The organism is Pseudorhodobacter ferrugineus DSM 5888, assembly GCF_000420745.1.
Taxonomy (GTDB): Bacteria; Pseudomonadota; Alphaproteobacteria; order Rhodobacterales; family Rhodobacteraceae; genus Pseudorhodobacter; species Pseudorhodobacter ferrugineus.
On sequence record NZ_ATVN01000004.1, the window covers coordinates 1 to 113,674 of the forward strand.

Below are 113,674 nucleotides of genomic sequence, written 5' to 3' on the forward strand. Positions count from 1 at the left end.
GGATACCTGCCGTTCAGTGCCTCTGGCGGTGCATTGCTCTTCCACCTTCTGAGCAAGCTGTATGAACGCACCAGCGTCATCATCACCACCAACCTGAGCTTCAGCGAATGGGCCAGCGTGTTCGGCGATGCCAAGATGACCACCGCACTGCTCGATCGTCTTACCCATCGCTGCCACATCCTCGAGACTGGCAATGACAGCTACCGCTTCAAGGCCAGCTCCGAAACAGCGAAGAAAAAGCGAAAGGAGGCAACAGCATTGACGCCATCATGACATAGAGAACATAACTAATGGGTGGGTCAAATCGCGGTGACAATGCCGGGTCAGTTCTCAGTGACAATCAACACTATTGGGTTACACAACAAAAGTCCCGTGTGTTCGCATTAAAATTTGGTTAATAAAAAACACAATATCATTCAATATCAATAGCTTATAAAAATGTCCGCGCGCGGTCATTTCTATGGTCGCAACCTGTCCATCACTTCAACCAAAGCCGCCGAAATCCCTGGCTCAGACAAGGCATGCCCCGCCATCGGAACCATATTCAGCCTCGCTTTTTTCCAACCTTGGGCCAGTTCAAAGGCCGCCACAGGGGGGCAAACCATATCAAACCGCCCCTGAACAATATCGGCCCCGATCCCCTCAATCCGGTGGCGGTTTTTCAAGATCCAGCGGTCCTCCTCTAAAAACCCCAGATTGACAAAATAATGGTTTTCCAGCCGCGAAAACGCGCGGGCATAATCGGATGGCCCCTCCCCCCCGATAAGGCTGGAATCGATGGTCGCAAGGGCGTTTTCCCAGTTGGCCCAAAGCCGCGCGAACCGCATTTCCTCGGCCAGATTCCCCGAAAATAACCGGCGGTGATAGGCCCCAATAATATCCCCCCGCTCGGCCTCTGGCAGGGCCGAAACGACCCGATCCCAAAGATCAGGAAAGAACCGCCCCGCCCCACCCCCGTAAAACCAATCCAGCTCGGCTCGGGTCATCGTAAAAACGCCCCTCAAGACCAAATGGGCCGTGTTTTCGGGGTGGGTAATCGCGTAAATCAGGGCCAAGGTCGCCCCCCAGCTGCCGCCAAAAAGGATGACCTTACCCAGTTTCAAATCGGCTCGGATCGCCTCCATATCGGCGACCAAATGCCAGGTCGTGTTTTCTTCAACGCTGGCATGGGGCTTTGATCGCCCGCAGCCTCTTTGGTCGAACAAAATGATCCGATAAACCGCGGGGTCAAAATAACGCCGCATCGCGGGGCTGCACCCACCCCCCGGCCCGCCGTGAACCACCAAAACAGGCACCCCATCGGGGCGGCCGCATTGCTCGACATAAATCTGATGCCCGCCGCCCACATCCATCATTTTCTGATGATATGGGTCCACCGGGGGGTATAAATACTGAGCTGCGCTCTTTTGGCCTGATCTATGGTCCATGATTGCCCTATATAGTCACCCAAGCCTGCCCGTCCCGGCAAGAAACTGCAAGGAGTGAGAGATGACTTTGAACACGATTGACCCCGCTGAGGTTGCAAAATTCGAGGCGATGGCGGCGGAATGGTGGGACCCTGCGGGAAAATTCAAGCCGCTTCATATGCTCAACCCCACCCGTCTGGATTATATCACGACTCAAATTGCCGCCGAATTTGACCGCGATTTAACCGCGCCCTTGCCGTTCAAAGGGCTACGGCTGCTGGATATTGGCTGCGGGGGGGGGTTGCTTTCGGAGCCGATGACGCGGCTTGGGGCAGACGTTTTGGGGGCGGATGCGGCGGCTCGGAATATTCCGGTGGCAAAACTTCATGCCGAACAGATGGGGCTGGAGATTGATTACAGGCATTGCGCGGCCGAAGATCTGGCGCGGGATGGCGAGGTTTTTGATGTGGTTTTGAATATGGAAGTGGTCGAACATGTGGCCGATCCGCAGGAATTTTTGACCGCCTGTCAGGGGCTTTTGAAACCGGGGGGATTGATGATTTGTTCGACGTTGAATCGCAATCCGAAAAGCTTTTTGATGGGGATTATCGGGGCGGAATGGGTGATGCGGTGGCTTCCGAAAGGGACACATGATTGGGCAAAATTTATCACCCCCGATGAACTGTTTTCGATGATTGAAAAGGCGGGTCTGAAACCGGTTGATAAAAAGGGCATGGTTTTCAATCCAATCAGCTGGAATTGGTTCTTGTCTGATCGCGATTTATCGGTGAATTATGTGACTGCAAGCGTGAAGACGGCCTGAATGTTCGCGCGCGGACATATTTGTAACTATTTGATACAAAACGATTTTATGCTTTTTGTTTACCAAATATTAATGCGTACACACAGCAGAAGGGGGCGCGGAATGACTGGCATCGACACCGCGGGCGATCCGCCGTGTATGGGGCATCTGATCGTGGCGGGGCATGCGATTGACCCGCAAACCTGGGCCGATGTGAAGGTGTTTCGCAAGGCCCAACGCGCGCGGCTTTATGGGCTGCGGGCGGCCCTGACCACGGCCCAGCGTGCCGAGGCGATAGAGACCATCAGCGCGCAATTGACGGCCTGTTTGGGCGATATTTCGGGCAAAACCATTGGGGGCTATTGGCCAATCAAGGGCGAGGTCAATCTGCGGCGGTGGATGGAGGAGTGTGTGGCGCGGGGGGCCACTGTCGGCCTGCCTGTGGTCACAGAAAAACAACATCCCGTCAGCTTTTACCGCTGGACGCCAAGCCATAAAATGACGCGCGGGTTTTGGGATATTCCGGTGCCCGCCGTGCCCGAGGTGCTGACGCCCGATATCGTGATTGTACCGCTGGTCGGCGGCGACACACGCGGGTTCCGGCTGGGCAATGGCGGCGGGTATTATGACCGGACGCTGGCGCTGCTGCCGAATGCGCGGCGGATCGGGGTGGGGCACAGCTTTGCCGCCATTGAAACGATCTTTCCGATGCCGTGGGACATTGCAATGCATGGGATCGTGCTGGGTGACGGAACGCAGCTTGAGTTCTGAAGATGTGGTTGGGCCAGAGTCGGGGTAAAACCCGACCTACGCAGTGCTGTGCCTGCTTCATGCAGGGATTTTGTGAAACGCGAAGTTGCGCACACTTTAATTCAGCTTGCGGGGCGGCAGGAAAGGCAAGGGCATGACGGGCACACCGTCTTCGACCAGCTTTTTCGCTTCGTCCAGCCGCGCCTCGCCGTGGATGGCGCGGGGTGGGGCTGTGCCTTCGTGCATTTTGCGGGCCTCGGCCACAAAGGATTTGCCGACATAATCGGAATTCGCCTCGACCTCGGCGCGCAGTTTGGCCAGCGCTTGTTCTTGGGGGTTTGCGGGGGTCGTTAGGGGGCTTTCGAGCGTGGGCAATTCTGGCACCGATGCGCCGGATTTGCGGGCCGGGGCCACGGCAGGGGCCATCAGGGTTTTGACGATTTGGGCGCTGCCACAAGATGGGCAGGTCACATGGCCTGCGGCCGCCAAGGCATCAAAGGCGGCAGCCGATTGGAACCAGCTGTCAAAGCTGTGATCGATGGCGCATTTGAGGGAATAGCGGATCATGTTGGGCCTTGGAAACGTTTGGGGTCGGCATTTGGGGTCGGGGCGGCAGAGACGGGGTGAACCCCGACCTACAGCGGTGTTGTTTTACCTATAGCGTTTGTGGCGCGACGCAAGGCCGTGATGCTAGCGTTTCTTGCGCTTTGCGATTGGCGGGTCGTAAGGGGGCAGCGTGGGGTTAAAGGCCGAAAGCATGGCCTTAAGCTCTGCCTCGGCCACTTTGCGGGCGGCATCCACGGGCGCGAACCACTTGCGCCGCCGCTGGCGCTGTTCGGGAAATTCGGGTGCAAACTTTGCCACCTGAAGGGGAAACACCTCAACAATACAGGGTTGTAGGATTTCTTTTTTGGTGTCCCGTTTCAGAACCTTGGTATAGGTGAAATGGCCCAGTTTTTCATCGGCAATCTGGCCTTTTACCCCCGCTTCTTCCCACGCCTCAATTTCGGCGGCTTGGGGGCCGGTGCGGCCCTTCATCGGCCAGCCTTTGGGAATGACCCAGCGGCCAGTTTCACGGCTGGAAATCAACAACACCTCAGCCCCTGCCTTGCCTGCGCGCCAACACAGCGCGCCGAATTGCGCGGCGGATTCAGTTTGCGGTTGGGCCGTGTTGGACATGATTTTTTTCGCTGCCTGTTATGCCGAGCCTGCCGGAATGGCGGCCAGTTTGTGGCTTATAGGTTAAGATATAGCGAAAAAGGGGCCGTTTTTCAAGGGGTCAGCTGCCGGTGCGGCCTGCGCCCGATGTGCCAAAGCCACCACGCGACATGGCCGTGGCGCGCGACATCGGCGGTTTGCCTGCTGTTGTGGCGGGGCGGGCGAATTGCGAGCTGCCCAATTTGGCCGAGCCGGAATTGTTGGAAAACGTGCTGGTGCCAGCCGCGTTGCTGAACGACCCTTTTCCGTTTTTGTAAAGCGGTTGGCTGGCAGCGGCTCCGCCCCGCCCACCCAGCATATTGCCGATCAGGTAGCCTGCAATAAGCGGCATAAAGATGCTGCCGGACCCACCTTGGGTGGCGGTCGCCTCGGACCCGCAATTGCCTTGGCCGTGCTGTTCTTCGCAGACCGCGATGCTTTCATAGCGGGGGGCGGATTCAACGTGGAGGGCGTTGGCTTCGGCAAAGGCGGCGTCGCAATCTTGGGCGGTGAAAGTGCCGCCGTTTTGGGCCTGCGCCGTGCAGCTTTGCAGATCGGGAAAGGCGGATGCGTCGATCTGTTCTTCCTGGCAGCCGGCAAGGGTAAAGGCGGCGGCCCCGAGGATCGTGATAGCGACGGTTTTGGAGCGTTTGATCATGGGGCGGGCCTTTTTGTCTGATTTCGGGCTGTTTAGCGCGATTTATGGCGTAATGAAATGCGGTTTAAAGCGCGACAGGTCTTGGGTGATGCGGGAACAGTCCTCGCGCACGCCCATTCCGGCGCAGGTTTGGCCCACGATCCACGCGCCGATGACGGGGCGAAAACCGTCGAATTGCGGGAGAGGGGCGTAGGATTGGACGATGCGGGGATGTTCGGAATAGGTGGTGTTGGTCGAGGATTCGATGATTTTGCCGTGTTTGTAGATGGAGACCGACGCCCCTTCACGCGACAGGATGGGTTTGCGGACATGGGCAGCGGACAGCTGCACCGAGGCGCGGGCAAAGGCGTTTGCGACATGCGGGGCGGCGGGGCCGTGGCCGTTGATGGCGTCTGCGATGTCGGATTCAAAGAATGCGGGGAGGAGGTTGGGGTGGCCTTCGAACATCTGCCACAGCACGGGCAGCAGGCCTTTGTTCGACAAGACCGCCTTCCACGCCGGTTCAAGGAACAGACAGCCCGAGGGGGCGATGTGAGCGGCGAAATCGTCGCGCAGCAGATCCTCCCACGGGTAGAGTTTGAACAGGGTGCCGATGACGCGGTCCTGGTCATCAAGGAACTGGCCTTCGTCGCTGACGGCAAGTTTTTCCAGATCGCAGTAATGCGCGCCAAGGCCCGCTTCGCGGGCGGCCCAAGCCATTGCCTCGACCGTGGCGTAATCTTCGGGGGTGTCGGCGGTGGCGGTGAAATGGATGTCGGTTTCGGGGGCGAAAAGGGCGGCAAAGCGGGCGACGAGTGCTTCGTGCAGGCCGTTGAACTGATCGCTGTCAGGGGCGAGGATGCCTGCGGATAGCTGATCCTCGAGCCACTGCCATTGAAAGGATGCGGATTCGTAGAGGGATGTGGGCGTATCGGCGTTGTACTCCAGCAGCTTGGCGGGGCCAGTCCCATCATAGGCCAAATCAAAACGGCCATAAATCTCGGGTTCACCCCTGCGCCAGCTTTGCGCCACAAGGTCGCGGTGGGTTTGGGGAATGGCCAAACGGTCCATCAATTCCTCGGACGCGACAATATGGGCTACCGCCTCGCGGCACATGGAATGAAGTTCGGTTGAGGGATCTTCGATATCGTCCTCGACTTGCCGCAGCGAAAAGGCATAGGCCGAGGTTTCATCCCAATAGGGTTCGCCGTGCATATCGGCAAAGGTAAACCCCACCTCTTGCGCGTGGTCGCGCCAGTGGGGCCGTTCGGGCAGGGATATCTTTTTCATACGGCACCTTTTTGGGACATGACCTGTATTTAGGGCGTGGGGCGGCAAGGCACCAGTGCGGGACGGGTTCTTTTATCACGCAGATGGATTTGTTAGGAACAGGGGCGGCGGAAAATGGGAGGGGTGGAATGCGGGTCTTTGTAGCGCTGGATATACCAAGCGATGTGGAAAGCCAGCTGGTCGTGCAGCAATTCCTGATGCCCATCCCGCGCAAGGTGGACCGCGCGCAGTTTCACCTAACCTTGGGCTTTTTGGACGAGATGGATGACACCGCGCTGGAGGCGTTGCACGAGGGGCTGATGGCGTTGCGCATGGCCCCGTTTGACGTGGCGCTGGCGGGGTTCGGGATTTTCGGCAAGGCCAAACCACATTCGGTTTGGGCCGCCGTGGTGCCATCCGAACCCTTGGCGCGCTTGCAGGCCAAAGTTGAACGGGTGGCGCGCGAAGCGGGCGCGGACGTGCCGGCCCGCCGCTTTGTGCCGCATATCACGCTGGGCCGTTTTCCCGCCATGCGCCCCGAGGATGCCGCGCGGCTGGAACTGGCTGTGATAAACGGTGCGGGGTTTCGCGCGGGGCCGTGGGAGGTGACGGAAATGGTGCTGTACCAATCGACGCTAACGCCGGACGGGCCGCGCTATGACGCGTTGATGCAGTATGACTTGGTCAGTTAAAGGGTTTTGAGCCAGCCCAAGGTCGCATCGGTATCGCCGCGCGGTTTGTATTCGGCACCAAGGGGGGCAGTGTAGCCAAGGTTTTGGATATGCGCGAAGATATGGGGGTAATTTACCTCGCCATGATCGGGGGCGCCACGGTCGGGGACCGATGCGAATTGGATATGCCCGATGATCGGCAACAGGTTGGACAGGCGGTGCGTCAGGTCGCCTTGCGTCAGTTGGACATGGTAACAATCGAACATCAGTTTCAGGTTGGGTGCGCCGAGTTCCGCGATGATTGCCTGTGCCTGATCCGTGCTGGACAGAAAATAACCGGGGGCATCATAAGGGTTCAGCGGTTCGATCAGGATGGTTATGCCGTGCGGGGCGGCCTGTGTGCAGGCATAGCGCAGGTTTTCGGCAAAGGTTTGCGCGGCGTGATCGCCTGCCGCAAAGCCTGCCATGACGTGAATATTGGGCGTGCGGGTGGCGCGGGCATAGGTGATGGCTTGGTCAATCGCGGCGCGGGCATCATCGGTGCGGTTCGGCAGTGCAGACAGGCCGTTTTCCCCCTTGGTCGTGTCGCCGCGTGTGGTGTTCAGGCCCAACATGTGCAGGCCCGTTTCCGCTAAGGCGGATGCGACATCGGCGGCGGGGGTGGCATAGGGCCAATGGCATTCGACCGCGTCAAAGCCTGCCTTGTGCGCGGCGCGAATGGCATCGGGTAGGGATTTTTCGGTCCATAGGAACCCGAGGTTGGCCGAGAATTTTGTCTTTTGCATCACGCGTCCCAGTCCACGTTAAATTTGGTGACAAGGTTTTGGACCTGATCGGGCGTCAGCATCTTGGCATCATAGCCGCGCATCAACATGGCAAGGCGGGCGGTGTCCTCCAGTTCTTCGATCGCGTTGCAGGCGGCCTCGATATCCTTGCCAGCGACCACGGGGCCGTGGTTGGCCAGCATGACGGCGCTGCGTTTGCCCGCAAGGCCGCGCACGGCATCGCCCATCGCGGGGTCGCCGGGCATGTAAAAGGGGAGGAGTTTGACGCGGCCCAGTTTCATGATCGCATAAGGGGTCATGGGCGGCAGAAAATTGTCGGGGTCCACATCGGGCATCATTGACCATGCAACGGAATGGCAGGAATGCAGGTGGACGACCGCGCCTGTCGTACTGCGCGTGCCATAAAACGCGGAATGCAGGGGCATTTCCTTGGTCGGTTGGTCGCCCGAGATATGGCGGCCCGTGGCATCGAAGCGGCTGAGGCGGGCGGGGTCCAAGCGGCCAAAGCTGATGCCTGTGGGGCTGACCAAAAGGCCACCATCAGGGGTGCGGGCCGAGATATTGCCCGTGGACCCACCTGTAAGGCCACGGTCGAACATGGATTTTGCCAGCGTGCAGATAAGGTCGCGGAGTTTGGACTCTTCTGTCATTTCAGCGCCTTTAGGGCATCGGCGAAAAAGGTTTCCGCGCCAAAATTGCCCGATTTAAGGGTGATCGCGATAGTCTGGCCTGCGCTGGTGGCAAAGCACCACGGTACGCCGGGGGCAATTTCGGTGCCGATGGTCAGGCGGTCCACACCAAGCGCCTGGGTCACAGCGCCCGAGGTTTCGCCGCCTGCGACGACAAAGCGGTGGGCACCAAGGTTGCGGGCGGCGATTGCCAGTTGTGACAGTGCGTGTTCGACGATTTCGCCTGCCGCTGCGGTGCCAAGTTTGGCTTGGGTCGCGCGGACGGCATCGGGTTCGGCGGTGGCATAGATCAGGGGGGCATGGGTCAAGTCTTGGGTTGCCAGCCATGCAAGCGCGGTTTTGGGGCCGTTTTCGGCAAGGTCAACCGGGTCCAACCCGTGTTTTGGGCCGGAGTAGGCGGCGACTTGGGCGCGGGTCATGGCGGAACAACTGCCCGACAGCAGGATGGTTTCTGTGGAAAGGTCTGGGGCTGTGGCGCGGGGGGCATCGGCGGCCAGCGTGCCATTCGCCGCATAAAGCGCAGGCAGCGGCATGGCCACGGCGCTGCCTCCGGTCATCAGGGGCATATCGCGGCAGGCGCTCGCGATGGTGTAAAGATCATCATTGGCCACGGCGTCAACGATGACATGCGCCACGCCTTGTGTAGCCAGTTCGGACAGTTTGGCGCGCAAGGCATCGGCCCCTTTGGCGACGGTCAAGCGATTGGCAAGGCCCACGGGTTTGGTGGTTTGCGGGGCCAGCAGGCGCATCAGGTTGCTGTCGCGCATGGGGGTCAGCGGGTGGTCGCGCATGGGGGATTCCGCCAGCGGGGTTTCGCCGACGAACAGATTGCCCATGAAAATAGAGCGGCCATTTTCGGGGAAGGCGGGGCAATAGATGGTTTGATGGGTGTTCAGGTCGCGCATCAACGCCTCGGCCACAGAGCCGATGTTGCCTGTCGCGGTGCTGTCGAAAGTAGAGCAGTATTTCCAGAAAAACCGTTTTGCACCCGCCGCTTGCAGCCATTTCAGGGCGGCACGGGCTTGGGCAATCGCCTCCTCGACTGGGGCGGTGCGGGATTTCAGCGCGATCACTTCGAACGCGGCGGTGTCGGTTGGTGGGGCGTCAGGGATGCCGATGCGCAAGTTTACCTTTACGCCCGACCGCGCGAGCAGGCCCGCAAGGTCGGTGGCCCCTGTGAAATCATCGGCGATGCAGCCTAGAACGGTTTTCATGCGTCACCTGGCAGTTTAAGGCTCGCGTTGCGGGCGTAGACTTTGGCGACGGCGGCGTCATCCTCATGGCCCAACCCCTGCCCTGCGGCGGCAAGAAATTGCTGCATGGCGGCGGCGGTGATGGGGGCGGCAAATTTCGCATCGCGGGCGATGTCGAGGACGATCCCAAGATCTTTGGGCCAGATATTGACCGAAGAATGCGGGGTATAATCGCCCGCCACAATGTGCGGCGCGCGGTTTTCCAGCATCCACGAGGTGCCGGCGCATTTCGAGATCACCTCGAGGAATTTATCGGGGCTGACACCTTGGGTCATGCCAAAGGTCATCGCCTCGGCCATCGCGGCGATATGCACGCCTGCAAGGAGTTGGTTGACCGCTTTCATGGCCGAGCCTGCGCCTGCGCTATTGCCGAGTTCGAACACGGTCTCGGACGTGGCCCTGAGCACGGGTGCTGCGGCGGCAAAGGCGGCGGGGGTGCCCGAGGCCATGACCGAGAGTTTGCCATTGGCCGCCTTGGCCGAGCCACCGGAAATGGGAGCATCAAGGTAGTGCAGGCCAAGGGCTGTGCAGCGGGCCGCCATATCACGGGCAAAGGCGGGGGGGACGGTGGCGCAAGCGATGACGACCGCGCCTTTGGGCATAAGGGAGGCCACGCCTTGCGGCCCGAACAACACGGTTTCGGTTTGGGCGGCATTAAGGACCACTACGACAACGGCATCAAGGCTGGGGGCGATGTCAGGCAATGCGCCTTGTGCGCCGCCTTCGGCCATGAAACGGGCGGATTGTGCGGGGTTTACGTCATAGCCATAGGTGGCGTGACCCGCCCGCAGGATCGAAGCGGCAATGCCGTAGCCCATAGAGCCAAGGCCGATAACGGCGGTTTTCAGGGTCATGGGGCGGTCCTTGCAAAGACGAATTGGCTATGTTGAGTGTAGGTTTTATCAGGGTTGAGAACGGGCTGTGCCCAGTCGGGGTGATTGATGGCATCGGGCCAAAGCTGGGGCTCTATTGCGATGCCCGCATAAGGGCCATAGGTTTGGCCGCCCAAGCCCGCGACTGGCACATTCATCCGCGCGGCATCATAGATTTGCAGGCCGGGTTGGTCGGTGTTGATGCGCATGGTGATTGCATCAGCCGCAAGCGTGGCCACGAGGCGCAGGGGTTCGGGGCTATGCGATAGGCAGAAATTATGGTCGATCGCGGCGGCATCGCAGGCATTGGCAAGCGGCACGGGCCTGCGAAAATCGAACGGCGTGCCAGTGACATCTGCGATTTGGCCTGTGGGGATGAGGCCTGCATCGACTGGCAAATAATGGTCAGCGTTGATCTGCAACTGATGCGACAGAATATCGGCGCCGCCGAGGTTGAAATAGCTGTGATGGGCAAGGTTGCACAGGGTTGGCGCATCACTGGTGGCCGACATTTGCAGGTCCAACACGCCGTCTTGTTGCAGGCTGATTGTCAGGGAGATGTGCAGGGCGGCGGGATAGCCCGTGTCACCATCGAGCGAGGTCAGGGTTAGGGTGACGCTGTGATCGGTATGGTCCGCAATGGTCCAAATTTGGTGGGAAATACCGCCCCTGCCCCCATGCAAATGGTTGGGGCCGTTGTTGCAGTCAAGCTGATGGGGCTGACCGTTCAGGGTAAAGCGGCCCGCCGCAATCCGGTTGGCGCAAGGGCCAACCGTGGCACCGAAATAACCGGGGTGGTCGATGTAGGGCGCAAAGGTTTCGAACCCGAGGACAAGCGGTTGGGCGTGCCCATCGAGCCGCAGGTCGCGTAATATAGCGCCATAGGTCAGCACCTGCGCCGAAAGACCGCCACCGCGCAAGGTGATTTGGTCAACGCTGCGACCATCGGGTGTTTTACCAAAGGGTAGGATTTGGGCCATTTGGCTGCCTTGAATTATGGGGCAGATGCCCGAAAATACGTTGCCGCATCTTTGCGCGGCGGTGCGAAAATGGCAAGCTGCTTTGGTATACCAAAAATGGCCATACATATTTTGGGGTGGCTTTTTGATCGGGGTGGTCTATGCCCATACCAAACCGCAGCGATGTTGGGATAAGTGGGCAATGGCAAAGACACAATATACACTGCCCCGCATTTTGTGGCTGGATATTGCGCGCAGTTTGGCGGTGCTGGGGATGGTGATTTACCATTTCACCTTTGATCTGGCGATGTTCGGATTTATCGCACCTTATGTGCCGGTATCGGGGTTTTGGGCGGTATTTGCTCGGGCCGTTGCGGGCAGTTTTTTGCTGTTGGCAGGGTTTAGCCTTGTCTTGATGCATGGGCAGAGGATTGCATGGCCACGATTTTGGCGGCGGCTTGCGATTGTTGTGGGGGCGGCCTTGCTGATTACCCTGACCACATGGGTGGTGATGCCGACGCAGTTCATATTCTTTGGGATTTTGCATTCGATCGCGCTGTGTTCGCTGTTGGGGCTGGCATTCTTGCGGCTGCCGTGGGCGGTGACGCTGTTGGTGGCGGTGGTGTTTTTGGTGGTGCCGCAGGTGTACCGCGATGTGGCCTTTAATACGCCTGTGCTGTTGTGGGTCGGCTTGGCCCCCGATTTCCCCCCCACGATGGATTATGAGCCCGTGTTCCCGTGGTTCGGGGCGTTCTTGCTAGGCGTAGTTTTTGCGCGGGTGATGCTGGCGCGGGGGGCCTTGCCGCAGGTGGTGCCGTCAGCGCTGCTGTCGCGGCTGACATGGCCGGGCCGGCATTCACTGGTGATTTATCTGGTGCATCAGCCTGTTTTGATCGGGCTGTTCAACCTGTATGTCTGGTTTCGTTAATTGGCTAAACGGGCAGATCGCGGGCATCGGCAATCGCCTCCATCGTGATGTAGGATGTGACGGTTTCCAATTCGACCTTGGCGGTCAGGCGTTGGTAGATCTGGTCAAAGGCGTTCATATCCTCGGCCACGATTTTCAGCATGTAATCGTAATCGCCCGCGATGCGGTAAAAGTCGATCACATGGGGGATGTTCATCACCTCACGCCGGAAAACTGCAAGCCAGTCCTTGCTGTGATGGCGGGTGCGGACCATGACAAAAACGGTTAGGCCTAGGCCCAGTTGTGGCGCGTTCAGGCGGAGGGTTTGGCCCGCGATCAGGCCACTTTCTTGCAAGATTTTAAGGCGGCGCCAGCAGGCGTTTTGCGACAGGCCCACGGTTTCGGCCAGTTCGCGCTGCGATTGACTGGCGTCGCGTTGCAGAGCGCGCAGAATGGCGCGGTCTATTTGATCTAAGGATTCGGGTTTCATTTGGTCATTTGACCCAATTTCATACGTTCAATCAATGGTAAAAGGTGGAGTTTACCCCGTTTGGTTAAAGGTATGATCGGGAATACCCTGATTTGGAGATGCCCGATGCCCACCGCCCTTGACGATTTTGCCGCCAGCCTTGCCACCCCCGATGTGATTGCGCAGTTGCGCGCGGGCGTGATTGGGGAAGGGGCCGAATTTGACGGGCCGTTTGGAGTTCAAAAGCTGGTCTATGCCGATTATGTGGCGTCTGGTCGGGCGTTGCGGCAGGTAGAAAGTTTTGTAATGGAACAGGTGTTGCCGTTCTATGCCAACAGCCACACCGAGGCGTCATATTGCGGGGGAATGATGACGCGGATGCGGCGTGAGGCGCGAGGTGTGATTGCGCGCGAATGCGGCGCGGATGACGGGTTTGCCACGGTGTTTGCAGGTGCGGGCGCTACGGCGGGGTTGAACCGTTTGGTGCATTTGCTGGGCGTGCCCGAGGCTGTGGCGCGGGGCGAAAACCCGCTGGTGTTGATCGGGCCGTATGAGCATCATTCCAACATTTTGCCATGGCGCGAAAGTGGGGCCGAGGTAGTGGAGATTGACGAGGCTCTGGGCGGCGGGCCAGATATGGCGGTGCTGGAGGCGGCTTTGATTGCTGCGCAGGGGCGGCGGGTTATTGGCGCGTTTTCGGCTGCGTCGAATGTGACGGGGATTGTGACCGATGCGGATGCGGTGACGCGGGTGCTGAAACGCTACGGCGCGCTGGCGGTGTGGGATTATGCGGGCGGGGCACCGTATTTGGCCATTGATATGCAGGCGGGAACGGATGCCGAGAAGGACGCGGTTGTGCTGTCGGCGCATAAGTTTCTGGGCGGACCGGGTGCTTCGGGCGTGATGATCGTGCGCAAGGGGGCGGTATGTTCAAAGCGCATGTCTCAGCCCGGTGGTGGGACAGTGCGGTTCGTGTCGCCCACGGGCCATGATTTCAGTAGTGATATTGCCACGCGAGAGGAGGCAGGGACGCCGAATGTGGTGGGCGATATTCGCGCAGCTTTGGTGTTTATCGTCAAGGCGGCGATCGGGCAGGCGCGGATGGACGCGCGGCATGCCGAATTGCAGGCACGGGCGCGGGCGGTGTGGCAGGGCAATTCGAATATTCAGTTGATGGGAAATATGGACGCGCAGGCGCTGCCGATATTTTCGTTCCGCGTGCGGGATGCCGCAAAAGGCGGGTATTTGCATCATCAGCTGTTCACGCGGCTGTTGTCGGATGCGCATGGCATTCAGGCGCGGGGTGGCTGTGCCTGTGCCGGGCCTTATGCGCATCGGCTGTTGGGGATTGGGGCGGCGGAGTCCGAGGGTCTTCGCGCGGCAATTTTGCGCGGCGAAGAAATGGAAAAGCCAGGCTGGACCCGGTTGAACCTGTCGGTGTTGATGGATGATGCCAAGGTTGATCTGGTGATTGCGGCGGTGGACGGTTTGGCGCGCAATCCCTATCCGATGGCGGATGTGTATTGCTGCGAGGCGGCAACGGCGCGGTTTCGGCCAGCGGCGTGATGGGGTGAACCGCCGGAGACGGGCTGTAGGTATGTTTGCTGGCGATGTCGCGGTCGGTAAAGGCGTAGGTGCTTGCGTGTGATGGCAGGCCGAGGCTGGGCGTGGCCGCGCCGGACCCCAAGATGGTGTTGATGGCGGCAGCAGGAATGGTCGCTGTGGATTGCGGGGGCGTCAAGGCCACCTATGCACGTTCGCCCTAAGGCTGCGGGTCGGCGATTTGCAGCAAGGCCGCGACGTTACATTCCATCGCGTCCCCCGCTTTTTGCAAGATGCCGGCATCGCGCAAGGATTGCAGGGCGCGGTTTACCTTGGGGCGGCTGGCGCCGAGCACGGCGGCGATATCGGATTGGTTGATTTCCAATTGCAGCAACGGGTTGGGCGGCAAATCATCACCGTGGATCTGGCGCAGAGTAAAGAGGAGGAAGCGCGCGACGCGGGCCTCTAGGGTGTAAAGGGCCAAGCCTTCAAGCTGTTCTGTGGTGTCGCGCAGCATGCGGCAGAGGTAGTGCGTGACGGCGATGCGCAGGGCCGGTTCGCGCAGGGCTATGGCGTCAAAATCACGGCGGGACAGGATAAAACCTTGGGAGGCGACCACTGCTGTTGCCTCGGCAGAGCGGGGGGCGCCGTCGAACAACGAGAGTTCACCAAAGATATCGCCGCCTTCGGCATAGCGCAGCACCAGTTCCTTGCCGCGCGGGGTGCTTACGGACAGACGGATGCGGCCAGCGGTAAGGGCCACCAGATATTCGCCTGCCTCGCCCCGCTGAAACAGGGTCGTACCTGCTGGCCATTGGCGGGTTTGGGCAGCAGCAATGACTTGCGCCAGCACAGCGGCATCGAGAGACTCGAACAGGCGGAACGACCGCCAAAACGCGTGATTGACCTGTGGTTTGTTCATTGCCTTGGCGCAGTCCCTTGGGCCGTGGGTAAAGCCTAGCGCGGTAAGGGGTTGTGGGGAAGTGCCTTGTTTTCGACGCGGAGTCGGGGTGAACCCCGACCTGCGGGCCACAGTGGCCTTGGTCGGGGTAGTGGCGTTGCGCGGTTACTCTGCTGCGACCGCGCTTTCGGCTTTTTCAACCTTGACCGCCGAGAATTTAAACTCGGGGATTTTACCGTAAGGGTCGACTGCGGGGTTGGTCAGGATATTCGCTGCCGCCTCGACATAGGCGAAGGGCAGGAACACCATATCCTCGGCCACGGCACGGTCTGCGCGGGCCATGATAACGATGCTGCCGCGGCGGGTGGACAGGCGCACATGGCCGCCCGGTTCCACGCCCAAGGCCCGCAGGGTTTTGGGGTGAAGAGAGCAGTTCGCCTCGGGTTCTACCGCGTCCAGAACCTTGGAACGGCGGGTCATGGAGCCGGTGTGCCAATGTTCCAACTGTCGCCCCGTTGTCAGAATCATCGGGTATTCAGCATCTGGCACCTCATCAGGGGCAATCACCGATGCAGGGGCAAACCGTGCGCGACCGTTTGCGCGCGGGAAGCCATCGGCGAACACAATCGGCTGGCCGGGGTCGGTGGGCGACAGGCTGGGGTAGGTGACGCAGCCCTCAGATTCGAGCCGGTCCCATGTGATGTTGTTCAGCGACTTCATATTCAGCTTCATTTCGGCGAACACTTGGGACGGGTGGGTGTAGGTCCAGTTCAGACCAAGGCGTTTTGCAAGTTCAACCGTGATCGCCCAATCCTCGCGCGCCTCACCCGGTGGTTTCACCGCTGGGCGGCCCATTTGCACCTGACGGTTGGTATTCGTCACGGTGCCGGATTTTTCATAGAACGCGGCGGCGGGCAGGATGACATCGGCGTAATTGGCGGTTTCTGTCAGGAAAATATCCTGCACAATCAGGTGTTCCAGTTTCGCCAGCGCCTCACGCGCATGGGTGACGTCGGGGTCGGACATCGCCGGATTTTCACCAAGGATATACATGCTTTTGATATGGCCTTCGTGGACCGCATCCAGAATTTCGGTGACGGTCAGGCCCTTTTCGGCGCTGAAATCGCCTGATCCCCAGACCTCGGTAAAGGCGTTGCGGATATTGTCGCTGGTGACGGTTTGGTAATCGGGCAGGAACATCGGGATCAGGCCCGCATCGGACGCGCCTTGGACGTTGTTCTGGCCGCGCAACGGGTGAAGGCCCGCGCCGGGGCGGCCAACTTGGCCCGTCATAAGCGCCAAAGCGATCAGGCTGCGGGCATTGTCGGTGCCGTGGATGTGTTGCGACACGCCCATACCCCAGAAAATCATGCCCGCTTTGGCACCTGCAAAGGTGCGCGCCACGTCGCGGAGGGTTTCGGCGGGGATGCCGCAAACCGCCGCCATCTTTTCGGGTGGGAAGTTTGCAAGGTGAGCTTTTTCAGCCTCCCAATTCTCGGTGTAGGCCTCGATATATTGTTGATCGTACAGCTTTTCCTCAACAATCACATGCATGATGGCGTTGAGCATCGACACATCCGAACCGGGGCGGAATTGCAGCATGTGGCTGGCAAAACGGCGCAGGCCAACGCCGCGCGGGTCCATCACGATCAGCTTGCCGCCGCGTTTGGTGAATTGCTTGAAAAAAGTCGCGGCGACGGGGTGGTTTTCAACCGGATTGGCACCGATGACGATGGCGACATCCGAGTTTTCGATTTGGTTGAAGGTGGCCGTTACGGCGGCGGAACCCACGTTTTCCATCAGCGCCGCCACAGATGAGGCGTGGCACAGGCGCGTGCAGTGATCGACGTTGTTATGGGCAAACCCTTGGCGGATCAGCTTTTGGAAGAGATATGCCTCCTCATTCGAGCATTTGGCCGAGCCAAAGCCCGCAATCGCGCGACCGCCATCGCTGTCGCGCAGTTTGGTCATGCCTTTGGCGGCGAAGTCCAGCGCCTCGTCCCATGTTGCCTCACGGAAATGGGTCATCAGGTTGCCGGGGTCCACGTTCAGGCCTTTGGGCATGTTCGGCTTGCGGATCAGCGGTTTGGTCAGGCGGTGCGGGTGGTGGATATAGTCATAGCCGAAGCGACCTTTGACACACAGGCGGCCTTCGTTGGCGGGGCCGTTGATGCCGTCGACGAACTTGACCTTGCCGTCTTTGACTTTCAGCGAGACCTGACAGCCGACACCGCAGAACGGGCAGATGGATTTGACTTCGGTGTCGAAATCCTTGCTGTCGCCGCGCTGTTGGTCATCCATCACCGAAGCGGGCATCAGAGCGCCCGTGGGGCAGGCCTGCACACATTCACCGCAGGCAACGCAAGTGCTGGCACCCATCGGGTCGGCCATATCAAAGGTGGGATAGCTGTTTTGGCCGCGACCCGACATGCCGATCACGTCATTCACCTGCACCTCGCGGCAGGCGCGCACGCAAAGGCCACAGGAAATGCAGGCATCAAGGTTGACGCGCATGGCGACGTGAGAGTCGTCCAAGAGCGGGATGCGGGTGGATTCGAGTTTCGGCAAACGGGTGCCTGTGGCGCCGGTGGCCGCGATCATATCAACCATGTGGGATGAGGCGTCATGCTTGGTTTCGGGCAGATCTGTCACCAGCATTTCCACAACCATCTTGCGGGCGGCAAGGGCACGGGCGGACCCAGTATGCACGACCATGCCCGCCACGGGTTCGCGGATACAAGACGCGGCAAGGGTGCGTTCGCCTTCCACCTCGACCACGCAGGCGCGACAGTTGCCATCGGGACGGTAACCGGGGGCAGGTTTGTGGCACAGATGCGGGATGATCAGGCCGCGACCGTTCGCGACCTCCCATATCGTTTGGCCAGCTTCGGCAGTGGTCTCAATGCCATCAAGGGTGAATGTTACGGACATCAGATTTCCTCCGCGAAGTGTTTCATCACCAGCTTGATCGGGTTGGGAGCGGCTTGGCCGAGGCCGCAGATCGAGGCGTCGACCATGACGTTTGACAGTTCCGTCAGAAGCGCTTGGTCCCATGTGTCGGCTTGCATCAGTTTCACGGCCTTTTCGCAACCCACACGGCAGGGGGTGCATTGGCCGCAGGATTCCGCCTCAAAGAACTTGAGCATGTTGAGGGCGGCATCGCGGGCGCGGTCTTGGTGGCCCAGAACCACAACAGCGGCGGACCCGATAAAGGTGCCATGCGGTTGCAACGTGTCAAAATCGAGCGGGATATCGTGCATCGACGCGGGCAGCAGGCCCGAGGAGGGACCACCCGGTTGATAGGCCTTGAAGGTGTGACCTTCCGCCATGCCGCCAGCGGCATGGAGGACATCGGTGATGGTAGAGCCTGCGGGCAAAAGGTAGACACCCGGCTTTGCCACGCGGCCCGACACGGAATAGGAACGCAGGCCGGTGCGCCCGTTCAGGGTGGTGTTGTTCAAAACCTCGGGGCCTTCGCGCACGATGCGGGCGACCCATTTCAGGGTTTCGACGTTATGGACAAGGGTCGGGCGGTCAAAGATGCCGACTTGGGCCACAAAAGGCGGACGGTGGCGGGGCAGGCCGCGCTTGCCCTCGATGCTTTCGATCATCGCGGATTCTTCGCCGCAGATATAGGCACCCGCGCCGCGGCGCAGGTCGATATAGCCGGGAGCGACAATGCCGGCCTGTTCCAGCGCTGCGATTTCATGGGCGAGGATATGGAGTACGGCGGGATATTCGTCGCGCATGTAGATAAAGCATTTATCCGCCTCGACCGCCCAAGCGGCGATCAGCATGCCTTCGAGGAAAAGATGGGGCGTGCGTTCCAGATAATGGCGGTCTTTGAACGTGCCAGGTTCGCCTTCGTCCCCGTTCACGGCCAGATAGCGGGGGCCAGCGTTGGCGCGCACAAAGCCCCATTTCTTGCCCGACGGAAAGCCCGCCCCGCCAAGGCCGCGCAGGCCAGAGGCCATGACCAAATCCTGCACCGCCGACCAATCGCCATTGGTGCGCAGTTGCGTCAGGTGTTTATAGCCGCCTGCATGGGCATAGGCGTCAAACCCTTCGTAAAGCGGGATGACGGGGTGGAAATCGCCCTTTGTGATCGCGTCTTCGACCTTGGCGGGGGTGGCGTGGTCGATGTGGAGGTGGCCGATTTCAAGGGTCGGGGCGGTATCGCAACGGCCCATGCACGGCGCACGCAGAACGCGGACCTTTGCCGGATCGTGACCCTTGGTCAGCGCATCAAACAGCGCCTCGGAGCCAGCGAGTTCGCACGACAGGCTGTCGCAGACACGGATGGTCAGGTCGGGCGGCGGCGTGTCATTTTCGCGGATCGGGTCAAAATGGGCATAGAAGGTCGCGACCTCCCACACCTCGGCCATCGAGACGCGCATTTCCTCGGCCAGTGCGCGCAGATGGGCGGCAGACAGATGGCCGTATTCATCTTGGATCAAATGTAGGAATTCAATCAGCAGATCGCGGTGGCGGGGGCGGTCGCCCAGCAGGGATTTGACCTGATCCCATGCGGCATCGTCCAATTGGCGGCCCTTGGTGGCGCGGCGGCCCTTGCCCTTGCCCGATTTCCAGATGCCGTCTTGCTGATCGAGTGCCATTGGCCGTATCCTTTGTGCGTCTGGTGGTTTGGGCAGGTGTCGTGCGGGCAGGGTATGTGGCATGTTCTGTCACTTGGCCGCGCAAAACAATAGACGGATGGCGGCATTTTACCGAAGGAAAGCGGCATGGATTGGGATGATGAACTGGATGCGCAGGGGCTGTTATGTCCGTTGCCGGTGCTGAAGGCGCGCAAGCGTCTGAAGGGCCTGCCAGCGGGGGCGGTTTTGCGCGTTTTGGCGACAGATCCGGCAGCAGTGATTGATATTCCGCATTTTTGCAGTGAGTCGGGGCATGTGTTGGTCGGGTCGGGAGATATTGGGCCAAGTCAGTATTATTTGATCCGGCGGGTTTAACCAAGGCCGGTACTTTTGTGGCGGCGTTGGAATGAGTATTTTTGCAAAGATGAAATGGGGGTCAGGTTAGGCCCATGCCGGTGTAGGGCAGGAAGCTTACCGGCATGCCGGGGGTGACCTCGGTCGCGGCATCGGGCAGTTCAATCAGGCCTGTGGCCCATGCGAGGCCGGATATGCGGCCCGACCCTTCGGATTGGAACACCTCGGCATGGCCATCGGCATTGAGGCGGGCGCGCAGGTATTCGCGGCGACCGGCCTTTTTGGATTTGGAAAAGGCGGCGGGGACGGTGAAGCGTTGGGGTTCCACCCAGCCCGCGCCAGCAAGGGTTGAGAGGGTGGGGCGGGCGAAGATGAGCGCGCAGGTGAGGGCAGCGACGGGATTGCCAGGCAGGCCGAGGACGGGGATGCCGTTCCAAATGGCCAGCGCCAGCGGGCGGCCCGGTTTCATCGCGATGCGCCAGCTGGACAAGGTGCCTTCGGTGGAAAGGAGTTTGGACACGTGATCCTCATCCCCTGCCGAGGCACCGCCGGAGGTGAGGATGACATCGGTGGTTTGAGCGCCGAGGGTGAGCTTTTCACGAATATCATTAGGGGTGTCAGGCGCATGGCCGAGGTCGATGGCGTCATAGCCCCAACCTGTGGCAAGGGCGAGGAGCATGGGGCGGTTGGCATCATAGATCTGGTGGAGTGCGGCGGCGTTGCTGGTGATTTCATCACCCGTAGACAGAACGCCCACACGCAGGCGGCGAAAGGTTTGCACCTGCCCCGTACCAGTGGCCGCAAGCAGCGCCAAGTCGGGCGCGCGGAGTTTGTGGCCTTTTTGCAGGGCGGTGGCACCTTGGGGCAGGTCTTCACCCGCGCGGCGGGTGTTGGCGCGGGGCTTGATGGGGCCATCAAAGGCGATGGCGGTGGCGCTGATCGCGCAGTCTTCCTCTAGCACCACGGTATCAACGCCGTGGGGCAGGATCGCGCCAGTCAGGATACGCACGGCTTGGCCATGTGGGACGGTGCCGGTAAAGGGTTGGCCTGCGGCGGCGCGGCCCTGTGCCAAGGGGAGCTGGCAGATGCCTGAGCCCGTGGCGGCATGGGCAAAGCCGTAACCGTCGACTGCCGAATTGGCATGGGGCGGGTTGGCGCGTTGGGCCGTGACATCGACGGCAAGAACGTGGCCGAGGGCGCTGTGCAGAGGCACGGTTTGGATGCCCGTCACGGGGTGCAAGGCGGCACGCAGGCGGGCCAGCGCAGCATCCACTGGGGTCCACGCCACACCTTGCGGCATGGCAAAGCAATCGTTGCGCAGGCGGGGCGGGGTTAGGGTTTTACGCTGGGCTTGCAGTGCTTTTGCCATGCCCGCGCCAAGATACCAGCCTTCAGCTTGCAGCAATTCCTGGGGTTCATTCGGGGCCATAAGGTCCCCAAGTTTGCCGGTTTGCGACAGGTCGAAGAAGGCCTTGGCATGGGTGCGGGTTTGCGCCTCATCCGCGGTCATGCCGCCTGCGACCAAGGCGGCGACATCGGTTTTGAGCAGGGATAAATACGCCTCGGCAATGACCACAGGGGCATTGGCGGTGGGTTCCAGCGGCCAGACCGCGATTTTGCCCGCATGGGCAGCGCGCAGGCGGTGCAGCACAGGGATACCGGTCAGCGATTGCGCGCCAACGGCCCCAGCGCCGGCCAGTTGCCAGATGGTTTTGGGCTGCAAGCCCTGCTCGTGCCCGACGGTTTCGGCGCGGCGGAAATGAGCCAGTTCGGGGGGGAGCGCGGGTTTCAGGCGCGGCAGATCGGGGGTGTCTGCCTTTTGCCCATTGCCCCAGAACGGGCCACCACCGGTGAAATGGCGGTTCATTTCGGCGGCAATATCGCGGTAGTTCGTGCCGTTTTTCGGTGTGTCGGTGACGCGGGCCACAAGCCAGTCCCACAGGGCGAGCGCGTGGGGCTGGCCGGTAAGCCGTTCGGCCAGACCGCGCGGCGCGCCATAGGCGAAATCGCAGGCCAGCAGCAGGCGGGTGCCTTGGGTTAAGGCGTCAGCGATAAGTTCGGACAGTCGCACCTCGGCACCGTGACGGGTGGCGATGTTTTCGGCGGTGGTGCCTTGGGGCGTGGCGATGGCGATCCAAATGGAATCGCCGCCCGTGGTCGGTTTGCCCGCCGCCGACCAATCGACTACGATCACGCTGTCAAACGTCATAGCCCCACCTCTGTCGCGATGAAGTTGGCGATGGCGGTGGTGTCATCAAGGTGGAACAACGGCAGGGCGGTTGCGGGGTTGGCATTCGATGCCACAGCGCGGATCGATGGGTTATCGGGCGACAGCAAGGGGCGGCCGGTTTCTGTGCGGTGCGCCTCGATCTTTGGGTGGGGGGCTTGTTTATAGCCTTCGATCAGGATCAGGTCGACGGGGTCTAGGCGTTGGAGGAGGTCGTCCAACGCGGGTTCCGACGCACCGCGCAATTCGGTCATCAGCGCCCAGCGTACGGGGGATGATACCAGCACCTGCCCCGCGCCTGCGGTACGGTGGCGGTAACTGTCGCGGCCTTCGTGGTCGATTTCCGTGGCGTGATGGGCGTGTTTGATGGTGGAAACGGACAGCCCCCGCGCGGTGAATTCGGTGATCAGGCGTTCCATGAGGCCGGTTTTGCCTGCGTTTTTAGTGCCTGTGATGCCGTAGATCTTCATGCCTGCCCCATCAGGGTTTCTGCCTCAAGTATATCTTCGGGTGTGTTGATGTTGAAGAACGGATCAAAGGGGTGGCTGACAAATTCGGCGGTGCCTGCGTGGTGGCTGTCGGTCCACAAAACGATTTTGCGCAGGCCACCCGTGAGCGCCGCGCGCAGGTCGTGGCGCAGGGCGGTGGGCCACAGGCCAAAGGTGGGTTGGCGGTGCAGCTTGCCCATAGGGTCGCGGCTGGCGGCAAGGCACAGGCCGGAGGGGCCTGCGTTCTCTTGCAGTTTGACGGCCAGATCGGCAGGGAAAAACGGGGTGTCGGCGGCGGCGGTGATGATTGCTGTTGCCCCAAGGTTTGCGGCCCAATCTAGGCCTGCGAGGACACCCGCCAAGGGGCCGGGGTGATCGGGCAGGCTGTCGGGTAGGATGGGCAGGCCAAATTCGGCAAGGCGTGCGGGGTCACCATTGGCGTTGATAGCAAGGGGCGTGCATTGAGCGGACAGGCGGGTGATGACATGGTCGATAAGCCGCTGACCTGCGACCATGCGCAAGCCTTTGTCGCCGCCGCCCATGCGGGTTGCGCGCCCGCCTGCAAGGATGATGCCGAGCAGGGTCATTGTGCCGCCGTGTGCCATGATTGCATTTGGGCAAAGGCGGCTTTGGGGTCGTCAAAGGCGCGGTTTGGCAGAATAAAGGCCGCGCCGCCGATCGACATGAAAATCGCAGTTTTGCCATGGGTCAACTGGAACACAGCGGGCCAGCCCAGACGCCTGTCTTCATGTGTAGTTTGAACGTGAATGCCTGCCGCATCAACGGTGATACGGGTGCCCGTCGGGTCTTCACAGGCCAAGGCGCGGGTGGACATCCAATCCAGCTGCATCCCGTATTGAAGCAACCCAAAACCACCCACCAAAAGAAACACGATTGGCCCGATGTAAAAGGGCGGCATGCCGCCAGTTGCGGCCGTGTAGGCCCAGATGAACAGGCCCATGGCCCCCGCCCCCGCCAAAAGCGCCATAACAAGCAGGGCCACCGAAATGACGCGGCGTTGCCACGGCAACAGCAAGGCGTTGGATGCCATGGCGATGCCTTCGACCATTTCATCTTGGGCCAGGGTGAAATCAAGCGTGATCTTGTCAGTCATCCTGCGCTCCTTTGCGGCGGTGTTTGCGGTCTTCCTCGGCGGGGGTCACGTCTGTATCGCGTATAAGCCGATCCTCGCCCGACAGGCAGACAAAGCGTTGGCCGCGCATCCGGCCAATCAGGGTCAGGCCCACTTGTCGCGCGATTTCGACACCCCATGCGGTAAAGCCGGAGCGCGAGGCGAGGGTGGGGATGCCCATTAAAGCGGTTTTTATGACCATTTCCGAGGTGAGGCGGCCGGTGGTGTAGAGGATTTTATCCGCCGCCGGAATGTTGTGTTGGAACATGAAGCCGCTGATTTTGTCGACTGCGTTATGGCGGCCCACGTCTTCCATATAGACCAGCGGTTTATCCCCTTGGCAGAGCGTCGTGCCGTGGATCGCTCCCGCCTCCAAATACAAGGATGGGACCGTGTTGATCTGATGCGCCAGCGCGTAGAGCCATGAGGTGCGGACGGGGGTTGCAGGCAGGGTCAGCCCCTCTAACCCTTCCATCATATCGCCAAAAACCGTGCCCACGGCGCAACCGGACGTGCGGGTTTTCTTTTTGACCTTTTCCTCATAACTGGTTTTGCGCTGGGTGCGCACGACGACGGTTTCAACGTCTTCCTCATAGTCCACGCCTGTTACCACATCATCGGCGCGCAGCATGCCTTGGTTGCGCAAAAACCCAAGGGCGAGGTATTCGGGATAATCGCCGATGGTCATCGCCGTGACGATTTCCTGCGCATTCAGGTAAATGGTCAGGGGCCGTTCCTCGACCACCGAAAGCGTCACGTCAGCGCCAGTGTGATCGGTGCCCGTAATCGCACGGGTCAGGCGCGGGTCGGACGGGTTGGGCAGGATTGGATAGGTCGGTGTCATAGGGTGCTTTCATCGGGTAGCTGCATCTTGTATGTCAGTTACAGCAGTTGCAAGAGGGCCGCGATGCTGGGGTTTGTCACAGGGGGAACGCGCGGCCAAGCCGATGTGGTTTTGGCCGAAGTTGCGGCGCAGTTGCGCGGTGACGGTGTGGCGCTGGCCGGTGTGGTGCAGGTGAACGAAGACTTTGACCCCGCGCGGCCCTGCCACATGGATTTGCACATTTTGACAGGTGTGCAGGTGGTGCGGATCAGCCAGAACCTTGGGGCGCTGTCCAAGGGCTGCCGCCTTGACCCTGCGGGCTTAGAGCAGGCGGTGGGGCTGGTGGAGCGGGCATTGGATTTGTCGCCCGACTTGTTGATCGTGAACAAATTCGGCAAGCAAGAGGCTGATGGCCGCGGGTTTCGCCCGCTGATCGGGCAGGCGCTGGCGGCGGGGATTCCGGTTTTGACGGCAGTTAATACCGGCAATCGGGCAGCGTTTGACGCCTTTGCGGATGGGTTGGGCATAGCGTTGCCATGCGCGCCCAAAGAGATTTTGCAGTTTTGCAGGGACCATATAAAGGGCAACCTATGACAGTTACACGACCCCAAAAGCGCCGTATCACCTGTGTTGGCGAAGCAATGGTTGAAATGGCGCCAAGTGCAGCGCCGGGCGATTACCGGATGGGGTTTGCGGGCGATACGCTGAACACCGCGTGGTATCTGCGCCGCGCCTTGGGCAAGGCTTGGGCGGTCGAGTATTTGACCGCTGTGGGGCAAGATTCCGTGTCGGACCGTCTGGTCGGCTTTATTGAGGGTGCGGGTGTTGGCACGGCGCATATTGCGCGGATCGCAGGGCGCACAGTTGGGCTGTATTTGATCGAGCTGAAGGATGGCGAGCGCAGCTTTGCCTATTGGCGTGGGCAATCGGCGGCGCGGGTGTTGGCGCAAGATGCGGGGCATTTGGCGCGGGCGTTGGACGGGGCGGGGATTGTGTATTTGTCGGGCATTACGCTGGCGGTTTTGGAAGGGGCGGGGCGGGCAAACCTTTATGCCGCTTTGACGCAGGCGCGGGCGGCAGGGGCAAAGGTGGTGTTTGACCCGAACCTGCGGCCAAGGCTGTGGCCGGATACGGCGACCATGTGCCGTGTGATCATGGAAGCGGCGGCACTGTCGGATGTGGTTTTGCCATCGCACGAGGATGAGGCCACGTTCTTTGGCGACGCGGATGTCAGGGCGACGGCAGACCGATATTCGGATGCGGGCGCGGGGTTGGTTGTGGTGAAAAACGGCGGCGGTGACATGCTGACGCGGGATGGGGCGGTTTATGCCAGCCATGCGCCGGAAGTGGTGGCGCGGATCGTGGATACCACAGCGGCAGGCGACAGTTTCAACGCAGGGTTTCTGGCCGCATGGGTTGCGGGGGGCGATGTGGCCACTTCCGTGCGGGCTGGTGCGCGGTTGGCGGCGCAGGTGATTGGCCAGCGCGGGGCGTTGTGTGAGGTAGAGGGATAAAGCGTTTCGGCATAAACCTGAATCACAAATCGCTGCCTGAAATCAAAGATTTCAACGCGTTATGTGATACGCCGTGTTTCTAGTTAAAGTCGTAACGCTCTAGGGGGCGCTCGCGCCCCCCTTGCCCTTGAGGGCAATTCCCCCCTGAGGATATTTTTGCCGAAAAGAAAGCGCGGCCGTTAGCCCCTGCCGACGAAGGGCATGGCGCTGGCCATGATGGTCATGAACTGCACGTTTGTATCCAGCGGCAGCGTTGCCATTTGCAAAACCGATTGCGCGACGTGTTTCACATCCATCACGGGTTCAATCGCATTGGTGCCATTGGCTTGTGGCACGCCTTTTGTCATGGCCACGGCCATATCGGTCAGCGCATTGCCGATATCGATTTGACCGCAAGCAATGTTGAACGGGCGGCCATCGAGCGACAAGGTTCGCGTCAGGCCCGTGACCGCATGTTTCGACATGGTGTAGGGCGCCGAGCCCGGGCGCGGCACATGGGCCGAGATCGAGCCGTTGTTGATGATGCGCCCGCCTATCGGATTTTGGATCCGCATATGCCGGAAGGCGGCGCGCGCGCACAGGAACATGCCCGTAATATTGACGTTAGACAGATGCAGCCAATCCTCGACTTTGATCTCATCAATCAAGGTTGACGGCAGCGACGCACCGGCATTGTTGAACAGCGCGTCGATGCGGCCCCAGGTTTTGGCGGCGGATGCAAAGGCGGCGTCCACTTGGGTAGGGTCTGTCACGTCACACGGCAGGACAAGCGCGCTGGGGTTGCCAGCGGCTGTGTCCGTCAGTGCAACCTCGCGCCGGCCAATCAGGCCCACGCGCCAACCCGCAGCCAAGAACGCCTGCGCGGTGGCGCGACCGATGCCAGAGCCTGCACCTGTGATAAGGATCGTGTTGGTCATGGAACTGCCCCTTTAGTGGTTATCGCGCGGCAAATCCTTGACCACGCGGTGATAGGATGTGGCCAGTTCCAAACACCCGCCCTCGGCCAATTGGCCGACATGGGTGCGGTAGATTTCCTGCCACGGGGTTTGATGGTGCAGCACAGGGGCCACCCAATCGGCACGGCGCTGCGCCCATTCGGCATCATCGACCAGCGCGTTCATGGTGCTGGCGTTCAGATCCAGCCGCACGCGGTCGCCGGTTTTCAACAGAGCAAGGCCACCACCCACAACTGCTTCGGGTGAGGCGTTGAGGATCGAGGGGCTTTCCGACGTGCCGGATTGGCGACCATCGCCGACCGTGGGCATATGGTTGATGCCTGCCTTGATCATCGCATCCGGCGGCTGCATATTCACCACCTCGGCCGAGCCGGGGTAGCCGACGCAACCGACATTGCGGATGAAGAGGATGCAGGTTTCATCAATCTCAAGTGCTGCGTCATTGATGCGGTCGTGGTAATCTTCGGGGCCTTCAAACACAATCGCGCGGGCCTCGTGGATATTTTCTTCGCCCGGACGCGACAGGAACCGCGCGCGGAAATCGGCTGAGATTACACTGGTTTTCATCAAGGCGCTGTCGAACAGGTTGCCCGACAGCACGAGGAAACCTGCGTTTTCGCGCATGGGTTTGTCATAGGGCAGGATCACGTCGGTATCGCGGCTGCGCCATTTACCCACGGTTTCCGATACAGGCTTGCCTGCGGCGGTCATCGCATCACCGTGCAGACGGCCTGCGGCAAACAGCTCACCCATGATCGCGGGGACGCCGCCGGCGCGGTAGAAACTCTCGCTCAGGTATTTGCCTGCGGGTTGGATATTGGCAAGTAGCGGCACGTCAAAGCCGTGCTTTTGCCAATCGGTCACATGCAATTCCACACCTGCATGGCGCGCAATCGCCTGCAAATGCGGCGGGGCGTTAGTGGAGCCACCAATGGCCGAGTTGACCACAATCGCGTTTTCGAACGCCTTACGCGTCAGGATGTCGGACGGTTTCAGATCCTCCTCGACCATCGCGACAATCCGGCGACCGGTTTCATAGGCCATGGCCATACGCTCGCGGAACGGCGCGGGAATAGCGGAGTTTCCGGGTAGCGACATGCCCAGCGCCTCGGCCATCGCGTTCATCGTGGAGGCGGTGCCCATCGTGTTGCAATGGCCCAAGGACGGGGCCGAGGAACACACCCGCGACATGAATTCTTCAAGGTCGATCTTGCCATCCGCCAGCAGGCGGCGGCTTTCCCAGACGATGGTGCCAGACCCTGTACGCTCGCCATTCCACCAGCCGTCCAGCATCGGACCGCCGTTCAGCGCGATCGCTGGAAGGTCAACCGTGGCCGCCCCCATCAACATGGCGGGCGTGGTTTTGTCGCAGCCTGTGGTCAGCACTACACCGTCGAGCGGATAGCCATGCAGCACCTCAACCAGCGACAAATACGCAAGGTTGCGGTCCAGTGCTGCGGTCGGGCGCTTGCCGGTTTCCTGAATCGGATGGACCGGAAATTCCATCGGCACGCCGCCTGCATCGCGGATGCCTGCCTTGATACGGTCCATCAGGAACACGTGGATTTTGTTGCAGGGCGTCAGGTCTGACCCCGTTTGTGCAATGCCAATCACGGGCCGGTTGCCCTGCAATTCGCCGCGCGTGTATTCTTGGTTCAGATACCGCTCCAGATACAGCGCCGTCATGCCGGGGTTGTTGGGGTTATCGAACCATTCCTGAGAACGGTATTTTTTGTTCGCGCGTGTATCGGACATGATTTCGCTTTCTTATGGCAGGGCGTGGCTGTTCAAAGGGCGTGGCGTCTGGCAGAAATCGGTTGCGGTCTACGGTCATATTGAGGTTTGGTATACCAAAGTGCAAGCCTGATCCCATGTCATTTTACATGGTTTCACATAATGGGAACTAAAACCACATAATGAAACTTGTTAGCAATCCCCGCGCCTATTGGCAAGGTCTGCGCGACTGCGCGCCGTTTGTCGTGATCGTTGTTCCGTTTTCGGCGATGTTTGGCATGGTGGCGACCGATGCAGGGCTGAACATCCTGCAAGTGGTGGCTATGTCGGCGATTGTGATCGCGGGGTCGGCGCAGTTTACCGCCCTTAGCCTGCTGCAAGACGAGGCGCCGGTGTTTGTGGTGCTGTTGGCGTCACTGGCGGTGAATATGCGGATGGCGATGTATTCGGCGGCCTTGGTGCCGCATATCGGGGCGGCGTCGATGCGGATGCGGATGCTGATGGCCTATGTGATGGTTGACCAAACCTTTGCGGTGTCGGTGCGCACCTTTGATGCGGCCCCGCAAATGAGCCTGAATGAAAAGATCAGCTATTACTTTGGCTGCGTGACCATTGTTTGTGTCCCCTGGTATGTCTGCACCTATCTGGGCGCGGTTTTGGGCCAGCTTATCCCTACATCCCTGTCGCCCGATTTCGCCGTGCCCGTTTGCTTTATCGCGATCTTTGCGCCGATGCTGCGCAGCTTGCCACATATCGTGGCGGCGGGGGTGTCGATTGTCGCGGCGGTGGTGTTTTCGGGCGTGCCGTGGAATTTCGGGCTGATTATCGCGGCCACGCTGGCCATGATGGCAGGCGCACAGGTGGAATTCTGGCAACGCCGCCGCGCCGCGCGTGCGGAGGGGGCACGATGATCGACACGCCTACTATTGATACGGGCACCTTTTGGCTGGTCACAATTGCGCTTGGCATCGGCACCTACCTGATCCGCTTTTCCTTTCTTGGCCTTTTAGGCGGGCGGCAATTGCCGGATTGGTTGCTGGTCCATCTGCGCTATGTTGGCGTCGCGGTGCTGCCCGCCCTTGTCACCCCAATGATCCTGTGGCCCGCCGCCACCGCAGGCCAGTTTGACCCGCTGCGCATGACCGCCGCCTTGATTGCCCTGCTGGCCGGATGGCGCTTTGGGGTGATCTGGACCATCGTCATGGGCATGGGCAGCTTATGGGCGCTACAATACGCCTTTGGCTGATTTCATCTTGGCGCAAATACCCCCCCCACCTGATTTCATCTTTGTCCAAATACTCGCGCCGCAGGCATGCCAACCTCAGGGACGGCGCCCGTTAAACCGCCCCCTTTTTCACGGCTTCTGCCAAATCCAACCCGTTCAAAGCGGCCACATGGTCCGACAGGCTCGGCACATAGTCGCCGCCCTTCCCCGCCGCCTCGGCTTGGGCAAAGGCATTGCGGATCGCAGATCCCATCGGGTTCGCCATGCCCGCCGCCATTGCCATGCCGGCGATATAGCGCGTGTCTTTGGCGGCGTTCTGGATGCTGAATTTATGCGCATTCACATCCCGCCCCACGGCATATTTCATAAAGCTGTCGAACATCCCGTTGGTCAGCCGCGATGACCCGATCACCCGCTGCACATCTTGCGGCGACAGGCCCGATTTTACCGCCATCACCAGTGCCTCGGAATACAGGGCGGCATAGCCCATGCCGATGAAATTCATCACCAGCTTCATCCGGTGCGCCGACCCGACAGACCCCATGTGGTTGATGTTTCCGGCCCATGTTTCAATCACGGGCTTGACCGTTGCAAACACCTCGGGGCTACACCCCACCATCGCGTCCAACGTGCCCGCCGCCGCCTCAACCGGTGTGCGGCCAAGGGGGGCGTCAACCAACGTCATGCCATTCGCGGCCATTTCCTGCGCCAAAACTACGGTCGAGTTCGGGTCGGCAGTGGTTGTGTCAATGACGATCAACCCTGTCTTGCCGCTGGCCATAATGCCATCGGGGCCACGCAAAACGGCCTCGACAGCGGGGCTGTCGGGCAGACACAGGTGGATAATATCACAGGCCTCGGCCATCGCTTTGGGGCTTGTGGCCTCGCGTGCGCCAAGGGCCAGCACCTCGTCAATCGGGGCACGGTTGCGGTTGCCGCGCACCCACAGCGGGTATCCCTTTTTCACAAGGTTCGACGCCATGCCAACCCCCATAAAGCCAAGGCCGATAAAGCCGATCACTGGTTTTGTCATGGTCTTCTCCCTTTCATGTCAGCGCGGCGGCTTCTACGCGGCGGCGCTGCAACATCAATTCCCGTTCACGTTGCCAGATATAAACACCCGACGCGATGATGATCGCCGTGCCCAGCGCCGTGGCCCAAGTTGGCAAATTGCCAAAGATGAAATAGCCCGATGCGGTGGCATAGATCACCTGAATATAGGTCATCGGCGCAAGGCTGGACGCGTTGGCAAAGCGGTGGGCGGCCACCGCGATGCCGTGACCTGCGGCACCAAACACGCCAATCATGCACATCACCACCCAATCCAGCGGGGTCGTGGGCCAAACCCATGCCACCAGCCCAAACGGTGCCAGCGTTAGTGTGGCCAACCCTGCGGCCCAAAGCTGGCTGGTGGAATTGCTATCCACCCCCGCCAGTCGCCGCGTCAAAACAAAATAGCTTGAGGCGCACAAAAGCCCGCAGAGCGACAAGAACATCGCGGGGTGAAAGGCCGCCCCCCACGGTTGCACCACAACCATAACGCCTGCAAACCCCACCAAAATCGCCGCCACCCGCCGCGCCCCGATCCGTTCGCCAAGAAACAGCACCGACAGGATGGTGATGATGATGGGGGATGAAAAATAGATCGCCGTGGTGATAGTGATGGGCAGGTATTTCAGCGCGGCAAAGTTAAAGATTGTGCTGGCCAGCAACAGCACCGCCCGCAGCAATTGCAGCCTTGGTGCGTTGGACCGCAGCGCGCCCAACCCTTCGCGCGGAATAAATGCCAGCGCCGAGGCGATGAAATGCCCCGCATAGCGTACGAACACCACCTGAATGATCGGCAGACCCGACAAGATAAGCCACTTGGCCGAGGTGTCGATAGACGTGAACATCGCCAAGGCCACGCACATCATCCCAAGGCCCAACATGGGTTTGTCTTCGCGGGCCTGCGGGTTCAACATCAGGATGCCTTTGCGATGTCATCCGCCAGAAACCAGCGCACGGTATCGGCAAATGACGCATCGGTGACAAACCCCAAACGCTGCGCCTTTTCAGGGCGCACATGGCCGCGCCAGCCTTTTACAATCGCTTGTATGGTGGGGTCGGGGTTCCATGTGATGCGGTTTGCAGGCTCGGCCCCCGCGACACACGTCATCGCGGCAATCATTTCGGCCACGGTATCACTGCGCCCCGGCAGGTTGATGCAGCGGTTGGGGCCGAACGCAGCGCCGTCCAGATTGGCGGCATGGATCAGGTTGGCGATCACCGTGCGGGGGGCGGTGTGATAGATCGGGTAGTCCTTGGCTACCGGACAGTTCGAGGTATCGCCTTGCATCGTGTCGCGGAAGATTGACGACATAAAGCTGGACGCCGCCGCATTGGCGCGGCCCGGGCGGATAGACACGGTGGGCAGGCGCAACCCGCGCCCATCCACCATGCCGCGCCGCGACATATCATTCAGCAACAGCTCGCCCATCACCTTTTGCGTGCCGTAGGATGTTTGCGGGTTCAACTCGACCCCGTCGACAATCACCTCTGGTTCCTCGCCACCATGCGCCGCGATGGATGAGGCATAGACCACAACAGGGCAATTGCCCGCCGCCCGCGCCGCTTGCAACAGGTGCAAGGTGCCGAACAGGTTGACCTGTAGGCCAAGATCAAAATCTGCCTCGGCTTGACCCGATACAATGGCCGCAAGGTGAAAGATCACGTCAAAGGGTTGCGCCATCAAGGTTTGCACATCGCCCGCTGCCGCCACGTTGCAGGCAACACCCGTCACGGGAAAGGGCATGTCAGGGCACGCAGGGGCAGCAATATCGGCCAAGGTCAGGGCTGCAATCTTTTGCCCCCGCAAGCGGCCCGATTGGCCCAAAGCGCAGGCCAGCTTTTGCCCCAAAAACCCGCCGCCGCCTGTGATTAATACCCGCATACCGCCCCCGTCACATCACCGCCCCGATTTGCCACGGCACAAATTCATAATCCCCCAAACCCTGCGCCTCGGATTTGGTTTGCTGCCCTGACGCCACGGCCAGCAGCATATCGTAAATCTCGCGTCCCACCTGTTCGACTGACTTGCCATCTGACAGGATCGTGCCTGCGTTGATGTCCATGTCCTCTTCCATCCGCGTGAACATTTCGGTGTTGGTCGCGACTTTCAGCGAAGGCGAGGGTTTCGCGCCAAAGGCAGACCCGCGCCCTGTGGTAAACACCACCAAATTGCACCCTGATGCGATTTGCCCTGTGACCGATGCAGGGTCATAGCCGGGGCTGTCCATAAAGGTGAAGCCTTTTGCGGTGACGGGTTCGGCGTATTTATAGACCCCGTTCAACGGCGTGGTGCCGCCTTTGGCAGCTGCCCCCAAGGACTTTTCCAAAATCGTGGTCAGCCCGCCTTTTTTATTGCCGGGGCTGGGGTTGTTATCCATGCTGCCTTGGTTGCGCTTGGTGTAATCTTCCCACCATTTGATCAGCCCGATCAGCTTTTCCCCGATCGCGGGGGTGGCCGCGCGCATGGTCAGCAAATGTTCGGCGCCGTAAATCTCGGGCGTTTCGGCAAGCACGCCAGTGCCGCCTTGGGCCACCAGAAAATCGCAGGCATAGCCCAGCGCGGGGTTGGCAGTGATCCCCGACATCGCATCCGACCCGCCGCATTGCAGCGCGACCATCAAGTCCGACACGGGGCATTCCTCACGCTCAAAGGCGTTTACCACGGGCAGCATCGCCTCGACCTTGCTGATCCCCAGTTCAATCGTGCGGCGCAGACCTGCGACATCCTGAATATTCATCGACTGGAACAGCGGACCGGGTTTCAGCCCATAGCTTTCGATCAGCCAGTCGATCTGCATCATCTCGCAGCCAAGGCCCACCAGAACCACGCCGCCGATATTGGCGTTGCGGGCATAGCCCCACAGCACGCGTTGCAGCGCCTCAAACCCTTCGCCATTGCCGCCCATCGCGCAGCCCGTGCCATGCGCAAAGGCCACCACACCATCGACATTCGGGTATTTCGCCAGCAATTCAGGGCTAAAGTGATCGGCAATCCGGTGCGCGGCAGTGGCCGAACAGTTCACCGAAGTCAGCACCGCGATGTAATTGCGGGTGCCCACCCGACCCGTGGCGCGGCGGTAGCCCATGAAGGTGTCAACGGCCTCGGCGGGTTTAACGGGGCGCAGGTTGGTACCAAATTCATAGGCCATATCGACAGTGCGAAATTCAAGGTTATGGGTGTGCACATGGTCGCCTGCCGCAATATCGCTGGCGGCATAGCCGATGATTTGCGCGTATTTGCGCACGGGTTCGCCCTTGGCAATCGGGCGCAGGGCAAGTTTGTGCCCGCGCGGGATGGGCTGGGTCGCCCCATCCATGCCCGCGGTCAGCGCTTTGGTTGCCGTGGCGACATTGTCGGATGGGTCAAGCAGGATCGTGGTGGTCATTTTCGGTTTCCGTTCAGGCACAGGCGGGGCTGTCGGCCTGCCATCTGTGAATGGGTTTGTGCGGGGCAATGGCAAGGCGGGTGCGGGCGGCGTGCCACATATCGCGCCATGCCTGCCAATCGTGCAATTCCGTTTCGGGCTGCGCGCGGCTGCGGGCAATAAAATCGGGGAAATGGCTGCGCCCCGTGTTTTGGCCTGTCACATTATACCGCAAATCAAACGACCAGCGAAAACCATCGGTTTGGTTCACCAACGAAGAATGCGGCGTCAGCGGGTGGAAAATCACCGCGCCCCCCGCCTTGACCGGAAGCGGCACAGCGCTGGCCGGATCGACATAGCCATCGGCAATGGCGGTTTGGGTTTTGGGGCAATGGGGCAGCATCCCCACCTTGCCGGGCGCCACCTGAAGGCAGCCGTTTTCGACCGTGGCATCGGTGATCGCCAGCCAGACGGTGACCATATCGGTTTTGTCCGCCTCCTCCAGTGCCACGGCGCGGTCTTGGTGCCAATCGGTCGCGGTGATATGGGCGCGCACCTCGTCGCCGCGCAGGGTGGTTGTGGGTGGTTTGATGCGGACGTGCTGGATCGGGTTTGAGGTAATTTCGGGGCCAATCAATTGTTCCACGATGTCCAGAAGGCGCGGATTTGTGACCATATCAAACACCGCAGGGCCAAAATGGAACGGCGTATCGGCAAAAATCTGATCGCCTGGCAACGAGATATCCATCGGCTGAAACCAGTCACACCCCGCGCGATACGCCGCCAGCAACTTGCCCCAATAATCGAGCCCCGCGCCATCCGGCACACGGCCTTGCACCTGCCAATCGGCATAAAGCCTGTCCATCAGGCCCGCATATTCCGCCTTGATCGCGGCCAGTCGGGCCGTGTCCAACACATCCTCGACCACCAGATAGCCTGTGGCGTCAAACTGTTGGACTTGCGCGGTCGTCAGCATCTTCGTGACCCTTTCCTTACAGGAACACTGAAATAATCGGCGGCCAGATCAGCAAGACGGACAGCGCCAAAAGCTGGATGCAGATAAAGGGCAAAAAGCCTTTGAAGATGTCGGTCAGTGAAATATGCGCCGGTGCCACGGATTTGAGGTAAAACGCGGCGGGCCCAAAGGGTGGCGACAAGAACGACACCTGCATGTTCATACAGAACACCACACCAAACCAGATCGCGACATGGCGGGGGTTCAACTCTCCGAACAGGCCAAGCTCTTCGACGGGCAGTTTCAGAACGATTGGCAGGAACACGGGCATAACCAGCAGTACAATGCCCACCCAATCCATCAAAGCGCCAAGGATCAGGAAGATCAGCATCATCACAAGGATGATCCCCATCGCCGGCACATCAAGACCGACAATCGCGCTGGCGATATAGGTTGGGCCGCCTGCGATGGTATAGGCGCCTGCCAGCGCGGTTGCGCCAATCGTTACCCAAATGATCGTTCCGGTCGATTTCAACGTGCGCTTAAGGCTGTCCCACAGCAAATGGCCCGTCATTTCGCCGCGCATCACGGCAATAACGAACACGGCGATGGCCCCCATGCCTGCCGCCTCGGTTATCCCCGTAATACCGCCGTAAATCGACCCAAGCACCACACCAATTACCAAGATCGGCGCGACAAGACCTTTGCCCATCGCCCAGCTTTTCTTGAACCGGTCCTTGCCAAAGACAAAGGCAACAAGGGCTGTACAAATCAACACAAATGCCCCGATTTTCCAGACATATTCAGGTGTGCCCAGGGTGATAGGGTCCACCCCTTCGATAAAGCGGTTTTGGCCCGTGACTGTAAAGAACGCCACACGCAACCACAGCGCCGCACCAAAGCCCGCGCCCAAGGTGGCAAGGAAGGTCAGGAACAGCATCGTCTTTTCACGGCCCTTGGGGTCGTTCGGATCATCGGGCGGCAAAGGCGCATCTTCGGGGCGCAGTTGCGTGCGGATGATGATATAGATGATAAAGAACGACGCCAGCATGAACCCTGGCAGGAAGGAAGCGGTGAACAGCGCCTTGATCGAGGTTTCGGTGATAAGCCCGTACATAATAAGCACAATCGACGGCGGAATCATGGTGCCCAGCGAACCCGACGCGCAGATAACACCAATCGCAAGGTTCTGGTTATAGCCGAGTTTGAGCATTTGCGGCAGGGCGATCAGGCCCAACAGCACCACCTCGCCGCCGATGATCCCCGACATCGCCGCCATGATGACGGCCATGATGGATGTGACAATCGCAATGCCGCCACGGGTGCGCGACAACCAGACGTTCAGGCTGTCATACATTTGCCCCGCGATGCCCGACCGTTCCAAAAGGTTGGCCATAAAGATAAATAACGGGATGGAGATTAGTACATAATCCGTCAGCAACCCGTAAATCCGTTGCGACAAAATCCCCAATGGCCCCGTGCCAAAGGTGCCAAACAAAAAGTCCGGCCCGAATTTCATGAACATCACCAGCGCGGCAAGTGCTGCCGAGGCAAAGCCCAAAGGCATGCCGATGGCCAGCAACAACAGCATCGCAAGCAGCAAGACCAAGGAAATGGTTGAGATATCAAACATGGATTAGCCCTTTTTCGTGAGCTTTGCGCCCATTTCCTGAACGAATTCTTCGATTTCACTTTCATCGACCACGGCGTGGATCTCCTTGTCCTTGCCCCAGTCATTGATCAGGTTAATCACGGCTTGCAACGCCACCAGACAGATAAAGACAATCAGCAAGGGCTTGATCGTGGCGGGGATAGGCGGGTCAAAGGCGGTGCCAAAGGTTTCCCAGCGCATGAATTTATCCCGCGCCTCGTTGTAACTGCCCCACAGCATCACAAAGGCAAAGCCGACAATCAGCGCGGTGGAAAACAAGTCGCAGACCCGCTGCAGATTGCGCGGCATCATGTCATACAGCAGGTAAATCCGGATATGCGAGCGTTGCTGCATCGCATAAAGGCCCGAAAACAGAAAGATCGCGCCAGCCATCCACAAGGACAGCTCATTCGCCCAAAGCGTTGGCTTTTCAAAGACATAGCGCGCGACGACTTCGTAGAACATGACCAGAACCAGCGACACGATCAACAGCATGGTGACGCGACCCATAAACAGGCTCATCCGGTCAAAAACGCCCATATTGGTGCCTTCTTGCGCGGTGGGGCGGATGGTTAGAACGCCTATAACCAGTGACCCGATTGCGCCAAACAGCGCCAGAAATTCCAACACGCCCGCAGTTGGGAACCGCGTAATCATGGCATCCGACGCATGGCCGGAAAAGACGATCAGGCGGGGCGTATACCACGCCAGATAGCCCGCCGCAAAAACGAACACCAAGGGCCAAAGCAGCTCTCTTGAAGCACTTGACGCGCGCATGTCGCGACTCCTTTATTTCGGAAAGTAATTATTTTTTTATCACATGAAAGTCACCATAGAGGTGCTGCGGTCAGGTGAAAACGGCAGGCAAGGAAAGCCCTCGCCTGCCGTGGCATCATAAGCTTATTTCTTAACCAGACCAAGCTTGGTCAGGAAGGCCATGTGGCTGTCAACCAAGGCGCGTGCCTCGGGTGTTTTTTCAGCCCAGCCCTGCCATGCCGCCTGTGCGGCGGCACGGAACTCGGCACGGTCAGCTTCGGACCAGTTGGAAATGGTCACGCCTTCGGCTTCCAGCTGTGCTTTGGCTTCAAGGTTCTTCACCTCGAATGTCAGCGCGATCTGGAACGACAGCTTTTGCATTGCCACTTCCAAGATGCGCTTGTGCTGATCGCTCAGGCTGTCCCATTTGGCTTTGTTACAGGCCAAGTGGTCGGATGGCATGGAGTGAAAGCCAGGGAAGTTGGCGTTCTTGGCGATGTCATAAAGGCCCATGCCTTTGTTGTTCGCCAGACCCGACGCATCGGCCCCATCAATGATGCCGGTTTCAAGCGCGGTAAAGATTTCGGTGAAATCCATCACGACAGGCTTGGCACCCAAGGATGCAAAAATCTCGGTTTCCAGACCTGGAGGGGAACGGAATTTCCAATCCTTCAAATCGGCCATACCACGGATAGGCTTGGTAGATGCAAAAGATTCAAGCCCATAGATCGACCAACCGATCAGCTTCATCCCGTACTGGCCATACAGAGCGTCAGCCGCTTCAAAGCCACCGTTATAAAGCCACGCATACTGCTGCCACGGGGTGTCATAGCCGCCCATGATATCACCAACGAATTGGAACGCAGGGTTTTTGCCGGTCTGATAGGCGCCGCCTGTCATGTCGCAATCCAGGATGCCGGTTGCTGCGGCGTCAAAGGTTTCCACCGTTTTTACAACAGACGACGAATAGAACATTTCAATCGCCAGATCGCCGCCGGACATCACAGTCACATCGTCAACAAATTGCTGGATCTGTTTGCCCGACTCGGTCTCGGGGGCGTAATGGTTTTGAATGCGCAGCGTTTCGGCGGTGGCCGGGGCGGCAATGGCAGCCGCGACAAGCGCTGGCACGATATAGGTGCTAAATTTCATGGTTCCTCCCAGAACGACTGTTAAATTGGCTTTTGGGGCACGCGCCCTTTCACGGCCCGACAGGACGTTTGGTCCTTGTCCATGTCAACGCTAACGGAGTTCGGACAAATTGCAACCATTTTGGTATACCAAAAAATTTGTTTTTTATTTTGGTCCGGTTTTGCACTATGAAAGACCGTGCGCCGATCAAAACAGTTGGAATGGACCTGAGTGCCCTATGTCGGAACTAACACTGGCCGAACAAATCGCAGACAGCCTGCGCCGCGACATTCTGGTCGGAACCCTTGCCCCCGGCGCGCTTATCAAAGAACGCGACAACTCGGCAGGTCATGGTGTAAGCCGCACCCCGCTGCGTGAGGCGATCCGGATTTTGGCAAGCGAAGGGTTGGTGGTTTTGCGGCCATCGCGCAGCCCGATTGTCGCCGACCCGACGTTGAAGGAAATCACCGACGATTTGATCGTGATGAACACGCTGGAGTCGCTTGGCGCGCGACTGGCTTGCTTGAATGTTACGGCGCCCGAGCTGGCAGAAATTGAAGCCTTGAACGAAAAGATGCTGGACATTTCGGACACCGCCGATTCGGTAGATTATTTCGAGGTGGATATGCGGTTTCACCGTCTGATCACCGCCGCATCGCATAATGTATCGCTGATCGACACACATGCCGCCTATATGGCGCGGCTGTGGCGGCCCCGGTTTTTGGCCGCCAGCCTGCGCCGCGACAGGCCGCGCGTGTTGCAACAGCACGGCGCGATGGTCAAAGGCCTGCGGACCCGCGATGTCACGCTGGTAAGCGCAGAGGTGGAAAGCCATATGCGGCATCTGGCGCTGAACATCACCGACATTTACGAACGCAAGGAAAACCCGACCGCAGCAAAAGCAGTCGGGGCTTGAAAGCCTAAATTTACAGGCGTTAGTTGACGGGCGTCAGCAACCGCTTACCCGCCAGATGCGCGCGGATATTGGCACGCTGCAATGCCCCCATCCCCTTGCGGGTTTCAACTGTGGCCGAGCCTTGGTGCGGCTGCAAATACACGTTCTTCAACGCCAAAAAGCGTGGGTCAAACTGCGGCTCGACCCGGAACACATCCAACGCGGCGCCACGAATATGCCCCGCCTCCAGCGCCTCTAGCAAGGCATCTTCGTCAATCGTGGTCCCGCGAGAGATATTGGCGATCACTGCATCTGCCCCCATCGCGGCGATAACATCGCGCGACACATAGTTTTCGGTGGCTTTACCTCCCACCAGCGCCACGACCATATAGTCGCAAGCCGCCGCCAACCCTTCGGGTGTTTCATGCCAAACCCAACCTGCCGGCGTGTTCTTTTTGCTGCGGCTGTGATAGTGGATTTCCATCTTGAACGCCGCCAAACGGTCCGCAATCTCGCGGCCAATGCGGCCCAGCCCCATGATGCCCGCCCGCGCACCGCTAAATTTGCGCGCCAAAGGTGGGTCGCCTTTTTCCGCCCAATCGCCGCGCGCCTGCCATGCCGCATTGAACGCCATGTTACGGGTAAAGGACAACAACATCGCCACGGCAAGATCGGCAACATCATCGTTCAAAACATCCGGCGTATTGGTGACACGGACCCCGCGTTTCGTCGCCGCCTCGACATCAATTGCGTCATAGCCGACGCCGTAATTCGCGATGATCTCCAAACTTGGCAGCAGGTCCATCTCGGTCGCACCAAAAGGATTGTGGCCTTTATAGGCCACCGCTTTGATCCCCTGACGCCGCGCCACGTCGACCCCAGCCAAGGCGCTGGCCGATGCGATTTGCAACAGGTCAAACCCTTCCTGCATGTCGGGAACATCCCAGTCAGCATAGGCGCCAATAGCAAGAAGGGCGGGAAGTGTCATGGCTGTTTCCTTTTGTCGATTGGTCGATACGGTGGAGAGATTGCCAAAATGGTATACCAAATTTCTAGCGACTTCTGGTTTGCAACACCAGCCCCCAAAAGCGGCGCCGTATTTTCCAAAGGATCAAGGATGCCCCGCGCAAACTTACAAAAGACAAGCCAACCCAAGCCAGCATTAAGCAATGTTTAATCAATTCAAATTAGCCAGATAGGGTCGCCTGCGGTTAAACGCGCTTTGTTAACCGATCGCTCTAGTTGGGAATGTTGATGCCGCCCTTTCGGACCTTCTTTTTCAATCGCGTGAAACGGCTGTCTCGGTCGCAAAAAAAGCTGTGCCTTGCGCTGGTTGATGTTGTGCTTGCCCCAATCTCGTTTCTACTTGCTTTTGGGGTTATGTACGAAACGCTTCCTGACGTGGCATTTTTTCAAACCCACGGGGCGGTTTTGCTGATTTTGGCAGGTCTGGGGGGCGCGTTTTCTGTTGCGCTGAAAATGCCGAACATCAAACTCAATTCCTATGAGGCGCATGGTATTTTGCGCACGGGGGCAATGACGCTTTTGGTGGCTGGCAGCCTTACATTGGTTGTCGCGGCCTTGGGGGTCGCAGTGCCGCGGCTTGGCATCATTCTGTTTGGCCTGTTCTTTTTTCTGTCAGCCGTGGCCCTGCGGTTTGCGATGTTGCACACGCTGTTGTGGGTGCTTCGTGCCGATCAGCCGCGCCAACGCGTGCTGATTTACGGTGCAGGAAAAACGGGGGAACAATTGCTTGCCGCGCTGCGGTCGCATGACAGCATTTGGCCCGTTGCCTTTGTCGATGACAATCCGGCGTTGCACAATTTGTCGTCGGGCGGGCTGCATATTTACGGTTCGGACCGGATTTTGGAACTGACCGCGCGGCTGGGCGTTGACAGGATCTTGCTAGCGATGCCGTCTGTATGCGCGCCAAAACTGGCGCAAATCGCCTGCAAACTTCAGGTTATGGGGCTGACCGTCATGTCGGTGCCCTCCTTTGCGCAGATCACAGGGGTAGAACGGCTTGTCGATACGCTGACCCTGATCGAACCCGACACGTTTTTGGGGCGCATGCAGGTTGGCAATGCCATGCCTTTGGGGACCGAAGCGTACCAAGGGCGGACCATTTTGGTATCGGGCGCAGGGGGGTCGGTTGGCGCGGCGCTGTGTCGAAAACTATTGTCCAGCAAACCGGCCTGTATCGTCTTGTATGAGGCAAGCGAATTCGCACTTTACACCGTTGAACGCGCGCTTTCAAAGCTGGCGGCAGATACGGGAACACGCCTTCAGCCTATCCTTGGATCAATCAGCGATAGCCGTTTGGCCCGCACGGTCATGGTGGAACACAAGGTCGAAGTCGTCTTTCATGCTGCCGCCTATAAGCATGTGCCCTTGGTCGAGGCGAACCCGATTTCCGGCTTGGCAAACAATGTTTTAGGCACGCGCAGCTTTGCTGATGCCGCGATTGCAGCTGGCGTTCAAAAGTTTGTCCTTATTTCGACCGACAAGGCGGTACGGCCGACGAATGTGATGGGCGCATCGAAACGGATGGCTGAACTGGTCATCCAAGACCTTGCCAAACGCACACAAAGGACCGCATTTTCGATGGTACGGTTTGGCAATGTTCTCGGCTCGTCCGGCTCGGTCATACCCTTGTTCAAAGACCAGATCGCCAAGGGCGAAGCGATTACACTGACCCATGAAGATGTGACCCGTTATTTCATGACCTTGTCCGAAGCGGCGCGGCTTGTTTTGCTTGCCGGTTCCTTTTCTGATGCGCGCTGTGGCGGCGATGTGTTTGTGCTGGATATGGGCGAACCTGTTCGAATCCGCGATTTGGCCGAACAAATGATCCAAGCCGCAGGGTTGACGGTGTGTAGTGCCGATAGGCCTGACGGAGATATAGAAATTATTGTCACAGGGCTTCGCCCTGGTGAAAAGCTGCATGAAGAGTTGCTGATCGGCCAAGGTCTATTGCCGACCCCACACCCGAAGATCCTGCGCGCCGAGGAGCAAAGCCTGACGGAATTGCAAATGGCAACGGCCCTTCAGGCCCTGCGCGCAGCCGTTGAAACCGGTGATGTCGAACGCGCGCTTGGCATTCTGCACAGCTGTGTCGAAGGATACGGTGATCCGCTTCAAGGGATCGCTGCGCAGTAGCACCGCGCCGGATTACATTACCGCCCAAGCTGCGCATGACGACCGCGTCGCCACGGGCATTTTCCTGCCTTTCTTGTTGTGCTGCCCTTGCCTATAGTCCGCCTTCATGCTGGACCCCGTTTTTCCGGCCAAGTCCAGCCTTTGCGAGACGGAACCAGAATGACCCTTTTTCATGCCGCTCACCGTGTTTGGCTTCGGGCATCCAATGCCGAAATTGGCCTCATCTCGGCAGGGATTGCGTTTTTCGGGTTTCTTGCGGTCTTTCCTGCGCTGGCGGCAGTTATCACGATCTGGGGCTTTGCGGCCGATCCGATTGTCGTTCAAACCCAACTCGAACTTGCCGAAAACTACCTCCCGCCCGAGGCTTTTGATCTGCTTTATGGGCAGGTCCAGCGCATTCTGGCCACCAACAGCCGCAGTTTGGGGTTGGCGACTTTGGCCTCAACGCTGTTTGCCCTGTGGTCGGCGCGCGCGGGTGTTGGCGCGCTCATCAGCGGGATAAACGCCATCCACGGCCTTCCCAGCCGCAGTGGTGTGCGCCATGTGGTGCGGGCGTTTTTTCTGACATTGGTGCTGATCGGGTTGGTGTTGGCGGGAATGGTTTTGGCGGTTGTCATGCCCTTGGTCATCAGCTTTTTGCCGCTTGGGGCGGCCACGACAACCGCGCTGGGGGTCACAAACTTTCTGGTCGGGATCGCGCTGGTCATGCTCAGCATCGCCATCGCCTACAGGCTTGGCCCAAACCGCGCGAACAAAAAACAGCATCGCGTGTTTTTCACCATTGGCCTGCTTGTCGCCTTGGTGCTTTGGGTCGCCGTGTCGCGCGGGTTGGTGTTTTACCTTGGGAACTTCGCCAATTACAATCAGGTCTACGGCTCGATCGGTGCCGTGGTCGCCCTGTTGATGTGGTTTTACCTATCGGCCTTTGCCGTCTTGCTTGGGGCCGCTGTCGATGCCGAACGCGACAACCGCGCTCAGTAATCCTTCTCGATAAACACCCCAAGGGCAGATGTACCGTCTGCCCCAACGGACCCGCGAACAGTGACGTTTTTCTTTAGATCAAGGTTCAGGTTGATCTTGCTTTGCCCGTTCTGGTCTACCTCCACCTCGGTATAAACCCGTTTGGACAGGTACTTGCCCGCCTTGACCGACACGTTGCCATCCGCATCGGTGGACAGGTCAAGGTCATCCAAACCAAAACTTTTGCGAAGCGACCCCACAATCCCTTCGCCGCCTTTACCCGCAAGACTTGCCACCGCCGACGCCAGCTGGGCGGCCTGCAATGCCGAAATCGAGGTCAGATCGCGGCCAAACAAAAGCTGGGCCAACACCTCTTCTTGCGGAAGATCGGGGGTCGAGGTGAAGGTTATTTCGGGGTCATCGGCGCGGCCCTTGATGTTCACCGAAGTCGTCACGTTTTCACCTTCATTCGTGGCAACAATCGAAATGTAAGGGATCAGATCGCCTTGCAACAACAGTTGCGCCTCAGTCAGGTCAAGCCGTTTGCCGAGTATTTCCAAGCGCCCGCGGATTAGTTCAAACGCACCGCTGGGAATAACCGTGTTGGTGTCGCCGCGCACCATAACACGGCCCCCAAATTCGGCATCAATCCCGCGCCCGCGCAAAAAGATGCGGGACGGCGCGCTGATGACAAGGTTAAGGCCAAAGGACCGCGCATTCGCCGCCTTGCCACCACCGCCAAGGTCAATCAGCCCCGCCTTATACCGCGTTTGTTTGACCGCCGCGGGTTCATTCTTGTGCTTTAACCCGGGCAGCGACCCGATACTGGAAAATCCGGATGTCGGCACCCGCAGCTCTGCCTCGCGGATATTTACCGCGCCGCCAATCACAGCGCCCCCTGCCAGCGGCCCTTTGATCGTGACATCGCCGCCCAAGGATACGTTGTAAAGATCAGGGTCTTTAAGCGTCGCATTGCGCAGCGTAACGGCCAGATCGGTAGGATTGGGTGCCGCCAATCCGATGGTTCCCTCCACCGCCAAACTGCCGCCCGTGCTGGGGGCCGAGGTCATATTCAGCCGCAGCTGATTGCCGCCCAACGTGACGGTTGAGGCGATATCTTGCAGACCAAACGGCAGGTTCGGGGCCGAAAAGCGCCCCCCCGTCAGGCTGCCTGTGCCCGACAGCGACGACAACGCCAAGAGGCCATTCAACCGCAGATCAAACCGCGCTTGTCCCGAAATAGACCTTGGGCCCAAAAACGCATTGGCCAATGCCGCTTGCGCCGATCCGGTGATCGCCAGATCCGCGCCGCGGAAATTCGGCGCCACCCGCCCTGCAACCCGCGCATCAATCCCGCCCGGCCCTGTGCCTTTCAGATCCAGCGTCATGCCGTTGCCGTTTTCAACAACACTGCCCGCCACCGTCACAGCGCCCGGAAAATCCGGCACCAGCAGTGCAAGATTGGCCAGCCGCGCCTCAAGTTGCACCTGCCGGACATCATCGGTCACGGTGCCGGTCGCCTTGGCCGTGATTTGCGGGTTTGACACAGTCGCGCTTTCCACCACCAACCTGCGGTCACGGAGATTTACGGCCGCGTTTACAACACTTTTGCCCCGCAACAGGCTATCGGCCGGCGCATTGCCGATGGCCAAATTCGTGCCTTGTCCGGCCAGTTCTGCCCGCCCCGCCTCCAGCGTGCCTTTGGCCGTCACAACCGCCTGCAATGCCCCGCGATAGCCCGCCCCCAGCGGCGACAGGTTGGGCAGCGCCAGATTGGCCGTCACATCGCTGCCCGTAGGGTCGATATAGCCGGTCGCATCGGCGTTGATTTGCGGGTTGGCGATTTCGGCCTTTTCCAGCGTCAGCCGCTGCCCTTGCACACCGATTGCCACCGACAAACGGCTTTGCCCTGCAATCAAGGCATCGGCCTGCGCTTGGCCGATTTTCAAGGCATTCCCGATCCCGTCCAGCGTAATTCGGCCATTTTCAGGTGTGCCGGAAAAGGTGGCATCGGCCTGCAGGCTGCCGCCATATTTGTCACCCAAAGACGACAGGTCGGCAAAGCTCACGGTGCCTTTCAGGTCGCTACCGTCACTGGCCAGCTTGCCCTTGGCCGTTGCCACAAGCTGCTGGGCCGTGATGTTCAGGCTGCGCAAGAATGTGCCCTGTTTCGACCGTGCCGCGGCAAATTCAATCTCGGACGCGCCTTTCAGCAGGTTGTCCAACTCGACAATCCCAAGGGTGATATTGGTGCCTTTGACTTTGCCCACGGCATCAAATTCACCGCCGAGCGGGCTTATTTGACCGCTGATCCGAAAGGCCCCTTTGCCGCCCAGCGCGCGGCCCGCCAAAGGCGACAGGCGCGACAGGTTGTTATATTCGGCCTCAATACTGCCCCGCGTTCTGAAACCGCTTTCAAGGTCGGCAATCCGCGCAGAGGTGGTGATCTTGTATCCGGGGGTTGGGCCCCCTTCGGTCAGCTCCAACTTGCCAATCCGAAAGCCAAGCCCGCCTTTTTGCCAGTCAAACACCAGCTTGCCATCAACGGCTTGCCCAAGCGCTGCGGCAAGGTTTTGATCGGTCAGCGCCACGTCCTCGGCCCCAAATACCAACGTGCCGCCGATAATCGTGCCACCGCTGCCCGCACGCCGGTTGATCCGCCCCGACCCTTTGATCGACGCCGTTCCCACCGCCACATCAGCGCGGGCAACGTCTGTCACCGTGACAGCCGCATTCCAACCATCGCCTTTTGTCGCGTCAAACCCGACGCGCAAATCGGCGCTGGCAACGCGGGTTTCATCGGCCCCGCCAAATGGCAGCAAAATCGGTTCGCCACTGGGCAGGCCCAACCGTCCCACCAGTGTGAATTTTTGCGGCAGCCCATCAGTCGCAATCGTCGCAGCCCCGTCCAAAGACAAGGCCCGCGTTTTCAAAGCCAAGGCCGACAGGTCCAACTGGCCGGACTCTTTGCGCTGCCCTTCGGCTTTGAACGCCACTTCGGTGCCGAAAAATTCGGCGTAATCGGGCAGGAAAAGCGGTGCAACATCGCCGTTCAGATTGACGACAAAACTTTGCGCGCCGTCATCGCTGCCCTTTAGCGTCACCTCACCCGCCAGCCGTTCCTGACCGTCGGTGCGCAGGTCCAGCGTGGCTATAAAATCATCCAACGGCCCCGCACCTGCGATTTTCAGCGCAACGGACGGCTTGCCCGGAAGGTCAAGCAAACTGGCGGCAATCCCTTCTGCCTCTTCTGTCAGGTCCAGATCAAGGTTCAGCTGCTTGGTGGTGTTGTTATAGGCAATCTTTAGCGCCAGCTGCCCGTCCGGCCCCTCGCCCACCCGCGTCAGCGACAGATCGGCGCTTCCATCGCCACCTTTCAGCTTGGCCGATGCCGCAAACGACCCTTCGATCCGCTGCCCCAAAACCGATGCATCAAGCACGATTCGCTTGGCCGACAGCGTGTTGATTTCAATCGACACAGGCAGTTCGGGCAGGGCAAAACCGGTTGCCTCGGGCGCAGGAATGGCATTGGGGTCGGGCAAGGGTTTGCGCGCGACGATCACCTCATCCGCGGTCAATTCCGTCACATCGACCACGCCAAGCAACAGCGACGCGCGGCTCCAATCCAGCGTGACATTGTTCAAGGTCAGCCAAACACCTTGGGTGTCGGCAATGCTCAGACTTTGAATTTGGGCCTGCGATGAAAACGCACCGCTAAAGCCGGTCACGGTCACGGTGCGGCCCGCGCCTGACAAGTTGTCCTCTAGAAACGCAGTCAGCAGGTCACGCTCGTCGGTTTGGTTATCAGCTTGGGCCGCGGCCATAAACGGCAGCGACAACACAAAAACAAGGATGATCCAAAACGCGCGCATCAAAACGACTGCCCTATGCCAACGTAAACCTGCGCACCTTTGCCGCCGCCCGAAATCGGCGCACCTATATCCAACCGGATCGGCCCAAATCCTGTGGCATAGCGCAGCCCGAACCCTGCCCCTGCGTGGCTTTGGGTCACGCCGGCCAGCAACCCGTCCGATGCGATTTGACCAAAATCAGCAAAGCCCACAAGCCCAATCGTTTTGGTGACTTTGCCCCGCACCTCTAACGATGCACCAATAAACCCAGTGCCGCCGGTTCGGTTTCCGGTGACGGTTGATGTATATCCAAGCGATTGGAACGAATGGCCGCGCACGGTGCCGCCGCCACCCGAATAGAACAAAAAGTCAGGTGGCAAATTGTCGATGGACCCACCCATAACAGTTTTCGCCTGCAGGCGCGCGGCAAGTGTAATGCGATCATCTTCGCCGAAGCTGCGGTAGGCCCGGGCATCCAGATTGAACCGGAACCCCGAGTCTGACGCACCAAAGCCCAAAAACGGGGCCGCCTCGGCGTCGACATAAAAGCCTTGGGTTGCATCGGTTTTAGAATTGCGCTTGTCCCATGTTATGCCAATCGGCAAAGCAAGGTTGCGGAAATTGATCGTGCTTGTGGGGTATTGCACGCGGTATTGCGAATATTCCAACCCGATCCGGCCCGTAATTTCGCGTGACAAATAGTGGGTGAAACCAATGCCAGCTTCGACATAATCTTGGGTGAAATCTGTGTCCGCCTCATGGCCGATCTTGAAAAACGATGTGCCCGTGGTGTCCGCGCTCAGGGTCGCGGGGCGGTCCAGCGTAAAGCCCAGCGCATAATCAACCCCGTTGTTTTGGGCACCAATCTGGGCAATCTCGCCTTCCACACGGAAACGCTCGCCGCCGCCCAGCAGGTTGCGGTGCAGCCAATAGCCGCTGATCTTGGCGCCTTCGGTGCTTGCCACCTCAACGCCAAATCCAAAGCGGCGGGGTTTTTCCTCGACCACACGGGCCGAAATACCCAATGTGTCGGGGGCCGTAATTGCATCGTCTTCGACCAAGGCAACCGACCGGAAAATTCCAGTCCGGCGCAGGCGTTCGGCAGCATCTTCCAACTCTTCGGGGCTGAATTGTTCGCCCGTCGGCAGGCCCGCGATCTTGATGATCCGGCGCACGTCCATCCGGTCTTGCCCTGAAACGGCCAACGGCCCAAAGCGCAGGCGCGGCCCTGCTGTCACCGTCAAATCCGCCGCCAACGTGGCGGTCGCATGGTCGGCCGTCAAATCCTGCCCCGTCACGTCTGCTTTGGCATGGCCGGCCGCGCGCCAGCCGTCAACCGCTGTCGACGCCGCCGCCGATACCACATCACTTTCCGCCACAGCCCCCACGCGGTAGTCTTCGGGCAGCTTAGTGTCGGCGGCCAAGGGTGCAATCCGCGTCTTTGAAAACGTGAACGCAGGGCCCGGAGTCACCTGAACCGTAATCGAATTAATCACGTTCGGGGCATCAAGCGGCGGAATATCCGCCACCTCACGGCCATTGATGCGAATTTCGACAACGCCCGAATAGCGCCCCATCGCATAAAGCGCGCCTACCAACCGCCCGTAATCGGCACGCGCCGACGCAAACAGATCTTGGGCGTTTGTCGTGCCTTCGGATTGGGCTGCAAGCAGCAGCGACGCGCCGCGCAAAGCCAATGCAACATCTGCATCATTACCTGTGACAGTAAAGCCAATGGGGTCCAAGGCGCGCGCCGGACCACCAAAGGCAAGCGTCACGCCCAAACAAAGCGCCGCCATGCCCAAGCCTTTGTGCCTCACTCGCCGCATTCCGCCTCCGGCCGTTTATTCTCTATTATTACTACATCTATTGCACTTTGACCGTGAACATACAACGAAACGAACCCGTGATCTTTTCGATATCGGCAACAATAGGCGCATTTTTCGTTTTCCGTTTGCTTAGGATTCAGCATATATTGCGGGGCGGAGGCGAACATGCACAAAACCCTAGCTATGATACCGCTGTTCACGGCGTTTGGTTCCCTCGTTTTGGCAGAAACACCGCCAAAGCCCCTTACCGACGCCGATTTTCGACAGCACTCGACGGCCGAAGTGGCCTTGGGCCAGTTGTTGTTTTGGGATGCCGAATTGTCGGGAAACCGTAACATTTCGTGTGGAACCTGCCACCATCCGCGCTTTGGCACTGGCGATGGTGTGTCTTTGGCCTTGGGCGAAGGCGGAAAAGGCCTTGGCCCCGACCGCCGCTCCGACCCCGAAAACCTGCCCGAACAACGCATCCCACGCAACGCGCCGGCCTTATTCAACCTCGGCGTTTTGGATCTGCGCACCATTTTTCACGATGGCAGGATAGAGGCTGACGCCACACGCGCGAGCAGTTTTAGGACGCCCTTAGAGGATGAAATGGTCACAGGTTTCGCCTCGCTTTTATCGGCGCAAAGCATGTTTCCGGTGCTGTCGCCCGATGAAATGGCGGGGCATTATTCCGAAAACGAAATCTCTAAGGCGGTGCGCACCGGCCAATTGACCGGCCCGAATGGCGCGTGGGAAAAGATCGCCGCGCGCGTCAGTGCGATCCCCGCCTATGCAGACCAGTTCAGCGCGGTTTACCCCGATATCGCAGCAGGCCGCCCGATCCATTTCACTGATATTTCCAACGCCATCGCAGCCTTTATCAGCGTCGAATGGAGGTCCGATACCGCGCCCTTTGATGCGTGGTTGCGCGGCGATGCGCCCTTGCCCGACCTTGCCACCCAAGGCGCAGATTTGTTTTACGGCACGGCAGGATGCAGCACCTGCCATTCCGGCCCCTTGCTGACCGATCAGGCCTTTCACGCGATGGGCAGCCCGCAATTGGGACCAGGCAAGGGTGAGAGGTTTGAAAGTGCTCAGCGCGATATTGGCCGCATGCGTGTGACCAACAAGGCGCAGGATATTTATGCCTTTCGTACACCATCCTTGCGCAATATCACCGCAACTGCACCCTATGGCCACGCAGGCGGGCACAGCGATTTACGCGCCTTTGTGATGCACCATGCAAACCCTGTGGCGGGTCTCGATGCCTATACGCCGCAAGCAGTTCTGTCAGAATTTGCGGCTGCCAAACCGGATTGGGCAATCGCTAATGACCCTATTGAGATCGCCGCGATCAAACAGGCCATCCATCACCCCCCCCGGCCGCTGACCAGCCCCGAGGCGGCCGCAATCATGGCCTTCCTTGACAGTCTCACCGACCCTGCGGCGATTGCAGGCCGCCTTGGCATTCCCGCAACGGTACCAAGTGGCTTGCCGATTGACCGCTAAGGTTGCGAAATCTGCACCACACCATTAGCCGCCACCGCCTGCCAATCGCCAAACGTGCCATCGGGCCAGATCACCCGTACCTCGGTACTCGGCGCAGCCCCAAGCCCGAAATGCAGCGGCAGCGCTTGGCCAGACACATGGCCACCACCCACGGTCACCTCGCGTGATTGCACGGTTTCACCCACGCGCACTTCAACCCACGCACCAACAGCAGCCGTATTCCCGCCCGCACCGCGCAAGGCCACGGCCAACCAATGCCCCGTGTTCGCAGTCGTATTCTGCCAAATTTCCATCTGCGCGCGGCGGTTGACTACGACAATATCCAAAAGCCCATCGGCATTCAGATCGGCCAGCCCCGCCCCGCGGGACCGATCAGACGTGCCAATCCCCGCAACATCGCCCCTTTCCACAAACACCCCGTCCGCGCCTTGCATTAGCAGGTTGTTCGGGTCGTGCATTGCGTTGGAAGGCATCTGATCGACGTTCCCTTTGGCGATAAACAGATCATCGCGCCCGTCATTATCAATGTCCCCAAACTCGGCATGCCAGCCCGTGCTAGGCCGCCCATCATCACCCATATAGGGCTGGTGCGCATAGGTCCCGATGCCAAAAGGCGCGTTTTCCAGCTTGCCGCCACCTTTGTTGATTTGCAGCAACTGGTCGCCCATCGAGGTCATCATCACTTCGGGCAACCCATCTGCCGTGATGTCACGGCTGGCAATCCCCATGCCCCACAGCGAAAAGCGCGGCCAATCCACCTGCGAATAGGGGGCCAGTGGGTTCAGGTGCCACATCTCCTCATATCCGCCACGGACATAGTAATGGCGGTCGTTGGAAATCCGCAGATCGGGGGTGCCGTTGCGTTTCCAGTCGGAAAACAGCATCGACAAGGCGCAATATCCGGGGGTCAGCAGTTCGGGTGCCCCGTATCCGCCGCCCGGTTTGGGGCGGTACAGGCTGTTGCTGTCACAGGCCTCAAACGGGCCATCGGCGCGGGCACGGTCAACATAATGGCCAATCGCAATCGTCGGCCAATCCTGCCCGTCTTCCCATGTTGCGCTAAAGGCGGTGGACCATTGATCGCCCATCGTCAGGCCCCAATCAGCGGTGGCATCGGTAAACGAACATGCAGGCCCGCCTTTCAAAAACACATCGGGACCAACCCGCAGCACGGCCAAATCCAACAGCCCGTCACCATCAAAATCCAACGGATAGGCCCCCGTCACCCCTGTCAGGTCCGGCAGGGCGCCTTGTACAAAGGCAATATCTCCCTTGGGCGCGGTGTCATTGACCAACAGGCTGGCCACGTTCGTGCCGCCCGCCACAAACAGATCAGGCCGCGCATCAGCGTTGCAATCGAAAACCGACACACCGCCACCGACAAAATGTTCCCACTCGCCGCCGTAAACAACGGGGGCAGGCAACGTCGCCGCACGGTTCACAAAGCTGGGATCGGCCAGCGCCGCATGGGCAACAAGCGCCCAAACCACCACGGACAGGCCCCTCATTGCGCCGCAACCTCGCGCGCGGCGCCATCCCGCGCGCCCGAAAGAAGGCTTTCCGTCACCGCCGAAAGCGCCAGCGCCGCCGCCCCTTGGGCCCACAGCATATCGCCCCAAGCATGAATCTCGATCGGCGGGCGCGGGCGGCCTGTGACAATGGAAAGATTGTCCATTTCCGCCAAAGTATCCGCGGCATAAAGGTAATCATACCGCATGCGTTCCCCGCTCAGGATAATCAGCGACGGGTCAAACAGGTTCACCACATTTGACAAGCCAACGGCCAAATAGCGCCCCGCCCGCCGAAAAATCGACCGCGCGGCAGTATTGCCTGCTTTGGCATGGTCATACAGACTTTCCAGCAGCACGTTGATGGATTGCCCGTCCTTACCTACCCAGTTCAGCGCGGTTGTCGCCTCTCGCGCCAGCGCATAATCGGCAACATAGGCCTCTAGGCAGCCGCGCTGGCCACAGCGGCACAAGGCCCCGTCCAGTTGCACCTTGGTATGTCCCAACTCCATCCCCAACCCTTGCGCACCGCGGTAAATGCGATGGTTGATCACCACACCCATGCCCACGCCATGTTCAATCGTGACCACGGCAAAATCCGAAAGGCCGCGCCCCGCGCCGAACCACAATTCGGCCAGCGTCACCAGATTGGCATCGTTATCCACCCTTACCGACAGGCCCAGATATTCGCTGGCCACATCGGCCAGCACCAACCCGCGCCCCGCCAAAACCGACGACCACAAAACCCGCCCCGTATGGCTGTCAATAAATCCCGGCAAGCCAAGGCCAAGCGCCGATACGTCCGACCGCGTGATCCCCGCCTTTTCGCACACCATGTCCAGCAGCTGCGCCAGAACCACCAAAAGCTGCGGCAATTCCATCGGTCCGGGGTTGCGGGTCATCGATTCATTGGCAATCAGATTCCCTGCAAAATCGACGATAACGGCCGTGTGTTCACGGTCCGACAGCTTTATCCCCGCCACGCGGTACGCATTTGCCCGCACCCCCAGCGCCACGGCAGGGCGCCCACGCCCCGCTTCCCCGTCACGCGGGGGGGCTGCGACCTCTTCCAGCAAACCAGACTCGATCAGTTCCGAAACACCTGTGGTCACGGACGCGGGGCTTACGCCCAGCTCCTTGGCCACTTGCACCCGTGCAATTGTTCCAGCGGCCCGCACCCGTTCAAAGATTTGTTGCCGCAAGGGCCGCGACGATTCTGACAGTGGCGGGATAAGCGGGCCACACCCTGGCACAGCGTTCGGGGTAAAGTTATTTCGCAGTTGCAGCATAATTAGTTTACTTCCCGAATTAAAAACTGCAGTCCACCCTGCAAAACGCCCAAGTTTTCGCTGCACAGCGGCATTTTCACCTAAAAATATCTGCTTAATCGCATAGTGGCAACTATTTTTATTTTGACAACTGAATTTAATATCGCCTACCAATGTAATGTACCGACGAATCCGTCGGACCGGCCCGCAAAGGGTCGATTCCACAGGGAGGAAACACATGCGTAACGCAATTCTGCTGGCCGTTCTGGCTGTAACAGGCTTTTCCACGGCTGCTTTGGCCGAAGGTAAAATCATCGGCGTGTCTTGGGCAAGCTTTCAAGAAGAGCGCTGGAAGATTGACGAAGCCGCTATGAAAGCCGCTATCGAAGCCGCTGGCGACACCTATATTTCGGCTGATGCCCAGTCGTCCTCGGCCAAGCAGTTGACCGACATCGAAGCGCTGATCGCACAAGGCGCAAACGCGCTGATCATCAACGCGTGGGACAAAGACGCCATTGGGCCAGCGATTGACAAGGCCGCATCCGAAGGCATCCCGATGGTCGGCTATGACCGTCTGATCGAAGATGACCGCACGTTCTATCTGACCTTTGACAACAAAGGCGTGGGTTCGATCATCGCAGAAACCGTTATGGCCGTGCAGCCAGAAGGCAACTATGCCATCATCAAGGGCGACCCCGGTGATCCGAACGCAGCCTTCCTGCTGGAAGGCATGATGGAAGTGATCGGCGCAAGCGTTGACGCGGGCAAGATCAAAATCGTGGGCGAGGCGTTTTCGGACGGCTGGAAGCCAGAAAATGCACAAAAGAACATGGAGCAGATCCTGACCGCAAACAACAACGCGGTTGATGCTGTTCTGTCGCAAAACGATGGTATGGCGGGTGGCGTTGTGGCCGCTTTGGCAGCGCAGGGTCTTGTGATCCCTGTTGGCGGTCAAGATGGTGACTTGGCCGCGATTAACCGTGTGGCCCGTGGGTCGCAGACCGTTTCGGTTTGGAAAGACTCGCGTCAACTGGGTAAAGCGGCTGGCGAAATCGCAGCGGCATTGGCTGGCGGTGCGGCATTGGACGCCATCGACGGCGCGTCCAAATTTAACGGCGGCGAAAAAGGGATTGAAATGAACGCAATCCTGCTGAAGCCAACACCGATCACCAAGGACTCGCTGGGTGATGCAATCGACGCTGGCCACATTTCCAAGGAAATGGCCTGCGAAGGTGCGATGGACGGCGTAGCCGCTTGCCAGTAATGGCGTAAGGCTTTTTCTGGCACCAGCCCAAGGGGTTGGTGCCAGACCCCCTTTTTTCCCAATCAGGTTTATGGATTGCGCGCGGCACTTTGGGGCACGTCCCAAGCCTCTTGCCTGCAAACCATTCCCCCCTTTACAGCGTTGGACCCGGATATGACCGATACATCCACCCCTAAAACCGACCAAAACATCTCGCCCCTCAACCGCTTTTTGCGTGCCACCGAAATAGACACGCGCCTGTTGGGGATGCTCGGGGCGTTGATGCTGATCTGGTTCGGCTTTCACTTTTACGGTGCGATTTTTGGCAATGGCGGGTTCTTCCTGACACCGCGCAACCTGTGGAACCTGTCGGTACAGACATCATCTATCGGCATCATGGCCACGGGCATGGTGCTGGTGATCGTGACCCGTAACATCGATTTGTCGGTCGGCGCTCTGCTGGGCCTGACGGCAATGATCATGGGCTTGCTGCAAGTTAATATCCTGCCGCAATACCTTGGCCTTGGCAGTCCGTTCATCTGGATCATCGCGGTGGTCGTTGGCATGACAGCGGGCACAATTATCGGCGCGTTTCAGGGCTGGTTGATCGCCTATCGCGGCATCCCCGCCTTTATCGTCACGCTGGGTGGCCTGCTCATCTGGCGCGGCTGTGCGTTCCTTGCGGCAGGTGGCCGCACCATTTCGCCGGTTGATGCAAACTTTGCCCTTTTGGGCGGTGGCCCTTACGGCGCCGTTGGCGAAACGGGCAGCTGGATCGTGGGCCTTTTGGCCTGCGTTGGCGTGATCTGGATGCTGCATTCGGGCCGCAAACAACGCCGCGAACATGATTTCAAACTGCGCCCGATGTGGGCCGAGGGCTTCCTCGCCGCAGTTGGCTGTGGCGCGATCATCGGGGCCGTACTGCTGGTGAACGCCTATCCTTGGCCAACAGGCATCGTGAATGCCTATGCCAAGGCAAACAACATCACCGTTCCACCCGAAGGTCTGGTCATCAGCCACGGCTTTGCAATCCCTGTGCTGATCCTTGTGACCGTTGGTATCTTGATGACCATCTTGATGACCCGCACCCGCTTTGGCCGCTATGTGTTCGCCATCGGTGGCAACCCCGAAGCGGCAGCGCTGGCAGGCATCAACACCAAATGGATGACGATGAAAATCTTTGCCCTGATGGGCATGCTCGCGGGCCTTGCTGGCGTGGTTGCCTCGGCGCGTCTGAACTCGGCTACCAACGCGCTTGGGGTTTTTGACGAACTTTACGTCATCGCCGCAGCCGTTATTGGCGGCACGTCACTGGCAGGTGGTTTGGGCACGATTTACGGCGCAATCCTTGGCGCACTGGTGATGCAAAGCTTGCAAACCGGCATGGTGCTGATTGGCTTTGATACCGCTATCCAGCAAATCGTCGTAGGCTCTGTGCTGGTCCTCGCCGTCTATCTCGACAACCTCTACCGCAAAAAAGTGAAGTGAAAGGGAACGCCATGACCATTAAGGGAACACCTCTGGTCGAGATGCGCGATATCTCGATTTCTTTCGGCGGGATCAAGGCCGTTGACCATGTGACGATTGACCTGCACCCTGGCGAAGTTGTGGGCCTGCTTGGCCACAACGGTGCAGGCAAATCCACGCTGATAAAATGCCTGTCGGGCGCCTATCAGGCCGATGCGGGGCAGATTTTAATCGATGGCAAACCTGTCACCATCGAAAACCCCCGCGATGCGCGTGCACAGAATATTGAAACCATCTACCAAACCCTTGCCCTTGCAGACAACCTTGATGCCGCATCCAACCTGTTCTTGGGCCGTGAACTTGTCAGCCCCTTGGGGTTTGTGAATGACAGCAAGATGGAGGCCGAAACCCGCAAGATCATGCAGCGGCTCAACCCCAACTTCAAAAAGTTCAACGTGCCTGTCTCGGCGCTTTCGGGTGGTCAACGCCAATCGGTTGCCATCGCCCGCGCGGTGTATTTCAACGCCCGCATCCTGATTATGGACGAACCCACCGCGGCCCTTGGCCCGCAAGAAACCGAAATGGTATCGGAACTGATCCAAGAGCTGAAGAAACAAGGCCTTGGAATTTTCCTGATCGAACATGACATTCACAACGTGATGAAACTGTGCGACCGCGCATCGGTGATGAAAAACGGTCAGCTGGTTGGCACGGTGAACGTGGATGAGGTGACGGATGAAGACATCCTGAGCATGATCATCTTGGGCAAGAAACCGGAAAAGGCAGCCTGATGTTCATCGGCCTTGATCTGGGGACGTCGGGCCTAAAGGGCATTTTGATCGACCAAAATCAAAACGTTCTGGCCGAGGCGACTGCCCCCCTAACCGTGCAGCGGCCCCATGATGGCTGGTCCGAACAAAGCCCCGCCGATTGGATCGCCGCAGCCGAGGCGGTGATGGACACGCTGTCAACGCATGGGCTTGGGTCTGTGCGCGCCATTGGCCTGTCGGGCCATATGCACGGCGCAACCCTGCTTGATGCGGCGGATGAGGTGATCCGCCCCTGCATCCTGTGGAACGACACCCGCAGCGCGGATGAAGCCGCTGCGCTGGACGGCGACCCGATGTTTCGGCGCGTGACGGGCAATATCGTATTCCCCGGCTTTACCGCGCCCAAACTGCTGTGGGTCCGCAAGCATGAGCCCCGCAACTGGGAAAGGGTAGCGACGGTGCTGCTGCCAAAGGATTACCTGCGCCTGTGGCTGTCGGGCGAACATGCCGCCGAGATGTCGGATGCGGCAGGGACAAGCTGGCTGGATACAGGCGCGCGTGACTGGTCGGATGATTTGCTGGCGGCAACGGGCATGACCCGCGAAAACATGCCGCGACTGGTCGAGGGGTCGGCCGTGTCCGGCACCTTGCGCACGGCACTGGCCACCCGCTGGGGGCTGCCTGCGGGTGTGGTGATTGCAGGCGGTGGCGGCGATAACGCAGCCTCGGGCGTCGGCGTCGGCGTGGTCCGCGCGGGTGAGGCGTTTGTGTCGCTTGGCACATCGGGTGTGTTGTTTGCCGCCAACGCAGGCTATCAACCCAGCCCCGAAACGGCGGTACATGCATTTTGCCATGCCCTGCCGAACACGTGGCACCAGATGGGGGTGATCCTGTCGGCCACGGATTCGCTGAACTGGTACGCGGGGCTGGTGGGCGAAACCGCCGCCAATCTGACCGCAGGATTGGGGCCATTGCAGGCCCCCAGCAAGGCGCTGTTCCTGCCCTATCTGGGCGGCGAACGTACACCCCTGAACGATGCTGCCATTCGCGGCGCTTTCTTGGGGTTGGAACACACCACCGACCGCGCGGCGGGAACGCGGGCCGTGATGGAAGGTGTCACCTTTGCCTTTCGCGATTGTCGCGATGCCTTGGCGGCTACGGGAACACGACTTGAGAAATTGATTGCTGTGGGCGGTGGTTCACGGTCCGACTATTGGCTTGGGGCGATTGCAACGGCGCTGAACGTGCCGGTGCTGGTGCCCGAAGCTGGCGACTTTGGTGGTGCCTTTGGCGCGGCCCGCCTTGCCATCATGGCCGCCACAGGGGCCGGGGTTGAGATTGCAACCCTGCCCCCCATCGCCCGCCAAATTGACCCCGACACATCCCTTATCGCCGCGTTTGACATGGGCCACGCCCGTTATACCGCCGCACAATCCGCACTAAAGGCGCTGACATGACCGAATTTTTCAAATCCATCCCTGCGATCACATACGAAGGGCCAGACAGCACCAACGAATTTGCGTTCCGCCATTACAACCCCGATGAGGTGGTGATGGGCAAACGCATGGAGGACCATCTGCGCTTTGCCGCCGCCTATTGGCACAGCTTTGCTTGGCCGGGCGGTGACCCCTTTGGTGGCCAAACGCTGGACCGCCCGTGGTTTGGCGACACGATGGATTTGGCGCGCCTAAAGGCCGATGCGGCGTTTGAAGTGTTCGACATTCTGAACATGCCGTTCTTTTGTTTCCATGATGCCGATGCCCGCCCCGAAGGCGCCAATTTCGCCGAAAGCCAGCGGAATTTGGAAGAAATCGTCGATTATTTCGGCACCAAGATGGAGGCGTCGAAAACCAAACTCCTTTGGGGCACTGCCAATATGTTCAGCCACAAACGCTGGATGTCGGGCGCTGCCACCAACCCCGACCCGGATGTGTTTGCCTATGCCGCGGCCACCGTTAAGGGCTGCATGGATGCGACGCAAAAACTGGGCGGCGAAAACTATGTGCTGTGGGGCGGGCGCGAAGGATACGAGACGCTGCTGAACACCAATCTGCGGGTCGAGGCTGACAACATGGGCCGCTTCTTGCAGATGGTGGTCGAGTATAAGCACAAAATCGGTTTCAAAGGCGCGATCCTGATCGAGCCGAAACCGCAAGAGCCGTCGAAGCACCAATATGACTATGACGTGGCCACGGTCTACGGCTTCCTGTGCCGTTATGGTTTGGAAAAAGAGGTCAAGGTAAACATCGAGCAAGGCCATGCGATTTTGGCAGGCCACAGCTTTGAACATGAAATCGCGACTGCGGCGTCTTTGGGGATTTTCGGGTCGATCGACATGAACCGCAACGATTATCAATCCGGTTGGGACACCGACCAATTTCCGAACAACCACGCTGAAAAAGCGCTGGCATTCTATGAAATCCTGCGCGCGGGCGGCTATACCACCGGCGGCACCAATTTTGACGCCAAAATCCGGCGGCAATCGTTGGATGCCGAAGATCTGATCCTTGCGCATGTCGGCGGGATGGACACCTGCGCACGAGCGATGAAAGCAGCGGCGGCCTTGCTGGCCGATGGCAGTTTGGAAGCGTTGCGCAAAACCCGCTATGCTGGTTGGGAAACCGATGCGGCGCAGGCGATGCTGAAGTCGGACCTTGCCAGCATTGCCCAAGATGTGCTGGCCCGCGATGTGAACCCGCAGGCGCGATCGGGGCGGCAGGAGCGGTTGGAAAACCTGTGGAACCGGTTCGTTTAACAGGCATGGGTTCATAGGGTGCGGCCTGCGTGAGTATTTGGGCAAAGATGAAAGAGCGGGGGTTGTATTTGGCCCCCGATCCGCCCAAAACTGCCATACCAGACACAGGAGCCTGACATGTCCTATATGCCCGCCGACGACCGCTATTCGAAAATGATCTATCGCCGTTGTGGCAAATCGGGGTTGAAGTTGCCGGCGGTGTCGTTGGGGCTGTGGCACAACTTTGGCTATGACACACCGCACGCAACCAAACGCGCGATTTGCCGAACGGCGTTTGACCACGGCATCACGCATTTCGATCTTGCCAACAACTACGGCCCGCCTCCCGGATCTGCCGAGGAAGCGTTTGGCGATATTCTGGCCACCGATTTTCGCGGGTATCGCGATGAGCTGATTGTCTCGTCCAAGGCGGGGTATAACATGTGGGATGGCCCGTATGGCGAATGGGGCAGCCGCAAGTATCTGATCGCGTCTTGTGACCAGTCGTTGAAGCGAATGGGGCTGGATTACGTCGATATCTTTTATTCCCACCGCTTTGACCCCGACACCCCGCTGGAAGAAACCATGGGCGCGCTGGACCATATCGTGCGGTCGGGTCGCGCGCTTTATGCAGGGATTTCTAGCTATAATTCCGCCCGCACGCGTGAGGCGGTGGCGATTTTAAAGGAGCTGGGGACGCCCTGTGTGATTCATCAGCCCAGCTATAACCTGCTGAATCGCTGGGTGGAAAAGGACGGGTTGAAGGACACGTTGGCCGAGCTTGGGGTGGGGTCGATTGCCTTTACGCCCTTGGCCCAAGGGATTTTGACCAAGAAATACTTGGGCGGAATTCCGGCAGGCAGCCGTGCCGCGCAAGGCAAATCGCTGAAACCCGCAACCATCACGCCCAGCGCTTTGGCATCGGTCCGCGCGCTGGACGATATGGCACAAGCGCGGGGGCAAACCTTGGCGCAAATGGCGATTGCGTGGGTTTTGCGTGGCGGTGGCATTACGACCGCGCTGATCGGCGCATCCAAGCCCGAGCAGGTGATTGATTGCGTGGGTGCCATTGGCAACCTGGAGTTTACCGCGGCAGAACTGGCCGAAATTGACCGCATTTCATCGGAAGAAGATATCAACCTTTGGGCGCGGTCTTCGGCAGAATAACCCTTGCGGGCGCTACGCTTAACGGCGCTGCGCCTGCATGATCAACGTATCCCCCACAAACAACCGCAGCGTATCCGCCGCCATGTCATAGCGGTTCACGGCGGCCAATGCCTTGGTAAACCCTGACTCGACATCCATCAGCATCGGCGCGCAGGCCATGCGGGTCAGCGCGGTTGGCGCAAAGGTCAGCGCCTGCCCTTTTTGCACGAAATTACCGGAATAGCGGTTGCAGCCTGCATTGCCTGACACCGTTTTACCCGCAAAATCCAGCGTCACGCTTGCCCCCGCAGGCAGCGCGCCCCCAACCAGTGATGTGACCTGCCAGTTGCCCGCCAACGCCTCGCCCGCAGGCGCCGATTGCTGCTGCGCGACGCAAGCTCCCACGGTCAGCGCCAGCGCCATGCCCAAAAAGGCCGCCCCTTTGGTATTCATCTTCATTTCCCTCCCTCACTCCAACCGGTTCAGCACATCAAGGCTGGGATAGCCATCCGGCACAATCCCTCGCGCCTTTTGAAACCCCTTTACCGCCGCAATCGTGTTTGGCCCCATCTTGCCGTCCACGCCCAGCGTGTCAAACCCTGCCGCCGTTAACCGCGTTTGCAAATCCAAGCGTTCATCCAGTGTCAGCGCCCGCAATTCGCGTGGCCAACCCGATTTGATCCGCGCGCCGCCTTTCAGCAGGTCGGCCAAATGCCCCACCGCAATGACATAGGCATCGGCGGTATTGTACCGTTCAATCACTTGGAAATTGGAAAATATCAGAAACGACGCCCCCCGCGCGCCACCGGGCAGCAACACCGATGCAGGCCCGTGGTCGGGTAAATCCGCGCCATCGGCGCCGCGCACACCCATCGCCTGCCAATTCGCCACAGGTTTTTTCACCCGTTCGCTGGTTTGGTCATAATCAAACCCCGCAGGCAGGGTGATTTCCAACCCCCAAGGGGCACCTTTGGTCCAGCCATACCCCGCCAGATAAGCCGCGGTAGAGGCCAGCGCATCGGTCGGATCATCGCCCCAGATGTTGCGCTTGCCATCGCCATCAAAATCCACGGCATAGGCAAGGAAAGACGAGGGCATAAATTGCGTATGCCCCATCGCACCGGCCCACGACCCTTGCAGATTGGCCGCAACCGTATCACCCGCTTGCAAGATTTTCAGCGCCGCCAATAACTCGCCTTCAAAAAACGCCGAACGCCTGCCATCATAGGCCAGCGTAGCCAGCGACTGCACTGTCCGTACCGAGCCGCGAAACGTGCCATAGGCACTTTCCAGCCCCCAGATCGCCGTGACCACCTCTTTGTCCACGCCGTAAGTATCTTCGATCTTTTGCAAGGTCGCGGCCTGTTTGCGCAGGGCCGCCATACCATTGCTTACGCGATCGTCCGATACAGCCGTGTCCAGATAGTCCCAGATGGTTTTGGTAAATTCCGCTTGGTTGCGGTCGCGGCGAATGACATCCGCGTCATAGGCCAGCCCCGTCAACGCGCTGTCCATCACCGCATCCGAAATCCCCGCCGCCGCCGCCCGCACCCGAAACGCGGCCAACCAAGCTTGCAAGCCTTGCGTATCACCTTGCGCGTCCACGACACCCTCTTTCTGCTCTGCCATTACGGGCACCTCTGCAGTGTTGGCAAAGGCTACACACGCCGCCAAACACCACATCATCCCTGCCAAAACTATCCGCATCCTGCCGCCCGCCTGTTGTTTTACCAGCAGTCTAACGCCACCGGCATGATTGGCAACGCCCGCCACAAACCGCCCAACACATCGGCGGTTATTTGCGCCGCCGTACCACTTTGCGTTTGGTCGCTTTGTCCTTAGCAGCCGCACGGCCCGGTTTGCGCGGCCCACCCCGCCCGCGCGGGGCATGGCCCTTGGGAAGCGCGCGGTCCTCAATCTCCAGCAGCTCCAAGATCAAGCCACCCGTCACGGGAACCGCCTCGGTCAGCCGCACGGTCACGCGTTGGCCGATGCCGATTGTCAGGCCCGTATCCGCACCCATCAGGGTTTGGGTATCCGCGTCAAAATGGAAAAATTCACGCCCCACAGACCGGATCGGGATCAACCCATCCGCGCCGCTATCATCCAGTTTCACAAACAGCCCAAACCGCTGCACGCCCGACACGCGGCCTTTGAACGTGGCCCCCACGCGGTCCGACAAATAGGCCGCCAGATAGCGGTCTGTCGTGTCACGCTCGGCTATCATCGACCGGCGTTCGGTATCGGAAATCGCCTTGGCGGTATCGGCCAATTCCTCAATATCCAGCGGCGTCAAACCATCATCGCCCCAGCGATGCCCTGCAATCAAGGCGCGGTGGACAATCAGGTCCGAATAGCGCCGGATGGGCGAGGTGAAATGCGCATAATTCCGCAACGCCAACCCGAAATGGCCGAAATTCTGCGGGTTGTAATAGGCTTGGGTCATCGACCGCAGGGTCGTGATGTTCATCAACTCATCAAATTCGGTGCCTTCGGCCTGCGACAACAATTTGTTCAAATGTGCGGTTTTCAACACTTGCCCCTTGGCGAGCGTGAACCCAGATGCCTCGGCCACCTCGCGCAACGCCTCCAGCTTTTCGGGGCTTGGTTCCTCATGCACGCGGAACAACAAAGGCGTTTTCAGCTTTATCAATTCCTCCGCGGCGGCAACGTTGGCAAGGATCATAAACTCCTCGATCACCTTATGCGCGTCAAAGCGGTCGTAGTAATCGACCGACAAAACCTTGCCTTCATCCGACAGGATTATCTTGCGTTCGGGCAGGTCAAGGTTCAGCGGCTGGCGCTCTGCCTTGGCGGTTTTAGTCGCCTCATACGCCGCATAGAGCGGGCGCAGAACGTCGTCCAACAGCGGTTCCGTCACCGCATCGGGGTTGCCATCAATCGCCGACTGTACCTGCGCGTAATTCAAAGACGCCACCGACCGCATCATCCCACGGGTAAAGCGGTGGCTGATCTTGCGGCCCTGCGCGTCCAAAACCATCCGCACGGCCATACAGGCGCGGTCCACGTTTTCGTGCAACGAACACAGATCACCCGACAATGTATCTGGCAACATCGGCACCACGCGATCGGGGAAATAGCTGGAATTGCCACGCTTGCGCGCCTCACGGTCCAGCGCAGACCCCGGGCGCACATAATGCGCCACATCGGCAATCGCGACCCAAACGATATGCCCGCCGGGGTTCGTCTTATCCGTATCCGGCATCGCCAAAACCGCATCATCACGGTCGCGCGCATCCACAGGGTCGATCGTGACCAAAGGCATGTCGCGCAAATCCTCCCGCGCAGCCATAGGTGCGGGGTTAGCCGCATCCGCCTCGGCAATCACCTTGTCGGGGAACTGGTCGGGGATACCATGCTGATGGATCGCGATCAGGGAAATCGCACGCGGGCCACTTGGGTCGCCCAGCCGTGCGGTGATCCGTGCTTGCGGCAGGCCCATGCGCTTGGGGCCGGATTGTTCGGCTTCAACCAGCTCGCCATCCTTGGCGTCCATCGTGCCATCCCGCAGCACGCGCCATTCCTTGTCGTTCTTCTTGTCAACAGGCACCACGCGCCCACCTTCACTTTCGGCCCTGAAAATCCCCAACAGCTTTAGCGGGTTCGACCCCAGCTTGCGGATCAGCCGCGCCTCATAGTCATGGTCTTTGCCGCCCACAGGTTCCAGCCGCGCCAAAATCCGGTCGCCCTCGCCCAGCGCAGGATCAGATTTCTTGGTGACAATCAAAATCCGCGGCGCGTCGCCGTCGTCATTCCATTCGACCGCAGACGCGAACAAATCCCCATCCGCATCCGGCGCCTCGACCTTCAGAATAGACACTGGCGGCAACGCATCGGGGTCGCGGTACTGGCGCTCTTTGCGCACCAGCGCACCCTCATCTTCCAACTCGCGCAACATGCGCTTCAGCTCAATCCGCAGCTCGCCCCCTTTGATACCAAAGGCCCGCGCGATATCGCGCTTGGACGTCAGCGTGGGGTTATCAGTGAGCCACTGAACGATCTGCGGTTTTGACGGTAATTTTTCCATGCCTTGCCCTAGCACGGCCAAATAGCGGCGTCACCTGCCTTCACCGATCAGGCTATAGATCAATCATCATGTCGCGGTGGGGAATGCCCGCATCATCATATTCGGGGCCAAAGGCCACAAAACCCAGCTTTTCGTAAAACGCAATCGCGTGGGTTTGCGCGCCCAGCTTGACCACCTCGATGCCCGCCATGCCGCGAAACTCCTCAACCGCTGCGCCAATCAGCGCCGCACCCAGCCCCGTGCCACGTTGATCCTGCAACACACAAACCCGGCCAATCTTGCCCGTCGCGCCCTTAGTCAGCAACCGCGCCGACCCCACAGCCCGCCCATCAACCCAAGCCAGCAAATGCACCGCCGCGTCATCCAGATCATCGCGCTCGTCCGCCTCGGATACGCCTTGTTCCTCAATAAACACCACGCGCCGCAACGCCAGACAGGTTGCGATGTCGCGGGTCACTTCAATCCGTACTTTCGCAGGGGTATTCATGCAAAATACTCTGTCAAAATGCGGGTATAGATGGTTTTCAACTGATAGATCTGCGCCACCTCGACCCGTTCATCGACTTGGTGCATGGTTTTACCCACCAGCCCAAATTCCACCACGGGGCAGTGATCCTTTACAAACCGTGCGTCCGATGTCCCCCCTGATGTCGACAGCACAGGCTCCACCCCCGTCTCGGCCTGCACCGCCCGCGCCACCAGCGCCGACAACTCACCGGGGGGCGTCACAAAGCTCTCGCCCGAGATTTTGATTGCAACCTCAAACGCCACATCCGTCGCCGCCTGCATCGCCGCCCCTTCGGCCCGCAGCCATTCCGAAATGCTGGCGCCGCTGTGGCTGTCATTGAACCGAATATTCACCGTCGCACGGCAGGTCGCAGGGATCACATTCGTCGCTATATTGCCCGTATCAATCGTGGTAATCGCAAGCGTGCTTGGGTCAAAATGATCAGTCCCTTGGTCCAACGCGTGACACGCCAACTTGTCCATCAACCGCACCGTCGCGTTCAGCGGGTTGTTGGCGCGGTGCGGATAGGCCGAATGGCCCTGCACGCCGCGCGCCACGAAATGCGCCGTCAGCGACCCGCGCCGCCCCACTTTCATCATCTCGCCCATCACATTCGGGCAAGTGGGTTCGCCCACCAAACACACGCTCATCGCCTCATTGTTCGCAGCCATCCAGTCCAATAAGGCCACAGTGCCATCGGCGGCCACGTCTTCCTCATCCCCCGTAATCGCCAGAATAACTGCCCCGTCCGGCGGCGTGCCCCGCACGAAATCAATCGCGGCAGCGGCAAACGCGGCGACCCCCGATTTCATATCGGTCGCCCCGCGCCCATACATCCAGCCGTCCACAATTTCCGCGCCAAACGGGTCATGCGTCCACGCCGCGACATCGCCCACAGGCACCACATCGGTGTGGCCGTTGAACCCGAAACTGCGGTTCGCCCCCGCCTGCCCCCAGCGCGCAAAAAGGTTGGCAATCCCGCCCCGATCCACCCGCGTACAAGTAAACCCGCCTTCGGTCAAAACCGCCTCGAGCAGCACCAACGCCCCGCCATCGGCAGGGGTGACCGAATTGCAACGGATCAAATCAGCGGTCAGGGCAACTGGATCAATTGGGTCAGACATAGGATCCTCCTTATTCTCGGCAAACTAAAGGGCTACACAGCCAACCGATAACGCCTCGCCCCAACCCGCGCAACTGTTGCCAAACCGCGTTTGCCTGTTGCAACAGCGCAACCTTTGGCTGGGACAAATGACAACCCAAATGTGAATACTCCGTGACAAGTGCCAATATTTACGCTTTGTTAGCGACATAATAAGTCCTGAGGCAGGGCAAACGCTGGGCCAACGAGCCCGAACGAGTGGAAATAAAATAGTACTTGGCCGGTAAAACCGGGCAGATAAAGCGTTTGTGCTGACCTCCAAAGGAAATTGGGGGCAGAAATGGCAACTGGTGCCGAATTAACCTACACAACCAATGCTTCGGCAATGGCGATGGCGAACGCAATCTTTGGGTCTGGCGTGACCGTGCGAGCAGCAAGCTACTCTGGGCCCAACAACTCCTCTGCGATCTATTCCAACGGCCAGCGGTCGCCGAGTGTTGTCCCATCCGAAAACGGCGTCATTCTGTCCACCGGCAACGTCCGTGACTTTACCCAAAGCAGCGGGGATCCCAACCGCAGCACAGGCACATCAACCGACACCAACGGCTTCGACAACACGTCCGATTTCAACGCCATCGCTGGGACCAACACCTATGATGCCGTCTGGCTGGATGTTGACTTTACCCCCGCCGGCAATACCCTGACAATGAGTTTTGTGTTCGCGTCCGAAGAATTTCCCGAATACATCAATAGCCAGTTCAACGATGTTGTGGGCGTATGGGTCAATGGCAGCCATGTCCCGATCTCGGTTGGCTCTGGCAGAACTTCGGTGAACAACATCAATGGTACCACCCAGCAGAACCTGTTCGTGAACAACACCAATGATGCGTATAACACCGAAATGGACGGGTTCACCGTTACTCTGACTTTGACGATGCCGGTCATTGCAGGCACACTGAACTCTATCCGCATCGGCATCGCGGATGCGGCGGATGCGAACTATGACAGTAACCTGCTGATCGGCGGCGACTCTCTTCAAACAACCCTTGTCGCTCTTGATGACAGCATGAACCTGAACCCCAACGGGGTAAAGACGCTGGACGTGCTGGCCAATGATATCCGCCCCTCGGGTGCGACACTGACCATCACCCACATCAACGGCATAGCGGTGACGGTGGGGTCTACGATCACCCTTCCATCCGGTCAAACAGTCAAACTCAATGCCGATGGCACCTTTACCATCACTGGCGACGGGCAGGTTGAAACCAAAAACTTTACTTACACAGTCTCGGATGGCTTGGGCCATACCGACACCGGCTTTGTCAAAATCAACTCGATCCCTTGCTTTGTCGCAGGCACAGCTATTCGCACCCCTTATGGCGAGGTGCCGGTCGAAACCTTGCTGCCCGGCGATCTGGTGATGACGCAGGATGACGGCCCGCAACCACTGCGCTGGATCGGGCGGCGCACGGTCGCGGCCATCGGCAACTTTGCTCCCGTCCACATCCGCGCAGGCACCTTTGGCCAGCACCGCGACCTGATGGTATCCCCGCTGCACCGCATCTTGATCCGCGACAGCCTGTCCGAACTGCTATTCGGTGAATCCGAAGTGTTGGTGGCGGCCAAGGATTTGGTCAACGACCGCTCGGTCCGCTATGTTACAGGCGGTCAAGTTGAATATGTGCACCTTCTGTTTGACCGCCATCAGGTGGTTTTTTCCGAAGGTCTGGCGACCGAAAGCTTCCTTCCGGGCCCGCAAACGGCAAAAAGCTTTGAGGCCGATATCGTGACTGAAATTTGCGCGATCTTCCCCGAGATCGACCCCGAAACCGGCCACGGCTACAGCCCCGCCGCGCGCCGCACCCTGAGGACGTTCGAAGCCCGGCTCTTGTTCGCACTCGGTCGGGCGGCCTAGCGATATGGCAGGCTGGCTCGCCCTTTCCGATCGACCTACAGCTTTGGACGCGGGGACTGGCCAGTCCTTGCTGACCAGAGCGACGATGGTGTTTGAATTCGACCTGCCATTGGAAGGGTCGACCATCCTGCTGGACTTCAAAATCAACGACACATGGCCTCGCGCGTTTGCTGTTTTTGTCGATGATGTCGCTGGCGTGGTAATCTTGCACCGCCAAGGTGACCGATTGCTGCGCCATGTCCTGCCGGGTCCGCTTGACTTGCCCAGCTCAGGTGTCGGGCGCATTTCCTTTAGCTGGGATGGCCCCGGCAAAACTTGGGCACTTGGCTTGGAACACCAGGGCAAAGGCTCAGACACGGCCTGCAAAACCCGTGGCCGCGACCCGATGCCCATGCTGATGCAAGATATTTTGCAGATCTGCGACGGGTCCGGTGATACGATCCGTCATAAATCCGTGCTGTGGTTTGGCGCGATGAATGGCGATGATCTACCCGCCCGCGCGCCATGGGTCGGCGTGCAAACGCCGGTGGACACCATTGACGGCCCCGTCCCTGCGGGCAAGCTGCGCGCCGGGGATCTACTGCGCACCGATGATGGTGATTTCGCCGCACTCCTTTCGGTTCAGCACATGGATTTGCCCAGTCGCGGCTCGTTCAGCCCCGTCATGTTGCGCGCGCCCTATTTCGGGGCCGAGACCGATATTCTTGTGTCGTCAGATCAACTGATCGCTCTATCCGGCGATGAGGTTGAATATCTGTTCGGCGATGAAACCGTTCTGACAATGGCCGGAAACGTCACCGATGGCCGCGCAGCCCTGATGGACTACCGCCGTGCTGTTTCCTCTTGTGTGTCCTTGGACATCGGCACCCCGCGCCTGATTTGCGCCCAAGGCTGCCGCTTGCTGACCCATTCCAACACAGTATCTTGGCAGACGCCGGACTATCCGCATCCGGTGATACAGGCCTATGAAACCATTCCATTGCTCGACATGCTTGGCCGGTCCGGCAACCGCTCGGCAGCCTAAATTTCAGTCGTAAAACGGCGTCATCTGCGCAACGATCACCGAATTTTCCGCCAGTGCGCGGTCCATCAATTCCCGCTCGTCTGCCGCAATCTCGTCGCCACTCTCCAGTCGCTCTTCCAGCGTGCCATAGCCCGACACGTCCAGCGGCGCCATATCGGCTTGCTTCAAAATCGCCACTGTTTCGCGCACGGCTTCGGCCTCGTCCACGCCACTGGCATAAATCATCAGCGCCGCCCCCGTCGCCTTGGCGGGCAGCCCGTCATTGGGGTTGCGTCCCACTTCTATCACCAAAGTATAGACCTGCTGGCGCGAGGCCTTTTTCGGCTTTTCCGTCTCATCTGTCATGGCCACACCACATTGGACTGCACTGCGCTGGCCTGAACGCCCCAGCCCAAAATGTCAACCAATAGGCTTGACCATACCCTCGATATTCCCGTTCATAGGCGTCATCTCATAAAAGGCTAGGCCATGCTCCATACCCCACCCGGTAAACCTCGCGCCCGTGCGCTTGGCCTTATGTTTGATGGCACGCCCGGCCCCTTTAACGCCATCACCGATGTGGCGGGGGTGTCGGTTGGCTATACCACCCTGATATCCGGCAATGGCCCGCTGGTCATGGGCCAAGGCCCCATCCGCACAGGCGTCAGCGCCATTCTGCCCCGCCCGCGCGATCAGCTTGGCCTGCCCGTTTTCGCAGGCTTTCACAGCCTGAACGGCAATGGTGAAATGTCGGGCACGCATTATATTGAGGAAATGGGAAAACTCTCGCTTCCAATCACCATCACCAACACCAATTCCTGCGGCCTTGCCCGCGATGCCACGATCCGCTGGGCGGTTGAAGCCTTTCCCGACTTGCTAGTGGATGATTTCGCCTTGCCCGTCGCCGCCGAAACCTATGACGGCTTTTTAAATGATATCAACGGCTTTCACGTCACTACCCAACATGTCGTCGACGCCATCAACAATGCCACCACAGGCGCAATCGACGAAGGATCTGTTGGCGGCGGCACAGGCATGAAATGCTTTGGCTTCAAGGCTGGTTCCGGCACCGCCTCACGCCTTATGTCCGACGGTTTCACTCTTGGCGTGTTCGTTCAGGCCAATTTTGGCAGCCGCGCCGATCTTACCATTCGCGGCCACCGCCTACACCTAACCGAACCCGCGATGCACGAGGGCACGCCAGACCTTTCGTTGTCATCAATCATCACCATCATCGCCACCGATGCGCCGTTCCTGCCGCATCAACTGAAACGCCTCGCGCGGCGTGCCACCTTTGGCATCGGGCGCGTGGGCGGCCATGCCTATCACGGCTCGGGCGATATTTTCCTCGCCTTTTCCACCGCCAATTCCGATATCACGGGCGCAGGCATCAAATACGCGCGCTTTATTCCAGATGAGGCGATGGACCCCTATTTCCACGCAACGGCGGCAGCGGTTGAAGAAGCGATCCTGAACGCAATGGTCGCAGCTGACCCCATGACAGGTCAAGGTGGCAACCATGTCCCCGCCCTGCCGCATGACGTATTGCGCGGTTTGGCGGGAAAATAATCCGCAGGGCCGCCACGCCTGATTATGACAGGTTTGGCAAAATCATATTCACCGCCATCCACGCAGGCCCCAGCTCCTACACACCAGCCCAGCGCCACGCGTGGCTCGCGACCCCCTATTCAGGCGCAGATTGGCACGCAAAACTCACCCAGTAATATGTCGTTCTGGCCACGATTGACACAGCGCCCGCTGGCTTCATGACCCTGCACCCCGACGGTTATCTGGATCTTGCCTTCTCCTGCCTGCCGCCCGTGGGCAGGGCCTATTCCGCAACCTCTACGCGGCGATTGAAACCCACGCCAAAGCCCAAAACCTGCCCCGCATCCACACCCAAGCCAGCCTTTCGGCCCAAACGCCCTTTGCCGCGATGGCGGTTCAACTGGTCAAACATGAAACAGTCGACCGCGCAGGCCAAACCCTCGCCCGCGCCGCAATGGAAAAGTGGCTCTAACGCTGGAAAATCACTGGAAACCAATCTTCCCGCAGCACTTGGCCCGCCACCATATCATGCCCCGGAAATGGGGGTGACGTGCGCCCCGGCCGTTCCACATACCGTGCATCATCGCCCAGCAACCGTAATGAGAACGCCCGCCGCCGCGTGCCTGCCGTATTGCCCCGCGCGCCGTGCAACGTGCCATAGTTGAACGCCACCGCATCGCCGGGTTCCATCGCCCATTCGCGAACATCCATGCCTTCGGCATCGGGGTCAGGCACAGGCATGTAATCATCAGGGTTCGGGTAAAAATTGGTTTCCGATAACCACCGCGTTGGCAACACTGGTTTTTCCCAGCGGTGCGACCCCGCCACACAGCGCAAAGACGCCTCGCGCACAGGGTCCAGCGGCGACCAGAAACTCACGTTCTGAATGCCATCAACGAAGTAATACGGCCCGTCTTGATGCCACGGGGTCGGCTTAGACGTGCCAGGCTCCTTAATCAGCACATGATCGTGAAACACCTGCACGCGGTTTGATCCCATCAAAGCGGCGGCCACCTCGGCCGCCGCCGAATTGCGGATCACATCCTCAAATTCCTCAATCCGCTGCCAGTTGCAATAATCGTCGAAAAACCGGCCGCCTTCACCGGGTTTCAGGTTCTCGGCGGCATATTCCCCAGGCTCGGCCATATTGCGCTCTACCCCCGCGCGCAACGCCTCGACATGATTGGCGAACAGGCCCTTTATCATGACAGCCCCGTCCCGTTGGTAGGCATCAATATCGGCTTGAGTAACTAAAGGGTGAGGCATAGGATGTCCTTTGATGTTCTGCCCAAACTGGCCCCGAACCGCCGCTTTTGCAAATGCCAAATCGCCGCTTGCCGAACCAATCTGTCGCTCTTCATATCAGGCTATGCAGGAGGAGCCTTTGAAAACCCCAGCCCACAGTTTGACGGGCCAACCCCTGCTGCGGCGCGGGGTGTGGGGCGATGATCTATCTGCCAGCGATTGCATGCACCTCGACCTGCTGCGCAGCCCCCTTTGGCACGGGCGCGATCACCCTTTTGGGCGAGACGCAGGCTAGGCAAATGCTCGGTGTTATACCTCATCTCACTTCCGCAGATTTAGCTACAGCAGCGCAACACTCACCCCTGATGCGCTTGAATTGATCGTGATGGAGGTCGACGACGCCACCCGCAATGCCATCTAAATAACCAGCACGTCGCGATAAAAATTCACCCCAGGCCGCCGATGAGGCGTCCGAGGCCTTGACCCATGATCCGCTCTGAAACTTTGTATGTGCTTGAAAGACTTAAGGCACAAGGCCAGTCTATTTTTCTGATCGACAAGAATTTGAGCTTTCTGAAACGGCTTGCCGACACGTATTACTTCATCGAAACAGGTCACAAGGCTTGGCACGCAATGAGGACAGATTTGAACAATGATGCAAATACGGTGCAGGCCTATGTCGGGCAGTGATCTGCGCCTTGTTCTGGTGGGATGGGGGGCGATTGCGACCCGTGTTTCTGCATTGTTGGCCCAGCATGGCACGCCGGTTCGTATTGTCGCCGTGGGGCTGCGCAATGCCTACGCGCACCGCGATGGCCTGCCCAAAGGTACGCGGCTGATCAGCGATCCTGCGGAATTGGGTACAATTGACGCCGATTTGTTGATTGAGGCGGCAGGTCGCGACTCCGTTTCCCCTTGGGCGCGGGCGGGCTTGGCGCGGGGCTGGGATGTCGCGATATCCTCAACCTCGGCGCTGACAGATGCGGCGCTTTTGGTCGATTTGACCCAACGTGCCCGCCAAGCCCGCAGCCAAATTCTGATCCCACCGGGGGCGTTGGGAGGCATTGATGCGCTGTCTGCAGCGTCACGGCTGGGCCTGCAATCTGTACGTCATGAGGTGGTCAAACCTGCCCGCGCTTGGGCAGGCACGCAGGCGGAATCCTTATGTGATTTGTCCGCGCTGACCGCGCCCTTCACTTTCTTTGAGGGTAGTGCCCGCGCCGCCGCCGCTGCCTATCCGCAAAACGCCAATGTCGCGGTCATCTCGGCGCTGGCAGGCATCGGACTGGACCGGACAACGGTGGCGCTAACCGCCGATCCATGCGCCAAACTGAACAGCCACCGCATCACAGCCATAGGCGACTTTGGCACCCTGACCCTGTTGCTGGAAAACAGCCCGCTTGCGACCAACCCAAAATCGTCGGAAATGACCGCGCTGTCGCTGGTACGGATGATTGAAAACCGCGCGGGCACGCTGGTGATTTAATCAAATCAGGGCTGTGCAGGTGACAGGGCACGCACAATCAGCCGGGCAAGGCGGGCTTGACCGGCCTGGTAGCTGGGAAAATCGGCGGCTGTGGTTTTCAGGCCTTTCAGCGCCGCCATAGTGGTCTCGGCCATGTCTTCGCCATTGCCGAGATCCGGGGGCAGGCCCTGCGCAGTGTACCAATGTGCAAATGTGGCGGCCATCGCGGCCTCGCCCTCGGCCACGATATCGGCGCTAACGGAAAAACCCGCGTCCAGCAATTCGCCACCATGCGGCGACGTCAGGATCAGTTCCATCAGCTTGCCGTCCTTGGCGGCAAAGGCTGCAAGCAAGGCGGTTTCGGTATCTTTCGCCGCGCCAAGGGCTGCCTGCATCCCGGCCTGCGCCTGACTGAAATAGGCTCGGGCAAGGCTCCGGAAAATGTCTTCTTTGTTGCGAAACCGCAGGTACAGCGCAGCCCGCGACATGTCGGCGCCATTCGCGATATCTTCCATCGCGGTACGGCGATAACCATATTGCGCAAAGGCCCGCAATGCAGCGGCAAAGATCGCCTCGGTCGGATCTGTTTTGTCGGACTTGAGTGTTGGGCTGTGCATCAGATGAAAGTGGAGTATGTGGCACGCCCTGTCAATTGACATCCTGACACTTTTCATTCATTTTGTCATTCATCTTAGAAAGCGGAGCTCCCGATGGCCTATTCCCTGACAGTAAACGGCGAAACCCGCCTTATAGACATGCCGGGTGATACGCCCTTGCTTTGGGTGCTGCGGGACGGATTACACCTGACCGGTACGAAATACGGCTGCGGCGTTGCGGCATGTGGTGCCTGTTCGGTCCATGTGGATGGGCAGGCGGTGCGATCGTGCCAAACGCTGTTAGAAGATGCCGCAAACGCGGAGGTGACAACAATCGAAGGCTTGGGCACGCCCGAAAACCTGCATGCCATTCAAGCCGCTTGGCTGGAACATCAGGTCGCACAATGCGGCTACTGCCAGTCGGGGCAGATCATGCAAGCGGCAGCGTTGCTAGCCGAAACACCGCAGCCCACCGATGCGGAAATAGACGAAGCGATGGGCGGCAATTTGTGCCGCTGTGGCACATATCCACGCATTCGCGCCGCAGTACATTCCGCTGCCGCCACGTTGAAAGGATAGACTATGGGTCGCGTCAAAACCATCGCTCGCCGGACGTTCCTGATCGGGTCAGCCGCGATTGCGGGGGGCGTCGCCTTTGGCACGTGGCAGTATAAAAAGGCCATTCCAAACCCTTTGTTGGCGGATGAGGCCTATACCCTGACGCCTTATGTGCTGATTGATGCGAACGGGGTGACGCTGATCACCCCACGCGCCGAAATGGGGCAAGGGGTGCAGACCACGCTTGCCGCCTTGTTGGCCGAGGAGATGGATCTGGATTGGGACCAAGTGCAAATCCTGCACGGCCCCGCATCGCGCGCCTATTTCAACGCAGCGATTTTAGAGGAAGGCGCACCCTTTGTGCCCACCGATACCAGTTGGCTTGCCGAAACGGTGCGAGGTGCAATGCATATTCCGGCCAAGTTCTTGGGCATGCAAATCACCGGCGGGTCATCCAGCACCCCTGATGCATTTGACAAAATGCGCGCGGCAGGCGCAGTGGCCCGTGCGGCCTTGGTCGATGCTGCGGCGCAGCGTAGCGGGTTTGCTGCTGGCGATTTGATAACCGCTCGTGGCGCGGTTGTGCTGCCCGATGGCACCGAAATCCCTTATGCCGATTTGGCCGCCGATGCCGCCAACAGCGACTTGCCCGACACCCCACCACTGAAACCGCAGTCCGAGTGGAGGCTGCTGGGCCGCGCCTTGCCGCGCAAGGATATGCTGGGCAAGGTGACAGGCACCGCGCAATTCACTGCCGATATACGCTATCCCGGCATGCTGTTTGCCACGGCGCGCAGCAATCCGGGCCTTGGCGCTGGCGTGACATCTTATGATGCCAAGGCCGCTTTGGCCTATCCGGGGGTAGAGGATGTGATTGAGGTGCCGAACGGGGTGGCGGTTGTTGCCAATTCCACTTGGGCCGCGTTCAAGGCGATGGAGTTGGTTGAGATTGTCTGGGACCCCGCCCCCTATGCCGGAACCGACGCCGAGATGCGGGCGCAGGTTGAGGCATCGCTGACCGCCGATCACCAAGACAGCCGCAACCGTGATGATGGCGATGTCGCGGCGAACTTGCCCACTGATGCATGGACTGCCGAATACACCGTCCCCTACCTTGCCCATGCCACGATGGAGCCGATGACGGCAGGCGCGTGGCTGGACGGTGATCGCCTCCGCGTGTGGGCGGGCAACCAACTGCCAACCCAAGTCCTAAAAGAAGGCGCTGCGATAACAGGGTTGGATGAGACCGCGATAGACGTGGAAACTCCGGTGATGGGTGGCGGGTTTGGTCGCCGCGCCGAAATGGATTTCATCAAGCAAGCGATCACGGTGGCCAAGGCGCTGCCAAACCGCCCCGTTCTGCTGACTTGGACGCGCGAAGAGGATATGACGCATGACGCCTTTCGCCCGATGGCGATGGGCCGGATTTCGGGCACCGTTGCGGGTGGGGAAATCAAGGCGCTTGATCTGCATCTGGCAGCCCCTTCGGTAATTTCCTCGCAAATGGGGCGAATTGGGTTAAACCTGCCCGGGCCCGATGCCACCATCGTGCAAGGCGCGTGGGAACAGCCCTACACCTTCCCCAATTACCGCGTAACGGGCTACCGCGTACCTGCGGGCGTTCCTGTGGGGTCTTGGCGGTCGGTTGGTGCCTCGCAGAACGCATTTTTCCACGAGTCTGCGGTGGATGAACTGGCCTATCTGGCGGGCGTAGACCCACTGGAGTTTCGGTTGAACCAGATTGATCATCTGCCATCGCGCAAGGTGATCGAGGCGGTGGCGGCGGCATCCAATTGGGGCAACCCCCCTGCGGGCCGGGCGCGGGGCGTTGCGTTTTGCCTGTCGTTCGGCGTGCCAACGGCCGAAGTGATAGAGGTCGCGATGACCCCGCAAGGCTTGCAAATGACAGGCGCTTGGGCAGCGGTCGATGTGGGGATTGCACTGGACCCGTCAATCATCGAGGCGCAGGTGCAAGGCGGCATGATCTATGGCCTGTCAGCCGCGATCAATGGTGAGATCACGTTTGACGGCGGGCATGTGCAGCAAACCAATTTCCCCGATTATGACGGGTTGCGCATGCCGCAATGCCCACCCATAGCCGTGACGGTCCTGGAAAACGGCAGCAAAATTCGCGGGATTGGCGAACCGGGCACGCCACCTGCTGCGCCTGCGCTGGCCAATGCGATTTTTGCTCTGACAGGCCAACGCATTCGCGCCTTGCCCTTGGGCAAAGCGATCGGGTTCGCCTAACGCTCCTTATGCCTTGCGGCTTTCATCGCGCCATTGCGAAGAGCACCACAAGGTGCGATGAGCCCCCTTCCCCCGCACCCGCACTTTCGGCTAGGTTTGCCGCATGTTGCGGATCAATGATGAAATCACACTCGCGGATTGGGAACTGTCAGAAAATTTCACACGCTCTTCCGGTCCCGGTGGGCAAAATGTGAACAAGGTCGAAACCGCGGTTGAATTGCGGTTCGAGGCAGAACGCTCTCCCCACTTGTCCGGCCCGGTGAAAACCCGGCTCAAGCGGCTTGCCGGGCGCCGTTGGACGCTGGACGGTGCCATTGTGATCCGTGCTGAAGAAACCCGCAGCCAGATCCGCAACCGTGAATTGGCCCGCGAACGGCTGGTCGCGATGATCCGCGCGGCATTGGTCGCCCCCAAACGCCGGATCGCGACCAAGCCGACCTATGGCAGCCAGAAACGCCGCCTTGCCGCCAAGGCCGTGCGCGGCACCGTCAAATCCCTGCGCGGCAAAGTGGAGCCTGATGAATGACCGAAACTATGACCGACCGTCGCGCCCGCCTGATGGGGCCAAATGTGCCAACCTTTTACCGCACCCCCGTGCATATCGTTCGGGGCAGCGGTGTCTGGCTTTGGGATGCGGCGGGCAAGCGGTACTTGGATTGCTATAACAACGTGCCACACGTGGGGCATTGCCACCCGTCCGTGGTGGTGGCGATTGCGGACCAAGCGGCGATTTTGAACACCCACACCCGCTATCACCACGACCTTGTGCTGGACTATATCGAACAGCTGACCGCCCGCCTGAACCACGGCATTTCGCAATGCATTATGACGTGCACAGGATCCGAGGCAAATGATATCGCCCTGCGGATGGCGCAGGCGGTCACGGGCAAGATCGGGGTGATCGCCACCGATAACACCTATCACGGGAACACGACCGCGACCTCTGCCTTGTCGTCACGCCGTCCTCCGATTGGGGGCTATCCGGCCCATGTGCGCCGGGTGCCCGCCCCCGACAGCCTGCGCAACCCTGACCCGGACGGGAGTGTGTTTGCCGCCCAAATCAAAGTGGCGATTGACGATTTGAACGCGTGCGGGATCGGTTTTTCTGGCATGATGCTGTGCCCCGCATTTGCGAATGAAGGCATCCCTACCGTCACCCCCGGCTTTTTCAGCAAGGCCGAAGCGGTGATCCGCGCGGCGGGTGGGTTGATCATGTGTGATGAGGTGCAGCCCGGTTTTGGCCGCATGGGCAGCCATTTCTGGGGGCATGAGTGGTTGGGGATGACCCCCGATATCGTGACCTGCGGCAAGCCGATGGCGAATGGTCACCCGGTTGCCGCCGTTTTGGCGCGGCCCGATGTGATGGCGGCGTTCCGCAATGCATTTGGCTATTTCAACACCTTTGGCGGTAATCCTGTGTCTGCCGCCGCCTGCATTGCCACCTTGAAGGTGATCGACGATGAGGGTCTGCAAGACAACGCCGCCCGCACATCGGCCTATGTAATGGACCGATTGCGCGCCCTGCGCCATCCGCTGCTGGCCGAGGTGCGCGGCGTGGGTCTGTTCTTTGGCGCTGAATTTGTGCTGGACGCCGACAACACCCCAGCAACGGCGTTTGTGGAGGATTTGGTCGAGGTGATGGTCGCCAAGGGCTTTATCCTCAACCGGATTGGCCGCGCGGGGAATACGCTGAAAATCCGTCCGCCTTTGCCGTTTAACCTTGAACATGCCGATATGCTGATCGATGCGCTGACCGATGCGCTGGCAACAACTCCGGTGCCTGCATGACCATCGAGGCGCTGGCGGTTGAAGCGGCAGCGCATTGGGGCGGCACACCTCTGGCCCTGATCCGCAACCGTGAAAATGCGGTGTTTCGCATGGCCATGCCCAATGGCAAACAGGCGGCGCTGCGGCTGCATCGTGTGGGCTATCAAACGGCAGCGGCGATTGAATCGGAACTTTGGTTTTGTGGGGCTTTGGCCGCGCGTGACCTGCCCGTGCCGCGCCCTTTGTCCGCCCAAAACGGCGCAGGTTTGGTGACGTTGCAAGCAGGTCGTATGGCCAGTGCTGTGGAATGGTTAGCGGGTGTGCCGCTGGGCGAGGCAGGTGTGCCTCTGACTGGCACGGCGCAGGCGCAGGCTGCGCGGCATCACGCCTTGGGCCGCCTTGTGGCACAGGTTCATGACGCGACTGCGGCGTTGCAGTTGCCAAACACATTCAACCGCCCCGCGTGGGACATCGACGGGCTGACGGGTGAAACCCCGTTTTGGGGCCGGTTTTGGGACCATCCTGCGCTGACCGAACCCGAACGCCAGCAGATGCAAGCTGCCCGCGCCTTTCTGCGCGATGCCTTGCAAACCCACGCCAAAAACGCGGACTTGATGCCCATCCACGCCGATGTGCTGCGCGAAAACATACTTGTCGATGGCCCGCACCTGTCACTGATCGACTTTGACGACAGCGGCATGGGCTTTGCGCTGTATGACCTTGGAACTGTACTGTCGCAGAACCTTTATGAACCCGCATTCGCCGATATTCGTGCGGGGCTGATTGCAGGTTATGAAACCTTGCGGCCCGCAGACCCACATATGGTGGATATATTCACCCTTGCCCGCTGCCTTGCATCTGTGGGTTGGACCATGCCGCGCCTGTCCCACGATGACCCAATCATGCGCAGCCACATTGCTCGCGCGCTGCTGTGTGCCACGCGTGTTATGGGATGATCGCAACCCTGTCGCGCCTTATTCACAGCTTGTTCTACCGCCCCGACCTGTTGCAAGTCGCGGCCTTGTGCTGGCGCGAAACCGACAACGGCCTCGAAATCTTGCTTATCCGCAGCCTTGACAGCAACCGCTGGATCATTCCCAAAGGCTGGCCAATGCGTGGCAAAACCCTGTCCCAAGCCGCCGAAATTGAGGCGTGGGAGGAAGCGGGCGTTTCCGGCCAGATTTCGGCAGATCCGATTGGCAGCTTTCAGTATGAAAAACGGCGTGGATCAGGGGTCAAACAATCTTGCACGGTGCAGGTGTTTGCCCTCCACGTCACAACCCGCAAAGACGACTTTCCCGAGGCGGACCTGCGCCGCGCAAAATGGTTTAGTCAGGCCGATGCCCGTAAACGCCTGCGAGAGCCGGATTTGCAGGCGCTTATCCAAAACCATTTCACGCCATGATCTGATCCCCGTTGTTTCCTTGGTAAAAACCAGATAGCCCCGCGCGAAATGTAACGCTCGCATGACAGGTTTTTACAATGTCCGACCGCCCGGTGAACCAGTGGAAAACGCTGGACAAAGACCTTAACCGTATCTCGCATCTGGAAATGGCCACGCAATATGTGGCGCGCCCGCTGGTGGCACCGGGGCTGGGGCTGGCGTTTATTGTGGTGGTGGCGATCATCGCGGCAGTGCTGACCGGCGGGTCACAAGACCAGTTGATCGTAATTTCGGCAGCGGTGTTCGGGGCCTATATGGCGCTGAATATCGGGGCCAATGACGTAGCCAATAACATGGGCCCTGCCGTGGGGGCCAATGCCCTGACAATGGGCGGCGCAATTGCGATTGCGGCAGTGTTTGAAACGGCAGGCGCCTTGCTGGCGGGGGGCGATGTTGTGTCGACCATTTCGGGCGGGATTGTCGCACCCGAAAGCCTTGCCGATCAGGCCACATTCATCTGGGCGATGATGGCCGCGCTGATTTCGGCCGCGCTGTGGATCAACCTTGCCACATGGCTTGGCGCACCCGTTTCCACCACCCATTCGGTTGTTGGCGGCGTTATGGGGGCAGGCATTGCCGCCGCTGGCCTGATGGCGGTGAACTGGCCAACGATGGGGGCCATCGCGGCAAGCTGGATCATCTCACCCGTATTGGGTGGGGCTGTGGCCGCGATGTTTTTGGCGTTTATCAAGGCCAAGATCGAAACCGCCGAGGATAAAATCGCCGCAGCCCGCCTTTGGGTGCCAATTTTGATTGCGATCATGGCAGGCACTTTTGCCGCCTATCTGTCGATCAAGGGTTTGAAAAAGGTCATCAATATCGACATGTCCAGTGCACTGTTGATCGGATTGGGGGTTGGTATCGCGACCCAGATCATCACCAAACCCCTTATCCGTAAACAATCCGAAGGATTGGAAAACCGCAAAAAGTCGCTGAAAAAACTGTTCGGCATGCCGCTGGTTGCCTCGGCTGCGTTGTTGTCCTTTGCGCATGGCGCGAATGACGTGGCCAATGCGGTTGGCCCTTTGGCCGCCATCGTCCATGCAGTGCAGGATTTTGACAGTTCGACCAAGGTGCAAATCCCGCTGTGGGTCATGATCGTTGGCGCGGCTGGCCTGTCGTTCGGCCTGATGCTGTTCGGGCCAAAGCTGATCCGCATGGTTGGCAGCCAGATCACCAAACTGAACCCGATGCGCGCCTATTGCGTGGCACTGTCGGCAGCGATTACCGTGATCGTTGCGTCATGGCTGGGCCTACCGGTCAGCTCAACCCATATCGCCGTCGGGGCCATTTTCGGCGTGGGCTTCTACCGTGAATGGCATGCCGAACGCCGCGCGCGCGAACTGGGCATCCTGAAAGGCAAACCCGTCGCCCCCGAAGAACGCAGCCGCCGCAAACTGGTACGCCGCTCGCATTTCCTGACCATCATCGCAGCATGGGTGATCACGGTTCCGGCAACCGCTATGTTGTCGGCGTTGGTCTATCTGGGACTATCCATGGTGGCGTCATAACGGCCCTGCCAAAAATGTTGCAACCCTGATACACCTAACTTCTTATTAATAAACATATGTTTACCCTGCGCCAACTATGGTAAGCTGACATTTTGTAATCATTCGGATTGGCTGCCGCCCGAAGAGTGGTTGAGGTTGGTGAGTTGGCGGATCTTTTACGCGGTGGTATCGCAATAAATGAGATCTTGGCGGACCCGAACGGGGCCACCTCGTTCGATACAGATGGCAACGGCACAGCCGCGGCTACTGATGAATTTGTCGAACTCGTCAACGTCACCAATTCATCCATCAGCATTGCAGGCCTTCAGCTTTGGGACCGTGGCTCCGGCCGCTGGTTCATCTTTCCGACTGGGGCCGTGCTGGGGCCGGGCGGACGCGCGGTGGTGGTGGTCGGGGTGCAAGCTGGGGGCAGTTTGCCAGCAGTTCCAGCAGGCAGTCTTGCATTCAACGCTGGGCGCGGGTCGGCGGTTATCAACAACACGGGCGACAATGTGGTCGTTTATGACCCCACCGCCAACAGCTATATCATAGCGCGGTTCAACGGTGTGGCGTTGGACAATCCTACATCGGCGGGCACCTACACCGGATTTTCCAGCACGGACACGCGGATCGGTGCGGGCGAGAATTTTGGCAATGACATCGACGGCATGTCCATCCAGCGCGCGCCGGACGGGTCGAATGTCTTTGTTAACAACAAAACGCCCACGCCGGGCACGTTCAACGTCTGCTTTACAGCCGGAACCCGCATTCAAACGCCGCGCGGAATGGTGGCGATTGAAACCTTGCGCCCCGATGATCTGGTCCTGACCCGCGATCATGGGCCGCAACGTGTGGCCTAGATATGGTCGGACACCCACAGCGCCGATGCCCTTGCCCAGAACGAGCGCCTGCGCCCCGTGCGCATTGCGCGGCACGCCTTTGGCAATGGCCTGCCCCGCCGTGACCTGCTTGTGTCACAGCAGCACCGTATTCTCATCGGCTCGCGCATTGCCGAACGGGTTTTTGGCACCGCCGAGGTGCTGATTGCCGCGAAAAACCTGATCGCTTTGGATGGCGTCGAAGTGGTGTTGCCTGACCACAGTGTGACCTACATCCACCTGCTGTTTTGTGAACATGAGATCATTTTTGCCGAAGGCACAGCAAGCGAAAGCCTGTATTTGGGGCCACAAGCCTTGCGCGCGATGGACGCACCCGCGCTGGCCGAGCTTGAACTGTTGCTGGGTGTAGATGGCAGCAGCCTGCCGCAAACCGCCCACAAACCCGCCCGCCTGTTTGCCGTGGGCAAGCAGGCCCGCCTGCTGGTGGAGCGCCATATCAAGAACAGTCAGGCGCTATTGCCCCGCCTGACTGCTTTTGCCGCGACCTGACTGGGTCAGACGATCACATCCATCGCGTTCTGTGCGCCCACGCCAAATACCCGTTTATAGCGCGCTATCTCATCCGCAGGGCCCATCGCCTTGTTCGGATTATCCGACAGCTTTACCGTGGGTCGTCCGTTCGCCGAAATCGCCTTGCAGACAAGGCTGAACGGCGCCAGCGCGTCGTCCGCCACCAGCCCACGGAAATCATTGGTCAGCATGGTCCCCCAACCGAATGACACCTTTACGCGGCCCACGAATTGCCGGTGCAACTGTTCAATAATCTCCACGTCCAACCCGTCCGAAAAAATAACCAGCTTTTGCCGGGGGTCTTCACCCCGATCCTGCCACCATTTGATCGCCGTTTCCGCCCCCGTGGCCGGATCACCGCTGTCAATGCGAATGCCGGTCCATTTGGCCAACCATTCCGGCGCGCGGTCCAAAAAGCCTTTGGTCCCATAGGTATCGGGCAGCATAATCCGCAGATTGCCTTCATGTTCTTCGTGCCAATCGGCAAGCACCTGATAGGGCGCTTGGGACAATTCGGCGTCACTATTGGCCAAAGCGCTGTAAACCATCGGCAGTTCATGCGCGTTCGTGCCAATCGCCTCCATCTCGCTGCGCATCGCGATCAGGCAGTTGGACGTGCCCGCAAACGCATCGCCAAGACCTTCTTGCATCGCCTGCACGCACCAATCCTGCCACAAGAACGAATGGCGGCGGCGGGTGCCAAAATCGGCAATCTTCAACCCCTCAACCTTGCGCAGGCGTTCAATCTTTTCCCACAGCTTTGTCATCGCGCGGGCATAGAGCACCTGCAATTCAAACTTGCCCATATGGCCCAGCACCGCGCGGCCGCGCAGCTCCATCAGCACGGCCAGCGCGGGAATTTCCCACATCATCACCTCGGGCCATTTGCCCTCGAACGTCAGCTCATACTGGCCATCGCGTTTTTCCAGATGATAGGGCGGTAGTTGCAGCCCCTCGAACCATTCGATGAAATCGGATCGGAACATCTGGCGCTTGCCATAAAACATATTGCCCCGCAGCCAGGTGCTTTCGCCGCGCGACAGACGCAAGGTGCGGATATGGTCCAACTGTTCACGCAGCTCGCCCTCATCCACAATATCGGCAAGGCGGATGGTTTTGGTCCGGTTGATCAGGCTAAAGGTGACATTGGTATCAGGCTTGTTGCGAAACACCGACTGGCACATCAGCAGTTTGTAAAAATCGGTATCGATCAACGACCGCACAATCGGGTCAATCTTCCACTTGTGGTTATGCACCCGCGTTGCAATATCGACCATGATCGTTCCTTCCCTGCTATCCCCAGCGGTTAAATCAAGCTGCCCGTCACTTGTCCAGCTTGGCGAAGGCCGCCACAGCCTGTATACGGGCCGCAACCACAGCCAAAAGGGGCAAGGATATGAGCGCGAAAGTCTTTATCGACGGCGAAGTTGGCACGACTGGCCTGCAAATCCGTGACCGCTTGGTAAACCGCGAAGATATCACCCTGATTTCCCTGCCCGAGGATCGCCGCAAAGACGCGGCCGCGCGGGCCGATGCGTTTGCGCAAGCCGATGTCGCCATTTTGTGCCTGCCCGATGATGCATCACGCGAAGCGGCGGTGATTTGCGAAACCCTGCCCACGCGCCTTATCGACGCCAGCACCGCCCACCGCATCAATCCAAACTGGGTCTACGGTTTTCCCGAACTGGCCGCTGGCCAACGCGCGGCGATAGCGGGCGCGAAACTAGTGTCTAACCCCGGTTGCTATTCCACCTGCGCCATAGCACTTTTGCGGCCATTGACCGATGCGGGTTTGATTTCCAGCGATGCCGATCTGTCGATCTTTGGCATTTCGGGCTATACGGGCGGCGGCAAGGCAATGATTGCCGAATATGAAAAGGGTGAAACCACAGGCAATTTCATCTATGCCACGCCCCAGCATCACAAACACATGCCCGAAGTGATGCATTACGGCAAGGTCGCAAAATCCCCGATTTTTGTGCCTAGCGTGGGCCAATATGCCCAAGGCATGATCGTGCAAATTCCGCTGCACACCAGCCGCGCGGTTGAACTGCATGCCGCCCTGACCGCCCACTATGCCGGCAGCCAGTTCGTCAACGTCCGCCCCTTGGATCAGGCACAGGCACGCGAAAACCCGCAGGCGTTCAACACCACCAACCAGTTGGAACTGGCGGTACTGGGCGATGCCGCTGATGGCCGTGTGGTGCTGTCGGCCATTCTGGATAACCTTGGCAAGGGTGCGTCAGGCGCTGCGGTGCAGAACCTGAACATCATGCTGGGGCTGGATGACGCCGCAGGTCTTTAAGGCGGCTGGCCTTTAAGCCAACCGAACCCCCGCCGCTTTCATTTTATCCACCATGCCCACCAATGACCCGTCAAGGTCAATGGCGCGGCACAGGTCCATCCGCACGGTCACGTCAAACCCCTGCGCCACGGCATCCAACGCGGAAAACCCCACGCAAAAATCGGTGGCAAGGCCGGTCAGGACCAGCTTTGTCACGCCACGGCTGCGCAAATACCCGTCCAGCCCCGTTGGCGTTTTGTGGTCATTCTCAAAGAACGCGGAATAGCTGTCGATCTGGGACCGAAACCCTTTGCGGATAATCATATCGGCGCGGTCACTGTTCAGGTCATCATGAAACGCCGCCCCGTTTGACCCCTGCACACAATGGCGCGGCCACAGCACTTGGGGGCCATAAGGCATGTCCATCATGCTATACGGGTCCGCCCCCGCATGATTATCGGCAAAGGACGAATGCCCCGCCGGATGCCAATCCTGCGTCAGCACCACAGCGCCGAATTCGGCCATCAGCACATTGATTCCCGCCACAATCGCATCGCCGCCCGCCACAGCCAGCGCGCCACCAGGGCAAAAATCATTCTGCACATCAATCACAATCAGCGCGCTTGTCATAACCGTCCCCTATCCTGCGTCATCTGATACCTTGCCTTTTTGCGCGCAGCACGGCAAGAGAATGCCCATGTTTACAATCGCAGCCCTTTACCATTTCACCCGCTTCCCCGACTTTGCCGCCTTGCAACAGCCGCTGCTGGCGCTTGGCCGTGCGAATGGCATCCGCGGGTCACTTTTGTTGGCATCCGAAGGGATCAATGGCACCATTTCCGGCGACCGCGCGGGGATTGATACCATGCTAGCCCATATCCACGCCCTGCCCGGTTGCACCGATCTGGAACACAAGGAAAGCTGGTCCGACGACCAACCCTTTGGCCGTTTCAAGGTGCGGTTGAAAAAGGAAATCGTGTCGATGGGCCAGCCCGATATCGACCCGCGCGCCAAGGTTGGGCACTATCTGAACCCTGCGGAATGGAACGCGCTGATCGCCGACCCCGATGTCGCCATCATCGACACCCGCAATGATTACGAGGTGGGGATTGGAACCTTTGAGGGCGCTATTGACCCCGAAACCAAATCCTTCCGCGAATTTCCTGCGTGGTGGGAGGCGAACAAACACCGCTTTCACAACAAACGCATCGCGATGTTTTGCACTGGCGGGATTCGCTGTGAAAAATCCACGAACTATCTGCTGGGCCAAGGGGTCGAGGATGTGTACCACCTGAAAGGCGGCATCCTGAAGTATCTTGAGGAAATGCCACAGGATCAAAGCCGCTGGAACGGCGAATGCTATGTGTTCGACAACCGCGTGTCCGTGGGCCATGGCCTTGTGCCCGGCCCCTATTCCACCTGCCACGCCTGCCGCCGCCCGCTTGCGCCCGCCGATACGGCACGGTCCGAATATGAAGAAGGTGTGTCCTGCCATCAGTGCCACCATGAACACACAGACGAAGACCGCGCGCGGTTTCGCGAACGGCAAAAACAAATCGCGCTGGCCCGCGCCCGCGGCGAACGGCATTTGGCCGAAGGCTAGCTGCGCCGTTCATGACAATCCGGTGAGAATCCGCTGATTTACCTTTACGGACCTATGCGCATTGCCCGTCGCAGTTATACTCGTATGACTTTTTTCAAATAGGAGCATCCCCATGCGATTCGTTGCCAAAGCCTTAATTGTAGGCCTAACCCTGACCGCTGGTATCGCCATCGCCAAAGAAGGCGTCCAGGACCCAACCGTCAAAGCCCGGATGGATTTGATGAGCACTGTTGGCATGAACACCAAGGTTCTTGGTGATATGGCAGGCGGCAAAGCCCCGTTTGATGCCAGCGCCGCCGAGGCTGCCAAAACAGCCCTTGCCGCCGCTGCCGCCCAGATCCCCGCCGCCTTCGAGGTTGAAGCCGATGATCCGGTATCCGAGGCCCGCCCCGACATCTGGATGAACATGGAAGGCTTTGTTGAAAAGGCCAAGGGTCTGGAAACTGCCGCCAATGCGATGGATGTGTCCTCGCTGGAATCGGTTCAGGCCGGCATGGGTGCCATTGGCGGCAGCTGCAAAGCCTGCCACAGCGATTTCCGCGCCAAAAAGTAAGGCAACACTCACCCAGAATGGCCAGCGCTGCACCCCGCATCGCTGGCCGCTTTCTATCCGCAGGTAATGCGCGCGATCAGGCCTTTTTCATCCAGATAAATATCAACACGGTGCGAATTGTATTCTTGCGTCACCAAGGTGCCAAACGGCACAATGCGGTATTCGGCAGGCAGCTGAACCGTCCGCAGCATCCCTTCCGGTTGGCCCATCAACCCCGTCAACTTGTCTACGCCGCAACTGTCCGGCTCACGCGTGACCAAACCATTGTCAAAAACCGGGGGCGGCACATAAACCGGCTCGGGGTCTGGCGCGCGCACACAACCAAGGCACAGTGACAGGGCAACAAGCGGCAAAAGGTATTTCATCGGGGCAAACTCACACTACTGACGGCCCTATTTCGCATAACCCGCGTCAAAAGGACAGTCCCCTACCACCAATCCCCCCTGTCACCCCCCGCCATGTTCCGCTAGGCTGGACCCAATTGCAAAAGGAGCCCCAAATGGCTGACCAACGCGCCCCACGGCTTGCCGTCCTGATCGACGCTGACAACGTCCCCGCCTCCTATGCCGAGGCGATTTTTGAGGAAATCGCCGGTCTGGGCGAGGCATCGGTCCGCCGCATCTATGGCGATTGGTCGGCGCAGCGCTTGGGCGGCTGGGCGCGCAAAGTCGCCGCCTTGGGTCTTGTCGCCGACCAGCAGTTTTCCAACACCAAGGGCAAGAATGCGTCCGATATTGGCCTTGTCATCGCCGCCATCGACTTTCTGCATTCCGGCCTGTTTGATGGCTTTGTTCTGGTCAGTTCCGACAGCGATTTCACCCGGCTTGCGGCGCGCATCCGCGAACAGGGCCTTGATGTTTACGGCATAGGCGAGAAAAAAACGCCCGAAGCGTTTCGTATGGCCTGCAAGCGGTTCATCTATGTTGAAAACCTTGGCAGCGATGATTCCGAAGACCGCACACCCGAACCCACCCGCGCAGCACAGCGCCCTGACCGCGGCATGATACCCGAACTGCCGTCCGAACCCACCCCCGCCCGTGGCCCGAAAGAGGCGCCGGCCAAGGCCATCCCCCTGATCATCGCTGCCATGCGCGCCATCGACCCCGAAGGCGAATGGTATTCGCTGGGTCAAATCGGCCAATACATCACCCAAGGCGCCCCCGATTTTGACACGCGGACCTATGGCAGCGCCAAACTGTCCGACCTCGTACGCAAAATCAGTCGGTTTGAGGTGAAATCCGGCCCCGGTGGTCAGCTTTTGGCGCGCGACGTGGCTTGATCTAACGCCGCCGCAAGCGCGACCAGCGCCTGCCTGCAGTGTGCAATCGGGATCACAGCGCTATAGGACCATCCGTCTTTGGTTTGCGTCAGTTCCAGTGTTTTGCCCTTGCCCAACCCTGGAACAATCGCCTTATCCAGTTGTGCAAACAGCGCGGGGGCCAGCACGGGATCATCAGGGAAATGTACCTCGATGCCCATCCGCCGTGCGTTCACTTGCCGGATAAGGCGCAGATACACCCCACCCGCCCCCGCATAAAACAGCCGTAGCTGCTTGCGCTGGGTGTCCAGATCGACCTGCAGGCACAGCGGCAAATCGGGGCGCAAACCATCATAAAGCTCCGCCCAAAAGGCGCGATTGCGTGCCGCCTTCAGCGCCTTATCAGGCATCGCCGGCAACACATCGCCCAACCGCTGCACCCCGTCATACCCCGCCCCGCCAACCGCGCGCCACGCCGCCAAATTCTGCGCAAATTCGGGAAAGGCCAGTTGCAAGGGTGCCGAATTCCAAAACTTGTCCGGCCCAATGGCATGGACAATCGCCGCATTCCGCACATCAGGGGCGATAACCGGATGGTTGAACCGCTCCTCCAACAGATGCACATCCAACCCGCGTGAAACGGCCGCAAAATACAACGCCAGCTCATCAATCGACGTTGCATCGGTTTGCACCAACAACCGTGCGGCAATCGCATAAAGATCGGCAGGCGCAATCCGCCCCCGCAGCGCTTGCCCCATGCCAACCACCCCGCCATTCAGCAAGGGTCGTGTGCCATCGCCGCACATATCGGCAAAATCGGTCATAACCGCACTGCGCCGCGCAAAGGCACCTGCGTGCAAGGGTCGCCAAGCCAATCCTTCAAACACCCAAACCGCCGCCAGACTGCCCTGCACCAAAATATCGACATCCAGCCACAGGCAGGCGTCATACCTGTCCAGCAAGTCCAGCATTTCAAACTTGGCAAAGATCATGGGGCTGTAAAGCGCCAACACCTTGCCCAAATCCACACCCGCGCCAAACCGCGCCGCCACATCCTTTAAACCAAAGGCGCGAAACAGAACGCTTACCCCCAGCGCCCCCAAATGCTTTTGTTGCGCAACGGTCAATCCATCGTGAAACACCACAAAGTCGCCTGAAAAATCGGGGTTATGCCGCCGAAAACCCGCAATCAAACAGCCCAGCGCAAATGCATGATCCGCTGATATGGCACACACAATGGCGCGGCGGTCGATGATGCGGTCGGGGGTATTGTCCTGCGTCACGCGGCACCTCATGGCTTTTGTCTCAATCTGCAACCCAAGCCCGCCACTTTCAACCCGTCACAATGCGCCATCCTATTTGCATTTCCAGCCCCATAGGCTTATCTGGTCGTTAAGTTAAGCGACCAAAGGGCCAAGCACCGATGAACTGGATCACCAACTACGTCCGCCCCACCATCAACTCCCTCTTTTCGCGGCGCGAAGTGCCCGAGAATTTGTGGACGAAATGCGGAGAATGCGGAACGATGCTGTTCCACCGCGAGCTGAAGGATAACCTGAATGTTTGCACCACCTGCGATCACCACATGGCGATCACGCCCCGTGACAGGTTTGCAGCCCTGTTTGATGGCGGTATTTTCACCGAGGTAAAGGTGCCGGAACCTGTGGCCGATCCGCTGCATTTCCGCGACCAAAAGAAATATCCTGAACGCATGAAGGCCGCGCAGAAAACGACTGGCGAAAAAGATGCCATGCTGGTGGCGCAGGGCGAAATCGCCCGCACCCCGATCATCGCCGTGGGTCAGGACTTTTCCTTTATGGGCGGGTCGATGGGCATGTATGTGGGCAACGCGCTTTTGGCCGCGGCCGAACGTGCCGTTGAATTGAAACGCCCTTTGGTGCTGTTTTCCGCAGCTGGTGGCGCGCGGATGCAAGAAGGCATTCTTAGCCTGATGCAAATGCCACGTACCACAGTTGCCGTGGAAATGCTGCGCGAGGCGGGGCTGCCCTATGTCGTTGTGCTGACCCATCCGACCACGGGCGGGGTTACGGCGTCTTATGCGATGTTGGGCGATGTGCAAATTGCCGAACCCAATGCGCTTATCTGCTTTGCCGGACCGCGCGTGATTGAACAAACCATCCGTGAAAAACTGCCCGAAGGGTTCCAGCGCGCCGAATATTTGCTGGACCACGGCATGCTTGACCGCGTGACCCACCGCAAAAACATGCGGGATGAACTGACGACTGTTCTGCGCATGTTGATGAAACAGCCACCAGCCGTGCGGGGCGACTTGCCACCCCCAGATCCGGTTGCCAAACCAGCAACGCCCACAGAAAAGGCCGCGCCCAAGTGAGCCTGCCCAGTTCTGACGCGCTGCTGGAACGGATGATGACCCTTCATCCAAAGATCATCGACCTAACGCTCGACCGTGTGACCCGCCTTTTGGATGCCCTTGGCAATCCAGAACGGCGCTTGCCCCCGGTGATCCACATCGCCGGAACCAATGGCAAAGGCAGCACCCAAGCGATGATACGCGCGGGGCTGGAAGGGGCGGGATTGACCGCACATGCCTATACCAGCCCGCATTTGGCACGGTTCCACGAACGCATCCGTCTGGCGGGTGACTTGATTGGCGAAGACGCGCTGTCGGCGCTGCTGGATGAATGCATCACCGCCAACGGTCCCGATGCCATCACATTTTTTGAGGCGACAACCTGCGCCGCCATGCTGGCGTTTTCCCGCGTGCCTGCCGATTTTACGTTGCTAGAGGTGGGGCTTGGCGGGAGGCTGGATGCAACCAATGTGGTGGAACACCCCGCGCTGACCATCATCACCCCCGTATCCTTGGACCATCAGCAATATCTGGGCGACACGCTGGCCCTGATTGCAGGCGAAAAGGCTGGGATCATCAAGCGCGGCGTGCCTTGCATCGTTGGCCCGCAAGCGGCTGATGGCCTTGAGGTGATCGAAGCCCGCGCCGCCCGTTTGGGGGCGCCGCTGCACGTTTTTGGCCAGCAGTGGCACTGTTTTGCCGACCGTGGGCGCATGGTGTTCCAAGATGAAAACGGGTTGTTGGACCTGCCCTTGCCCAACCTGCCGGGTCCGCACCAAGTTCAAAACGCGGGGGCCGCCGTTATGGCCCTGCGCCTGCTGGGCAAAGGCGATGCTGAGGCCGCCGTGACCCGCGCCTTTTGGCCCGCCCGCATGCAGCGCCTGCGCAAAGGTCCGTTGGTCGACGTCGCCCCCAAGGTCGAACTTTGGCTGGACGGTGGCCACAATCCCGCAGGGGGCGAGGCGGTTGCCGCCACCTTGGCCGCAATGCCCAAACGCCCGACTCATCTGATTTGTGGCATGCTCAACACCAAAGATATCGGCGGCTATCTGCGCCCCTTGGCGGCCCATGCGACAACCCTTTCGGCAGTGTCTATTCCAGGTGAGGCGGCGACGTTGCCAGCGGCAGCGACCTGTGAGGCGGCCCTAAAGGCTGGAATTGTGGCGACCGAGGCTGCAACCGTGCTGGACGCCCTGCGCGCCATTGCCCAAACCGACCCGCAAGCGCGTGTGTTGATTTGTGGATCATTGTATCTGGCGGGGCAGGTGCTGCGCGAAAACGGCTAACTGTGGCGGGGGCATTCTGCCCCCCTTCGCCTTGTGGCGAATTCCCCCCTGAGGATATTTTTGCCGAAAAGAAATTGGGGTGTTGCGTCAACCTGTCCGCATGGTTTTTGGTTGTTTTTCGTCGGTTTGCCTTGACACAGCGCGGCCCGTCACACAGTTAACTAACGGAGGCGGCCCGCGCTATTTGGCCGCTTTTTTGATATATGACGACCCGAGCAAAGAACGGAACACAACGAATGTCCCTTGCCCTGATCGCCGCCCTGCCATTTCTTGGCGCGCTGCTCCCCGGCCTGTTGATACGCGCGGGGCGCAATGCCTGCGCAACAGTTACCGGATTGGTCACTGCCTTGGCCCTGTTGGGCATCTTGCTGCACGCCCCCGCCGTCATGCGGGGCGAGGTGATCACCACCCGCATCGAATGGCTTCCAGCGCTTGGGCTGAACGTCAATTTCTTTCTGGATGGGCTAGGGTTGCTGTTTACGGGCCTGATCCTTGGCATTGGTCTGTTGATCATCCTTTACGCACGTTTCTATCTGTCATCAAAAGACCCGATGGGCCAGTTTTACGCCTATTTGCTGCTGTTCCAAGGTGCGATGGTCGGGATCGTTCTGTCCGACAACATCCTGCTTTTGCTGATCTTTTGGGAGCTGACCAGCCTCAGCTCTTTCCTGCTGATCGGCTATTGGAAACACCTGCCCGAAGGCCGCCAAGGCGCACGCATGGCGCTGACTGTCACGGGCGCGGGTGGTTTGGCGATGATTGCAGGCATGCTGATTTTGGGCAATATCGTGGGGTCCTATGACCTGACCGTGATCTTGCAAAACAAGGATTTGATCCAAGGGTCCGAATGGTACCTGCCCGCCCTGATCCTGATCCTGATCGGGGCATTCACCAAGTCGGCGCAGTTTCCATTCCATTTCTGGTTGCCGCACGCCATGGCCGCCCCTACGCCTGTGTCGGCCTATCTGCATTCGGCCACCATGGTAAAGGCGGGTTTGTTCCTGATGGCGCGGATGTGGCCGGTTTTGGCGGGCACCCCCGAATGGTTCTATATCGTCGCCACCACGGGCCTGATCACCATGGTCATGGCCGCCAAAATAGCGCTGTTCAAGGATGACCTAAAGGCCCTGCTGGCCTTTTCCACCGTGTCGCACCTTGGCCTGATCACCATGCTTTTGGGGTTCGGCACGACCGAGGCTGCGATGGTCGCCGTGTTCCACATCATCAACCACGCCACGTTCAAAGCGGCGCTGTTCATGAGCGCGGGGATCGTCGACCACGAAACCCACACCCGAGACATCAAACGGCTGGGCGGTTTGCGGCATCTGATGCCGATCACCTTTACCATCGTTTGCATCTCGGCCCTGTCGATGGCGGGCATCCCGCCGCTGAACGGCTTCCTGTCCAAAGAACTGATGCTAGAGGAGTCTACCCACGCCATTTGGGCCGGCAACCATTGGGTCATGCCTGTGCTGGCCACGATTGGCGCGATGTTTTCTGTCGCCTACTCTTTCCGCCTGATCGCGCACACTTTCCTTGGGCCCGTGCGCGATGATTACCCTGCCAAACCGCACGACCCCGGCTTTGGCATGTGGGCCGCGCCTGCGTTTTTGGCCGCTTTGGTCATTGCAATCGGCATCATGCCCATGACCACCGTCGGCGAATTGGTCCGCGCCACCGCCAGCGCCGTTACGGGCACGGAGGTTGAGGTGTATATCAGCCATTGGCACGGCTTCGTGCCTGCGCTGTGGATGTCGATCATCGCAGTTGGCGCAGGCTTTATCCTGCTGGGCCTACACCGCCCGTTGGACAGGATCTGGCTGGCCACTCCTCGCCCCGAGGCAAAGGCGATTTTTGATGCCATTCTGGAACCCTTTGCCCGCGCGTCCCGTGCCATCATCGACCGTTTGCATGACGGGTCACTCGCCCGCTATCTTGCTGTGGCCACGCTGACCATTCTGGCCGCAGGCATCTACGCCTATCAAACCGGCACCCACAGCCCCGGCACCCGCGCGCTGACGCCGATTGAACCTGTGCCCGCCGTCGGTTGGCTGCTGCTCATGGGGGCCACCGCGTCGCTGTTCACCTTCCACCGCAACCGCCTTCTGGCGCTGGTGCTGGTGGGGGTGATCGGCCTTATGGTTTCGGTTGGTTTCGTCTATCTGTCCGCTCCCGACCTTGCCCTGACCCAAATCAGCGTTGAGGTGGCAACCGTTATGCTGCTGCTGCTGGCCCTGAACTTCCTGCCCAAAGACAGCCCCGTCGAAAGCACCGTGGCCCGGCGCAGCCGTGACGGGATTATCGCAGGCGCGGCTGGCCTTGGCATCGGCGCGCTGATATTCGCGCTGATGACCCGCGACTCTGCCTTTCAAACGATCGCCGACTTCCACCTTGCCAATTCCAAACCGGGCGGCGGCGGCACCAATGTGGTCAACGTAATCCTCGTCGACTTCCGTGGCTATGATACTTTTGGCGAGATTATCGTGCTGGGTATCGCGGGCCTTGTCATCTATGCACTGGTCGAGGCGCTGCTGCGCGGTGGCCCCGCCAATGATCGCCTGCTGGCATGGGTACCCGATCAGAAACGCGCAGGCGACCGTCACCCACTAATGCTGGTTGTGGCCACGCGGATGATCCTGCCTATCGCGCTGATGGTTGGGGCCTATATCTTCTTGCGCGGCCATAACGAACCCGGCGGCGGGTTTATTGCGGGGCTTGTCGTCGCGATTGCCACGATCATGCAATACATGGCCTCGGGCTTTGGCTGGGCGGCGGCGCGGCAGCGGATCGATTACCATGCGCTGATCGGCTGGGGCGTTACCATTGCGGGCCTGTGCGGTGTGGGGTCGTGGTTCGCCATGCGCCCGTTCATGACCACCAATTTCGGCTATTTCAAACTACCGTTCATCGAAAAGTTCGAACTCGCCACCGCCGCGATCTTTGACCTTGGGGTATTCCTTACTGTCGTGGGCGCGGTGATGCTCGCCTTGGCCTCTATCAGCCGGATTGCAATTCGCGCGGGTGAAACGGTCAACGTGGAGCCGTTCGATATCCAACCCGATGAAGAACCCACAACCGAGGGGGTGCGCTGATATGGAACTTCTTGTCGCTTCGGCTGTTGGCCTGATGACTGCATGTGGGGTCTACCTGACCCTGCGCAAACGCACCTTTCCTGTGATTGTGGGAATTGCGATGCTGTCCTATGCCGTCAATGTGTTCATCTTTGCCTCAGGCCGTTTGGCCATTGGCCTGCCTGCGATCATTACCGAAGGCGCCAGCTACACCGACCCGCTGACCCAGGCGCTTGTGTTGACCGCCATTGTAATCAGCTTTGGCATGACCGCGCTGATCGTGATGATGGCCCTTGGTGCGTTCTTGGAAACGGGTGATGATTATATCGGCATGGAAGACGATGCCGATGCGCCCACCCCACCGCAGGAGGGCCAAAAATGAACCATTGGATCATCGCCCCCGTCATTCTGCCGGCGCTTTTAGCCCCCTTTATCGTCCTGGTGATGCGCCACGACCTGTCGTTGCAGCGCGTGTTTTCCACCACAGGTACCGCCGTTCTGGCTGCCATATCGGTCGTTTTGCTGTACACCGCATCGACAAACCCGCCCGAGGTGTATTTCCTTGGCAACTGGCCCGCCCCTTTTGGCATTGTGCTGGTGCTGGACCGTTTGTCGGCGATGATGATCGCGCTCACGGCTGTTTTGGCGCTGTTGGTGCAGCTTTACGCCATCAGCACGGGCTGGGATTCCCGCGGTAAGCATTTTCACGCATTGTTTCAGTTTCAGTTAATGGGCCTGTGTGGCGCGTTTCTAACAGGTGATGCGTTTAACCTGTTCGTGTTTTTCGAGGTGTTGCTGATCGCCAGTTATGGCCTGATGATCCACGGCGGCGGAGCAAAGCGGCTAAAGGCGGGCGTGCAATATGTGGCCTATAACCTTGTCGGCTCTACCTTGTTTTTGTTTGCGCTGGCGTCGATCTATTCGGTGACTGGCACGTTGAACATGGCCGATCTGGCAGTCAAGGTGGCCGAGCTTCCGGCGGGCGATGCGGCCCTGATGCGCGTCGGCGCTGTGCTGTTGCTGCTGGTCTTTGCGGTCAAAGGCGCGCTGGTGCCGCTGCAATTCTGGCTGCCTGCCACCTACAGCTTTGCCCCCGGTCCCGTCGCCGCCTTGTTCGCGGTGATGACCAAAGTCGGCGCCTATGCCGTGATCCGCACCTATACGCTGATCTTCCCACCAAATACCGCCTCAACCGGCCTGCTCTTTGCCGACCTATTGCTCCCCGCCGCCATTATCACGCTGGTCGTCGGCGCCATCGGCGTGATGGGGGCCACGAGCATGGCGCGCATGGTGGCCTTTGCGGCCATCGGGTCGATGGGCACCTTGTTCATTGCCGTGGCACAGTTCACCCCGCAAGCGATGACCGCAGGGCTTTACTACCTTGTGCATTCCACCCTTGCGACCGCCGCGCTGTTCTTGGTCGTTGATCTGGTGCAGGACCGGCGCAGCAATGACAGCTTGCGCGCCGCCGCCCCACCCTTTGGCCAACACGGGTTGCTGGCAGCCCTGTTCTTTGGCGCGACAATCGCCATGGCAGGCATGCCGCCGCTATCGGGGTTTCTGGGCAAACTGCTGGTGCTGGATGCCACACGCGGCGCGAATATGGCGGTGATCTGGACCGCAATCCTTGCCACCTCGCTGATCACCATCGTTGGGTTTTCCCGCGCAGGGTCACAGGTGTTCTGGAAGGCGCACGCCACCACAACCACCCAAACCCGCCCCGAAGGCAAGGCCGAACCGCTGGCCTTTGCCGTGGTGTTTGCCTTGCTTGCGGGCCTTGCCGTAATGACCGTTTTGGCGGGCCCCATCACCGATTGGCTAGCAGATACCAGCGCCGAATTGTTCGACCGCATGGCTTATATCAACGCCGTCCTGCCAACGGCACAGGAGTAAGCCGATGCTGCGCAAACTCTTTCCGCACCCCTACCTGACCCTGCTTTTGGTCATCACTTGGATGCTTCTGGTCAACCAACTCAAGCTCGGGTCGCTGGTGCTTGCCGTGATTCTTGGTACCATCATCCCGCTTATAACGGCCCCCTATTGGCCCGACCGCCCGATCCTGCGCAACCCGATGGCGATCATCGGCTATGTGCTGATCGTGCTGTATGACATCGTAAAGTCGAACTTTATCGTGGCCGGTGTCGTCTTGCTTAAACCCAACAGCCAGCTGAAACCCGCATGGGTCACCGTGCCCATCGACCTGCGCACCCCCGAGGCGATTACCGTTCTGGCTGGCACCATCACCATGACCCCCGGCACCGTTACCGCCGATATGTCGGGCGATGGCCGCTCGCTTCTGATCCACTGCCTCCACGCACCTGACCCTGACGCTGTGCGCGACGAAATCAAATCCCGCTACGAGGCCCGATTGATGAGGATTTTCGAATGATCCACTATGCCCTGATCTTTGCTTTTGGCTGTTTCGGCCTTGGCCTCTTGTTCAACCTGTACCGTATTTTCGTGGCTCCCGGCGTGGTGGACCGCGTGTTGGCGCTTGATACGATGGTCATCAACATCATCGCGCTTTTGGTGCTGTACGGTATCTCCACCCATTCCGGCGTGTATTTCGAGGCGGCCTTGCTGTTCGCCATGACGGGCTTTGTGTCGACCGTGGCCTATTGCAAATTCATCCTGCGCGGCGACATCATCGAATAGGATACGACTATGGAATTTTTGGCCGAAATCGTTATTTCCGTACTGCTGGTTGCTGCGGGCATCTTTGGGTTGGTGGGCAGCATTGGCCTGATCAAACTGCCCGACACGATGACACGTCTGCACGCACCCACCAAGGCCACAACCTTGGGCGTAGGCGGTGTGCTGATCGCATCAATGCTGTATTTCTGGATCTTTAAGGCCACACTCAGCTGGCATGAGCTGCTGATTACCATGTTCCTGCTGCTGACCGCGCCCATCACAGCAAACTTCATCGCCAAGGCGCATCTGCACCGGTTTGGCAAAGAATCCGACCTGCCAGATACCAAAACCGATCGCGGCTGGGCCACGTTTGAAGATGAGGCCAAGGAAATGCAGCCCGTCATGACCCGCGTCACACCGCCTGCACAGGCACCATCCGACCACTAAATCTGACCTATTGGTAAAATTCCGGCTGCCCTGACCGCGCGGCACTCTTGCCAGCCGTAATGCCGCGTGGCACGGTCAACCCATCCAATCAGCGGAGGTTGCTTTGCATACCGACACCCCACACATCCCCTTGCAGGGTGAGGCGACCCAAAACCTGCCCCAGCTTACCCATGCCCGCAATAACGGTATGCCGCTGGATCTGGATTGGGTGGCATCCGTACAGGCCAACACATCCGCGATTGAGCGCCGCGCCGCTACCTTGCCCGGTCGGCGTTCGGTGAAAAAGGACTATCAGGCCGCGTGGCTGTGCAAGGCGATTTCCTGCATCGACCTGACCACCTTGTCGGGCGATGATACCGCTGGCCGCGTACTGCGCCTGTGCATCAAGGCCCGCCAACCCGTGCGCCCAGACCTGCTGGCCGCGCTGGGGATGGAGGGACTGACAGTAGGCGCGGTCTGCGTCTATCACGATATGGTTGAAACCGCTGTGCGCGCGCTGGATGGGTCGGGCATTCCCGTGGCTGCCGTCTCCACCGGTTTTCCCGCTGGCTTGTCGCCCCTGCATTTACGACTTGCCGAGATTGGCGAGAGCGTTGCCGCCGGTGCCCGCGAGATCGACATCGTTATTTCCCGCCGCCATGTGCTGACCCAGAACTGGCAGGCACTCTATGATGAAATGGCCGCCATGCGCGCTGCTTGCGGTGATGCCCATGTCAAGGCGATCCTGGCTACAGGTGAACTTGGCACGCTGCGCAACGTGGCCCGCGCGTCCCTGATTTGCATGATGGCGGGGGCCGATTTCATCAAAACCTCGACCGGCAAGGAACCCGTGAACGCCACTTTGCCCGTGACCCTAACCATGATCCGCGCGATCCGTGATTATCAGGACAGGACGGGCATCAAGGTCGGGTACAAACCCGCAGGTGGCATTTCCAAGGCCAAGGACGCGCTGGTCTACCTGTCGATGATGCGCGATGAATTGGGCCTGCCTTGGGTGCAGCCCGACCTGTTTCGCTTTGGTGCGTCGTCCCTGCTGGGCGATATTGAACGCCAGTTGGAACACCACGTCACCGGCGCCTATTCCGCCGCCAACCGCCACGCAATCGGGTGATGCTATGACAGTCAAAGAGATTTTCAATTCCATGTCTTACGGTCCCGCCCCTGAAAGCGCGACCGAGGCAACGGCATGGATCACCGCCCATGCCCCCTTTGGCCACTGGATCAATGGCACCTTCACCGCAGCGGGTGACACATTCGCCACCAATAACCCCGCCACGGGCAAACCCTTGGCGCAAGTGAGCCAAGGCAGCGCTGCCGACATTGACACAGCCGTGGCCGCTGCCCGCCGCGCCCAACCCAAATGGGCCAAACTGCCCGCCCATAAACGCGCGGCCTATCTTTATGCGCTGGCCCGACTGGTGCAAAAACACAGCCGCTTGCTGGCCGTCACAGAAACCTTGGACAATGGCAAACCGATCCGCGAGTCGCGTGACATCGACATCCCTCTTGTCGCCCGTCATTTCTATTACCACGCAGGGCTTGCGCAACTGCTGTCCTCGGAACAGCCCGATATGGAACCCTTGGGCGTCTGCGGCGCGGTGATCCCGTGGAACTTCCCTTTGCTGATGCTGGCATGGAAGGTCGCACCCGCCTTGGCCGCAGGCAATACGGTGGTCCTGAAACCCGCAGAATATACCCCGCTGACCGCTCTGTTGTTCGCGCATCTCAGCCGAGAAGCAGGCCTGCCCGCGGGGGTGTTAAACGTGGTCACAGGTGACGGTGCCACAGGTGCGGCCTTGGTCGACCACCCCGATGTCAATAAAATCGCCTTTACCGGCAGCACCAGTGTTGGCCGCAAAATCCGGCAGGCCACTGCAGGTACGGGCAAGGCGCTGACCTTGGAACTGGGCGGAAAATCCCCCTATATCGTGTTTGACGATGCCGATCTGGATAGCGCGGTCGAAGGGCTGGTCGATGCGATTTGGTTCAACGGTGGTCAAGTCTGCTGTGCAGGCAGCCGCCTGTTGGTCCAAGAAGGCGTGGCCGACCGTTTCCACACCAAACTGCGCGCCCGCATGGACGGTTTGCGCATCGGCGACCCGATGGACAAATGCATCGACGTGGGCGCGATCGTGGACCCGGTGCAACTGGCCCAAATCACCGCGATGGTTGATGCAAGCGAGGGTGAGAAATACCAAATCCCGTGCCCCACAGGCTGCTTCTACCCGCCGACCCTCATCACCGGCCTCGGCTCTGCCAGCCCTTTGATGCAAGAGGAAGTCTTTGGCCCCGTGCTGGTGTCGATGACCTTCCGCACGCCTGTTGAGGCGGTGGAGATTGCCAACAACTCGCGCTACGGGCTTGCAGCGAGCATCTGGAGCGAGAACATCAACCTTGCGCTGGATATTGCGCCCAAGGTTAAGGCCGGTGTGGTTTGGATCAACGGCAGCAACATGTTCGACGCCGCCGCAGGCTTTGGCGGGGTACGCGAAAGCGGCTTTGGCCGTGAAGGCGGCTGGGAAGGGCTGCTGGCCTATCTGCGCACCAAAGGCGATGCGAAACCGCTGAAACCTACTACCGCTTTGCCCGAACCCAAAAATGCTGAGATTTCGGGCCTTGACCGCACCGCCAAACTTTATATCGGCGGCAAACAAGCCCGCCCCGATGGCGGGTATTCGCAGGCAATCTGGTCACCACGCGGCAAGCTGCTGGGCCATGTGGGGATCGGCAATCGCAAAGACATTCGCAACGCGGTTGAGGCGGCACAAGCCGCGAAAGGCTGGGGCAAAACCACCGCCCATCTGCGCGCGCAGATATTGTATTACATCGCAGAGAACCTGTCGGCCCGCACGGATGAATTTGCGGAGCGGTTAAAGGATATGACCGGAAAATCGGGCGCGGCCGAGGTAGAGACCAGTATCGCGCGACTGTTCACCTATGCCGCCTGGGCCGACAAATTTGACGGCGCGGTAAAGTCGGTGCCGATGCGTGGCGTGGCGCTGGCGATGCATGAACCTTGCGGTGTGATCGGCGCGATTTGCCCTAATGAAGCACCCTTGTTAGGGTTGATCAGCCTGATGGCCCCCGCGATTGCAATGGGCAACACTTGCGTGTTGGTGCCATCGCAGGCCTTTCCGCTTGCCGCGACCGACCTGTACCAAGTGCTTGATACATCCGACCTGCCCGCTGGGGTGGTTAACATCGTCACCGGTCCGCATGGCGATCTGGCGAAACCTTTGGCAAGCCATATGGACGTAGATGCGGTTTGGTGCTTTGGCGCGGCAGACCTTTCGGCCGTGGTCGAGCGTGAAGCGGCTGGCAATTTGAAGCGCACCTGGGTAAATAACGGCCGCGCGACCGATTGGGATCGCGCCGAGGGGCGCGCGTTTTTGCGCGCCGCCACCGAGGTAAAGACGGTCTGGGTGCCATACGGCGAGTAAGCCGACCAGCCGCTGGGGGTTGCACACCCCCAGACCCCCGTGGGATACTTTTGCCGAAAAGAAAGCGGATCAGGGTTTCGGGTGGTCGTCGTAATCGGTTTTCAAGATGCGCGCTGCGTCGCCTTGGGGGTCTTCAAACTGTTTGGTTTTTAGTGCCCAAAAAAATGCCAGTAGGCCGATACCGCCAAGGAGCAGTGAGACGGGAATCAGGATGGTCAAGATTTCCATTTTTTCTACCTTAGGCGCAATGCGTTCAAGGACACGGTAATCGAAGACACCGACATCGCCAAGGCTGCAAGCAAAGGCGTGGCCAAACCCATTAGCGCCAAGGGTACCGCTACGACGTTATATGCAGCTGATAAACCAAAGTTTTCGCGGATGCGTCGGGTCGATTGCTTGGCGATGCGCAAAGCATCGGCCACTGGGGCCATATCCTGACCCAAGAGCACAATATCCGACGCTGTGCGCGCCGCATCCAGTGCGGATGCAGGCGAGATGGAAACATAGGCCTGCGCGAGTGCAGCTGTATCATTCAGCCCGTCACCGATCATAAGCACTTTATGGCCTTGGTCTTGCAAGGCGCGCACTTGGGCCACCTTTTCGGCGGGCAGTTTACCCGCAGCGAATTCCGTTATTCCAAGCCTTGTTGCCAAATCCGCGACGGGGGCGCTTGCATCGCCTGATAGCAGCATCAAGCGTAGGCCCGCCGCCTTCATCGCAGCGACTGCGGTTTCCGCACCGGGGCGCAGCTTATCGGCAAACTTGATCGCATGGGTTTCGCCGGCAACCAAGACATAGGTCGCGGTTTCATCAGCAGGCGCGGCGCCCACCCATTCGGCGCGACCCAAGCGCACGGTTTCACCGTTCAAACGGGCCTCGATCCCATAGCCAGGTACCTCGCGCAGATCGGTTAATGGCGCGGGTTGGCCCGTTACAGCTCGGGTCAGCGCGACGGCCAATGGGTGCGATGAGCCCGCAGCAAGCCCTGCTGCGACGGCAAGCGCATCCTGCGGCAGCATGTCAAGATTGGTCGGTGTCGGCGTGCCCAGTGTGAGGGTGCCGGTTTTGTCGAACACCACATAATCCACCTCGGCCAGCCGTTCCAGCGCCGTGCCGTCCTTGATCAGCAAGCCTTTGCGAAACAGCTTGCCGCTTGCCGCCGTCACCACGGCTGGCACCGCTAGGCCCAAGGCGCAAGGGCAGGTGATAATCAGCACCGCGGCCGAGATATTGATCGCATAGCGCAGATCGCCGCCCGTCGCCCACATCCAATACCCAAAGGCCCCAAAGGAAAGCAAATGCACCAGCGGCGAATAGGCGCGCGCCGCACGTTCGGCAAGGCTGGTATATTTCGTCTTGGTGCTTTCGGCGACGGCGACCAGATCGGCCATGCGGTGCAGGCTGCTGTCGCGCCCAGCGGCAATGACACGCACCATAAGCGGCCCTGTCAAGTTGATCTCGCCTGCTGCAACCATCGTGCCAGGGCCCGCCACCGCAGGCAGACTTTCGCCGGTCAGCAAGGACCGGTCCACTTCAGACATCCCGCTGATCACCTCGCCGTCCACCGGCATCCGACCGCCGGGGCGCACGCGCACCGTATCACCCACAGCCAGCGCCGAAATAGTCACGGTTTCTTCAACCCCGTCCACCACACGGATTGCACGCGGCACTTCCAATGCGGCCAGTTCCTCGGCTGCGGAACGGGCCACGGCGCGGGTGCGATGATCCAGATAGCGACCGGCAAGCAGGAAAAACACCAGCATAACGGCGGCGTCGAAATAGGCGTGATGGCCGGAATTGAACGTCTCAAACAAGCTAATGGACGAGGCGAGGATGATGGCCAGCGAGATTGGAACATCCATGCCCAAACGCCCAACCCTCAGGCTGGCCCAGGCCGATTTGAAAAACGGCTGGCCTGCGAAAACGACTGTGGGCAAAGCAATCGCCGCCGAAATCCAATGGAACAAATCACGCGTCGCATCACCCGCGCCCGACCACACGGCAACAGACAGCAGCATCACGTTCATCATGGCAAACCCAGCCACACCCAGCCGCATCAGCAACTCACGGCCTTGCTTGTCGGTCTCGGTCGCTGACAGCAGGCCGGGGTCCAACTCATGCGCCTCATAGCCCAGCCCAGCCAGAATAGGGATCAGGCTTTCGGCTGTCACCTCGGGATCGGCATCCACACTGACGCGGCGCAAGGTCAGGTTGACCCGCGCCGATTGCACGCCCGGCACCGCTTGCAGCCCGTTTTCCACGGTCGACATGCAGGCGGCACAATGCGCGGTGGGCAAGGACAGCATCAACCGCGCGGATACGGGGCGCGACAGTTCGGCCAAACGCTCGGCCGAGGGGGCAACGGCGCAGGCGGGGCATGCCGATGGGCTTACATGGCCCGCATCATAACCGTCTGCCAGTGCCATTGCTCAGTTCCTTACCAACAGGTCAATGCGCTGGCGAAACGCCGTGCCATCAGCGGCCTTCGCCTCGACCTGCATCATCCATTTGCCGATTTGCAGATCCAAAGGTGCCACGAACACCCCCGCCTCGCTCACGAATTTTGGACGGGTATCGTCACTCGCCTCGGTTGCGCGCCCTACCATGACCTCAAGGTTGACCACCGCAGCCGGAAAGCCGGTACGATCGGTAAAGGCCAACCGCAGCTCTTTACCGACGTTGTCATATTCCGGCACAAGCACCCAACCCAAATCATTTTGCGCCGCACGATCGGCGTCAAAACTTTGGCTGGCAACATAGGAATTGCTGACCTCTAGCCCCGGAAACGTAGAAATCGCCCGATTGGCCATGATCAGATTTGCCACAATCACAACGCCAAAGAACAGCGACACAAGTCCAAAAACCTTGGAGCCCGTCAGCGCGATACGGCTGAAAACAACACCAATCAAAATGACGACCGCCACCAGCCCGAACGAGAACAAAACCTCGGGGCGGGTGATGAAAGTCACAAAGGAAATATCGCCAATCATACCAATCCCCAAACGGTTATCTGTGCATTTTTCATCGTTACTTCCCTTTGCCGTTAAAGATCGTGTCATGGTACACCCGATTGGTGGACCCGTTTTGTTCAATCCACAGGCGCAGGTCCGTCCTGTCTGCAGTGGCCGCCGCCGATCCGGGCTCGGCGACAATATACACCCGCTGGGTCTTTTGCTCGTTCGCTTTGACCGTCACGCTCAGCTCTTGGGTGCCTTCCAGCGAAATCCGCATCGGTGCGTCCGCTGTCAGCGACAAGTGGAACACCTCGTCCTGCCCCAGCTTGTTCAGCAACCGCACGTCATAGGTGTTGCGGATCGCCCCGTCCGACAGCGTGACAAAGGTCGGATTGCGGACAGGCGTCACGTTCACATCAATGTCAGACCGCATGAACAACGCAACGACCAGCCCGATGCCAACGGCAGACCACAATGTCGTATACATAATGGTCCGCGCCCGAAACACGTGCTTCCACACCGACTTCGGCTCTTTGCCGGCAATCTCGGCCACCTCATCTGTCAGGGCCATATAGCCGATCAGGTCGCGTGGCTTGCCGATCCGATCCATCACATCGTTGCAGGCATCAATGCACAGCCCGCAGGTGATGCAGGCCATCTGCTGACCGTCTCGAATATCAATCCCCATCGGGCAGACGTTGACGCAGGCCATGCAGTCGATGCAATCGCCTTGGTCGGCTACCACTTCGCCCTTTTGCAGCTTGCCCCGCGGCTCACCGCGCCAATGACGATAGTTGATGGTCAGCGTATCCTCATCAATCATCGCGGCCTGAATGCGCGGCCACGGACAGGCATAAATGCAAATCTGTTCGCGGAAAAAACCGCCGAAAAAGAAGGTCGTCGCCGTTAGCACCAGAATGGTAATATAGGCCACAGGGTGCGCCTGCCCCGACACCAAATTCACCGCCAAAGTTGGCGCATCGGTGAAATAGAACACCCAAGCCCCACCTGTCGCCACGGCAATCAACAGCCATGCCGACCATTTCACAGCCGTCTTGCGAATCTTCTCACCGTTCCATTTGCTACGGTGCAGGCGCAGCCGCGCGTTTCGGTCGCCTTCGACCCAGCGTTCCACCAGAATAAACAGGTCGGTCCACACCGTTTGCGGGCAGGCATAGCCACACCAAACCCGCCCCGCAGCGCTTGTGAACAAAAACAGCCCCAAGCCCGCCATAATCAGCAGGCCCGCGACAAAGTAAAACTCATGCGGCCAAATCTCGATCATAAAGAAAAAGAATCGGCGGTTCGCCATGTCAATCAACACCGCTTGGTCCGGCAGGCTTGGCCCCCGGTCCCAGCGAATCCAGGGCGTGATATAGTAAACCCCCAGCGTAAATGCCATTAGCCACCATTTCAGGTTGCGAAACGCCCCCGAAACACGGCGCGGAAAGATCGGTTCGCGTTTTTGGTACAGGCTCTTGGGTTCGGTGTCTGGGCTGCTCACGGTTCTACTCCGGCATCATTTCAGGCTTTGGTATCCCGCATCCGTGGGACACCTGCTTTGACCTGAATCAATATCGCATTGCAGATACGAGTTTACACCATATCACCCCTGCGGCATCTGCGCACGTCTGGCCTTTTTCAGGCGTCAGAACGGGGTTTCGGCCATCAAGCTGGCAACCTGAGCCCGCAACTTTGGCAATACATCCGCCTCGAACCAAGGGTTTTGCCGCAACCAGCGTCTATTGCGCGGGCTCGGGTGGGGCAAAACCCGCAAGTCATGGCGTTCAACACCGCGCACCAGTTTGGCCAAGGGCAGCGCCTTGGAATCGGGCAAATGGCACGCCACGGCATACCGCCCGATCACAAGCACCAACTTTATATCCGGCATCGCAGCCAGCAACCACGCCATCGCACTTGCCTGCACCAACGGGCGCGGCCCAAGTGGCAACCCTTGGCAAATCTGACAGGCCCGAATTTCGGCCAGCAACGCGTCCAAAAATAACCCCCGAAACATAAAAAAGCCCCCCAGCGTTAACCGGAGGGCCCAAAGTTTTCCAGCTTTAACAGCGCTTACTCGCCGCCGCCAAGACCGTGCACATAGGTTGCAACGGCGCGAATATCGGCTTCGGACAGGCGCGTGTTCCAGTTTGGCATTGCCCCCGCCCGCGAATACACGACCGTGTGGGTCAAAGCCGCCACATCACCACCATAAAGCCAGATCGCATCCGACAGATTCGGCGCGCCCAGATCGCGGTTGCCTTCGCCTGCTTCGCCGTGACAGGCAGCGCAGTTTTCCTCGAACACCACAGCGCCGGCGGTTGCCATCGCTGCATCATGCTCTTGACCAGAAATCGCCAGCACATGCTGCACAACCTCGTCGATCTGCGGCTTTTCCAGCAACTCGTCTACGCCAAAGCGCGGCATGTCAGAAATGCGGGCATCTTCATCCGTGGTGTTGCGAATACCGTGGGTGATCGTCGTGTGGATCGCCTCAATATCGCCGCCCCAGATCCAGTCATCATCCAACAGGTTCGGATAGCCCGAGGCCTGAACCCCCGCCGCGCCCGACCCGTGGCACTGTGCGCACCATGTCCGGAACACAGCGGCACCGGCGTTGTTGGCAAAATCCGCCAGCTCTGGATCGCTGGCAATCTCCGTCAACTCGGCCGCTTCCAGCTTGGCGCGGATTGGCCCGTTCCGGTCCGAAAACTCCTGAATCTCGGCCGCAACATCGGCGCGGGTCGAGGCACCCAACAGACCGGGTGTTGCGCGGCTGATCATCGGCCATGCCGGATAGGCGATGGAATAGATCAGCGCCCAGGCGATGCAGACGTAAAACGTCCACAGCCACCAACGCGGCATCGGGTTGTCGAATTCCTCAATCCCGTCCCAGCTGTGACCCGTAGTGTTCGGATCACCCTCTTGGTGGGTTTTGGATCTGGGGCCGGGGCCCGCTTGGTTTTTGGGGTGCTTACTCATGTCCGCGCCTCCTCGGAATTATCCGCCGCTGCGGCGGGCTTGTCATCATTGCGAAAGATGGATGCTGCAATCTCATCGTGAACCTTGCGGCTGCCGGGGCGAAACGCCCAGACAATCACCGCCGTGAACACCAACGTCAGGAACAACAACATCCAGCTATCAGCGAATTCGCGCAACAGGCTATAGGTATCCATATCTGGCCCCCTTACCGGCTTGCATCAGGCTGGAAGGTCGAAAAATCAACCATCGTGCCCAACACTTGCAAATACGCAATCAGCGCATCCATTTCTGTCAAAGCAGGCGTGCCATCATAGTTGCGGACCGTTGCCTTGCCATAACGCTCTACCAACCCGTCATAATCGCCATCAGGATTGGCCTGCACTTTGAAATCGGCCACAGCATTTTCCATCATCTCGTCGGTGTAAGGCACACCTACGATACGATGCACTTTCATGCTGTCTTCAATATACTTGCCGTCAATCACCTTGTTCGTCAGGAAGCCATATTTCGGCATCACCGATTCCGGCACAACCGATTGCGGGTTGGTCAGGTGGTCCACATGCCACGCGTCCGAATACCGCTCACCCACGCGGGCAAGGTCTGGCCCGGTGCGCTTGGACCCCCATTGGAACGGGTGGTCATACATCGACTCCGCCGCCAGTGAATAGTGGCCATAACGCTCCACCTCGTCACGCATCGGGCGGATCATCTGGCTGTGGCAGACATAGCAGCCCTCACGAACGTAAATGTCACGTCCGGCCAGCTCCAGTGGGGTGTAGGGGCGAACCCCTTCCACCTTTTCAATCGTGTTCTCCAGATAGAACAGCGGCACGATCTGCACCAAACCACCAATTGTCACCACCAAGAAAGACAGCACCAAAAGCAGCGAGGCGTTGGTCTCAATGACCTTATGTTTGTCAAGAATTCCCATTTTCGCCTCCGGTTATTCAGCAGGAACGAACGCGTTGTCACTGGCCCGTTCGGGCTGTGCTTTCACGGTCATCCACAGGTTGTAGCACATGATCAACGCGCCGGTCAGGAACATAACCCCGCCCATACCGCGCACCACATACATCGGGAACTTGGCCGCAACCGTGTCGGCAAATGCGTTCACCAGGAACCCGTTTGCATCCACTTCACGCCACATCAGGCCTTCCATGATGCCGGTGACCCACATCGAGGACGCGTACAAAACGATCCCGATTGTCGCCAGCCAAAAGTGCCAGCTGACCAGCTTCAGGCTATATAGCCCTGAACGGTTCCACAGCTTTGGCGTCAGATAGTAAAGCGCGCCAAAAGTGATCATCCCGTTCCAGCCCAGCGCACCGGAATGCACGTGACCAATGGTCCAGTCGGTATAGTGTGACAGGCTGTTCACCGCTTTGATTGACATCATCGGCCCTTCAAAGGTCGACATGCCATAAAAACCGATGGACACGACCATCATCCGAATAATCGGATCGGTGCGCAACTTGTCCCATGCACCAGACAGCGTCATCAGACCGTTGATCATCCCACCCCAGCTTGGCATCCACAGCATGATCGAAAACACCATGCCCAACGTTGATGCCCAATCCGGCAGCGCGGTATAGTGCAAGTGGTGCGGACCAGCCCAGATATAGAGGAAGATCAGCGCCCAAAAGTGGATGATCGACAGCTTGTACGAAAACACAGGGCGTTCCGCCTGTTTCGGCACAAAGTAATACATCATCCCAAGGAAACCGGCGGTCAGGAAAAAGCCCACGGCATTGTGGCCATACCACCACTGCACCATCGCATCCTGCACACCGCTGAACACCTGAACCGACTTCGACCCAAACAGCGATACCGGAATGGACAGGTTATTAAACACATGCAGCATCGCCACAGTGATGATGAACGATAGATAAAACCAGTTCGCCACATAGATATGTGGTTCTTTGCGTTTCACCAGCGTGCCAACGAACACGGCCAGATAGGCAAGCCAGACAATCGTCAACCACCAGTCGGTCATCCACTCTGGTTCAGCATATTCTTTGGACTGTGTGGCACCCAACAGATAGCCAGTTGCGGCCAGCACGATCACCAACTGGTATCCCCAGAACACGAACCAACCCAGGTTCCCGCCCCACAGCCGTGCCGCACTCGTGCGTTGCACAACATAGAAACTGGTCGCAATCAGCGCGTTGCCACCAAAGGCAAAGATCACTGCCGATGTGTGCAAAGGCCGCAAGCGGCCAAAGTTGGCATAGCCCTGCGCCCATTCAAAGTTCAGGCTTGGAAAGGCCAGCTGGAAGGCGATCCAAACGCCAACCAAAAACCCTGTCACACCCCAAAACGCCGTTGCAATCACGCCCGCGCGTACAACGCCGTCAAAATACTCTTTCTCTGATGCAACCAGCTTTGGCTCACCCACGCGGCGCACGGACCACAAAAACAGCCCCCCCGCCACAAGCATGATCGTCAGCACATTGACCAAATAAGCTGGATCGCGCGCGTAATTGGCTGCAATCGCGGCCAGTACCGCGATCAGACCCAGCACGATCAGTTTAATGTAATCCCACATTTTGCGTCCCTTTGTCCTGTCCCGGTCCAAAAAGATTCGGCCGAGTATTCGTTGACATGTTGCTTCTGAACGGCTGAGCGGATTACCGCTTTGATCCACATCAATGAATCAACACCTAATTCTTGACCTTGATCAAAGCACATTCTGCGGCGCAGCGGTAGCGTGTTGTAATGTCACAGCAGGAGGTTACGCTCATGGCTTACAAATCAATTCTAACCATTTGTGCCGATCCCGTCCGCGCGCCGCAAACTTTTGCCACCGCCGCGTCGCTTGCCATCGCCGAAGATGGCCATCTTGAGGCGCTTGCCCTTGGGGTTGATCGCGCCCAGCTCGGCTATTCCTATATCGGGGCCAGTGCCATTGTGATGCAGGCCGCCCAAGAAAACGCAACCGCCGATGTAAAAGCCGTCGAAGCCGCTATTCGCAAGGCGGCCGATGCCGCCGGCCCTTCGCTGCGCTGGTCATCCGAAGGCGCAATTGCGATGATTGGTGGCTTGGCCGATCTGATCGCCCTACGCTCGCGCTTTGCCGATCTGGTCGTCCTCACCAAACCATACGGCGAAAATCACGGGGATGAGGAAGAGGCGATTGTCGAATCAGCGATGTTCGAAGGGCAATCGCCCGTACTAATTCTGCCAGATGCAGCCCTTGATGCCACCAATATCGGCAAACGCGTCATCATTGCATGGAACCAAAGCCGCGAGGCGATGAATGCCATTCGCCGCGCTTTGCCATTTCTGAAAAAGGCCGATCATGTCTGGATCACCATCATCGACCCACCGCAACACGGCCCAGAACGGTCCGATCCCGGCGGGGCGTTGTGCCAAATGCTGGTCCGCCACGGGGTCAAAGCCGAGGTGTCGGTCCTCGCCCGCACCATGCCCCGCATCTCGGACGTGCTTGCGCGCCATTGCAGCGATGTGAATGCCGACATGCTGGTCATGGGGGCCTATGGCCATTCGCGGTTCCGCGAAGCAATCCTTGGCGGCGCGACCCGCAACATGCTGGAAACCGCCTCGGTTCCTGTGTTTATGGCGCATTAAACCGCTCGCATCCGTGCGGGCTGGGCAGGGGGTCAAACCTCTGCCTTTTTGCATTGCACTGCAGCGGTCTTGGCCCTAGCGTCCGGGCGTAACCACCGATGAAAGCCTTCCAATGCCCATCTACCTAATCCGCCACGGCCAGTCCGAGTTCAACGCAGCCCATACAGACGGCGGCCCCGACCCGCTGATCTTTGACGCACCTCTGACCGAGCTGGGCAAGCAACAAGCCCTCGCCGCCCGCGAACAGGCCTCACATCTTGGCATTCAGCACGTCATCTGCACGCCCCTGACCCGCGCCATCCAAACCGCCAAAATCATCTTTGACGGCATCGCGCCCATCACTGTCTCCGCTGGTCCGGTCGAACACCTTTCCCACAGCTGCGACATGGGCCGCAGCCCCGAACTGCTGGCTGCCGAATTCCCCGAGCTGAATTTCACGCACCTGCCTGATGTCTGGTGGCACAACGGCCCCCAAAACCCCAACGGCGTGCCCGAAGAACCCGAAGACCTCTTTCACGCCCGCATTACCAATTTTCGCGACACATTGGCCAACACCCACCCCCGCCCCTTGGCGATTGTAGGTCATTGCAACACCTTCCGCTCTCTCGCAGGGTTCGACATGAAAAACTGTGAAATACGGCGCTACGTCTAAGCCAGCTTCAGCGCAACGATCCCCGCCACGATCAACCCGATCCCGGCAATCCGCGCGGCATTCGCCGGCTCACCAAACAGCACCACGGCCAGCGTGGCGGTGCCCACCGTGCCGATCCCCACCCAAACCGCATAGGCGGTGCCAACGGGCAGCGTTTTCATCGCATGGCTTAACAACCAAAAGCTGGCAACAGCCCCCAACACCGTCAAAACAGACGGCCCCAGCTTGGTAAATCCGTTCGAATATTTCAACCCCAGCGCCCAGCCAATCTCGAAGATACCAGCCAGAACCAACGCAGGCCAGGCCCCCATTTACGCGGCCAACCCTTTGGACCCCATCGCAATAAACTTGGCCCGACGATCCTTGATCAACGCAGCGGGCTTCATGCCTGCCATCTCGCCCAGCATCGTCTCAACCGCCTTGCCAACAGCCGCAATCGCATCACGCCGCCCACGCTGCGCCCCACCCATAGGCTCGGCCACAATCCGATCAATCACCCCCAGCTTTTGCAAATCCTGCGCAGTCAGCCGCAACGCCTCCGCCGCCTCGCGCATTTTGTCGGAATCCTTCCACAAAATACTGGCGCAGCCCTCGGGCGAGATCACCGAATAAACCGAATGCTCCAACATCGCGATGCGGTTCGCCGTGGCAAAGGCAACCGCCCCACCCGATCCGCCTTCGCCAATAATTACCGATACCAGCGGCACACCCACGGTCAGGCATTTCTGCGTCGACCGCGCAATCGCCTCGGCCTGCCCCCGCTCCTCGGCCCCTTTGCCGGGATAGGCGCCGGGCGTATCCACCAGCGTGATCACAGGCAACCCGAACCGATGCGCCATATCCAACAGGCGCACGG

At 59.3% G+C, this 113,674-nt stretch carries 108 protein-coding genes and 1 pseudogene (1 of these 109 cut by a window edge); 51 read left to right on the forward strand and 58 right to left on the reverse strand.

The annotated features are described in order from the left end of the window. Nucleotides 1-273, forward strand: a 273-nt coding sequence (locus tag G560_RS0104685) for an ATP-binding protein (protein ID WP_022703150.1), incomplete at its 5' end; no start/stop codon positions are given. Between the two features lie 185 nt (nucleotides 274-458). Here the strand turns inward: G560_RS0104685 and pip are convergent. After that, on the reverse strand, nucleotides 459-1,427 hold the full coding sequence (pip, locus tag G560_RS0104695; protein WP_022703152.1) for a prolyl aminopeptidase: 969 nt from the start codon (nucleotides 1,425-1,427) through the stop codon (nucleotides 459-461). Nucleotides 1,428-1,488: 61 nt separating this feature from the next. Between pip and ubiG the strand changes: the two genes are divergently transcribed. Together ubiG and G560_RS0104705 are read left to right on the forward strand one after the other, a co-directional pair. Continuing rightward, nucleotides 1,489-2,229, forward strand: a complete 741-nt coding sequence (ubiG, locus tag G560_RS0104700) for a bifunctional 2-polyprenyl-6-hydroxyphenol methylase/3-demethylubiquinol 3-O-methyltransferase UbiG (RefSeq protein ID WP_022703153.1) — start codon at nucleotides 1,489-1,491, stop codon at nucleotides 2,227-2,229. 102 nt (nucleotides 2,230-2,331) lie between these two features. After that, nucleotides 2,332-2,979 (forward strand): 5-formyltetrahydrofolate cyclo-ligase, encoded by a 648-nt coding sequence (locus tag G560_RS0104705; protein ID WP_022703154.1) that lies wholly within the window; start codon nucleotides 2,332-2,334, stop codon nucleotides 2,977-2,979. Between the two features lie 96 nt (nucleotides 2,980-3,075). On the opposite strand, the gene G560_RS0104710 is transcribed toward G560_RS0104705, so the two are convergent. From G560_RS0104710 to G560_RS0104725, 4 genes are all read right to left on the reverse strand, one after another. Further along, on the reverse strand, nucleotides 3,076-3,525 hold the full coding sequence (locus G560_RS0104710) for a DUF1178 family protein (protein WP_022703155.1): 450 nt from the start codon (nucleotides 3,523-3,525) through the stop codon (nucleotides 3,076-3,078). Between the two features lie 123 nt (nucleotides 3,526-3,648). Next, a complete protein-coding gene (locus G560_RS18575; RefSeq protein ID WP_022703156.1) occupies nucleotides 3,649-4,137 on the reverse strand; it encodes an NUDIX hydrolase in 489 nt (162 codons plus the stop codon). 100 nt (nucleotides 4,138-4,237) lie between these two features. Continuing rightward, nucleotides 4,238-4,813, reverse strand: a complete 576-nt coding sequence (locus G560_RS0104720; RefSeq protein WP_022703157.1) for a DUF1190 domain-containing protein — start codon at nucleotides 4,811-4,813, stop codon at nucleotides 4,238-4,240. A 42-nt stretch (nucleotides 4,814-4,855) separates the two neighbouring features. After that, on the reverse strand, nucleotides 4,856-6,082 hold the full coding sequence (locus G560_RS0104725) for a glutathionylspermidine synthase family protein (protein ID WP_022703158.1): 1,227 nt from the start codon (nucleotides 6,080-6,082) through the stop codon (nucleotides 4,856-4,858). A 128-nt stretch (nucleotides 6,083-6,210) separates the two neighbouring features. Here G560_RS0104725 and thpR point away from each other — a divergent pair, with 128 nt between their 5' ends. Continuing rightward, nucleotides 6,211-6,753 carry an RNA 2',3'-cyclic phosphodiesterase gene (gene thpR / locus G560_RS0104730; RefSeq protein ID WP_022703159.1) on the forward strand — a complete coding sequence of 181 codons (543 nt, stop codon included), beginning with the start codon at nucleotides 6,211-6,213 and terminating at the stop codon, nucleotides 6,751-6,753. Here thpR and G560_RS0104735 read toward each other — a convergent pair. Genes G560_RS0104735 through G560_RS0104755 form a run of 5 tightly spaced genes read right to left on the reverse strand, consistent with a single transcriptional unit; the run spans nucleotide 6,750 to nucleotide 11,311 of the window. After that, entirely contained in the window at nucleotides 6,750-7,517 is a 768-nt protein-coding gene (locus G560_RS0104735; RefSeq protein WP_022703160.1) for a hydroxypyruvate isomerase family protein, read from the reverse strand. The genes thpR and G560_RS0104735 overlap by 4 nt on opposite strands. Continuing rightward, nucleotides 7,517-8,167: a 3-oxo-tetronate 4-phosphate decarboxylase gene (gene otnC, locus G560_RS0104740; protein WP_022703161.1), complete on the reverse strand. Its 651-nt coding sequence runs from the start codon at nucleotides 8,165-8,167 to the stop codon at nucleotides 7,517-7,519. The genes G560_RS0104735 and otnC overlap by 1 nt, the downstream gene beginning before the upstream one ends. Further along, entirely contained in the window at nucleotides 8,164-9,420 is a 1,257-nt protein-coding gene (otnK, locus tag G560_RS0104745) for a 3-oxo-tetronate kinase (RefSeq protein ID WP_022703162.1), read from the reverse strand. The genes otnC and otnK overlap by 4 nt, the downstream gene beginning before the upstream one ends. Beyond that, complete coding sequence (gene ltnD / locus G560_RS0104750; RefSeq protein WP_022703163.1) at nucleotides 9,417-10,313, reverse strand: L-threonate dehydrogenase; 897 nt, start codon at nucleotides 10,311-10,313, stop codon at nucleotides 9,417-9,419. Before ltnD ends, otnK begins: the two co-directional genes overlap by 4 nt. Then, on the reverse strand, nucleotides 10,310-11,311 hold the full coding sequence (locus tag G560_RS0104755; RefSeq protein ID WP_028913735.1) for an aldose epimerase family protein: 1,002 nt from the start codon (nucleotides 11,309-11,311) through the stop codon (nucleotides 10,310-10,312). Before G560_RS0104755 ends, ltnD begins: the two co-directional genes overlap by 4 nt. Before the next feature lie 181 nt (nucleotides 11,312-11,492). Here G560_RS0104755 and G560_RS18580 point away from each other — a divergent pair, with 181 nt between their 5' ends. Then, nucleotides 11,493-12,218, forward strand: coding sequence for a heparan-alpha-glucosaminide N-acetyltransferase (locus tag G560_RS18580; RefSeq protein WP_022703165.1), 726 nt, complete (start codon nucleotides 11,493-11,495; stop codon nucleotides 12,216-12,218). 4 nt (nucleotides 12,219-12,222) lie between these two features. Here the strand turns inward: G560_RS18580 and G560_RS0104765 are convergent, their stop codons facing one another. Beyond that, complete coding sequence (locus tag G560_RS0104765; RefSeq protein ID WP_022703166.1) at nucleotides 12,223-12,687, reverse strand: Lrp/AsnC family transcriptional regulator; 465 nt, start codon at nucleotides 12,685-12,687, stop codon at nucleotides 12,223-12,225. 105 nt (nucleotides 12,688-12,792) lie between these two features. Here G560_RS0104765 and G560_RS0104770 point away from each other — a divergent pair, with 105 nt between their 5' ends. Beyond that, nucleotides 12,793-14,232, forward strand: a complete 1,440-nt coding sequence (locus tag G560_RS0104770; protein WP_028913736.1) for an aminotransferase class V-fold PLP-dependent enzyme — start codon at nucleotides 12,793-12,795, stop codon at nucleotides 14,230-14,232. A gap of 196 nt (nucleotides 14,233-14,428) precedes the next feature. On the opposite strand, the gene G560_RS0104775 is transcribed toward G560_RS0104770, so the two are convergent. The 3 genes from G560_RS0104775 to G560_RS0104785 all read right to left on the reverse strand — a co-directional run bounded on the left by G560_RS0104775 (nucleotide 14,429) and on the right by G560_RS0104785 (nucleotide 19,725). Next, on the reverse strand, nucleotides 14,429-15,130 hold the full coding sequence (locus tag G560_RS0104775) for a Crp/Fnr family transcriptional regulator (protein WP_022703168.1): 702 nt from the start codon (nucleotides 15,128-15,130) through the stop codon (nucleotides 14,429-14,431). A gap of 144 nt (nucleotides 15,131-15,274) precedes the next feature. After that, the gene (fdhF, locus tag G560_RS0104780; protein WP_022703169.1) at nucleotides 15,275-18,040 is read right to left on the reverse strand and encodes a formate dehydrogenase subunit alpha; all 2,766 of its coding nucleotides are present in this window, start codon (nucleotides 18,038-18,040) and stop codon (nucleotides 15,275-15,277) included. Next, nucleotides 18,040-19,725, reverse strand: coding sequence for an NAD(P)H-dependent oxidoreductase subunit E (locus G560_RS0104785; protein WP_022703170.1), 1,686 nt, complete (start codon nucleotides 19,723-19,725; stop codon nucleotides 18,040-18,042). Before G560_RS0104785 ends, fdhF begins: the two co-directional genes overlap by 1 nt. Nucleotides 19,726-19,851: 126 nt before the next feature. On the opposite strand from G560_RS0104785, the gene G560_RS0104790 reads away from it, so the two are divergent. After that, entirely contained in the window at nucleotides 19,852-20,079 is a 228-nt protein-coding gene (locus G560_RS0104790) for a sulfurtransferase TusA family protein (RefSeq protein WP_022703171.1), read from the forward strand. A gap of 61 nt (nucleotides 20,080-20,140) precedes the next feature. Here G560_RS0104790 and G560_RS0104795 read toward each other — a convergent pair whose 3' ends face one another. Genes G560_RS0104795 through G560_RS0104815 form a run of 5 tightly spaced genes read right to left on the reverse strand, consistent with a single transcriptional unit; the run spans nucleotide 20,141 to nucleotide 24,749 of the window. Next, nucleotides 20,141-22,267 (reverse strand): molybdopterin-binding protein, encoded by a 2,127-nt coding sequence (locus G560_RS0104795; protein ID WP_022703172.1) that lies wholly within the window; start codon nucleotides 22,265-22,267, stop codon nucleotides 20,141-20,143. Further along, nucleotides 22,264-22,755, reverse strand: coding sequence for a molybdopterin-guanine dinucleotide biosynthesis protein B (gene mobB / locus G560_RS0104800; RefSeq protein WP_022703173.1), 492 nt, complete (start codon nucleotides 22,753-22,755; stop codon nucleotides 22,264-22,266). Before mobB ends, G560_RS0104795 begins: the two co-directional genes overlap by 4 nt. Then, nucleotides 22,752-23,378, reverse strand: a complete 627-nt coding sequence (gene mobA, locus G560_RS0104805; protein WP_022703174.1) for a molybdenum cofactor guanylyltransferase MobA — start codon at nucleotides 23,376-23,378, stop codon at nucleotides 22,752-22,754. The genes mobB and mobA overlap by 4 nt, the downstream gene beginning before the upstream one ends. Further along, the gene (locus G560_RS0104810) at nucleotides 23,357-23,887 is read right to left on the reverse strand and encodes a YcxB family protein (RefSeq protein ID WP_022703175.1); all 531 of its coding nucleotides are present in this window, start codon (nucleotides 23,885-23,887) and stop codon (nucleotides 23,357-23,359) included. The genes mobA and G560_RS0104810 overlap by 22 nt, the downstream gene beginning before the upstream one ends. After that, entirely contained in the window at nucleotides 23,880-24,749 is an 870-nt protein-coding gene (locus G560_RS0104815) for a formate dehydrogenase accessory sulfurtransferase FdhD (RefSeq protein WP_022703176.1), read from the reverse strand. The genes G560_RS0104810 and G560_RS0104815 overlap by 8 nt, the downstream gene beginning before the upstream one ends. Before the next feature lie 63 nt (nucleotides 24,750-24,812). Here G560_RS0104815 and G560_RS18585 point away from each other — a divergent pair, with 63 nt between their 5' ends. Both G560_RS18585 and G560_RS0104825 read left to right on the forward strand, forming a co-directional pair. Further along, nucleotides 24,813-25,322: a DUF2478 domain-containing protein gene (locus tag G560_RS18585; protein ID WP_022703177.1), complete on the forward strand. Its 510-nt coding sequence runs from the start codon at nucleotides 24,813-24,815 to the stop codon at nucleotides 25,320-25,322. Continuing rightward, nucleotides 25,319-26,242, forward strand: a complete 924-nt coding sequence (locus tag G560_RS0104825) for a sugar kinase (protein ID WP_033419255.1) — start codon at nucleotides 25,319-25,321, stop codon at nucleotides 26,240-26,242. Before G560_RS18585 ends, G560_RS0104825 begins: the two co-directional genes overlap by 4 nt. A 179-nt stretch (nucleotides 26,243-26,421) precedes the next feature. Here G560_RS0104825 and G560_RS0104830 read toward each other — a convergent pair whose 3' ends face one another. Continuing rightward, nucleotides 26,422-27,159, reverse strand: a complete 738-nt coding sequence (locus G560_RS0104830; RefSeq protein WP_022703179.1) for an SDR family oxidoreductase — start codon at nucleotides 27,157-27,159, stop codon at nucleotides 26,422-26,424. A gap of 12 nt (nucleotides 27,160-27,171) precedes the next feature. Further along, complete coding sequence (locus G560_RS0104835; protein ID WP_022703180.1) at nucleotides 27,172-28,953, reverse strand: IlvD/Edd family dehydratase; 1,782 nt, start codon at nucleotides 28,951-28,953, stop codon at nucleotides 27,172-27,174. Between the two features lie 161 nt (nucleotides 28,954-29,114). Here G560_RS0104835 and G560_RS0104845 point away from each other — a divergent pair, with 161 nt between their 5' ends. Continuing rightward, nucleotides 29,115-29,843 (forward strand): AzlC family ABC transporter permease, encoded by a 729-nt coding sequence (locus tag G560_RS0104845; RefSeq protein ID WP_022703182.1) that lies wholly within the window; start codon nucleotides 29,115-29,117, stop codon nucleotides 29,841-29,843. Beyond that, nucleotides 29,840-30,178, forward strand: coding sequence for an AzlD domain-containing protein (locus tag G560_RS0104850; RefSeq protein WP_022703183.1), 339 nt, complete (start codon nucleotides 29,840-29,842; stop codon nucleotides 30,176-30,178). Before G560_RS0104845 ends, G560_RS0104850 begins: the two co-directional genes overlap by 4 nt. A gap of 91 nt (nucleotides 30,179-30,269) precedes the next feature. Here G560_RS0104850 and G560_RS0104855 read toward each other — a convergent pair whose 3' ends face one another. From G560_RS0104855 to G560_RS0104890, 8 genes are all read right to left on the reverse strand, one after another. Next, nucleotides 30,270-31,190 (reverse strand): NAD(P)-dependent oxidoreductase, encoded by a 921-nt coding sequence (locus G560_RS0104855; RefSeq protein ID WP_022703184.1) that lies wholly within the window; start codon nucleotides 31,188-31,190, stop codon nucleotides 30,270-30,272. A gap of 13 nt (nucleotides 31,191-31,203) precedes the next feature. After that, a complete protein-coding gene (locus G560_RS0104860) occupies nucleotides 31,204-32,121 on the reverse strand; it encodes a DMT family transporter (RefSeq protein ID WP_022703185.1) in 918 nt (305 codons plus the stop codon). Beyond that, on the reverse strand, nucleotides 32,121-33,089 hold the full coding sequence (denD, locus tag G560_RS0104865) for a D-erythronate dehydrogenase (protein ID WP_022703186.1): 969 nt from the start codon (nucleotides 33,087-33,089) through the stop codon (nucleotides 32,121-32,123). The genes G560_RS0104860 and denD overlap by 1 nt, the downstream gene beginning before the upstream one ends. 10 nt (nucleotides 33,090-33,099) lie before the next feature. Further along, the gene (locus tag G560_RS0104870) at nucleotides 33,100-34,593 is read right to left on the reverse strand and encodes a UxaA family hydrolase (protein ID WP_022703187.1); all 1,494 of its coding nucleotides are present in this window, start codon (nucleotides 34,591-34,593) and stop codon (nucleotides 33,100-33,102) included. Nucleotides 34,594-34,606: 13 nt separating this feature from the next. Continuing rightward, entirely contained in the window at nucleotides 34,607-35,548 is a 942-nt protein-coding gene (locus G560_RS0104875; RefSeq protein WP_022703188.1) for a phytanoyl-CoA dioxygenase family protein, read from the reverse strand. A 16-nt stretch (nucleotides 35,549-35,564) separates the two neighbouring features. Next, a complete protein-coding gene (locus tag G560_RS0104880) occupies nucleotides 35,565-37,160 on the reverse strand; it encodes a TRAP transporter large permease (protein ID WP_022703189.1) in 1,596 nt (531 codons plus the stop codon). Between the two features lie 3 nt (nucleotides 37,161-37,163). Continuing rightward, on the reverse strand, nucleotides 37,164-37,955 hold the full coding sequence (locus G560_RS0104885) for a TRAP transporter small permease subunit (RefSeq protein WP_022703190.1): 792 nt from the start codon (nucleotides 37,953-37,955) through the stop codon (nucleotides 37,164-37,166). 123 nt (nucleotides 37,956-38,078) lie between these two features. Next, nucleotides 38,079-39,086 carry a TRAP transporter substrate-binding protein gene (locus G560_RS0104890; protein WP_022703191.1) on the reverse strand — a complete coding sequence of 336 codons (1,008 nt, stop codon included), beginning with the start codon at nucleotides 39,084-39,086 and terminating at the stop codon, nucleotides 38,079-38,081. A gap of 217 nt (nucleotides 39,087-39,303) precedes the next feature. On the opposite strand from G560_RS0104890, the gene G560_RS18590 reads away from it, so the two are divergent. Further along, nucleotides 39,304-39,981, forward strand: a complete 678-nt coding sequence (locus tag G560_RS18590; RefSeq protein WP_022703192.1) for a GntR family transcriptional regulator — start codon at nucleotides 39,304-39,306, stop codon at nucleotides 39,979-39,981. Nucleotides 39,982-40,000: 19 nt separating this feature from the next. Here the strand turns inward: G560_RS18590 and G560_RS0104900 are convergent, their stop codons facing one another. Next, nucleotides 40,001-40,948 (reverse strand): 2-hydroxyacid dehydrogenase, encoded by a 948-nt coding sequence (locus G560_RS0104900; protein WP_022703193.1) that lies wholly within the window; start codon nucleotides 40,946-40,948, stop codon nucleotides 40,001-40,003. Between the two features lie 266 nt (nucleotides 40,949-41,214). Here G560_RS0104900 and G560_RS0104905 point away from each other — a divergent pair, with 266 nt between their 5' ends. Then, nucleotides 41,215-43,119: a polysaccharide biosynthesis protein gene (locus G560_RS0104905; RefSeq protein ID WP_033419260.1), complete on the forward strand. Its 1,905-nt coding sequence runs from the start codon at nucleotides 41,215-41,217 to the stop codon at nucleotides 43,117-43,119. Between the two features lie 159 nt (nucleotides 43,120-43,278). After that, nucleotides 43,279-44,100: a YihY/virulence factor BrkB family protein gene (locus G560_RS0104915; RefSeq protein WP_022703196.1), complete on the forward strand. Its 822-nt coding sequence runs from the start codon at nucleotides 43,279-43,281 to the stop codon at nucleotides 44,098-44,100. Here the strand turns inward: G560_RS0104915 and G560_RS0104920 are convergent. Beyond that, nucleotides 44,094-47,951, reverse strand: coding sequence for a translocation/assembly module TamB domain-containing protein (locus G560_RS0104920; protein ID WP_022703197.1), 3,858 nt, complete (start codon nucleotides 47,949-47,951; stop codon nucleotides 44,094-44,096). The genes G560_RS0104915 and G560_RS0104920 overlap by 7 nt on opposite strands. After that, entirely contained in the window at nucleotides 47,951-49,729 is a 1,779-nt protein-coding gene (locus G560_RS0104925; protein ID WP_022703198.1) for an autotransporter assembly complex protein TamA, read from the reverse strand. The genes G560_RS0104920 and G560_RS0104925 overlap by 1 nt, the downstream gene beginning before the upstream one ends. Before the next feature lie 213 nt (nucleotides 49,730-49,942). Here G560_RS0104925 and G560_RS0104930 point away from each other — a divergent pair, with 213 nt between their 5' ends. Then, entirely contained in the window at nucleotides 49,943-51,250 is a 1,308-nt protein-coding gene (locus G560_RS0104930; RefSeq protein WP_022703199.1) for a cytochrome-c peroxidase, read from the forward strand. Here the strand turns inward: G560_RS0104930 and G560_RS0104935 are convergent. Both G560_RS0104935 and G560_RS0104940 read right to left on the reverse strand, forming a co-directional pair. Further along, entirely contained in the window at nucleotides 51,247-52,758 is a 1,512-nt protein-coding gene (locus G560_RS0104935; RefSeq protein WP_028913744.1) for a CRTAC1 family protein, read from the reverse strand. The two genes, G560_RS0104930 and G560_RS0104935, sit on opposite strands and share 4 nt — an antisense overlap. Continuing rightward, nucleotides 52,755-54,047 carry an ROK family transcriptional regulator gene (locus tag G560_RS0104940; RefSeq protein WP_033419256.1) on the reverse strand — a complete coding sequence of 431 codons (1,293 nt, stop codon included), beginning with the start codon at nucleotides 54,045-54,047 and terminating at the stop codon, nucleotides 52,755-52,757. The genes G560_RS0104935 and G560_RS0104940 overlap by 4 nt, the downstream gene beginning before the upstream one ends. A 217-nt stretch (nucleotides 54,048-54,264) precedes the next feature. Here G560_RS0104940 and G560_RS0104945 point away from each other — a divergent pair, with 217 nt between their 5' ends. The 6 genes from G560_RS0104945 (at nucleotide 54,265) to mgrA (ending at nucleotide 61,407) form a co-directional block, all read left to right on the forward strand. Further along, nucleotides 54,265-55,290 (forward strand): substrate-binding domain-containing protein, encoded by a 1,026-nt coding sequence (locus tag G560_RS0104945; protein ID WP_022703202.1) that lies wholly within the window; start codon nucleotides 54,265-54,267, stop codon nucleotides 55,288-55,290. Nucleotides 55,291-55,443: 153 nt separating this feature from the next. Beyond that, the gene (locus tag G560_RS0104950; protein WP_022703203.1) at nucleotides 55,444-56,757 is read left to right on the forward strand and encodes a sugar ABC transporter permease; all 1,314 of its coding nucleotides are present in this window, start codon (nucleotides 55,444-55,446) and stop codon (nucleotides 56,755-56,757) included. Nucleotides 56,758-56,768: 11 nt separating this feature from the next. After that, nucleotides 56,769-57,527 carry an ATP-binding cassette domain-containing protein gene (locus G560_RS0104955; RefSeq protein WP_028913746.1) on the forward strand — a complete coding sequence of 253 codons (759 nt, stop codon included), beginning with the start codon at nucleotides 56,769-56,771 and terminating at the stop codon, nucleotides 57,525-57,527. Next, nucleotides 57,527-58,963 carry a xylulokinase gene (gene xylB, locus G560_RS0104960; protein ID WP_022703205.1) on the forward strand — a complete coding sequence of 479 codons (1,437 nt, stop codon included), beginning with the start codon at nucleotides 57,527-57,529 and terminating at the stop codon, nucleotides 58,961-58,963. The genes G560_RS0104955 and xylB overlap by 1 nt, the downstream gene beginning before the upstream one ends. After that, nucleotides 58,960-60,261: a xylose isomerase gene (gene xylA / locus G560_RS0104965; RefSeq protein WP_022703206.1), complete on the forward strand. Its 1,302-nt coding sequence runs from the start codon at nucleotides 58,960-58,962 to the stop codon at nucleotides 60,259-60,261. The genes xylB and xylA overlap by 4 nt, the downstream gene beginning before the upstream one ends. A gap of 117 nt (nucleotides 60,262-60,378) precedes the next feature. Beyond that, complete coding sequence (mgrA, locus tag G560_RS0104970) at nucleotides 60,379-61,407, forward strand: L-glyceraldehyde 3-phosphate reductase (RefSeq protein ID WP_022703207.1); 1,029 nt, start codon at nucleotides 60,379-60,381, stop codon at nucleotides 61,405-61,407. Between the two features lie 18 nt (nucleotides 61,408-61,425). On the opposite strand, the gene G560_RS20250 is transcribed toward mgrA, so the two are convergent. From G560_RS20250 to dapE, 5 genes are all read right to left on the reverse strand, one after another. Beyond that, on the reverse strand, nucleotides 61,426-61,845 hold the full coding sequence (locus tag G560_RS20250; RefSeq protein ID WP_081647600.1) for an META domain-containing protein: 420 nt from the start codon (nucleotides 61,843-61,845) through the stop codon (nucleotides 61,426-61,428). A gap of 9 nt (nucleotides 61,846-61,854) precedes the next feature. Beyond that, nucleotides 61,855-63,093, reverse strand: coding sequence for a lytic murein transglycosylase (locus tag G560_RS0104980; RefSeq protein ID WP_081647611.1), 1,239 nt, complete (start codon nucleotides 63,091-63,093; stop codon nucleotides 61,855-61,857). An 88-nt stretch (nucleotides 63,094-63,181) separates the two neighbouring features. Further along, a complete protein-coding gene (gene rnr, locus G560_RS0104985) occupies nucleotides 63,182-65,434 on the reverse strand; it encodes a ribonuclease R (RefSeq protein ID WP_022703210.1) in 2,253 nt (750 codons plus the stop codon). A 52-nt stretch (nucleotides 65,435-65,486) separates the two neighbouring features. Further along, nucleotides 65,487-65,921 carry a GNAT family N-acetyltransferase gene (locus G560_RS0104990; RefSeq protein ID WP_022703211.1) on the reverse strand — a complete coding sequence of 145 codons (435 nt, stop codon included), beginning with the start codon at nucleotides 65,919-65,921 and terminating at the stop codon, nucleotides 65,487-65,489. Continuing rightward, nucleotides 65,918-67,066, reverse strand: a complete 1,149-nt coding sequence (gene dapE, locus G560_RS0104995; protein ID WP_022703212.1) for a succinyl-diaminopimelate desuccinylase — start codon at nucleotides 67,064-67,066, stop codon at nucleotides 65,918-65,920. Before dapE ends, G560_RS0104990 begins: the two co-directional genes overlap by 4 nt. Before the next feature lie 318 nt (nucleotides 67,067-67,384). On the opposite strand from dapE, the gene G560_RS0105000 reads away from it, so the two are divergent. Further along, nucleotides 67,385-68,959, forward strand: coding sequence for a Hint domain-containing protein (locus G560_RS0105000; protein WP_022703213.1), 1,575 nt, complete (start codon nucleotides 67,385-67,387; stop codon nucleotides 68,957-68,959). A gap of 4 nt (nucleotides 68,960-68,963) precedes the next feature. Then, on the forward strand, nucleotides 68,964-69,983 hold the full coding sequence (locus G560_RS0105005; protein WP_081647601.1) for a Hint domain-containing protein: 1,020 nt from the start codon (nucleotides 68,964-68,966) through the stop codon (nucleotides 69,981-69,983). Nucleotides 69,984-69,986: 3 nt separating this feature from the next. Here G560_RS0105005 and G560_RS0105010 read toward each other — a convergent pair whose 3' ends face one another. Beyond that, nucleotides 69,987-70,328 carry a hypothetical protein gene (locus tag G560_RS0105010; RefSeq protein ID WP_022703215.1) on the reverse strand — a complete coding sequence of 114 codons (342 nt, stop codon included), beginning with the start codon at nucleotides 70,326-70,328 and terminating at the stop codon, nucleotides 69,987-69,989. A gap of 123 nt (nucleotides 70,329-70,451) precedes the next feature. Here G560_RS0105010 and G560_RS0105015 point away from each other — a divergent pair, with 123 nt between their 5' ends. Continuing rightward, a complete protein-coding gene (locus tag G560_RS0105015; RefSeq protein ID WP_022703216.1) occupies nucleotides 70,452-71,531 on the forward strand; it encodes a DmpA family aminopeptidase in 1,080 nt (359 codons plus the stop codon). 262 nt (nucleotides 71,532-71,793) lie between these two features. On the opposite strand, the gene G560_RS21585 is transcribed toward G560_RS0105015, so the two are convergent. Together G560_RS21585 and G560_RS0105030 are read right to left on the reverse strand one after the other, a co-directional pair. Then, a complete protein-coding gene (locus tag G560_RS21585; protein ID WP_022703217.1) occupies nucleotides 71,794-71,922 on the reverse strand; it encodes a hypothetical protein in 129 nt (42 codons plus the stop codon). A 56-nt stretch (nucleotides 71,923-71,978) separates the two neighbouring features. Beyond that, entirely contained in the window at nucleotides 71,979-72,776 is a 798-nt protein-coding gene (locus tag G560_RS0105030) for a phytanoyl-CoA dioxygenase family protein (RefSeq protein WP_022703218.1), read from the reverse strand. 3 nt (nucleotides 72,777-72,779) lie between these two features. Between G560_RS0105030 and G560_RS18600 the strand changes: the two genes are divergently transcribed. From G560_RS18600 to G560_RS0105045, 3 genes are all read left to right on the forward strand, one after another. Next, nucleotides 72,780-72,959 carry a hypothetical protein gene (locus G560_RS18600; RefSeq protein WP_155947157.1) on the forward strand — a complete coding sequence of 60 codons (180 nt, stop codon included), beginning with the start codon at nucleotides 72,780-72,782 and terminating at the stop codon, nucleotides 72,957-72,959. A gap of 282 nt (nucleotides 72,960-73,241) precedes the next feature. Then, nucleotides 73,242-73,445, forward strand: coding sequence for a hypothetical protein (locus G560_RS0105040; protein WP_022703220.1), 204 nt, complete (start codon nucleotides 73,242-73,244; stop codon nucleotides 73,443-73,445). Continuing rightward, nucleotides 73,432-74,241, forward strand: a complete 810-nt coding sequence (locus tag G560_RS0105045; RefSeq protein ID WP_022703221.1) for an aspartate dehydrogenase — start codon at nucleotides 73,432-73,434, stop codon at nucleotides 74,239-74,241. Before G560_RS0105040 ends, G560_RS0105045 begins: the two co-directional genes overlap by 14 nt. A 5-nt stretch (nucleotides 74,242-74,246) precedes the next feature. On the opposite strand, the gene G560_RS0105050 is transcribed toward G560_RS0105045, so the two are convergent. Then, nucleotides 74,247-74,837 (reverse strand): TetR/AcrR family transcriptional regulator, encoded by a 591-nt coding sequence (locus G560_RS0105050; protein ID WP_022703222.1) that lies wholly within the window; start codon nucleotides 74,835-74,837, stop codon nucleotides 74,247-74,249. A 93-nt stretch (nucleotides 74,838-74,930) separates the two neighbouring features. On the opposite strand from G560_RS0105050, the gene G560_RS0105055 reads away from it, so the two are divergent. The 8 genes and pseudogenes from G560_RS0105055 to G560_RS21460 all read left to right on the forward strand — a co-directional run bounded on the left by G560_RS0105055 (nucleotide 74,931) and on the right by G560_RS21460 (nucleotide 83,713). Beyond that, nucleotides 74,931-75,395, forward strand: coding sequence for a (2Fe-2S)-binding protein (locus G560_RS0105055; RefSeq protein WP_022703223.1), 465 nt, complete (start codon nucleotides 74,931-74,933; stop codon nucleotides 75,393-75,395). A gap of 3 nt (nucleotides 75,396-75,398) precedes the next feature. Beyond that, complete coding sequence (locus G560_RS0105060; protein WP_022703224.1) at nucleotides 75,399-77,624, forward strand: xanthine dehydrogenase family protein molybdopterin-binding subunit; 2,226 nt, start codon at nucleotides 75,399-75,401, stop codon at nucleotides 77,622-77,624. 103 nt (nucleotides 77,625-77,727) lie between these two features. Then, complete coding sequence (gene arfB / locus G560_RS0105065) at nucleotides 77,728-78,150, forward strand: alternative ribosome rescue aminoacyl-tRNA hydrolase ArfB (protein WP_022703225.1); 423 nt, start codon at nucleotides 77,728-77,730, stop codon at nucleotides 78,148-78,150. Further along, nucleotides 78,147-79,412: an aspartate aminotransferase family protein gene (locus G560_RS0105070; protein WP_022703226.1), complete on the forward strand. Its 1,266-nt coding sequence runs from the start codon at nucleotides 78,147-78,149 to the stop codon at nucleotides 79,410-79,412. The genes arfB and G560_RS0105070 overlap by 4 nt, the downstream gene beginning before the upstream one ends. Continuing rightward, a complete protein-coding gene (locus tag G560_RS18605) occupies nucleotides 79,409-80,347 on the forward strand; it encodes a phosphotransferase enzyme family protein (protein WP_022703227.1) in 939 nt (312 codons plus the stop codon). Before G560_RS0105070 ends, G560_RS18605 begins: the two co-directional genes overlap by 4 nt. Continuing rightward, nucleotides 80,344-80,796: an NUDIX hydrolase gene (locus G560_RS0105080; RefSeq protein WP_022703228.1), complete on the forward strand. Its 453-nt coding sequence runs from the start codon at nucleotides 80,344-80,346 to the stop codon at nucleotides 80,794-80,796. The genes G560_RS18605 and G560_RS0105080 overlap by 4 nt, the downstream gene beginning before the upstream one ends. Before the next feature lie 77 nt (nucleotides 80,797-80,873). After that, entirely contained in the window at nucleotides 80,874-82,346 is a 1,473-nt protein-coding gene (locus tag G560_RS0105085; protein ID WP_022703229.1) for an inorganic phosphate transporter, read from the forward strand. Nucleotides 82,347-82,471: 125 nt separating this feature from the next. Beyond that, nucleotides 82,472-83,713: pseudogene (locus G560_RS21460) on the forward strand (Hint domain-containing protein). Between the two features lie 5 nt (nucleotides 83,714-83,718). Here G560_RS21460 and pncB read toward each other — a convergent pair. Next, the gene (gene pncB, locus G560_RS0105095) at nucleotides 83,719-85,011 is read right to left on the reverse strand and encodes a nicotinate phosphoribosyltransferase (RefSeq protein ID WP_022703230.1); all 1,293 of its coding nucleotides are present in this window, start codon (nucleotides 85,009-85,011) and stop codon (nucleotides 83,719-83,721) included. Between the two features lie 119 nt (nucleotides 85,012-85,130). Here pncB and argC point away from each other — a divergent pair, with 119 nt between their 5' ends. Further along, on the forward strand, nucleotides 85,131-86,039 hold the full coding sequence (gene argC, locus G560_RS0105100) for an N-acetyl-gamma-glutamyl-phosphate reductase (RefSeq protein WP_022703231.1): 909 nt from the start codon (nucleotides 85,131-85,133) through the stop codon (nucleotides 86,037-86,039). Between the two features lie 12 nt (nucleotides 86,040-86,051). On the opposite strand, the gene pncA is transcribed toward argC, so the two are convergent. After that, entirely contained in the window at nucleotides 86,052-86,648 is a 597-nt protein-coding gene (pncA, locus tag G560_RS0105105; protein WP_022703232.1) for a bifunctional nicotinamidase/pyrazinamidase, read from the reverse strand. A 67-nt stretch (nucleotides 86,649-86,715) separates the two neighbouring features. On the opposite strand from pncA, the gene trhO reads away from it, so the two are divergent. Together trhO and G560_RS0105115 are read left to right on the forward strand one after the other, a co-directional pair. After that, nucleotides 86,716-87,621, forward strand: coding sequence for an oxygen-dependent tRNA uridine(34) hydroxylase TrhO (gene trhO, locus G560_RS0105110; protein ID WP_022703233.1), 906 nt, complete (start codon nucleotides 86,716-86,718; stop codon nucleotides 87,619-87,621). Between the two features lie 112 nt (nucleotides 87,622-87,733). Then, nucleotides 87,734-88,174, forward strand: coding sequence for a c-type cytochrome (locus G560_RS0105115; RefSeq protein ID WP_022703234.1), 441 nt, complete (start codon nucleotides 87,734-87,736; stop codon nucleotides 88,172-88,174). A gap of 53 nt (nucleotides 88,175-88,227) precedes the next feature. Here G560_RS0105115 and G560_RS20260 read toward each other — a convergent pair whose 3' ends face one another. After that, nucleotides 88,228-88,539, reverse strand: a complete 312-nt coding sequence (locus G560_RS20260; protein ID WP_022703235.1) for an I78 family peptidase inhibitor — start codon at nucleotides 88,537-88,539, stop codon at nucleotides 88,228-88,230. A 134-nt stretch (nucleotides 88,540-88,673) separates the two neighbouring features. Between G560_RS20260 and G560_RS0105125 the strand changes: the two genes are divergently transcribed. After that, nucleotides 88,674-89,453, forward strand: a complete 780-nt coding sequence (locus tag G560_RS0105125; RefSeq protein WP_022703236.1) for an NYN domain-containing protein — start codon at nucleotides 88,674-88,676, stop codon at nucleotides 89,451-89,453. Here G560_RS0105125 and G560_RS0105130 read toward each other — a convergent pair. Continuing rightward, a complete protein-coding gene (locus tag G560_RS0105130; protein ID WP_022703237.1) occupies nucleotides 89,426-90,715 on the reverse strand; it encodes a glycosyltransferase in 1,290 nt (429 codons plus the stop codon). The two genes, G560_RS0105125 and G560_RS0105130, sit on opposite strands and share 28 nt — an antisense overlap. Nucleotides 90,716-90,855: 140 nt before the next feature. Between G560_RS0105130 and accD the strand changes: the two genes are divergently transcribed. From accD to G560_RS0105185, 10 genes are all read left to right on the forward strand, one after another. Continuing rightward, nucleotides 90,856-91,785: an acetyl-CoA carboxylase, carboxyltransferase subunit beta gene (gene accD, locus G560_RS0105135; protein WP_022703238.1), complete on the forward strand. Its 930-nt coding sequence runs from the start codon at nucleotides 90,856-90,858 to the stop codon at nucleotides 91,783-91,785. Continuing rightward, nucleotides 91,782-93,050, forward strand: coding sequence for a bifunctional folylpolyglutamate synthase/dihydrofolate synthase (locus G560_RS0105140; protein ID WP_022703239.1), 1,269 nt, complete (start codon nucleotides 91,782-91,784; stop codon nucleotides 93,048-93,050). Before accD ends, G560_RS0105140 begins: the two co-directional genes overlap by 4 nt. Nucleotides 93,051-93,286: 236 nt before the next feature. Further along, on the forward strand, nucleotides 93,287-96,142 hold the full coding sequence (locus G560_RS0105150; RefSeq protein WP_022703241.1) for a monovalent cation/H+ antiporter subunit A: 2,856 nt from the start codon (nucleotides 93,287-93,289) through the stop codon (nucleotides 96,140-96,142). Nucleotide 96,143: 1 nt separating this feature from the next. Beyond that, nucleotides 96,144-96,503 carry a Na+/H+ antiporter subunit C gene (locus G560_RS0105155; protein WP_022703242.1) on the forward strand — a complete coding sequence of 120 codons (360 nt, stop codon included), beginning with the start codon at nucleotides 96,144-96,146 and terminating at the stop codon, nucleotides 96,501-96,503. After that, on the forward strand, nucleotides 96,500-98,014 hold the full coding sequence (locus G560_RS0105160; protein ID WP_022703243.1) for a monovalent cation/H+ antiporter subunit D: 1,515 nt from the start codon (nucleotides 96,500-96,502) through the stop codon (nucleotides 98,012-98,014). Before G560_RS0105155 ends, G560_RS0105160 begins: the two co-directional genes overlap by 4 nt. Nucleotides 98,015-98,018: 4 nt before the next feature. Further along, nucleotides 98,019-98,510, forward strand: coding sequence for a Na+/H+ antiporter subunit E (locus tag G560_RS0105165; protein ID WP_022703244.1), 492 nt, complete (start codon nucleotides 98,019-98,021; stop codon nucleotides 98,508-98,510). Further along, the gene (locus tag G560_RS0105170; RefSeq protein WP_022703245.1) at nucleotides 98,507-98,776 is read left to right on the forward strand and encodes a K+/H+ antiporter subunit F; all 270 of its coding nucleotides are present in this window, start codon (nucleotides 98,507-98,509) and stop codon (nucleotides 98,774-98,776) included. Before G560_RS0105165 ends, G560_RS0105170 begins: the two co-directional genes overlap by 4 nt. Nucleotides 98,777-98,785: 9 nt before the next feature. After that, nucleotides 98,786-99,202, forward strand: coding sequence for a Na+/H+ antiporter subunit G (locus G560_RS18620; protein ID WP_022703246.1), 417 nt, complete (start codon nucleotides 98,786-98,788; stop codon nucleotides 99,200-99,202). Nucleotides 99,203-99,326: 124 nt separating this feature from the next. After that, nucleotides 99,327-100,313 carry a deoxyribose-phosphate aldolase gene (deoC, locus tag G560_RS0105180; protein ID WP_028913750.1) on the forward strand — a complete coding sequence of 329 codons (987 nt, stop codon included), beginning with the start codon at nucleotides 99,327-99,329 and terminating at the stop codon, nucleotides 100,311-100,313. Between the two features lie 4 nt (nucleotides 100,314-100,317). Further along, nucleotides 100,318-102,642, forward strand: coding sequence for an aldehyde dehydrogenase family protein (locus tag G560_RS0105185; protein WP_022703248.1), 2,325 nt, complete (start codon nucleotides 100,318-100,320; stop codon nucleotides 102,640-102,642). A gap of 69 nt (nucleotides 102,643-102,711) precedes the next feature. Here the strand turns inward: G560_RS0105185 and ccoS are convergent, their stop codons facing one another. From ccoS to ccoN, 9 genes are all read right to left on the reverse strand, one after another. Beyond that, nucleotides 102,712-102,870: a cbb3-type cytochrome oxidase assembly protein CcoS gene (gene ccoS / locus G560_RS0105190; protein ID WP_022703249.1), complete on the reverse strand. Its 159-nt coding sequence runs from the start codon at nucleotides 102,868-102,870 to the stop codon at nucleotides 102,712-102,714. Nucleotides 102,871-102,875: 5 nt separating this feature from the next. Further along, complete coding sequence (locus G560_RS0105195; protein ID WP_022703250.1) at nucleotides 102,876-105,068, reverse strand: heavy metal translocating P-type ATPase; 2,193 nt, start codon at nucleotides 105,066-105,068, stop codon at nucleotides 102,876-102,878. 3 nt (nucleotides 105,069-105,071) lie between these two features. Beyond that, complete coding sequence (locus tag G560_RS0105200; protein ID WP_022703251.1) at nucleotides 105,072-105,632, reverse strand: FixH family protein; 561 nt, start codon at nucleotides 105,630-105,632, stop codon at nucleotides 105,072-105,074. A gap of 37 nt (nucleotides 105,633-105,669) precedes the next feature. Continuing rightward, the gene (ccoG, locus tag G560_RS0105205) at nucleotides 105,670-107,100 is read right to left on the reverse strand and encodes a cytochrome c oxidase accessory protein CcoG (protein ID WP_022703252.1); all 1,431 of its coding nucleotides are present in this window, start codon (nucleotides 107,098-107,100) and stop codon (nucleotides 105,670-105,672) included. A 144-nt stretch (nucleotides 107,101-107,244) separates the two neighbouring features. Then, a complete protein-coding gene (locus G560_RS18625; RefSeq protein ID WP_022703253.1) occupies nucleotides 107,245-107,613 on the reverse strand; it encodes a uracil-DNA glycosylase family protein in 369 nt (122 codons plus the stop codon). 56 nt (nucleotides 107,614-107,669) lie between these two features. Beyond that, nucleotides 107,670-108,578 carry a cytochrome-c oxidase, cbb3-type subunit III gene (ccoP, locus tag G560_RS18630; protein WP_022703254.1) on the reverse strand — a complete coding sequence of 303 codons (909 nt, stop codon included), beginning with the start codon at nucleotides 108,576-108,578 and terminating at the stop codon, nucleotides 107,670-107,672. Beyond that, complete coding sequence (locus G560_RS0105220) at nucleotides 108,575-108,772, reverse strand: CcoQ/FixQ family Cbb3-type cytochrome c oxidase assembly chaperone (protein WP_022703255.1); 198 nt, start codon at nucleotides 108,770-108,772, stop codon at nucleotides 108,575-108,577. The genes ccoP and G560_RS0105220 overlap by 4 nt, the downstream gene beginning before the upstream one ends. Nucleotides 108,773-108,783: 11 nt before the next feature. Continuing rightward, the gene (gene ccoO, locus G560_RS0105225) at nucleotides 108,784-109,509 is read right to left on the reverse strand and encodes a cytochrome-c oxidase, cbb3-type subunit II (protein WP_022703256.1); all 726 of its coding nucleotides are present in this window, start codon (nucleotides 109,507-109,509) and stop codon (nucleotides 108,784-108,786) included. 12 nt (nucleotides 109,510-109,521) lie between these two features. Further along, nucleotides 109,522-111,123 (reverse strand): cytochrome-c oxidase, cbb3-type subunit I, encoded by a 1,602-nt coding sequence (ccoN, locus tag G560_RS0105230; protein WP_022703257.1) that lies wholly within the window; start codon nucleotides 111,121-111,123, stop codon nucleotides 109,522-109,524. Nucleotides 111,124-111,317: 194 nt separating this feature from the next. Between ccoN and G560_RS0105235 the strand changes: the two genes are divergently transcribed. Both G560_RS0105235 and G560_RS0105240 read left to right on the forward strand, forming a co-directional pair. Next, nucleotides 111,318-112,166, forward strand: coding sequence for a universal stress protein (locus tag G560_RS0105235; protein WP_028913752.1), 849 nt, complete (start codon nucleotides 111,318-111,320; stop codon nucleotides 112,164-112,166). A 112-nt stretch (nucleotides 112,167-112,278) separates the two neighbouring features. Next, entirely contained in the window at nucleotides 112,279-112,818 is a 540-nt protein-coding gene (locus G560_RS0105240; protein ID WP_022703259.1) for a histidine phosphatase family protein, read from the forward strand. Here G560_RS0105240 and G560_RS0105245 read toward each other — a convergent pair. Both G560_RS0105245 and G560_RS0105250 read right to left on the reverse strand, forming a co-directional pair. Then, a complete protein-coding gene (locus tag G560_RS0105245) occupies nucleotides 112,815-113,129 on the reverse strand; it encodes a DMT family transporter (protein WP_022703260.1) in 315 nt (104 codons plus the stop codon). The two genes, G560_RS0105240 and G560_RS0105245, sit on opposite strands and share 4 nt — an antisense overlap. Beyond that, a protein-coding gene (locus G560_RS0105250; RefSeq protein WP_022703261.1) for an acetyl-CoA carboxylase carboxyltransferase subunit alpha crosses the window boundary here: on the reverse strand, nucleotides 113,130-113,674 show its 3' portion. Its footprint extends 415 nt past the window's final position; 545 of the gene's 960 nt are visible here — the last part of the coding sequence; its start codon lies off the right edge, out of view — the gene reads right to left on this strand; it ends in the stop codon at nucleotides 113,130-113,132.

Coding starts and splice junctions, on each gene's coding strand:
- G560_RS0104935 (WP_028913744.1), bottom strand. CDS start 52,758: ATGAGGGGCCTGTCCGTGGTGGTTTGGGCGCTTGTTGCCCATGCGGCG.
- mobA (WP_022703174.1), bottom strand. CDS start 23,378: ATGGCACACGGCGGCACAATGACCCTGCTCGGCATCATCCTTGCAGGC.
- ccoP (WP_022703254.1), bottom strand. CDS start 108,578: ATGAGTAAGCACCCCAAAAACCAAGCGGGCCCCGGCCCCAGATCCAAA.
- mgrA (WP_022703207.1), top strand. CDS start 60,379: ATGTCCTATATGCCCGCCGACGACCGCTATTCGAAAATGATCTATCGC.
- G560_RS0104875 (WP_022703188.1), bottom strand. CDS start 35,548: ATGCTGACGACCGCGCAAGTCCAACAGTTTGACGCCACAGGCTATCTG.
- G560_RS0105005 (WP_081647601.1), top strand. CDS start 68,964: ATGGCAGGCTGGCTCGCCCTTTCCGATCGACCTACAGCTTTGGACGCG.
- G560_RS0105200 (WP_022703251.1), bottom strand. CDS start 105,632: ATGATTGGCGATATTTCCTTTGTGACTTTCATCACCCGCCCCGAGGTT.
- G560_RS0105170 (WP_022703245.1), top strand. CDS start 98,507: ATGATCCACTATGCCCTGATCTTTGCTTTTGGCTGTTTCGGCCTTGGC.
- thpR (WP_022703159.1), top strand. CDS start 6,211: ATGCGGGTCTTTGTAGCGCTGGATATACCAAGCGATGTGGAAAGCCAG.
- G560_RS18600 (WP_155947157.1), top strand. CDS start 72,780: ATGTCCTTTGATGTTCTGCCCAAACTGGCCCCGAACCGCCGCTTTTGC.
- G560_RS20260 (WP_022703235.1), bottom strand. CDS start 88,539: ATGAAATACCTTTTGCCGCTTGTTGCCCTGTCACTGTGCCTTGGTTGT.
- xylA (WP_022703206.1), top strand. CDS start 58,960: ATGACCGAATTTTTCAAATCCATCCCTGCGATCACATACGAAGGGCCA.
- G560_RS0104855 (WP_022703184.1), bottom strand. CDS start 31,190: ATGACAAAACCAGTGATCGGCTTTATCGGCCTTGGCTTTATGGGGGTT.
- G560_RS0104785 (WP_022703170.1), bottom strand. CDS start 19,725: ATGGCACTCGATCAGCAAGACGGCATCTGGAAATCGGGCAAGGGCAAG.
- G560_RS0104765 (WP_022703166.1), bottom strand. CDS start 12,687: ATGAAACCCGAATCCTTAGATCAAATAGACCGCGCCATTCTGCGCGCT.
- ccoN (WP_022703257.1), bottom strand. CDS start 111,123: ATGTGGGATTACATTAAACTGATCGTGCTGGGTCTGATCGCGGTACTG.
- G560_RS0105055 (WP_022703223.1), top strand. CDS start 74,931: ATGGCCTATTCCCTGACAGTAAACGGCGAAACCCGCCTTATAGACATG.
- xylB (WP_022703205.1), top strand. CDS start 57,527: ATGTTCATCGGCCTTGATCTGGGGACGTCGGGCCTAAAGGGCATTTTG.
- G560_RS0104990 (WP_022703211.1), bottom strand. CDS start 65,921: ATGAATACCCCTGCGAAAGTACGGATTGAAGTGACCCGCGACATCGCA.
- G560_RS0104900 (WP_022703193.1), bottom strand. CDS start 40,948: ATGACACTTCCCGCCCTTCTTGCTATTGGCGCCTATGCTGACTGGGAT.
- G560_RS18605 (WP_022703227.1), top strand. CDS start 79,409: ATGACCATCGAGGCGCTGGCGGTTGAAGCGGCAGCGCATTGGGGCGGC.
- G560_RS0105010 (WP_022703215.1), bottom strand. CDS start 70,328: ATGACAGATGAGACGGAAAAGCCGAAAAAGGCCTCGCGCCAGCAGGTC.
- G560_RS0104775 (WP_022703168.1), bottom strand. CDS start 15,130: ATGAACAAACCACAGGTCAATCACGCGTTTTGGCGGTCGTTCCGCCTG.
- G560_RS20250 (WP_081647600.1), bottom strand. CDS start 61,845: ATGAAGATGAATACCAAAGGGGCGGCCTTTTTGGGCATGGCGCTGGCG.
- pncA (WP_022703232.1), bottom strand. CDS start 86,648: ATGACAAGCGCGCTGATTGTGATTGATGTGCAGAATGATTTTTGCCCT.
- G560_RS0104830 (WP_022703179.1), bottom strand. CDS start 27,159: ATGACCAACACGATCCTTATCACAGGTGCAGGCTCTGGCATCGGTCGC.
- G560_RS0104925 (WP_022703198.1), bottom strand. CDS start 49,729: ATGGCGGCGCTTTGTTTGGGCGTGACGCTTGCCTTTGGTGGTCCGGCG.
- G560_RS0104705 (WP_022703154.1), top strand. CDS start 2,332: ATGACTGGCATCGACACCGCGGGCGATCCGCCGTGTATGGGGCATCTG.
- G560_RS0104770 (WP_028913736.1), top strand. CDS start 12,793: ATGCCCACCGCCCTTGACGATTTTGCCGCCAGCCTTGCCACCCCCGAT.
- pncB (WP_022703230.1), bottom strand. CDS start 85,011: ATGGTCGATATTGCAACGCGGGTGCATAACCACAAGTGGAAGATTGAC.
- G560_RS0105060 (WP_022703224.1), top strand. CDS start 75,399: ATGGGTCGCGTCAAAACCATCGCTCGCCGGACGTTCCTGATCGGGTCA.
- ubiG (WP_022703153.1), top strand. CDS start 1,489: ATGACTTTGAACACGATTGACCCCGCTGAGGTTGCAAAATTCGAGGCG.
- G560_RS0104880 (WP_022703189.1), bottom strand. CDS start 37,160: ATGTTTGATATCTCAACCATTTCCTTGGTCTTGCTGCTTGCGATGCTG.
- otnK (WP_022703162.1), bottom strand. CDS start 9,420: ATGAAAACCGTTCTAGGCTGCATCGCCGATGATTTCACAGGGGCCACC.
- G560_RS0104905 (WP_033419260.1), top strand. CDS start 41,215: ATGCCGCCCTTTCGGACCTTCTTTTTCAATCGCGTGAAACGGCTGTCT.
- mobB (WP_022703173.1), bottom strand. CDS start 22,755: ATGAAGATCTACGGCATCACAGGCACTAAAAACGCAGGCAAAACCGGC.
- ltnD (WP_022703163.1), bottom strand. CDS start 10,313: ATGACCCTGAAAACCGCCGTTATCGGCCTTGGCTCTATGGGCTACGGC.
- G560_RS18620 (WP_022703246.1), top strand. CDS start 98,786: ATGGAATTTTTGGCCGAAATCGTTATTTCCGTACTGCTGGTTGCTGCG.
- G560_RS0105245 (WP_022703260.1), bottom strand. CDS start 113,129: ATGGGGGCCTGGCCTGCGTTGGTTCTGGCTGGTATCTTCGAGATTGGC.
- G560_RS0104790 (WP_022703171.1), top strand. CDS start 19,852: ATGGATTGGGATGATGAACTGGATGCGCAGGGGCTGTTATGTCCGTTG.
- G560_RS0105150 (WP_022703241.1), top strand. CDS start 93,287: ATGTCCCTTGCCCTGATCGCCGCCCTGCCATTTCTTGGCGCGCTGCTC.
- trhO (WP_022703233.1), top strand. CDS start 86,716: ATGTTTACAATCGCAGCCCTTTACCATTTCACCCGCTTCCCCGACTTT.
- G560_RS0104980 (WP_081647611.1), bottom strand. CDS start 63,093: ATGCGGATAGTTTTGGCAGGGATGATGTGGTGTTTGGCGGCGTGTGTA.
- G560_RS0104815 (WP_022703176.1), bottom strand. CDS start 24,749: ATGACACCGACCTATCCAATCCTGCCCAACCCGTCCGACCCGCGCCTG.
- ccoS (WP_022703249.1), bottom strand. CDS start 102,870: ATGGAAATCTTGACCATCCTGATTCCCGTCTCACTGCTCCTTGGCGGT.
- G560_RS0104885 (WP_022703190.1), bottom strand. CDS start 37,955: ATGCGCGCGTCAAGTGCTTCAAGAGAGCTGCTTTGGCCCTTGGTGTTC.
- G560_RS0104810 (WP_022703175.1), bottom strand. CDS start 23,887: ATGACTGACAAGATCACGCTTGATTTCACCCTGGCCCAAGATGAAATG.
- G560_RS21585 (WP_022703217.1), bottom strand. CDS start 71,922: ATGTTTGACCAGTTGAACCGCCATCGCGGCAAAGGGCGTTTGGGCCGA.
- G560_RS0104860 (WP_022703185.1), bottom strand. CDS start 32,121: ATGTTGAACCCGCAGGCCCGCGAAGACAAACCCATGTTGGGCCTTGGG.
- G560_RS0104735 (WP_022703160.1), bottom strand. CDS start 7,517: ATGCAAAAGACAAAATTCTCGGCCAACCTCGGGTTCCTATGGACCGAA.
- G560_RS0104870 (WP_022703187.1), bottom strand. CDS start 34,593: ATGACCACCACGATCCTGCTTGACCCATCCGACAATGTCGCCACGGCA.
- G560_RS0104890 (WP_022703191.1), bottom strand. CDS start 39,086: ATGAAATTTAGCACCTATATCGTGCCAGCGCTTGTCGCGGCTGCCATT.
- G560_RS18590 (WP_022703192.1), top strand. CDS start 39,304: ATGTCGGAACTAACACTGGCCGAACAAATCGCAGACAGCCTGCGCCGC.
- ccoO (WP_022703256.1), bottom strand. CDS start 109,509: ATGGGAATTCTTGACAAACATAAGGTCATTGAGACCAACGCCTCGCTG.
- G560_RS0105195 (WP_022703250.1), bottom strand. CDS start 105,068: ATGGCACTGGCAGACGGTTATGATGCGGGCCATGTAAGCCCATCGGCA.
- dapE (WP_022703212.1), bottom strand. CDS start 67,066: ATGTCTGACCCAATTGATCCAGTTGCCCTGACCGCTGATTTGATCCGT.
- G560_RS0105235 (WP_028913752.1), top strand. CDS start 111,318: ATGGCTTACAAATCAATTCTAACCATTTGTGCCGATCCCGTCCGCGCG.
- denD (WP_022703186.1), bottom strand. CDS start 33,089: ATGCGGGTATTAATCACAGGCGGCGGCGGGTTTTTGGGGCAAAAGCTG.
- G560_RS0104755 (WP_028913735.1), bottom strand. CDS start 11,311: ATGGCCCAAATCCTACCCTTTGGTAAAACACCCGATGGTCGCAGCGTT.
- G560_RS18625 (WP_022703253.1), bottom strand. CDS start 107,613: ATGTTTCGGGGGTTATTTTTGGACGCGTTGCTGGCCGAAATTCGGGCC.
- G560_RS0104720 (WP_022703157.1), bottom strand. CDS start 4,813: ATGATCAAACGCTCCAAAACCGTCGCTATCACGATCCTCGGGGCCGCC.
- accD (WP_022703238.1), top strand. CDS start 90,856: ATGAACTGGATCACCAACTACGTCCGCCCCACCATCAACTCCCTCTTT.
- G560_RS0105070 (WP_022703226.1), top strand. CDS start 78,147: ATGACCGAAACTATGACCGACCGTCGCGCCCGCCTGATGGGGCCAAAT.
- G560_RS0105080 (WP_022703228.1), top strand. CDS start 80,344: ATGATCGCAACCCTGTCGCGCCTTATTCACAGCTTGTTCTACCGCCCC.
- G560_RS0105000 (WP_022703213.1), top strand. CDS start 67,385: ATGGCAACTGGTGCCGAATTAACCTACACAACCAATGCTTCGGCAATG.
- G560_RS0104950 (WP_022703203.1), top strand. CDS start 55,444: ATGACCGATACATCCACCCCTAAAACCGACCAAAACATCTCGCCCCTC.
- argC (WP_022703231.1), top strand. CDS start 85,131: ATGAGCGCGAAAGTCTTTATCGACGGCGAAGTTGGCACGACTGGCCTG.
- G560_RS0104955 (WP_028913746.1), top strand. CDS start 56,769: ATGACCATTAAGGGAACACCTCTGGTCGAGATGCGCGATATCTCGATT.
- G560_RS0104930 (WP_022703199.1), top strand. CDS start 49,943: ATGATACCGCTGTTCACGGCGTTTGGTTCCCTCGTTTTGGCAGAAACA.
- G560_RS0104845 (WP_022703182.1), top strand. CDS start 29,115: ATGAAACTTGTTAGCAATCCCCGCGCCTATTGGCAAGGTCTGCGCGAC.
- otnC (WP_022703161.1), bottom strand. CDS start 8,167: ATGACAGAAGAGTCCAAACTCCGCGACCTTATCTGCACGCTGGCAAAA.
- arfB (WP_022703225.1), top strand. CDS start 77,728: ATGTTGCGGATCAATGATGAAATCACACTCGCGGATTGGGAACTGTCA.
- G560_RS0104920 (WP_022703197.1), bottom strand. CDS start 47,951: ATGCGCGCGTTTTGGATCATCCTTGTTTTTGTGTTGTCGCTGCCGTTT.
- G560_RS0104940 (WP_033419256.1), bottom strand. CDS start 54,047: ATGCTGCAACTGCGAAATAACTTTACCCCGAACGCTGTGCCAGGGTGT.
- fdhF (WP_022703169.1), bottom strand. CDS start 18,040: ATGTCCGTAACATTCACCCTTGATGGCATTGAGACCACTGCCGAAGCT.
- G560_RS0105155 (WP_022703242.1), top strand. CDS start 96,144: ATGGAACTTCTTGTCGCTTCGGCTGTTGGCCTGATGACTGCATGTGGG.
- G560_RS0104825 (WP_033419255.1), top strand. CDS start 25,319: ATGACAGTTACACGACCCCAAAAGCGCCGTATCACCTGTGTTGGCGAA.
- G560_RS18580 (WP_022703165.1), top strand. CDS start 11,493: ATGGCAAAGACACAATATACACTGCCCCGCATTTTGTGGCTGGATATT.
- G560_RS18585 (WP_022703177.1), top strand. CDS start 24,813: ATGCTGGGGTTTGTCACAGGGGGAACGCGCGGCCAAGCCGATGTGGTT.
- G560_RS0104725 (WP_022703158.1), bottom strand. CDS start 6,082: ATGAAAAAGATATCCCTGCCCGAACGGCCCCACTGGCGCGACCACGCG.
- G560_RS0105085 (WP_022703229.1), top strand. CDS start 80,874: ATGTCCGACCGCCCGGTGAACCAGTGGAAAACGCTGGACAAAGACCTT.
- G560_RS18575 (WP_022703156.1), bottom strand. CDS start 4,137: ATGTCCAACACGGCCCAACCGCAAACTGAATCCGCCGCGCAATTCGGC.
- G560_RS0105160 (WP_022703243.1), top strand. CDS start 96,500: ATGAACCATTGGATCATCGCCCCCGTCATTCTGCCGGCGCTTTTAGCC.
- G560_RS0105220 (WP_022703255.1), bottom strand. CDS start 108,772: ATGGATACCTATAGCCTGTTGCGCGAATTCGCTGATAGCTGGATGTTG.
- G560_RS0105185 (WP_022703248.1), top strand. CDS start 100,318: ATGACAGTCAAAGAGATTTTCAATTCCATGTCTTACGGTCCCGCCCCT.
- G560_RS0104710 (WP_022703155.1), bottom strand. CDS start 3,525: ATGATCCGCTATTCCCTCAAATGCGCCATCGATCACAGCTTTGACAGC.
- G560_RS0105040 (WP_022703220.1), top strand. CDS start 73,242: ATGATCCGCTCTGAAACTTTGTATGTGCTTGAAAGACTTAAGGCACAA.
- G560_RS0104945 (WP_022703202.1), top strand. CDS start 54,265: ATGCGTAACGCAATTCTGCTGGCCGTTCTGGCTGTAACAGGCTTTTCC.
- pip (WP_022703152.1), bottom strand. CDS start 1,427: ATGGACCATAGATCAGGCCAAAAGAGCGCAGCTCAGTATTTATACCCC.
- G560_RS0105050 (WP_022703222.1), bottom strand. CDS start 74,837: ATGCACAGCCCAACACTCAAGTCCGACAAAACAGATCCGACCGAGGCG.
- G560_RS0105030 (WP_022703218.1), bottom strand. CDS start 72,776: ATGCCTCACCCTTTAGTTACTCAAGCCGATATTGATGCCTACCAACGG.
- G560_RS0105115 (WP_022703234.1), top strand. CDS start 87,734: ATGCGATTCGTTGCCAAAGCCTTAATTGTAGGCCTAACCCTGACCGCT.
- G560_RS0104835 (WP_022703180.1), bottom strand. CDS start 28,953: ATGTCCGATACACGCGCGAACAAAAAATACCGTTCTCAGGAATGGTTC.
- G560_RS0105045 (WP_022703221.1), top strand. CDS start 73,432: ATGTCGGGCAGTGATCTGCGCCTTGTTCTGGTGGGATGGGGGGCGATT.
- G560_RS0105015 (WP_022703216.1), top strand. CDS start 70,452: ATGCTCCATACCCCACCCGGTAAACCTCGCGCCCGTGCGCTTGGCCTT.
- G560_RS0104915 (WP_022703196.1), top strand. CDS start 43,279: ATGACCCTTTTTCATGCCGCTCACCGTGTTTGGCTTCGGGCATCCAAT.
- G560_RS0105125 (WP_022703236.1), top strand. CDS start 88,674: ATGGCTGACCAACGCGCCCCACGGCTTGCCGTCCTGATCGACGCTGAC.
- G560_RS0105165 (WP_022703244.1), top strand. CDS start 98,019: ATGCTGCGCAAACTCTTTCCGCACCCCTACCTGACCCTGCTTTTGGTC.
- G560_RS0105240 (WP_022703259.1), top strand. CDS start 112,279: ATGCCCATCTACCTAATCCGCCACGGCCAGTCCGAGTTCAACGCAGCC.
- G560_RS0104795 (WP_022703172.1), bottom strand. CDS start 22,267: ATGACGTTTGACAGCGTGATCGTAGTCGATTGGTCGGCGGCGGGCAAA.
- G560_RS0104850 (WP_022703183.1), top strand. CDS start 29,840: ATGATCGACACGCCTACTATTGATACGGGCACCTTTTGGCTGGTCACA.
- rnr (WP_022703210.1), bottom strand. CDS start 65,434: ATGGAAAAATTACCGTCAAAACCGCAGATCGTTCAGTGGCTCACTGAT.